Raw genomic sequence first — 115,343 nt, forward strand, 5'->3', positions numbered from 1 at the left:
ACTTTTGGCACGCTGTTGAGTTCTCAAGGAACGGACGCTTCCTTCGTACTCACCCGAGAGACTCTCTCAGGCTTTCCTCCGGGCGCTTCCCTTCGCTGTTTCCGACTCTATCAGATCTTTTCTCGATCCGATTTCCTCGGCGCTTTCCAGGTTCCCGCTCCCGCGTTTCCCTTTCCGGCTTTCCCGACTCTATCAGTGTTTTTCCGTCTCTCTGACCGCCGTTCTGCAGACATGCAGAAAGGATCCCGAGATAGGATCTGACAAGTTGGATGCTGCCGGGCAAGGACGCTTGGTCGCCTCACTCGCCCCCAGGCAGGGGTACGACTGTACACGCAGTCACGTCAGGGCGCAAATCATCCGGGCCTCGCCCCGAGGCCCGCCCACCGCTTCGTCTCACGCGGAACCGTCACTTCATATGACATACGCTGCTGCCCAGTGCGCCGTCCGGGACAGGCAGTGACGGCCCATCCAGATCTCCACCCCTGGGAGGCTTCCCATGACCACCGTGACGTCCCCTCTCGCAGGGCGTGCGATCGCACTGGCCGCAGTGCCCGACCCCGTCTTCTCCGGAGCGATGGTCGGGCCCGGTATGGCGATCGACCCCGTGCGTGAGCCCGTGGAGGCCGTCTCCCCCGTGGACGGAATCATCATCTCGCTCCATCCCCACGCCTTCGTCGTAGTGGACGGAGAGGGGCACGGCGTGCTGACCCATCTGGGCATCGACACCGTGCAACTCAACGGTGAGGGTTTCGAGCTGCTCGTCAACAAGGGCGACACCGTCGCACGTGGTCAGGGCATCGTGCGCTGGAACCCGGCGGCCGTGGAGCAGGCCGGCAAGTCCGCGGTGTGCCCGGTCGTGGCTCTCGAGGCCACGGCCGACGCCCTCTCCAGTGTCCGCGAGGACGGCGAAGTGAAGGCCGGCGACCAGCTCTTCGCCTGGCAGTGAGGCCCACGCCGTAGAGGTAGAGAACGGCACAACAGACAACCATCGCGGTGGCGGGGAAGCCGCACGATTCGGAGACGGTGAGATGGAGACAACGCTGCGAGGCGTCGGTGTGAGCCACGGTGTGGCGATCGGCGAGGTCCGGCATATGGGAACGGCGGTGCTGGAGCCGCCGGCGAAGCAGATCCCTGCCGAGGAGGCGGAGCGCGAGCAGGGGCGCGCACGCCAGGCCGTCGAAGCCGTGGCCGCCGACCTGACCGCGCGCGGCCATCTGGCGGGTGGGGAGGCGCAGGCCGTCCTGGAGGCCCAGGCCCTGATGGCCCAGGACCCTGAGCTGATGGCGGACGTGGATCGTCGTATAGCCGTCGGCAGCACGGCGGAGCGCGCCGTGTACGACGCCTTCGCCGCGTACCGCGAGCTGCTGGCCGGCGCCGGGGAGTACCTCGCCGGGCGCGTGGCCGACCTGGACGACGTCCGTAACCGTATCGTCGCCCGTCTTCTCGGGGTCCCCATGCCGGGTGTCCCGGACAGCGACGAGCCGTATGTCCTCGTCGCCCGTGACCTTGCGCCTGCCGACACGGCGCTGCTGGACCCGGCCCTGGTCCTCGGCTTCGTCACCGAGGAGGGCGGGCCGACCAGTCACAGCGCGATCCTGGCGCGCGCCCTCGGTGTCCCCGCCGTCGTGGCGCTGCCGGGGGCGGGTGAGCTGGGCGAGGGCACGATGATCGCCGTCGACGGCAGCACCGGCGAGATCTTCGTGAATCCGAGCGACGAGAAGAAGGCACGGCTCGAGGCCGCGGCCGCCGAGCGCAAGGCCGCCCTTGCGGCTTCCACCGGGCCGGGAGCCACCGCCGACGGGCACAAGGTGCCTCTGCTGGCGAACGTCGGCGGTCCCGCGGACGTGCCGGCCGCCGTCGAGGCCGGTGCCGAGGGTGTCGGTCTGTTCCGCACGGAGTTCCTGTTTCTGGACGACAACAAGAACGCGCCGTCCGAGGAGAAGCAGGTCGAGGCCTACCGGCAGGTGCTGGAGGCCTTCCCCGAGGGCCGTGTGGTCGTGCGTGTGCTCGACGCGGGTGCGGACAAGCCGCTGGACTTCCTGACCCCGGCCGACGAGCCGAACCCGGCGCTGGGTGTGCGGGGCCTGCGGACGCTGCTCGACCACCCCGACGTGCTGCGCACGCAGCTGACCGCCCTCGCGAAGGCTGCCGAGGGGCTGCCGGTCTATCTGGAGGTCATGGCGCCGATGGTCGCCGACCGCACCGACGCGAAGGCGTTCGCGGACGCGTGCCGTGCGGCGGGGCTGGAGGCGAAGTTCGGCGCCATGGTGGAGATTCCGTCGGCCGCGCTGCGGGCGCGCTCGATTCTTCAGGAGGTCGAGTTCCTGTCGCTCGGGACGAACGACCTCGCCCAGTACACGTTCGCCGCGGACCGTCAGGTGGGTGCGGTCTCGCGTCTGCAGGACCCGTGGCAGCCCGCGCTGCTCGACCTGGTCGCCTTGTCCGCCGAGGCGGCCAAGGCCGAGGGCAAGAGTTGCGGTGTGTGCGGTGAGGCCGCCTCGGACCCGCTGCTGGCGTGTGTGCTGACCGGCCTGGGTGTCACCTCCCTGTCGATGGGTGCGGCGTCGATTCCCTATGTGCGCGCCACGCTGGCCAAGTACACGCTGGCGCAGTGCGAGCGTGCCGCGTCGGCCGCGCGTGCGGCCGATACGGCCGAGGACGCGCGCAAGGCCGCTCAGGCAGTGCTGTCCGGCGAGTAGCCGCGGCGCGTCATCGCGTCGATCTCCGTGTGGCCGGGGCGCTCCACCTGTTGGTGGGGCGCCCTTCGCCTGTTCGGGCCCCTCCCGCGATCGGTGCGGATCTGCCACGGCTCCGTGAGTGGGGCCGGCCTTCAATGGGTGTGGCCGGTCATGGGTCCGTCGTCCCCGAGATCGGGTGGGGCGCTGTAGTCGACGCCGGATTCCGGCGCGACCAGGTCGCCGGACTCGACGTCGGTGCAGTACGCGTCGAAGACCTCTCCCGCGGTGAGCGGTTCCAGTCGTTCCCCGCGCAGGCGCCAGCCGTACACGCGGTCCGCCCCGTCGGGTGAGGTGGTGCGCATGACGAGTCCACCGGCCGCGTGGGTGGCGATGCCCAGGGCGAGGACGGTGGTGAATTCGAGGGCTTCCGTCTCGTCGATGCGGCTCGTGCCGTCGGGTTCCTCATCGGCGTGGAGCACCGCGACGAGGGTCTCGGGCGGCGTCGAGACACTGCAGACAAGGTGGCGGTGGCCCGGGCTCGCGGTGTCGAGGACGCGGGTCAGGAGTCGGGAGGCATGGGCGAGGGCGGCGTGTCCGATGTCCTCGCCGCAGGAGGCGCAGGCCCCGAGGTGGGCCAGCCCGGTGGTCGCGTAATGCCAGGTGGCCTGACGGACGGCTTCATCGACCAGGTCCGGCACGAGTTCGTCCAGCGGCTGGCCCTCGTAGGGGATGGCCGCTCCGGTGGCGGCCAGTTCCGCTGTGAAGCGGGTGCGGCTGGAGGGGGCGTCGGGTTCCAGGCCGCTGTCGGCGCAGAACTCCGCGTATTCCTCCGGGTCGAAGAGGGCGACCGTGGTGTGGGTGCCCTGGGCGGCGAGGGTCCTCAGCAGGGCTTCCACCTGCCGGAGGTAGGTCGTGTGGTCGTCGAAGGTGAAGGTGCGGTAGCGCCGCATCGCGGTGAAGTCGTGTTCGTCGGTCAGCAGGCCGATGGTGCCGGCGATCTCGCGGCGCAGAACGCGTCGCATGGTCTGGTGCTTGGTGTGTGCCATGACTCCCCCTACTTTCAGTCGATCAGTCATCACACACGGTAAGGAGGGCCACTGACAACGCCCGCCGGTCGCGGTGACCGACGGGCGGCTGCCGGCCGCATCCGGCGCGTGGCGGGATGCGGCGAGGTGCGTCAGGCGCGCTTGCGGGCCAGGTCCTCGTAGAAGTGGAGCAGGTCGAGGTTGTCGATGGAGCCCGGGTTGACGGCCTTCTCCAGGGGGGTGCCCTGCATCAGGCGTTTGACCGGGACCTCGATCCGCTTGCCGGTGAGGGTGTGCGGGACGCCGGGGACCTCGATGATCTCGTCGGGGATGTGGCGCGGCGAGAGCTGTTCGCGGATGGTCTGTTTGATGCGGTTCAGCAGCGGCTCGTCCAGGACGGATCCGGGGCTCAGGTGCACGAAGAGGGGCATCCAGTAGCCGCCGTCGGGCTGTTCGATGCCGATGACCAGGGATTCCTTGATCTCTGGGAGGCGCTCGACGGCCTCGTAGATGTCGGCCGAGCCCATGCGCACGCCCTGGCGGTTGAGCGTGGAGTCCGAACGGCCGTGGATGATCACGGAACCGCGGGAGGTGAGTGTGATCCAGTCGCCGTGGCGCCATGCTCCCGGATACATGTCGAAGTAGCTGTCGTGGTAGCGGCTGCCGTCGGGGTCGTTCCAGAAGCGGATCGGCATGGAGGGCATGGGGTTGGTGACGACCAGCTCGCCGACCTCGTCGATGACCGGGTGGCCACCGGGGTCCCAGGACTGCAGGTCGGTGCCGAGGCCGGGTCCCTGGAGTTCGCCGATGTTCACCGGGAGGGTCGGGACGGCTCCGGCGAAGCAGGAGCACACGTCCGTGCCGCCGCTGACGGAGGCGATCCACAGGTCCTCGCGGACCTCGTCGTGCAGCCAGCTGAAGCCGTCCGGCGGCAGCGGGGAACCCGTGGTGGCCACACACTGCACCCGGCTGAGGTCGTGGTCGCGGGCAGGGTGCACGCCCGCCTTGCGGCAGGCCATGACGTAGGCGGCGGAGGTCCCGAAGAGGGTGGCCCCGGTGCGCTCGGCCACGCGCCACTGGGCGCCCGTGTCGGGGTGGCCGGGGCTGCCGTCGTAGAGGACGATCGTGGTGCCCGTGAGAAGACCGGAGACGAGGAAGTTCCACATCATCCAGCCGGTGGACGTGTACCAGAAGAAGCGGTCCTCGGGGCCGAGGTCGCAGTGCAGGCCCAGCTGCTTGAGGTGCTCGACCAGGATGCCGCCCTGGGACTGGACGATGGCCTTGGGCAGGCCGGTCGTGCCGGAGGAGTACAGCACCCACAGCGGGTGGTCGAACGGCACCTGCTCGAAGACGGGCTCGATGTCCGCCGAGGTCAGGGCCGACCAGTCCAGAGCGCCTTCCGGGGCCTCGGAGCCGAGCAGCGGGATGTGGACGACGGCGCGCAGGGTGGGCAGTTCGCGGCGCAGCTCGGCGACAGTCTCGCGGCGGTCGTGCTCCTTGCCGCCGTAGCGGTAGCCGTCGACGGTGAACAGCACGACGGGTTCGACCTGCTGGAAGCGGTCCAGGACGCTGCGTGCGCCGAAGTCGGGGGCGCAGGAGGTCCACACGCCACCGACGGCGGCCGTGGCGAGGAGGGCGACGACGGCCTGCGGGATGTTGGGGAGATAGCCGCTGACGCGGTCTCCGGGGCGTACGCCGAGGGCGCGCAGTTCGGCGGCGAGCGAGCCGACCTGGCGCCGCAGCTCGGACCAGCTGACCGGGCGAAGCTCCTGCGTCTCGTCGACCGCGAGCAGGGCCGGTTCGTCGGCGCGGGTGGCCGCGGCGCGGAGGGCGTGTTCCGCGTAGTTGAGTGTCGCGCCGGGGAACCATTCGGCGCCCGGCATGGAGCGGTCGCCGAGCACGCGCGCGTAGGGAGTGGAGAAGCGTACGTCGAACCACTCCGTGACGGCCTTCCAGAAGATGTCGAGCTCGTCCACCGACCAGCGGTGCAGAGCCGCGTAGCCGCCCTCGGAGGGGGCACCGTGGCGTTCGGCCGCCCAGGCCTGGAACCTGGTGATCTGTGCCCGGGCGATGCGGTCGGCGTCGGGCCGCCAGAGCGGCGTGGGGTTCGCTGAGGTCATGGGGCGGCTCCCGGGCTGTACGCGTCGTGTGCGTGAGTCGCGCACGTGCTGGGTTGTGCGCGTTACGCGGCTGACACGGACGATGCCATGTGATCGACTTCTGCACCAGGGTGCACCCCACATAGTTGGCATCGTGAAGCTGTGCTCCCAGCACGGGTGAACGGTAGTTGAACGACACCCCTATGGGGGGATGTCGATGACAGGGTGAGGAGCATGGACGGTCGTGACCTGGTGCGTTCGGTGAAGGCGGTCGGTTCGGGGGGTGCGGTGCAGGGCCTGCGCACCGTGCGGGCCGCGTGGCGCAGGAGGCGTACCGACGCCACCGGGTTGCCGCGACGAGGTGCGGAGCGGGCGCGGGTGCCGGGCCCCGTGCACGGTGCGAAGCCCGGTCCCGGTGGTGGTGTCGTGCGGTTCGCCCGGACCGAACTGCGGATCACGGTCGCTGTGAACGGGGCCGTGTTCTGGGGCTGGGACGGGGCGGAGCCGGAGCCGTCGTACGCGCTCGCGGGCCGCTGTCCGGAGCCGGATCCGCGGGCCGTGCTGGAGCCGGACAAGGACGGCGGCTGGCGGGTCGTGGCGGAGCGGGTCACGGTCGTGGTGTCGCGGCACGGCGCGATCGAGGTGCGCACGCCGGGCGGGGTGACCCTGCGCCGGGCTCTGCCGCCCCGCTGGTGGGAGCCCGCGGACGGGAGCGGCGCGCGCTGGATGCAGCGGTCCGAAGTGGCCGCGGATGCCCGTTTCTTCGGGCTGGGTGGACGGGCCTCGGGGCCGCGGTTGCGGGACGGGACGTACCGACTGTGGAACACGGACCCGGGTCGGCCCTTCGGGCCCGGCGACGACCCGCTGTACATCACCATGCCGGTGCAGTTGGTGGTCGCCGACGCGGCCACTCACCTGATGTTCCTGGACACGTCGTGGGACGGCACGGTGACCCTGCGCGAGGGCGAGGAGGGCGCGGGTTCCGGGCACGACCGGGCGGGCAGTTGCGAGGTGCGGATGGACGGCGGGCCCCTGCGCTGCTGGGTGATGGTGGGTACCCCCGCGCGCGTGCTGCACGTCTGGGCGTCGCTGACCGGGGCGCCGGCCGTGCCGCCCGCGTGGGCCCTCGGTCACCATCACGCGCGATGGGGGTTCGGCAGCGAGCAGGAAGTCCGGCGGATCGCCGCGGGCTACCAGGAGCATGAGCTTCCGCTCGATGCCGTCCATCTGGACATCGATCACTACGACGCCCACCGGGTGTTCACCGTCGACCGGGAACGCTTCCCGAAGCTGCCGCTGCTCGCCGAGGAGCTGGGCCGGCACGGCGTCCGCCTGGTCTCGATCGTCGACCCGGCGGTCAAGGCCGAGGCGGGAGACCCGGTGTTCGACAGCGGGAGCGCCGAGGACGCGTTCGTGCGGGACGCCTCGGGCCGGGTGGTCGAAGGGGTGGTGTGGCCCGGGGAGGCGGTCTACCCGGACTTCACGCACGCGCGCGTGCGGCAGTGGTGGGGCCGGCTCCTCGAGGAGCGTCTCACGCAGGGCTTCGAGGGGTTGTGGCTCGACATGAACGAGCCGGTGTCGTTCACGGCCTTCGGGGAGAACACCCTGCCCCGCTCGGCCCGGCACGCGCTGGAGGGCCGTGGGGGTGACCACCGCGAGGCGCACAACGTGTACGCACTGTGCATGGCCCGGGCCGGGTACGAGGGCCTGCGGAATCTGGCTCCCGAGGTGAGGCCCTTCGTGTTCTCGCGCTCGGGGTGGGTGGGCATGCAGCGCTACGGGGGGACCTGGTCGGGGGACGTGGCCACGGGCTGGCCCGGGCTGCGCGCCTCGCTGTCGCTGGTGCTGGGGCTCGGGTTGTGCGGGGTGCCGTACTCGGGGCCGGACGTGGGCGGCTTCGACGGGAGTCCGTCGCCCGAGCTGTATTTGCGCTGGTTCCAGCTCGCCTCCTACCTGCCGCTGTTCCGTACGCACGCGAGCATGCGGGCCGGGCGCCGGGAGCCCTGGGAGTTCGGTGACGACGTCCTCGGGCACGCGCGCGTGGCGCTCGGCGAACGGCGCCGTCTGCTGCCGTACCTCATCACGCTGGCACATCTGGCCCGCCGCACGGGGGCGCCCTACGTCCGGCCGCTGTGGTGGGGTGCGCCGGAGGACCGGGCGCTGCGGGACTGCGACGACGCCTTCCTGCTCGGTGACGGTCTCCTGGTGGCGCCGGTGCTGGAGCCGGGCGCTGAGCGGCGCACGGTGCTGCTGCCGCGGGGTCGCTGGTACGACACGGCGACGGAGGTGGCGTACCAGGGGCCGGGCCAGGTGGTGGTCGATGTCTCCATGGCGCGGATCCCGGTGTTCGCGCGCGCCGGTGCCGTGCTGCCCGTGCGGGGTGAGGTCGGCGGTCTGGAGCTCGAGGTCTGGGCGCCCGCGCGAGGGAGGTCCGGGGGCGGGGTCGTGGTGCCGGACCCGGGCGACGGCTGGGACGAGCCGGAGGTCGAACGCTATGTGACGCGGTGGAAGGGCCGTCGGGTCGTGGTGAAGCGGGACGGCGGGGACGGGCGGACCGAGCCCGTGTATCCGGTACGCGTGCGGGGACTCGGCCGCGGGTGATCCGCGGGTGGCGTGGGCCGAACGCGTGCGGAGTCGGCCGAGCCCGGCTCGGCCGTGCTCGACGGTGCGGGGCTTGCCACGGGTGCGAGACCGGAGGTCGCGTCACGCGGGCGAGGGCGGCCCCCGGCTGGGGAGGGAAGGCGGGACGCGCGCAGGTGGCGTCCCGCCGGAGGCTCACACGTAGCGGCCCTCGAACCATCCCCGCACGGCGAGGGTGTGCAGCGGAAAGGCGAGTTCGGCGGGTCGGCGCAGGAGGTGCCAGCCCGTCGTCTCGTCGGTGCCGGCGGACGGCGGCAGATCGGCCGCCGGGCGCTCGGGCAGGAGTCCGAAGAGCAGCAGATGGCCGTCGGGCGAGCTCATCGCGTCGGCGAGCCGGACGTCGCGGCCTGCCGCGTCGATGCCCGTCTCCTCTTTGAGCTCGCGGACGACCGCGTGCCGCCAGTCCTCGCGGTGGTCGATGAACCCTCCGGGCAACGCGATGCCGCCGCGCGCGGGAGGGATGGTCCGCGTGATGACGATCAGCGCGGTGCCGTGGGCGTCGTACACGGGCTGGAGAGCCACCGCGACGGGCAGCGGGTTGCGGTAGGCCACGGTGTCACAGGCGGCGCAGGTGCGGGGCCAGCCGGAGATGCCCTCTCCGTAGGGCGCTCCGCAGCTCGAGCAGTGGGAGCCGGGCACGGAGGCGGCGGATGGGAACGGGGATTCGGACACGGGCGGACTGTATCCGATCACACGAAGGGCGTCTGCCCTGGACGGGCACGGGAGTCGTGGGGCGGCCGGAACCACCCCCGCGGGCCCTGGCCGCCCCCGCCGTTACTCCGACGCCGGGCGGAGCTCTGCGGTTCGTCGCGACGCCTGCCGGATTCCACGGGCTCATGACACACTCCTGACGTACCGTCAGGTATCTGACCGGGAGGCTCCATGCCACGTGAACTCACCCCCGTGGTGGCCGGATGGTTCGCCGGTGACGGGGACGGCTTCCATCTCGTCGGCACGCGGTGCGCCGCGTGCGGCTCGGTGTTCTTTCCGCGCGAGGACGTCCTCTGCCGGAATCCCCACTGCGAGGGCGGCGATCTCATCGAGGCGTCACTGTCCAAAGTTGGGCGAATATGGTCATTCACTGACACTCATTACCCACCTCCGTCACCCTATGTGACGAATGGGGAACTTCCGTGGCAGCCCTACGCGTTGGTCGCGGTGGAACTGGAGGCAGAGCGGATCGTGGTGCTCGGGCAGGCAGTTCCGGGAGTGACCGTCGCCGATCTGGCGGTGGGCATGGAGATGCGGGTCGTACCCGGCGTGCTGTACGAGGACGCGGAGACGACCTGGGCGACCTGGCACTGGCGGCCGACGGGGGTGGCGGTATGACGGACGATGTGGCGGTGCTCGGCGCGGGACTGCACCCCTGGGGCAAATGGGGGCGCAGCTTCGTCGCGTACGGGACGGTGGCGGCGCGTGCGGCACTCGCCGAGGCGGGGGTCGCCTGGCGGGACGTCGGCTCGATCGTGGGTGCCGCCACGGTGCGGGGCGGCTATCCGGGGCATGTGGCGGGCGCGACGTTCGCCAAGGCCCTGGGATGGCAGGGAGCCCGGACCGCGAGCGTCTACGCGGCATGCGCGTCAGGGGCACAGGCGGTGAACGCGGCGCGGGCCCAGATCCTTGCGGGGCTCGCGGACGTGGTGCTGGTGGTCGGGGCGGAGTCGGCACCCAAGGGCTTCTTCCGCCCGGCGGGCGGCGACCGGCCCGATGATCCCGACTGGCTGAGGTTCCGGATCCTCGGAGCGGCGAATCCGATGTACTTCGGGCTGTACGCACGCCGGCGCATGGCTGTCCACGGGGACACGATCGACGACTTCGCCCAGGTCAAGGTGAAGAACGCGGCCATGGGGGCGCTGAACCCGAACGCCCGCTACCGCAAGCGCGTCACCCTGGACGAGGTCGCCGCATCGACCGTCGTCGCCGACCCCCTGCGGCTGCTCGACATCTGCGCGACCTCGGACGGCGGCGCGGCACTCGTACTGTCGAGCATGGAGTTCGCGCGACGGCACGGCACGGTGGCGCCGGTGCGCATCCGGGCGGTGTCCACGGTGACACCGCGCTTCCCCAACACCGTGCTTGACCTGCCGGACATCGCGACGGACTCGACCGCGGCGGTGGAACCCCCCGGTGAGACGTTCCGCGCCTCGATCGCGCGTGCCGCCTACGAGGAGGCGGGCATCGGGCCGCAGGACCTCTCCCTCGCCGAGGTCTACGACCTGTCCACGGCTCTGGAGTTGCAGTGGTACGAGGATCTGGGGCTGTGCGCGGAGGGCCAGGCGGTCAAGCTGCTGCGCGAGGGCTCCACGACGCTCGGCGGGCGCATACCCGTCAATGTCAGCGGCGGGCTGGCGTCCTTCGGGGAGGCGGTTCCGGCGCAGGCAATCGCCCAGGTGTGCGAATTGACCTGGCAGTTGCGGGAAGACGCGGGTGGCCGGCAAGTGGCGGGGGCCCGGGTGGGCATCACCGCGAATCAAGGGCTGTTCGGGCACGGCTCCGCGGTGATCGCCGTGCGGTGATCACCGCAGGTCGTCCCGGCATGGCACGGACCTCCCGCGCCTCGGGCAGGCGAACGGCCGGCACGGCGGGCCGCCCAGCCGTTTCCGGTGGCGACTGCGCGTACATCCGCGGGCCGTTCACCATCATTCACACGCTCTGTGATCACCTGGGAATGCTGTGTGAACAGGTCATGAACTGGGCCTCAGGCCGTGCCGACGGCGCCATCATGCTCCCGTGCCCTCCTGGACGGATACTCTCCGCTTCGCCTTCCAGCCGGTGGTCAACCTGACGACCGGAGGGGTCACCGCGCTGGAGCTCCTCGCACGCCCGGAGACCGGCGACGTCCTGGCTCAGGCCCGCCGGGATCCCGAACTCGACGGGAATCTGGCCGCGTTGGCGGTCCGCGCCGCGGCGCGAATGGATGCGCTGTTGCCCCTGCATGTCAACGTGTTCGCCGGGACCCTTGCCGACCTCGGGGGCCTCGCCGCACTGCGGGATGCCGTGCGCGAGGCGGGACGGCTGCCGTGGGAGGTGACGGTCGATGTCGGACCGCCGTACACGCACGTGCCCCAACGGGCCCTGCTCGAGGCCGTCACCGTACTGCGCGGGGAGGGATTCCGGATCTGCGCGGACGGAATCGGCGACGGCGACGTGCCGCTGAGGCTGCTCTGCGACCTGTCACCGGACCTGATGAAACTCGATGTGTCCCTGGTGACACGGCCGGCGGTGGTGCGGGCCATGCGCACGCTGTGCGAGGAACTGGGCGCGCTGCTGTCGGTGGAGGGGGTGGAGACCGAGCGGCAGTACTCGGCCGTGCTGGCGGCCGGGGCTCAGTTGGCGCAGGGCCAACTCTTCGCGCCTCCGTCCCGGCTCCCCGTAGCGGACGTATACCTTCCGGCGCCGCCTGCCGCGGTGCCGTCCACACCGCGCAGCGGGCCGTCGGTGCGGCAGTTCCTGCGGCCGGCAGCGCTGCTGCCCGCCACGGCCTCGGCCGGTCAGGTGCGAGCGCTGCTCACCGGCTCCCCCGATGTGTCCGGGGTGCTGCTGGTCGATCCCGCGGGGGTGCCGGTCCGTTCGGTGCATCGCTCGCGCTTCCTGCTGTCGATGTCGGCACGTTACGGGCATGCGCTGTACGCCGACCGGCCCGCGGCGAAGCTGGGCGACCCGCCGCGTACGGTCGGGGCCGACGCCACGGCGTGGGAGGTGCTCGACGTGGTCGCGGACGGGGAGCGGGACCGCACCTCGGACGACGTGGCGGTGGTCGACCACCACGGGCGGTGCGTGGGGGTCGTCCGGCTCGCGGATCTCGTACGGGCGCTGGCCGAGAGCCGGGTCGAGGAGGCAGCGGGGCTCAATCCGCTGACCAGGCTGCCCGGTTCGGACGCGATCACCGGCGAGGTGGACCGGCGCATCGCGGCCGGACGGCTGTTCGCGCTGAGCTGGCTCGATGTCGACCACTTCAAGCAGGTCAACGACGGGGCGGGATTCGCCGCCGGGGACGAGCTGATCCGTGCGGTGGGGCACGCGTTGCAGGGCGCCGCGTCCGGGAGCACTCGCGTGGGGCACATCGGCGGGGACGACTTCCTGGTTCTCGCGGATCCGGAGGGTCTCGATCCGCTGGCCGCGTCGGTACTCGACGCGCCCTGGTCGGCCGGCGGACGTGCCGTCACGCTCTCAATGGCCACGGTGCTGTGCCCGCCCGGCAGTGTGACCGACCACCGCCAGGCGGCCGCCTGCCTCGCGCCGCTCAAACAGGCCGCGAAGGCACTGAGCGGCGCCAGTTGGGTGCTGGGACGGGCCGGCCTGCCGGGCCATGAGATACGGCGTGGCACAGCGGTGGCACGGGCCGAGGCCGGCCAGCCGGCCTGGGGCTGACCCCTACCCAGGACCCGGTGATCACCGGCCGGGTGGCGGCCTGCTGACGCCCATGGGGGCCGGTCCGCGGCAGTCGGCCGCAACCGTTGCCGTCGCTGACCTTGACGCTCTCTGAGTGCCGGTGAAAACTTCCGGATGTCAGTCGGCATCGCCGCATTCAGGCGTATTCATGGAGTGCGCCCCTGAGGCCCGCCTCCGCACGGGCCGTCCCCCACCGGGCGATTCCGCTGCACAGGCACGCTCGTCGCGGACGCCGGAAGGGGCGCGGGACCGCCCTGCCTTCGGCTGAAGTCGCCAAGGGATACGCACCCTGCACGGAGGACGGACTCGGGGCGGGAACGCCCCGGGGCGAGGGCCCAGGAGCCGCCATGACCCATGGAAGCATCTTCGTCGGCGAGTTGATCGGAACGGCCATCCTCATCCTGTTCGGCGCGGGTGTCTGCGCCGCCGTCACGCTCAACCACTCCAAGGCCAAGGGCGCGGGCTGGGTCGTCATCGCCTTCGGCTGGGGTTTCGGCGTCCTGGCCGGCGCCTACAGCGCCGCCCCGAAGTCGGGCGGACATCTCAACCCGGCGGTGACCCTCGGTCTCGCCATCGCCGGCATCACCCGGTGGGCCGACGTCCCGTACTACCTGCTGGGTCAGATGGCGGGCGCGATCCTCGGCGCCGTGCTGACCTGGCTGCTCTACCTCGCCCAGTTCCAGGCAAACGCCGATGAGGACAAGGCGCTGCCCACGCTCGGGATCTTCTCCACGGCTCCCGAGATCCGCAATCCGGCCGCCAACCTGATCACCGAGATCATCGCGACCATGGGGCTGGTGCTGCCCATCCTGTTCTTCGGCAAGAACCTCGGCACCGGCATCGGCCCGATACCCGGCACGACGGCGTACGGCTCGGGTATCGGCATCCTGCTCGTCTCCCTGCTCGTCGTCGGCATCGGCCTCTCCCTCGGCGGGCCCACCGGCTATGCGATCAACCCCGCCCGCGACCTCGGCCCGCGCGTCACCCACTCAATGCTGCCGATCCCCAACAAGGGTTCCTCCGACTGGGGTTACGCCTGGATACCCGTGGTGGGTCCGCTGATCGGCGGGGCGATCGCGGCCCTTGTGTACAAAGCAGCATTCTGACCCTTTGACGAAGGGGACGTCATGACGGACACCGCTCAGAAGTACGTCGCCGCGATCGACCAGGGCACCACGTCCAGCCGCTGCATCATCTTCGACCAGGGCGGCGCGATCGTCGCCGTCGACCAGCGCGAACACCGCCAGATCTTCCCCAAGCCCGGCTGGGTGGAGCACGACGCCACGGAGATCTGGTCCAAGGTGCAGGCGGTGGTCGCGGGTGCGATCGCCAAGGCAGGGCTGCGTGCCGACCAGCTCAGCGCGCTCGGCATCACCAACCAGCGCGAGACGACGGTGCTGTGGGACCGCGCCACGGGCAAACCCGTGCACAACGCGATCGTCTGGCAGGACACCCGGACGGCCGCACTGTGCAACGAACTCGGGGGATCCGATGGGCAGGATCGTTTCCGCGAGCAGACCGGTCTGCCCCTTGCGAGCTACTTCGCCGGCCCCAAGGCGGCTTGGCTGCTCGACAACGTGCCCGGCCTCAGGGCTCGGGCCGAGCGGGGCGACATCGCCTTCGGCACCATCGACTCCTGGCTGATCTGGAACCTGACCGGAGGCACGGACGGCGGGCGGCACGTCACCGACGTCACCAACGCGGGGCGCACGATGCTGATGAACCTGGAGACACTCCGGTGGGACCCCGCGCTCCTGTCCGCCATGAACGTCCCCGAGGCCGTCCTGCCGGAGATCAGGTCCTCCTCCGAGGTGTACGGAACCGCCGTGGGCCAGCTCGCGGGCGTGCCCGTCGCCTCGGCGCTGGGCGACCAGCAGGCGGCCGTGTTCGGGCAGGCCTGCTACGACGTGGGCACGGCCAAGAACACCTACGGCACGGGCAGCTTCCTGCTGCTCAACACCGGCAACCGGCCGGTGCCCTCGAAGAACGGCCTGCTCACGACCATGGGGTACAAGATCGGCGACGAGGCGCCGGTCTACTGTCTGGAGGGCTCCATCGCGCTCACGGGCGCGCTGGTGCAGTGGTTCCGCGACCAACTCGGCATCATCCGCAGCGCGGACGAGATCGAGACACTGGCGGCGAGCGTCGAGGACAACGGCGGCGCTTACATCGTGCCGGCCTTCTCCGGCCTGTTCGCGCCGTACTGGCGTGCCGACGCGCGCGGCGTGGTCACCGGCCTGACGCGGTACGTCACGAAGGCGCACCTCGCACGCGCGGTGCTGGAGGCGACGAGCTGGCAGACGCGCGAGGTCGTGGACGCCATGTACCAGGACTCCGGGGTGCAGATCACCACCCTCAAGGTCGACGGCGGCATGACGAAGAACCATCTTCTGATGCAGCACCAGGCGGATGTGCTCGGCGTGCCCGTGATTCGTCCGAAGGTCTCCGAGACGACCTGTCTGGGCGCGGCCTACGCGGCCGGGCTGGCGACCGGGGTGTGGCACGACCTGGAGGAGCTGAAGTCGCACTGGCAGCAGGATGTGGAGTGGACGCCTGTCATGGAGTCCTCGGTGCGCGACCGCGAGTACCACAACTGGCGCAAGGCCGTGGAGAGGAGCCTCGGCTGGCACGAGGACGGCGTCGACTGACCACACGCTCCACGCGTGCGTACGTCTCGCCTGCGTCCCACGCGCGCGTGTGCGTCCAAGGCCCGTGCCCCGGTCGGCGGGGTGCGGGCCGAGGGCGGCCTGTGCGGGATCAGGTGGTGACGCCGGCGCGGGAGTGACGCCGGCGCGGGAGATCAGATGGTGACGCCGGCGCGGTGGCCGGCCGAGTACGCCATGGCGTGCCGGACGACCTCGACGATGACCTCCTTCACCGACTCGCGCTCGCGTGCGTCACAGAGGATGACCGGCACACCGTCGTCGAGGTCGAGGGCCCGCCGGACATCGCCGGCGGGGTAACGGGCGGTTCCCTCGAAGCAGTTGACGCCGACGACGAAGGGTATGGAGCGGCGCTCGAAGTAGTCGACGGCGGCGAAGCAGTCCTCCAGGCGCCGGGTGTCGGCAAGGACGACCGCTCCCAGGGCTCCCGTGGCCAGTTCGTCCCACAGGAACCAGAAGCGGTCCTGGCCCGGCGTGCCGAACAGATAGAGCGCCAGGTCCTCGCGGAGGGTGATGCGGCCGAAGTCCATCGCGACGGTGGTGGTGTGCTTGCCCTCCACACCGCTGGTGTCGTCGACGGGGCGACCGACCTCGGTGAGCACCTCCTCGGTGCGCAGCGGCCTGATCTCACTGACCGCGCCGACGAGGGTGGTCTTGCCCACGCCGAAACCACCGGCCACGAGGATCTTGAGCGTGACGGGCTCGACGGGGGGCCTGCCGCGCTCACTGCGCCCCAGGATCATCGTTGTCTTCTCCTGCTTGATGGGGGTCGGTCGGCGGCGGTCCATAGCCTCCGCCGCCGGGGGTTTCGACGACCAGTACGTCGCCGGAGCCCACGTCTGCCGCATCACTGCCCTTCAGGTGCAGCACCGATCCGTCCGCGCGCTCCACACGGTTGGCGCCGAGCGCGCCCGGCCGTCCGCCCGCCATGCCGTAGGGAGGGACCCTGCGGTGCTGGGAGAGCGTGGAGACGGTCATGGGTTCCCGGAAGCGGATCCGGCGGACTGCTCCGTCCCCGCCGCGCCAGCGGCCGGCGCCGCCACTGCCGTACCGTACCGCGAACTCGTCGAGCAGGACGGGCAGTCTCCATTCGAGGACCTCGGGATCGGTCAGGCGCGAGTTGGTCATATGCGTCTGCACGACGGGTGCGCCGGGGAAACCGTCGCCCGCGCCGGAGCCGGAGGCCACGGTCTCGTAGTACTGGTACCGGTCGTTGCCGAAGGTGACGTTGTTCATGGTGCCGGAGCCCTCCGCCTGCACACCGAGCGCCGCGTAGAGGGCACCGGTGAGGGACTGGGAGGTCTCGACATTGCCGGCGACGACGGCGGCCGGGGGTTCGGGCGCGAGCATGGAGCCGGGCGGTACGACGATGTCGAGCGGGCGCAGACAGCCGTCGTTCAGCGGGATGTCGTCGGCGACCAGGGTGCGGAAGACATACAGGACCGCGGCGTTGACGACCGAGAAGGGCGCGTTGAAGTTGGTGGTCAGCTGCGGGGACGTACCGGTGAAGTCGATGGTCGCGGACCGGCTGTCGCGGTGCACGCGCACACGGACGCGGATGACCGCGCCGGAATCCGTCTCGTAGGCGCACTCTCCGTCGTCCAGGGCGTCGATGACGCGGCGGACCGCTTCCTCGGCATTGTCCTGGACGTGCTTCATATACGCCAGGACGACATCCAGGCCGAAGTTCTCGATCATGCGGCCGACTTCGTCGACGCCCTTGTGGTTGGCGGCGATCTGGGCGCGCAGGTCGGCGAGGTTGGTCTTCGGGTTGCGTGACGGGTGGGGCGCCTCGGTCAGAAGCCGGAAGGTCTCCTCCTCACGGAAACGGCCGTTCTCGGCGAGCAGCCAGTTGTCGAAGAGGACACCCTCCTGCTCGATGGTGCGGCTGTGCGCGGGCATGGAGCCGGGGGCGATGCCGCCGATCTCCGCGTGGTGGCCGCGGGAGGCGACGTAAAACAGGATGCGCTCACTCTCCGTACCGAAGACCGGGGTGATGACGGTGACGTCGGGCAGATGGGTGCCGCCGTGGTACGGGTCGTTGACGGCGTAGGTGTCTCCGGGGCGCATGGCGTCGGCACGCCGGCGGATGACCTCTTTGACGCTGGTGCCCATGGAGCCCAGGTGGACGGGGATGTGGGGGGCGTTGGCGACCAGGTTGCCCTCGGGGTCGAAGAGGGCGCAGGAGAAGTCCAGGCGTTCCTTGATGTTGACGGACTGGGCCGTGGACTCCAGGCGGGCGCCCATCTGTTCGGCGATGGACATGAAGAGGTTGTTGAACACCTCGAGCAGGACGGGATCGACTTGCGTGTCGAGATCGGAACTCTCCGTAGTCGCCGCCCGTTCCATGACCAGATGCCCGTCGTCGGTCGCCGCGGCCTGCCAGCCGTCGTCGACGACGGTCGTGGCACTGGTCTCCGTGATGATCGCGGGGCCGGTGAGGGTTTCGCCGGGAGGCAGATGCTCCCGGCGGTGGAGAGGTGCGTCGCGCCAGACGCCGCCCGTGTGGAGGCGGACGGTCTCGGGGGCGGCACAGCCGCCGTCGTACGGGGCGAGGGCGGACAGATCGGGGGGTTGGGTGATGCCGGTGGCTTCCACGGAGAGGGCTTCGACGACGATCGGACGGTCGAGCGTGAAGGAGTATGTGGCGCGATGACGATCTTCGAAGGCGCGTCTCATCGTGCCGGGGTCGGTCAGCTCGACGGTGAGGGTGGTGTCCGTGCCGTCGTAGCGCAGCTGGGCCCGCCGGGCGATGCGGATACGGTCCTTGGGCACGTCCTCCGCGAGGAGTTCGGCGCGGGCGGCGGACGCCAGGTCTTCGGCGGTCTCGTGGACCCGGGGCATCGAGGCGGCCTCCAGGGGCGCCTCGACGGACTGCTCCCGCATGGCCGTGGTGTCGGCGAGCCCGATGCCCAGCGCGGAGAGGACCCCGGCCATGGGCGGCACGAGGACGGTGCGGATGCCCAGGGAGTCCGCGACTTTGCACGCGTGCTGGCCGCCGGCTCCGCCGAAGGTGGTGAGCGCGTAGCGGGTGATGTCGTGGCCCTTCTGGACCGAGATCCGCTTGACGGCGTTGGCGATGTTGGCGACCGCGATCTGGAGGTAGCCCTCGGCGACCTGCTCACAGGTGCGGTCGTCACCGGTCCGCTCGCGGATCTCGCGGGCGAGGGCGGTGAACCGGTCGCGGACCAGGGCGTCGTCCAGTGGCTGGTCTCCGTCGGGGCCGAACACCCTCGGGAAGTGCGCGGGTTGGATGCGGCCGAGCATGACGTTGGCGTCCGTGACGGTGAGCGGGCCGCCGCCCCGGTAGCAGGCCGGCCCCGGGGACGCACCCGCCGAGTCCGGCCCTACGCGGTAGCGGGAGCCGTCGAAATGGAGGATCGAGCCGCCGCCGGCCGCGACCGTGTGGATGTCGAGCATCGGTGCGCGCAGCCGGACGCCCCCGATCTGCGTGGTGAAGACCCGCTCGTACTCACCGGCGAAGTGGGAGACATCGGTGGACGTGCCGCCCATGTCGAACCCGATGACGCGGTCGAAACCGGCGAGCTGCGACATGCGGGCCATGCCGACGATGCCACCCGCGGGCCCGGAGAGGATGGCGTCCTTGCCGCGGAACTGTCCGGCCTCGGCCAGTCCCCCGTTGGACTGCATGAACATCAGCCGGACGCCTTCGAGCTCGTCGGCGACGTGGTCGACGTAGCGACGCAGAACGGGCGAGAGGTAGGCATCGACGACGGCCGTGTCACCGCGCGGGACCAGTTTCATGAGGGGACTGACCTCGCTGGACAGCGAGATCTGCGGAAAGCCCGTCCGGGCGGCCAGCTCCCCGATCGCCCGCTCATGGGCGGGGTGCAGATGGCTGTGCATACAGACCACGGCGACGGCGCGGATCCCGTCGTCGTATGCCTGACGGAGCGCTTCGGCGAGAGCCTCCAGATCGGGGGCGCGCAGGACGCTGCCGTCGGCTGCGATGCGTTCGTCGACCTCGACGACCCGCTCGTAGAGCGGCTCCGGCAGCTCGATCGCGCGGGCGAAGATGCTCGGACGGTTCTGGTAGGCGATGCGCAGGGCGTCGCGGAAGCCGCGGGTGATCACGAGGAGGGTGCGTTCGCCCTTGCGCTCCAGAAGGGCGTTCGTCGCGACCGTGGTGCCCATCCGGACACCGTCGACCGGTCCTTCGTGGCCGAGGAGTTCGCGCACGCCCGCGACGGCCGCGTCGGCGTAGTGGTGGGGGCTGTCGGACAGCAGCTTGTGGGTGAGCAGGTGCCCGTCCGGGCGGCGCGCGACGATGTCGGTGAAGGTGCCGCCGCGGTCGACCCAGAACTGCCAGCCCGTGGTCACGTCCGTGTCTCCGATCACGCTGCTCGGAGCCGTGTCCGCGGGCGGATGATCGGCTCTCCGCAGCTGGTGGTCGACGATCGATCAGATCATAACCGGCGGCCCCTGCCCGCGCCGGTCCCCGCGCGGGAGGGCACACCGGCGCCCGCCCGCCCGGAGGCTTCCCGAGCACGGATGGCCTCACCGGCGGGATCGTCCCGTACGCGCCCGGCCCCTTCTCCCGGGTCCTCCCGCACCATGGCGGCTCCCGCTCGCCGGTGTCCGCGCGCTGTCCGGGAGGGCGCGGACACCCCCGGCTCACAAGGCCCGCAGGCCGTTGATCACATCGCGCAGAATGCTCTCGTCCACCAGCTCGGCGGGCGGCACGGGCCGCGACACATGGACCAGTTCCTCGTCCACGAGGTCCCCCACGAGAACGCGGACCACGCCGACGGGCAGGTCGAGCGCGGCGGCGAGTTCGGCGACCGACTGGGGGATGTCACGGCACAGCTCGACGATGCCCACGTGTTCCGGGGACAGCGACGGGTCCGCCTCGGGGTTGTCCGCATGCGGCTCCGTGACGACCACCGCGATCAGATCGAGGCGGTGCTGGGCATCGTGGCTGGTGCGGCCGCGCGTCATGGCGTACGGACGGACCACGGGCCCGGCCTCGTCGTCGAACCAGTGGCTGCTTCCCTGACCGTCTCCGCTCATACCATCTCACTACCCGCCCGAGGGCAGATCGGTGCGCGGAGCGGAGGCGAGATGTGCGCCGACCCGCTTGACCAGGAGGGTCATCTCGTAGGCCACCTGCCCGACGTCGGAGTCCGCGTCCGACAGGACGGCGAGGCAGCTGCCGTCGCCGGCGGCCGTGACGAACAGGAACGCCTCGTCGAGTTCCACGATGGTCTGCCGGACGCCGCCAGCGTCGAAGTGCCGGCCGACTCCCTTGGCGAGGCTGTGGAATCCGGAGGCGACCGCGGCGAGGTGCTCGCTGTCCTCCCGGCTCAGCTCCTTGGAGACCCCTGTCGGGAGGCCGTCACTGGAGAGCACGAGCGCCTTGCGGATGCTGGCCACACGCTCCACCAGATCGTCGAGGAGCCAGTTCAGCTCTCCCGACGCCTTGCTCGTCGCGGTGGGCCCTGCGGCCTTCGGTGCGGTCATCGACCGTCTCCCTTTGTCGTTCTTCGTGCTGAGCCGTCCCGGGCCCCGTCGCCCGTGGCGTTCTCCTCGCGGCCGCGCTGCCAGCCCCGCTGGAGCGAGGCGAACCGGCTGCGGACCTCGTCGGCGTCGCGGTCGGCCGGGCCTGTCCGGTCCGCGCCGCGAGGCCGATCCCGTTCGGCGAGCCGATCGGGGCCTTCCCTCAACTGCGGTACCAGGCTGGCCTGCCGCACCCGGCGGGGCAGCGCACCCGCGCCCGATTCTGCCCGTCCGTCCTCCGTGTCCCGCCGCGGGACGGTCCCCTCCGGCCCTGTCAGGGGGCGGGTGCGACGCCGCTGCGGCAGGGCCGGGGCCTCGGAGCGTTCACCGTGCGGGCGGGGAGCGCCTCCCGTGGGTTCCGTCGGGCGACCCGATGGCCGTCTGGCCTCCTGGAGATCCGTCACGCGCCGTTCCAGCGGCTCCCCCTCCGCGTCGGCCCGTCCGCGCCGTGATCCTGATCCTGTCACCGGGCGGCCGTGCGAGCTGACGAGTTTGGGGGCACGGTGACGCGGCAGCGGAACGGGAGCGCCCGGGTGGTCGGGGTCGACGGGTCGGGCCGGTTCGCGCCGGGAGTCGCGTGCCGATGGGCGCTGGACTCCCGTGGAGTCGGCGAGCGAGCGCCGGGGGCGGAAAAGACCTCCGCGTTCACTGTCCTCGTCGCCGAGGGCACCGGGGAAGTCGTCGATCGCGTCCAGATCGACGGGTGCCTCAAGCTCCACCGGACCGTCCAGGATCGACGCCGGGATGCCCGGGAGCTTGACGGGCGTGTGGGAGAGCCCGGGCGTGTGCTCCTCGGCTCCGGCCTTGCTGTCCGGCAGCGGGCGGTCGAGACGGAAGCCGATTCCGTTGGTGTCCGGGGCGTCGTCGGTGAGCAGCATGTCGGGGATGAGGACAACGGCCGTGGTGCCGCCGTAGGGGGACGGCTGCAGGGAGACGCGCACGCTCTGGCGCCGGGCGAGTCTGCTGACGACGAAGAGGCCGAGCCGGTCGGTGTCGGACAGTTCGAACTCGGGGGTTTCGGCGAGCCTGAGGTTGGCGTCCAGGAGCGCCTCCGCCCCCATGCCGAGGCCGCGGTCGTGGATCTCGAGGGTGAAGCCGTTGGCCACGCGTTCGCCGATGACCTGCACGGCGGTGTGCGGCGGCGAGAACACCGTGGCGTTCTCCAGGAGTTCGGCGACCAGGTGGGTGAGGTCGGCGACCGCGGGGCCCGTGACGGCGACCCGGGGCAGCCGTCGTACCTCGATCCGCTCGTAGTCCTCGACCTCGGCGACGGCGGCGCGCACCACGTCCATGAGCTGCACCGGTTTGCGCCACTGCCGGGAGGGGGCGGCGCCGGAGAGGATGACCAGGCCCTCGGCGTGGCGGCGCATACGGGTGGTGAGGTGGTCGAGCCGGAAGAGGTCGGCGAGTTCCTCGGTGTCCTCGGTGCGGCGTTCCATGGCATCGAGGAGGGTGAGCTGCTTGTGCAGCAGGACCTGGCTGCGGCGGGCGAGGTTGACGAAGACCTCCGAGACCCCTGCGCGCAGCTCGGCCTGCTTGACGGCGGCCTCGACGGCGGCGCGCTGGAGGGTGTTGAGGGCTTGGCCGACCTCGCCGATCTCGTTCTGGTCGTACTCCAGGCGCGGTACCTCGGTCTCGATGTCGACCTGTTCGCCCGCCGAGAGACGGCGCATCACGCTGGGCAGCCGCACTCCGGACGCCTCGTGGGCGTCCAGGCGCAGCCGGCGCAGATCGCGGATGAGGCCGCGGCCGATGCGTACGGACATGATCAGGGAGACCAGCAGGGCGACGAGGCCCAGGACGCCCGCGAGGACCGCTTTGACGATGACGCCGACGGCCAGGGGATGGACCCGGTCCTGGTAGCGGTCACCGGCCTCGGTGCCCATCCTGTCCAGCTGGTCGAGGACCGGCCCCGCGGCCTCGTCCCAGCTCTTCGCGGTCACGCCGTGCGGGGTCCCGGGTGTGGCGTCGACGACGGACTGCTCGGCCATGCGCAGGGGGGCGGTGTCGGCGTTCGTCCAGTAGCGGCGGAAGCGTTCGCTCTCCGGGCCCGGCAGCAGGGACAGGCTGACGTCGTACATCACGGTGCGCTGCGCGACGAGGCCGGAGAGCTGGTGGATGTCGTCGCGGGTGATCCGCCCGGCGACCAGGGCGGAGGCGAGGAGGGCGTCCTCGCGGGAGAGCAGTTCGCGGGCGCGGGAGACACCGGCGAGCGCGCGGCCCTGCTTGTCCATGTCGACGTCGTCGAGGAGCTGCAGGTTGGCCAGGAACGTGAAGCAGGGGTCGATCAGATGGTTGTAGAGGTCGAAGGCCTGGGTGCGCTTGACGGTGCCGTCCTCGACGCTGCGGCGCAGCGACTTCATGCCGTCCAGGGCGTCCAGGATCGAGGTGAGGCGCTCGGCGGTGCCCGGCCCCATTTTCTCGTGCAGGCCCTTGGCCTTGCTGTTGCGACGGAGCTTCGCCACGACCTCGTCGGTGGCGGCACGGCTGCGGTGGAGCGCGGCGAGGGATTCGGAGGCGCGCGGATCCGCGAGGTAGACGAGGGTCTGGCGGCGCTCCTCCTGAAGGACGCGGACCGTGTCCTCGGTGGGGTAGCCGGCCTTTTCGACGATGTACGAGGCGTGGAACACGGACTGGGCGGCCCGGCCGGTGAGCACGGTCGCGAAGGCCCAGATGGCGGTCAGGGACAGGAGCGGCACGAGAAGGAGCGCCACGATCTTCCGGCGGATGGACTTCCCGCGAAAGCGCATGGCCTCCCCCAGCTCGACCCCCTCCGGCGGGGGGTACACCTACAAACGGCGTGAGCCTACTACCGACACACAGGTATCTCGAAGGGCCGACCAGGCGCACCACCCCATGGGCCGCGAACCGGACATGGGGAGTTGTCCCGCCATTACGGGGAATTTGCTCCCCGGAAGCAGCGTGCGGCGCAGGAGGACACCGGGCCGGGCATCCGGGGCGGTTGGCCGGAAATTTTCGTTCGGTGGGAATCTTCGCAGAACGTCGATCGTCCTTCTGTACGGGAATCGGGGGCGGATTCGGCTACAGGCGCCGCCAGCCGCGCTCAGGCGGCGTAAAACAGCGCAAGCCGGGCAGCCGCTGAGAAGCCGGAGTCGGATGACACCGGGGCGAGGGGCCTGCGGGCGGTGGGGAGTGACGGGTTGATGGGCACGGCAGAGCGGCGCGGGACGCCGGGGTCGGGTGGTGCAACGCCCAGGACGGCGCCAGGGGATGAGCGGAGGCCGGGTCGGGTCGAGGAGCAGTACGAGACGCCGCACTGCCGGCCGTTGTGGGTGGAGGAGCCCGCGCGCAGGCGGCGGCTCCCGGATGCGGTGCGTACGGCGGCGGTGCGGGCCGTGCTCATCATCGCGGTGACGCTCATTCAGGCGGTCGTCGCCTTCCTGTGCACGATGGCCGACTCCTGGCTGGCGTTCCCGATGGTCCTATCGAGCGTCGCCAGCACGGTGGTGGCGACCTGGGGCGTGCTCGACGTCTGGGTGACGCGCCAGGTGTGGTACCAGCGCCATGGAGTGGTGTCGGCCCCCAGCAGCACGGCCCGGGAGCTGCGCCGCGAGCGCCGCACGGAGCGTCGGCGGGCCCGGGCCGCGGAGCGGGCTCAGCGACGCATACCCGGGCAGGGCGGCGCCGGCCAGCTGTCGCACCCGTAGCCGCATGGGGGGAAGGGCGGACGTGGTCGCTCCACCACCGCCCCGGGTCGGCGGGTCCCGTCCCGCCTCCGGGCCGGCGGGGGCACGGTGCCGCCCCCGCGCCGGCGAGTCAGGCTTCCCCCCTCCGGGCCGGCGGGTCACGGCGCCACCGGGGCGGCCCCCTCCGGTGCATGACCCTGTCGGCCTCCAAGCCGCCCCGCCAGTGCATGACCCTGCCGGCCTCCAGGCCGCCCCGCCGGTGCGTCACAAGGCGGCCGGCTCCACCGGTTCGGTGCGGCGTGCCAGGTCACGTCTGGCCCGCATGAAGGGGCGGGGACGGTCGATGGAGAGAACCGCGGTGGTCCGCCCACGGCGTTGGTAGACGGCGAGAAGACCGCCTTCGGCGGGCGCGCCGTCCTCGAGGGTGCCCTCGGTGATGCGGACGGTGTCGGTCTTGTGCCGATGCCCCGCGAACTGGAGGCGAGCGCCGTACTGATCGGACCAGAAGTACGGCAGGGACCGCAGCGTCTCGGTGGTGCGGCCCGCCAGCAGATTGCGCACGGCGACGCGGGGTTGCTCGGTGGCGGACGTCCAGTGCTCGGCACGGTGGCCGCCGACCCGGGCGACGTCGCCGACGGCGACCACCTGGGGGAGGGCGGTGACGCAGCCGTCGTCGCACAGGACGCCGTCGTGCAGGGTGAGCGCCGAACCGGCCAGCCAGTCGGTGTTGGGGGTGGCGCCGATGCCGACGATCACCGTGTCGGCGGGCAGGACGCGGCCGTCGGACAGCTCTACCGCCGTGACGGCTCGCCCTGGTGGGGACTCCGCGCCAGGCGCCGCTGCGGCGTCGGCGCCCTTGACCGGGGCGCCGCGCAGCCGGGCGACCCCCGAGCCGGTGATCAGGGCGACACCTCCGCGGCGGTGCAGCGCGGCGCATACGGCGGCCATCTCGGGCCCGAGTTGCGGGACGAGGGGCAGGGGTGCGGCTTCCACGACCGTGACCTCATGGCCGAGCGCGGCGGAGGAGGAAGCGGTCTCGGCCCCGATGAAGCCGCCGCCGATGACGACGACCCGGCGCGCTCCCCGGGTGAGCTCGGCGCGCAGGGCGCGCGCGTCGTCGAGGGTGCGCAGGGTGTGCACCCCGGCGAGGCGGTCGCCGGGCAGCGGGCGGGCGGACGCCCCTGTGGCGATCACTACGCCCTCCGTGGACACCGTGCGGCCGTCTTCGAGGAGCACCGTGCGGCCACGGGCGTCGAGGCCCCGGGCGCGTACGCCGAGCAGCCACTCCGCGTCGAGTTCGGCGGTCTCCTCCGCGTCGGTCAGCGCGAGTTGTCCCTCGTCGGCGCGGCCGGTGAGGAAGTCCTTGGACAGGGGCGGCCGGTCGTACGGCCGGTGGGTCTCGTCCCCCACGATCACCAGCCGCCCGTCGAAGCCCTGGGCACGCAGCTCACGGGCGGCGTAGAGCCCGGAGAGTGAGGCGCCGACGACGGTGACGGTTTTCATGAGGGTGTCTCCCGTGCGCGTACCGTCCGGAGAGCCGGGGTCGTCATGCCGCGCTGCCCTCCTCCACCACCAGATGCACATGGATCACGCCCTGGTCGACCGTCACCCGGTGGGTGCGCACGGCGCGTCGGGCAGGAAGGCAGGTCGGTTCGCCGGTACGGAGGTCGAACGAGGCGGCGTGGAGCGGGCACTCGATCAGACAGCCCTCCAGCCAGCCCTCGGAGAGGGAGGCGTCCTGGTGGGTGCATGTGTCGTCGATGGCGTACAGCTGCCCGTCCTCGGTGTGGAACACGGCGATGGGCGGGTCGCCGTCGATGCGGATGGCCTCACCCGCGGGGAGGTCTTCAAGGCGGCAGACGGGAATCACGGGCCCCCCTCTCGGTCCGGGACGCGCGGTCCGGGACCCACTCGGTCCGGGAAGTAAGGGAGTTCAGGCGGTGGGGTCGGGGAAGGACCGGGGCCACAGGGGTCCAGATCGTCGGGTCCGCCTGCGCGACCGGTTCCCTTCGGGGGGCTGTCCTCCTCCGGGGCCCGCTCCTCCCCGGGAACGGTCCTTGCGGAGATCGGCCTTCCTCGTAGGCCGGGCGCTTTCGGGGATCGCGCCCCTTCCGGGATCCGGACGCTTCGGTAACATGATGTTTCGCATGGCGCACGTAGTGGCGCTGTGCGCAACAGAATCCGGGCGGGGTGACCGTCGCGTCAAGGGTTTCCCGCAGATGCGGCCCAAACAGGGCCGCCAGGTGGTGAGTGTTGAGCCATGACCCGCACGCAGAAGCAGTCCGGCAGCGGCGAGGAGTCCCAGGAGCGGCAGAACGGCAGAGGAGCGGTCAGCGCCGTGCAGTCGGTCGACCGCGCCGTGAGCGTGCTGGAGATCCTCGCACGGCACGGTGAGGCGGGCGTGACCGAGATCGCCGACGAGCTGGACGTGCACAAGTCCACCGCCTTCCGGCTGCTCGGTGTCCTGGAGAACCGCGGCCTGGTGGCCCAGGCCAAGGACCGCGGAAAGTACTACCTGGGGGCCGGCGTGCTGCGCCTGGCGGGGGCGGCGGCGGTGCGGCTGGACATCTCACAGGAGGGCGTCCCGGTCTGCCGGGAACTCGCCGACGAGCTGGGCGAGACCGTCAACATCGCGGTTCTCGACGACGACGCGGCGGTCAACATCATGCAGGCTCGCGGCACGGCGTCGGTGACGGCGCAGAACTGGCTGGGCCGGCGGACCCCGCTGCACGCCACGTCCAGCGGCAAGGTGCTGCTCGCCCATATGTCCCCCACGCTGCGCGAGGGGCTCCTCGCCCGCTCCCTGCCCCGCTTCACCGAGCGCACGATCACCGGCGCGAACGCACTGCGCGCCGAGCTGGAGGCGGTGATCGAGCAGGGCTACGGCGTCACGATCGAGGAGCTGGAGCTGGGCCTGGCGGCCGTCGCCGCCCCGGTCCACGCCCACGACGGCAGGGTGATCGCCGCGATCAGCGTCTCGGGGCCGGTGTACCGGCTGAACGCCGACCGGCTGCCGGAGCTGGCCAAGCGGACCGTGGCGGCGGGGGCCGAGCTCTCGCGCCGGATGGGGTACGGGTTCTGAGGGGACGACAGCGGCACGACCGAGCGGGGCCACGGCCTTCTGCGAAGGCTCCTGATGGGTCCGCGCCGCGGCGCGGGACCGGGATCTCCGGTCCCGCGCCGCGGTGTGTCGTACGCGTTTCGGCCGCCCCCGCTCCTTTTGCCAAGGGTTAACGCACTCCTCTTGACGGCCCCGTGACGCTGTTCTCAGTATGTTCCCCATCGCGCAACCCATCGTGTATTGCGCAACAGCAGAGGAGCTAGGTCGTGCCATATGAGGTCCGTGCCGTAGTCGCTGTGAAGAAGGGGGCACCCGTCGAGGTGCAGACGATCGTGGTCCCCGATCCGGGCCCCGGCGAGGTGCTCGTCAAGGTGCAGGCCTGCGGGGTCTGCCACACGGATCTGCACTATCGGGAGGGCGCGATCACCGACGACTTCCCGTTCCTGCTGGGTCATGAGGCGGCCGGCACGGTGGAGGCGGTCGGCGACGGCGTCACCGACCTCGCTCCCGGCGACTATGTGGTGCTCGCCTGGCGCGCCCCCTGCGGTTCCTGCCGATCCTGTCGCCGCGGCCGCCCCTGGTACTGCTTCGACTCCCGCAACGCCGCGCAGCCGATGACCCTGTTGGACGGCACTCCTCTCACCAGCGCCCTCGGGATCGGCGCCTTCGCCGAGAAGACCCTGGTCGCGGCCGGTCAGGCGGTGAAGATCGACCCCGCCGCCCGCCCCGAGGCCGCGGGCCTGATCGGCTGCGGGGTGATGGCCGGGTACGGCGCGGCCGTGAACACCGGCAGCGTGGGCCGCGGCGACTCGGTCGCCGTCGTCGGCTGCGGCGGAGTCGGCAACGCGGCCATCGCGGGAGCCTGCCTGAACGGCGCCATGAAGGTCATCGCCGTCGACATCGACGACAAGAAGCTCGACCAGGCGGAGAAGTTCGGGGCCACCCACACCGTCAACTCCCGTGGCACGGACCCGGTCGAAGCCGTACGCGCCCTCACCGACGGGTTCGGTGTCGACATCGCCATCGACGCTGTGGGCCGCCCGGAGACGTTCACTCAGGCCTTCTACATGCGCGACCACGCCGGCCTGCTGATCCAGGTCGGGGTCCCGTCCCCGGAGATGAAGGTCGAACTGCCGCTGCTCGACGTGTTCTCGCGCGGTGGCGCGATCAAGTCCTCCTGGTACGGAGACTGTCTGCCGAGCAGGGATTTCCCGTTTCTCATCGATCAGTATCTGTACGGCCTGCTCGACCTGAACGCGTTCGTCAGCGAGACCATCGCCCTGGATCAGGTGGAGGAGGCGTTCGGCAGGATGCACCGGGGCGAGGTGCTGCGCTCGGTGGTGGTGCTGTGAGCGCCCCCGCGAGCGTGCGCGCCGAGCGCGCGGCCGCCTCGGTCGTCCCCGCCGGGCATGGCCGGAACACGACGATCGCCGCGGAGCGCCCCGACCCGCGCGCCGCGCAAGAAGACCGACCCGACCCACGCGCCGCGCAAGAAGACCGACCCGACCCACGCGCCGCGTAAGAAGACCGACCCGACCCACGCGCCGCGTAAGCGCACTGCCCCATCCCACCCCGCCGCACAAACGGCTGCCCCGGCAGTCCCGCGCTCCCCCGCACCAGCAGCCTCCCCCGCGCCCCGCACCGCACAAGTGCCTCCCCCGACCCCCGTCATCCCCGCCACCACAAGGAGGGGCATGTCCACCACGCCCAAGAACGGCTCCCCCGGACCCCGTGTGGTCGTCATCGGCGCCGGCATCGTCGGCTGCTCCCTCGCCGACGAGCTGACCGCCCGCGGCTGGAGCGACGTCACCGTCCTCGAACAGGGCCCCCTGCCCGCACCCGGCGGCTCCACCTCCCACGCGCCGGGCCTGGTCTTCCAGACCAGCCCGTCGAAGACCCTCACGGCGTTCGCGCGCTACACCGTCGAGAAGTTCGGCTCCCTCGAGATCGACGGCGTCCCCTGCTTCAACCAGGTCGGTGGCCTGGAACTGGCGACGACCCCGGAGCGCCTGGCCGACCTGCACCGCAAGGCCGGCTACGCGGCCTCCTGGGGCGTACGCGGCGAGGTCGTGAGCGCCGCCCGCTGCAAGGAACTGTGGCCGCTCGTCGACGCGTCGCTGGTGCTCGGCGGCTTCCACACCCCCGACGACGGCCTGGCCCGCGCCGTGCTCGCGGCCCGCGCCCAGATGGAGCGCGCGACAAGCCGCGGCGCGCGCTTCCTGGACCGGCACACCGTCACCGGCATCGAGCAGCGCGACGGCCGTGTCACCTCGGTCGTCACCGACCGGGGCGCCTTCCCGGCCGACCACGTCGTCTCGGCGGCCGGCTTCTGGGGCCCCGTCATCGGCCGTATGGCGGGAGTCGACGTATCCCTGCAACCGCTCGCCCACCAGTACGCGAGGACAAAGCCGCTGCCCGCACTCGCGGACCACCGGCACGAGGCCTCGCGTCCGATCCTCCGCTTCCAGGACCGCGACCTCTACTTCCGCGAGCACACCGACCGCATCGGCATCGGCTCCTACGCCCACCGGCCGATGCCCGTCGACCCGTTCGCGGTCCTCGCCTACGACGAGGCCCGCGCCCGGAACATGGAGATGCCCTCCTCGTTTCCCTTCACGGCGGAGGACTGGGCCCCGAGCTGGGAGGACTGCCGCTGGCTGATGCCCGACCTGCGCGATGCGGAGATCGAGGAGGGCTTCAACGGCGTCTTCTCGTTTACCCCGGACGGCATGCCGGTCCTCGGCGAGTCACGCGGTGTGCGCGGCTTCTGGCTGGCCGAAGCCGTCTGGGTCACCCACTCCGCCGGTGTGGCCAGGGCGGTCGCCGAGTGGATGGTCGACGGGCGGCCCTCCCTTGACGTCCACGAGTGCGACCTCACCCGCTTCGAGGACGCGCAGCGCTCACCGGCGTACATTACGGAGCGCGGCTCACAGCAGTTCGTCGAGGTGTACGACGTGCTCCACCCGCTCCAGCCGATGGAGCAGCCGCGCCCGCTGCGCGTCAGCCCCTTCCACGCCCGCCAGGAGGCCCTCGGCGCCCGGTTCCTGGAGGGCGGGGGCTGGGAGCGTCCGCGCTGGTACGAGGCCAACGCCCCGCTCGTGGACGGTCTGCGGCTGCCCGAACGCGACACCTGGTCCGCCCGCTACTGGTCGCCGATCGCGGCCGCCGAGGCCAGGGCGACCCGCGAAAGGGTCGCGCTGTATGACATGACCCCATTGCGCCGTCTGGAGGTCACGGGCCCGGGAGCCCTCGCGTTCCTGGACCGCATGACCACCAACAACGTCCGCAGGAAGCCGGGCGCGATCACCTACACCCTGCTCCTCGACCCCACGGGCGGCATCCGCTCCGACCTCACCGTGGCGCGGCTGGGCACCGATCGCTTCCAGGTGGGCGCGAACTCCCCGGCCGACCTCGACTGGCTCCTGCGCCACGCCCCCTCGGACGTCGGTATCAGGGACATCACCTCCGGCACCTGCTGCATCGGTGTCTGGGGGCCGCTGGCCCGTGACCTCGTCCAGCCGCTGACCCGCGACGACTTCTCGCACGAGGGCTTCGGCTACTTCCGCGCCAAGGAGACGTACATCGGGCACGTCCCGGTGACGGCGATGCGGCTGAGCTACGTCGGCGAACTCGGCTGGGAGCTGTACACCACCGCCGACCTGGGACTCCGCCTCTGGGACACGCTCTGGGAGGCCGGCCGGGAGCACGGCGCGGTGGCGGCCGGACGGTCGGCCTTCAACTCCCTGCGCCTGGAGAAGGGGTACCGCTCCTGGGGCGTCGACATGACGGACGAGCACCATCCGTTCGAGGCGGGGCTCGGCTTCGCGGTCCGCATGGACAAGAACGGCTTCGTCGGGCAGGAAGCCCTCCGGGAGCTCCCCGAGGCGACCCGGAGGCTCACCCCGCTCCTGCTGGACGACCCGGCCGCGAACGTTCTCGGCAAGGAGCCCGTGTACGTCGACGGCACGCCCCGCGGCTATGTCACGAGCGCCTCGTACGGCTACACCCTGGGCCGCTGCATCGCCTACGCCTGGCTGCCGCCGCTCGCCACCGGAAGAGGTGTGCACATCGGGTACTTCGGCGAGAAGGTGCCCGCGACCGTGGCCGACGAGCCGCTGTTCGACCCGAAGATGACCCGTATCCGCCGCTAGGAGGCGCCCGATGTCCCCTTCGTACGACGTCATCGTCATCGGTCTCGGCGGCATGGGCAGCGCCGCCGCCCACCATCTGTCCGCGCGCGGCGCACGGGTGCTGGGCCTGGAGAGGTTCGGCCCGGTCCACAACCGCGGCTCCAGTCACGGCGGTTCGCGGATCACCCGGCAGTCGTACTTCGAGGACCCGGCGTACGTACCCCTGCTGCTGCGCGCGTACGAACTCTACGAGGAGGTGGAGCGCGCCACCGGCCGTGACATCGCCACGCTGTGCGGCGGGGTGATGGTAGGGCCGCCGGCGTCCCGGACCGTCTCCGGCTCGCTGCGCTCGGCCATCGCGTGGGGCCTGCCCCACGAGATGCTGGACGCGCGGGATATCAGGCGCCGCTTTCCGACCCTCACCCCGCAGGACGACGAGGTCGCCCTGTACGAGAGGAACGCCGGCCTGGTCCGCCCCGAGAACATGGTCGCCGCGCACCTCCAGCTCGCCACCCGGCAGGGTGCGGAGCTGCACTTCGAGGAGCCGATGCTCCGCTGGGAGCCGTACCGGGACGGCGTCCGGGTCCACACCGCCGAGAACACCTACACCGCGGGCCAGTTGGTGATCTGCCCCGGCGCGTGGGCGCCGCGGCTGCTGACCGACCTCGGGGTGCCGTTCACCATCGAGCGGCAGGTCATGTACTGGTTCCAGCCACGCCATGGCACCGGCCCGTTCCTCCCCGAAAACCATCCCGTCTACATCTGGGAGAACGCACGACGGGTCCAGGTCTACGGCTTCCCCGCGATCGACGGGCCGGACCTCGGGGCCAAGGTGGCCTTCTTCCGCAAGGGCACCGTCTGCACCCCGGAGACCATCGACCGGACCGTCCACGAGGAAGAGATCCGCGCCATGGCGGACCACATGTCCCACTGCATCCCGGAGCTGCCCGGCACCTTCCTGAAGGCCGCCACCTGCATGTACTCCAACACACCCGACGAGCACTTCGTCATCTCCCGCCACCCCGCGCACCCCGAGTCCGTGACCGTGGCCTGCGGTTTCTCCGGTCATGGCTTCAAGTTCGTGCCCGTCGTCGGCGAGATCCTGGCCGATCTCGCGCTCACCGGCACCACCGGGCACCCCATCGGTCTGTTCGACCCCTCCCGCCTCGCCGCCGCGCCCGCCTGAGGAGCCCGCACGTGACGACGCCTCCCGCCTCCCCCCAGACGCCTCCCGCCTCCCCCCAGACGCCTCCCGCCTCCCCCCAGACGCCTCCCGTCTCCCCCCGGCAGATCCCCGCCTCCTCCCGGCAGATCTCGACGAGCCTGATCGCCACCCTCCCCGGGCACTACTACACCGACCCGGAGATCTTCCGGCAGGAGCAGGAGCTGCTGTTCGAGTCGATGTGGTTCTGTGCGGTCCGCGGCGCGGACCTGGCCGCGCCGGGTGCCTTCCGCACCGTCCAGGTCGGCCGTGAGAGCGTTCTGATCACCCGTACGCGCACCGGTGAGCTGCGCGCCTTCCTCAACATCTGCCGCCACCGCGGCGCCCGGCTGTGCCTGGAGGAGTCGGGCCAGGTCCGGCGCACCCTCCAGTGCCCGTACCACGCCTGGACCTACGACCTCGACGGCAGGCTCGTCGCCGCGCCGAACCTGGTGCGGATGCCGGATGTCGACCGGGTCGCGTACGGCCTCGTCGGGGTCGCGCTGCGGGAGTGGCTCGGCTACGCCTGGGTCTGCCTGGCCGACGACCCGCCGTCCTTCGAGGAGACGGTGATGGGGGCGGCCGTGGAACGGCTCGGCGACGCGGCCGCGATCGAGCACTACGGCGCCGAGCGGCTGGCACTCGGCAAGCGGATCGTCTACGACGTACAGGCGAACTGGAAGCTGATCGTCGAGAACTTCATGGAGTGCTACCACTGCGCGACGATCCACCCGGAACTCGTCGACGTCCTGCCCGAGTTCGCCTACGGGTACGCCGCCCAGTACTACGTGGGGCACGGCGCGGAGTTCGGCGAGGGCATCCGGGGCTTCACGGTCGACGGCAGCGAGGGCTTCGCGAAGCTGCCGGACGTCTCGGAGGACCAGGACCGCCGCTACTACGCGATCACCGTGAAGCCGACGGTGTTCGTCAACCTCGTCCCGGACCATGTGATCCTGCACCGCATGTTCCCGCTCGCCGAGGACCGCACGGTCGTCGAGTGCGACTGGCTGTACGCGCCGGAGGTGGTCGGGGCCGGGGCGGATGTGTCCAAGTCGGTGGAGCTGTTCCACCGGGTCAACGAGCAGGACTTCGAGGCATGCGAGCGGACCCAGCCCGCGATGTCCTCCCGGGCCTACCGCGCGGGCGGTGTGCTGGTGCCCACGGAGCATCACATCGGGATCTTCCACGCGTGGGTTCTGGACAAGCTGGGAGGCGGGCATGGCGGACCTGTTCATTGACGGCGAGTGGCGCGACGCGCTCGACGAGCGCACGCGGGAGATCCGCTGCCCCGCCGACGGCTCCCTGGTCGGCGTGGTCGACGAGGCGGGCGGCAAGGACACGGCCGACGCGATCGCGGCGGCGCGCCGCGCCTTCGACGAGGGCCCCTGGCCGGCCACGCCCGCGGCCGAGCGCGGTGACCTGCTGCTGCGCGTCGCCGATCTGCTGGTCCGCGACAAGGACGCGCTGGCCCGCGCCGAGTCCCTGGACACGGGGAAGCGGCTGGTCGAGAGCGCGTACGACGTCGATGACGTGGTGGGCTGCTTCCGCTACTACGGACGGCTCGCGGCGCAGGAGACCGGCCGGGTGATCGACACCGGCAGACCGGAGGTCGACAGCCGGGTCGTGTACGAACCGGTGGGCGTCTGTGCGCTGATCACGCCATGGAACTATCCCCTGCTCCAGACGGCGTGGAAGGTGGCGCCGGCGCTCGCGGCGGGCAACACCTTCGTGCTGAAGCCGAGCGAGTTGACCCCGCACTCGGCGATCCATCTGGTGCGGCTGCTCCAGGAGGCCGGGCTCCCGCCGGGTGCGGCGAACCTGGTCCTGGGCGCCGGTCCGGAGGCGGGGGCGCCCTTGGGCGACCACCCGGACGTCGATCTGGTGTCTTTCACGGGCGGTCTCAACACGGGCCGCCGGCTGATGGCGGCCGCGGCCGGCACGGTGAAGAGGGTCGCTCTGGAGCTGGGCGGCAAGAACCCGAACATCGTGTTCGCCGACGCCTGCTTCGAGGCGGCCGTCGACATGGCCCTGACGGCGGTGTTCCTGCACTCCGGGCAGGTCTGCTCGGCAGGGGCGCGGCTGCTGGTCGAGGACGGACTGCACGACCGGTTCGTCGACGAGGTGGTCCGGCGGGCCGCAGCGATCCGGCTCGGCGGCCCGTTCGACGAGCGAGCCCAGACCGGGCCGCTGATCTCGGCGGAGCACCGGGCGAAGGTCGAGGCGTATGTGGCCCGGGGCCTCCGGGAAGGTGCGGTGCTGCGCTGCGGCGGGACACGTCCGTCCGGGCCGGGCCACGACAACGGCTTCTACTATCTGCCGACCGTGCTGGACGAGTGCTCCTCGGGAATGAGCGTCGTGCGGGAGGAGTCCTTCGGACCGGTGCTGACCGTGGAGCGCTTCACGGACGAGGCGGAGGCCGTGCGGCTCGCGAACGACTCGGTCTACGGCCTCGCGGGCGCCGTGTGGACCACCGACGAGGCCAGGGCCCGGCGGGTGTCGTCCCGGCTGCGGCTCGGCACCGTATGGATCAACGACTACCACCCCTATGTCCCGCAGGCCGAGTGGGGCGGTTTCAAGCAGTCCGGCTTCGGCCGGGAACTGGGGCCTTCGGGACTCGCCGAGTACCGGGAGGCCAAGCACATCTGGCGGAACACCGCGCCCTCGCCCGAGGGCTGGTTCGCCTGACCCGGCGCTCCTCCGCGCCGAATCGCTTCAGCACCCTCCCCGCCGCCCGACCCCTCCCGATCCGTCCGGCCCGATCCCTGCGACCCCATCCCTCCCACCCCGGCACCCGCAGGAGCCGCGCTCCCTCGACCCCCGCCCTCCCTGGCCCACCAGGAGTCCGCTCATGACGACGACCGAGCAACCATCCGGCCCACGCCACGGTGACGACACCGAACTCACGGAATTCGGGTACAAGCCCGAACTCAAGCGCACCCTCGGCAACTTCCACACCTTCGCCGCCGGGATCAGCTACATCTCGATCCTGACCGGCACCTTCCAGCTCTTCTACTTCGGCTACGGCAGCGGCGGCCCGGCCTACTGGTGGTCATGGCCGATGGTGTTCGTCGGCCAGTTCGCGGTCGCCCTGTGCTTCGCGGAGCTGGCCGCCCGCTACCCGATCGCGGGATCCGTCTACAACTGGTCGAAGAAGGTGGGCAATCCGCATCTGGGATGGCTCGCCGGCTGGATGATGCTGATCGCGTCGATCGTTTCCATCTCCGCGGTGGCGCTGGCCTACCAGCTGACGCTCCCGCAGATCTCGTCCACCTTCCAGTTCGTGGGCGACGGCACCGGGAAGTACGACGTGGCGACGAACGCCGTCGTGCTCGCCGCGGTGCTGATCCTGTTCACCACGCTGGTGAACGCCTTCGGGGTCAAGCTGATGGCCACCATCAACACCGCGGGCGTGTTCATCGAACTGCTCGCCACCGTCGTACTGATCGTCCTGTTCGCGGTGCACATCACCCGCGGCCCGCAGGTGGTGATGGACACGGCCGGAACCGGAGCGGGGTACTCGACCGGCTATCTGGGCGCGTTCCTGGTGGCGTCGCTGGCGTCGGCGTACGTCATGTACGGCTTCGACACGGCCTCCTCCCTCGGCGAGGAGTGTCTGGACCCGTCCCGGAACGCGCCGCGCGCGATCATCAGGGCGATCGTCGCCTCATTCGTCCTGGGGGGTCTGGTGCTGTTGCTGGCCCTGATGAGCGTGTCCAGCCTGAACGGCGACAAGCTGTCGACGGACGGTCTTCAGTACATCGTGCTCGATGTACTCGGCCCGACGGCCGGCAAGGCGATGCTGTGGTGCGTGCTCATCGCGGTCACCGTGTGTGCCCTGGCCGTCCACACGGCGGCGATCCGGCTGGCCTTCGCGATGGCCCGCGACAACAACCTGCCCGCGTCCTCGCTGCTGGCCCGGGTCAGCCCGCGCTTCCAGACCCCGGTGCTGCCGGCCGTGATCATCGGCGTCCTGGCGCTGGCGATCCTGGTGGTCAACATCCGCCAGCCGCAGATCTTCACCGTCGTCACCAGCATCGGCATCATCATGATCTACCTCGCCTATCTGGGCGTCACCGCCCCGATGCTGGTCGCGCGGCTGCGCGGGACATGGCGGCCGGCGGGCGAGGGCAGGTTCTCGCTGGGCCGCTGGGGTCTGCTCGTCAACATCGTGGCCGTGGTGTGGGGCGTGGCCATGACCGTCAACCTCATCTGGCCGCGCGCCGCCGTCTACAACGCGACCGCCCCCCACCACTGGTATCTGCGCTGGGGCGCGGTCCTGTTCGTCGCGGTCATCGCGGGCGGCGGCTTCACCTACTACTGGTTCGTCCAGCGCCACCGCACGGGCGTGCTCGCCGAGCACCGGCTCGAGGCCGCACCGACCGTTCCCCTCGCCGCGCCGGCGGCCGACTGAAGGAGGTCACCAGCTCATGAGCTTCGACACGTTCGACTATGTCGTGGTCGGCGGCGGCACCGCGGGCAATGTGGTCGCGGCCCGGCTCTCCGAGGACCCGTCCGTCACGGTCTGCCTGCTGGAGGCGGGGCCGAGCGATGCCGGCGACGACAACGTCCTCCGGCTGGAGCGCTGGATGGGACTGCTGGAATCGGGCTACGACTGGGACTACCCCGTGGAGCCGCAGGCCAGCGGCAACAGCTTCCTGCGGCACGCCCGGGCTAGGGTGCTCGGCGGCTGCTCCTCGCACAACTCCTGCATCGCCTTCTGGGCACCGGCCGAGGACCTGGACGACTGGGCGGCCCGGGGCTGTACGGGCTGGAGCGCGGCCGACCTCTTCCCGCTCTACCGGCGGCTGGAGTCCAACGACGCCCCCGGCGACCACCACGGCCGCACCGGCCCGGTCAAACTGCGCACGCTCAAGGGCGAGGACCCGTGCGGCACGGCGCTGCTGGAGGCGTGTGCCCAGGCGGGCATCCCGACGGTGCCCTTCAACACCGGCAGGACGGTGGTCCGGGGCGCCAACTGGTTCCAGATCAACTCCGACGAGAACAACATCCGCCAGTCCTCGTCGGTGGCCTACCTCCACCCGATCCTGGGCAAGCGCCCCAACCTCGAGATACGCACCGGGGTACGGGCGAGGAAGCTGGTCCTGGACGGGCGCAGGTGTGTGGGCGCGGACTATCTGGACCCGGACCTGGTGCACACCCGCACGGTCCGGGCCCGGCGCGAGGTCGTCGTCTCCTGCGGCTCCATCGACACCCCGAAGCTGCTGATGCTGTCGGGCATCGGGCCCGCCGAACACCTGCGTGAGGTCGGCGTCGACGTGGTCGTGGACTCGGCGGGCGTCGGCGAGAACCTCCAGGACCACCCGGAGGGCGTCATCATGTGGGAGGCCAGGCAGCCCATGACGACCACCTCCACCCAGTGGTGGGAGGCGGGCATCTTCTACGACACCACGCCGGGCCTGGACCGACCCGACCTGATGTTCCACTACGGGTCGGTGCCGTTCGACATGAACACCGCGCGCTGGGGCTATCCGACGTCCGAGAACGCGTTCTGTCTCACGCCGAACGTGACCCGTGCGAAGTCCCGGGGCACGGTGCGGCTGCGGACCCGTGACCACCGGGACAAGCCGAAGGTCGATCCCCGGTACTTCACGCACGAGCACGATGTGCGGGTGATGACCTACGGGCTCCGGCTGGCGCGGAAGATCGCGTCCCAGCCGGCGCTGGGCGGCTGGGCGGGCGCCGAGCTGGCCCCCGGGCCCGATGTGCGGACCGACGACGAACTGCTCGACTACATCCACAAGACCCACAACACCGTCTATCACCCGTCCTGCACGGTGAGGATGGGCGCCGACGACGACCCCTCGGCCCCGCTCGACGCGCGGCTGCGGGTCAAGGGGGTCGAGGGGCTGCGGGTCGCGGACGGCTCCGTCATGCCGGATCTGATCTCCGTCAACCCGTGCATCACCACCATGGTGATCGGCGAGAAGTGCGCGGATCTGCTCAAGGAGGACGCGTAGGTCACGCGGGCCGTTTGAACATCCTTGTCGCGGTGATCTCGCTGTGCACCGACTCTCCGGCCTGGGGCTGCTGCGGCAGTCCCGGCCGGAGGTGTTCCTCCACCCGGATGTACTTCAGCCCGGCCCGCAGGTCGGCGTCGTTGCGCAACCGGATGACCAGCGGGAACTCCGCGAGCGCAGTGGTGTCGAACAGCCCGGTGGTGTACAGGAGCTGGACGCCGAGTGCGTCCGAGACGGCCCGCTGGAGCTCCAGCAGGTAGGTGGCGTTGGCGCGCCCGATGGGGTTGTCCAGGAACAGCGTGCCCGCGTGGCGGTGCTTGTCGCGGCCCCGGTCGTTGGAGCGCAGCGCGGCCATCGTGCAGTACAGGGCGATGGCGGCGGTGAGCAGCTGGCCGCCAGAGAACACGTCTCCCATCTGGCCGACCGGAACCCGCTCGGCGCGCAGCACGGCGTCCGGCTTGAGGATCTCGACCGCGACACCCTTGGGCTGGAGCGCCGCGCCGACGCCTCTCAGGAGCAGCGACATGCCGTCGCGCCGCAGGTCGGAGTTCTTCCTGACGGCCGCACGGGTCGCCTCGTCGATGACCTCGCCCAGGCGTTCGATCAAGGTGGCCTGGTCGGGTTCGTCGAAGCGGATCCGCAGGAACTCCTGCCCGGACCATTCCCCGAGACCCTCCGGGAGCCGGGACAGCCGCTGCGCGGACCGCAGGGTCGCCAGGGCCGATTCCACCAGGCCCCGCAGACGGTCCACGATGGAGTCCCGGTTGCGCTCCAGCTGTGCCAGCTCGTCGGTCAGGACGCGCAGCCGGGGTGCGAACGCATCCGCCCACCGCTGGGCGTGCTCCGGCAGCGCGGACGCGGGCAGTTCGCGGATCTGCTGCCGGGCGGGCGTGCGGACCTGCTCGTAGCGCGTGGAGTTGGCGTGCCGGACCAGCACGTCGCAGGCCTCGCGCACGGCGCCCTCGGCGGCGGACAGATCGGTGGCGCAGCCGCGCAGCGATCTGCGGGTCTCCGCGGCGGCCCGGCGGGCCTCCTCGAGCGTGCCGGGATAGGGCTCCGGCTCCTCCTGCTCATCCTCAAAGGCGTGCTCGCGCAGCAGGTCGCGGAGCATCGCCGCGACCTCGTCGAAGCCGCCGGCCGCGTCCTCGGCGGCCCGGTGGGCCTCGAGGAGTTCGGCGTGGGCCTCTCGGGCCTGATCGAGCGCCTCGACCCGGGAGGCGAGTTCGGCGGTCGCCGTACGCAGCAGGGCCTGCGCGTGCTCGGCGTCCCGGGGCACCAGTTCCTCGGGCAGCTCGGTGTGGGCCTCGCCGTTCCCGGGCGCGTGCCGCTCGGCCTCGCCGCGCAGCCGCCCGAGCTGCTCGCTGGCCGTGGACATCCGGGTCTCCAGCAGCTGTACCAGCTCCTCGGCGCGCGCGGCGGCGGCCTGCCGGGACGGGCCGTCGGAGCCCTCGGGGGACTCGAGGAGCTGCTCGGCGCGCGTGCGCACCTTGTTGCTGAGCCGGTCCAGTTCGGCGAGCGCGGCGGACTCGTCGCTCTCGGCCCGCGCCTGCTCGGCCCGCAGATCCGCGCCGACGCCTACCTTCTCGTACACCTGGGAGGCGGCCCGGTAGGCCTCGCGGAGGGCGGGCAGGGACGTCTTGGGGGCGTGCGCGTCGTCCTCCGGTACGTCGTCGGGGGCGCCCGCGATCTCGGCGCGCTCGGCGCGCAGCGCACGCGCGGTACGGCGGGCGTCGTCTGCGGCGCGCTGCGCGGCCCGGCGGTCCTCGTCGGCGGCACGGGCGCGCTCCAGACACGACTGGGCGCGGGCCTCCGACTCGACCGCCTCGTCGGCGAGTTCCCGCAGCCTGACCTGCCAGCCCGCGCGCTCGCGCAGCCGGAAGGCGAGCCCGGCGAGGGCGTCGGCGGCGCGGCGGGCCTTCTGGGCGGCTTCCTGCCGCTCGTCCCGCATCCGGGCGGCCTCGGCCGCGGTCTCGTCGGCCTCGGCGCGGGCGGTGCGCGCCTCCGTCAGCTCGGCCTCCGCCTCCTCGGCGAACGCGCGGGCGTCCCGGGCGGCCGTGGCGAGTTCAGTGAGCCGTCCGGTCGGGCATCCGGTGCGCCAGGAGGCCAGCCGGGCCATCAACTCGCGGTCCTTGCCGAGCCGGGCCGCGAGCGCCCGGATCTCCTCGTCGCGCGCGGTGGCCCGGGCGCGCAGCGCCTGCCGTTCCTCGTCGGCGGCGTGCTCGTCGTGCATGGCCGGGTTCGGCGGCACCAGGAAGACACCGCCGACGGCGCCCTCGCTCTCGTCGAGAGCCGGGGTCGGGGCGAGCAGCGCGGCGGCGGTGCCGACGGCGACGGCGGAGCGCGGCAGCAACGCGGCGTCGCCGAGTGCCTGACGGGCCCGGGCGTGCGCATCCGGATCGGTGATGATCACGCCGTCGACGAGTTCGGGGCGGGCGGCCAGCACGCGCGCATGGTCGGCGGGATCGACGGCCTGGGCGAGATAGCGCCAGCCGGGCAGTGCGGGAATGCCGTGCTCACCGAGGAACTCGACGGTCGCCAGCACATCGGGGCCCGGCGGCAGCAGCCCGCCGTCACCGAGCGCGCCGAGGATGCGCGCGTCGTCGGCCGCCGCGGTGCGCAGTTCGAAAAGCTGCCGTTCGGCGGAGGCGACGGAGTCCTCCAGCAGCGCGCGCAGTTCGTCGGCGAAGCCGTCCAGTTCCTCGGGGGTGAGGGGGCCCTCGCCGGTGGCCGGGGTGCCGGCCGGATCCACGTCCGTGTCGCGCCGGGGGCCGGGGACCCGCTTCCGGGCGCTCGTGTCCGTGGCCGCCAGGCTCAGCAGTTCCGCCAGGCGCTCCTCAGCGGCGAGCGCCTCGGCGGTCCGGCGCTCGGCCTGGTAGGCCCGTTCGGCGGCCGTGGCCGCGTCCGCCGAACGGGCCGCCGTCAGTTCCGCCCGGGACTCGGCGGAGGCCGTCTCGCGCGCGTGCTCAGACGCACGGCGGGAGGCCTCGCGGGCGGTGTCCCAGGCCGCGACGGCCTCCTTCTCCGCGTCGCTCGCGGCCAGCGCGGCCCGTGCCGGGTCGGCGTCGGGAGCGCTGTCGTCCAGCCAGCCCGCCCGGACGGCCTGGGCGGTCTCCTGCTCCACCTCGTCGAGCCGCTGGCGCAGATGTCCCGCCTCGCTGCGGGCGCGCTGTGCCTCCGTGGCGGCGGCGGTGGAGTCCCGGTGGGCGGACTCGGCGGTCTCCTGGAGCGCGGCGGATCGCTCCTCCTCCTCGTTGGCGAGGGACTCGGCGCTCTCGGCGGCCGCGTGCAACGCCCGTACGAGGTCGACGGCGGCCTTCGCCCGGGCGGCGAGCGCCGGTGCGGCGTCCCGCTCGGCCTCGCGGATCGCGGCGGCCACGCGCGCGGAGCGGTCGGCGGCGGCGCGATGCCGCAGCACGGCCTCGGCGGCCTGCCACGCGGCGTAGAGCTGGCGGGCGTCGGCCAGTTCACGCTTCTGCGCGGCGGCGGCCTTCTCTGCGCCGGCGAGCGCCAACGACGCATGGCGGTAGGCCAGTTCGGCCGCGATGAGCGCACTGCGCTCCCGGGCGCCCTCGGCATGGGTGACGGCGTACGCCGCGGCGGTCACCCGCTGGGCCAGGTCGGCGGCCCGGACCCGCTCCCGCACCCCGCGCGCGGACAGCCGCCGCGCCAGCGTGCGGGTCCGGCGCTCGGCGCCCGCGTGGATGTCCCGGGCCCGTGACCGTCCCTCGGTGGCCTCGACGATGCGCCCGAGCAGGTCCACCGATCCGGCGGTGAAGTCCCGCTCGGCGATCAGCTCGGAGCGCCGTCCCAGCTTGTTGCCGAATCCGCTGACCAGGTCGGCGAGTCCGTCGGTGTCGCGGGTGTCCGTGACGGCGCGCAGCAGCAGATCGGTGAAGTCGGAGTCCTTCTTGACCGCGAAGAGGCCGGCGGCCTCACCCTCGTCCGCGTTCATCTCACGCTGGTAGCGGAAGAGTTCGGGGTCGAGACCGAGATCGGTCAGATGCTCGTTCCAGCGGTCGTGGATCTCCTCCCAGTGCACTTCGAGGTGCGGGTATGCCTTGCCGGCCTCCGTGAGGGCGTCCCGGAAGCCCTTCATCGTGCGGCGCCGCCCCTGTGCGCCGGACGTGCCCTCGACGGGCGGGCGTACGGCGGTGGACTCGGCGACCGGCAGATTGTCGAGGCTCAGGCCGGGCCCCGGCCGGAAGGAGTACCAGGCCTCCGCGAACTTGCGGGGATCGCTGGAGACCTGGCGGCCGCGCCACTCGCTGACCTTGCCGACCACGACGCACTCGCCTGTCAGCGTGTGCTGCCACTCCAGCGCCACATGTCCGCAGTCGTCGGCGAGCAGGAACTTGCGCAGCACGCCCGAGCTGGCGCCGCCGAGGGTGTTGCGGTGGCCCGGCAGCATCACCGAGAAGATCAGCTTCAGCAGGACGGACTTGCCGCCGCCGTTCTCCAGGAAGAGCACCCCGGCGGGGGCGGGGCGGCGCGGTGGCCCGGCGGGCTCCTCCTCGAAGAACTCCGCCTGGGTGGGCGCGGGGTCGGGCACCAGATCGCCCACACCCCGCAGGTCCAGCACGGTGTCGGCATAGCGCGCACCGGCCGGGCCGATGGAGTAGAGGCGGACCCGGGACAGCTCGTACATGGGGGGCTCTCGTCGTCGGTCGTGCTGAGTGTTCGGATAGTGGGCAGGTTCGGGAGCGTCGAAGACCTGGGGCGCGTCGGGGGCTTCACAGGCCCTTGGCGCTGCGGTGCTTCACAGGCCGGTGGCGCTGCTGGGCTTCGCAGGCCGGTGGCGCTGCGGTGCCTTACAGCCGGTGGCGCTACGAGGGCCGTGAGGGGCCCTCGGCGCTTCGGGGCGTCCGTGGGCGTGGGGCGCCTCGGGCGCCCGCTCCGGAACCCTCACGAGTGGAAGGGCAGTCCGGAGTCGGCCACCAGCTCCAGGTCGTCGGAGTCGTCGGCGGGCAGCAGGGTGGCCGTGCCGTCGGTCACCGGGACGACGCCCAGTTCGAGGAGTTCGGCCATGGCCGCACTGCACGCCATGTCGCGCACCTGGAGCTGGTAGCGGGCCGTGGTGCGGTAGGTGCCGCCGCCGTCGTCGCCGGTGCGCTGGAGGAAGCCGGAGTCCGTGAGGAACGCGACGGCCTTGGCGACGATGCCGGTGGTCGAACCCGCCAGTCTGCGCGCGTCCTTGGTGGCCCCGGTCGCGCTGCGTCTGGCCCAGATGCGCCAGGCCGCCTCGAGAGCGGGGGCGTCCGTCGCCGGGTCGGTGTTCTGCCCCTGCTCCTCGGCCCGCTCCTCGAGACGGCGGCAGGCCTGGCGCACGAACGCGTCGACGCCGTTGACCGTGACCCGGCCGATGTAGCCGTCGTCCGCCAGGTCCTCGGGGCGGGGGAAGGCGAGGGCGGCGACGGCGAGATGGGCGAGCCCGTGCAGAAAGCGGTCACCGGAGTCGGCCGACGTACGACGCGCGTAGTCGCCCATGCGGATGGCGAACACGGAGTCCTCGGCGGCGGTCACGGCCATGCCGGCGCGCGGGGACACCTCCAGCACGACCAGGCCGAGGCCGGTGGCGACGGCGTCGGCGAGGCGCCCGAACGACGGGTCCTCGCGGTAGCGGCGCAGGAGGTCCGCGTACTCCTGGTCGCGTGCGGGCAGCAGCTTGGGCTGCAACCCGAAGGCTACGAGCCGCGCCGCGTCGGCGGCGTCGGCGGGGGTGACGGGGGCGCTCGCCGGCGCGGCGGCGGCCTCCGGATCGCTCCACTCGACGTGCTCGGTCACGGTCGGGACTCCTTGTCGCGCTGGTACTGGTTGCCGTTCATGCCGCCTCCGTCCGGTCCGCCGCCATTCCGGCCGCGTCCAGCAGAGCCGTCCCCACGATCAGATCCGCACCGCCGAACTCGGGGTCGTCCAGCTCCGTTCCGTCGTCGACGGCGAAGAGCAGCTTCTCCTCGCCCTGCCGGTAGGCCGTGCCCACCGGCGGGCTGGCCGCGTGCACGGCCAGCAGGGCCACCAGGTAGGCCAGGTCGGGATCTCCCGTCCGGCGCGCCTCCGCGAGCAGCCCGGACAGCCGCCGGGGCGCGTCCGCCGGCAGGTCGAGCAACTCCGTCGCGGCGGCGAGCTGCTCCTCGCTGAACCGGCTGTCGTCCGGGGTCGCGACCAGATCCGGCTCGGGCATCTCCGCCCCGAGGTGCTCACGCTCCACCGGAGGTGTGAGCAGCAGGTCGACGAGGTCCCCGATCCGGACGGAACCGGATGTGCGCAGCCCCGTGCCGTGAGCGAAGAAGGCGTCGGTGACACGGACCGCCTGTTCCACGGGAAGCGGCAGCACCGGGGCGAGGAGGTGGCCGTAGAGGTCCGTGCCGGACATCGCCATCGGTGTGGCGAACGCCTGCCGGTCCTGTTCGGCGCGGAACAGCGGGCCCGCCTCCAGGAGCCGGGACTGCAACTGCGTGTGTCTGCGGATGCAGTCCTTGACGATGTCGACGAGTTCGGCGGCGCGTCGCTTCTGCTCCGGGTCCTCGGACTCGTCGCGGGCCCTGCGGATGTTGGTGAGGATCGCGTTCTCGTGGCGATAGCGGTCGGCGACATGGTCGAGGGCCTCGGCGATCATGTCCGGCACAGCGTTCAGCCAGTCCACCGCGCGGACGTTGCGCCGGGTGGCCTCCAGGGCCCTGCGCAGCGACTCCGAGTACTGCACGGTGCGGTAGCGCGCCTGCTCGGCGGCGAGCTGGGCGTCGGCGAGGCGCCCGCGGCTGATCAGCACCTCCAGCTTGACCTCGGCGGCGATCTGCGCGCTGGTGACATCCGTGTCGAGGGCGCCGACGAGGACGTTCACCGCCTCGTCCGTCGTGCGGAGGTAGACACTGCCGCCGTAGCCGGGCACCTCTTCGATCAGCTTGAAGTCGTAGTCACGGCGGACATAGGTGCCATCCGGCTCGAAGGTGCCGTAGACGGCCCGAAAGCCCCGGTCGACGCTGCCGACGTTGATCAGGTTCTCCAGCACCCAGCGGGCCACGCGCTCGTGCTCGGCGACCGGGCGCCGCGGGGCCTGGGCGGCGATGCGCGGGAGGAGCCGGGCGACTATCTGGTCGTGGTCGGCGCCCGTGTCGAAGTCCATGTTCAGGGTGACCAGGTCGATGGCGGCGAGAGCGATCTCCGCCATCCCGTAGACCGAGTACTCACCCGCGAGGTTGGCCTTGCGCGCGTCCAGGTCGTGCAGCGGCGCCGTGCAGGCGAGCGCGCGCAGCCGCCGCGCCAGCCCTTCGTCGGCAGCCGGGCCCGGAGCAGGCCGCGGCCCCGCGCTGAGCTGGGGCGGAACACGGTCCGTCGATGCACGCGAAGTCACGGTGCACAGATTAGGTCCTCGGTCTGACAACAGCCCAAACGGCGCGGGCCGCCCCGCGGGGACGGGCCGGGCGAGACACGAGGCGGCCCGGCCCACGAACGGTTCGGCGGCAGCGGAGGGCTGGGGTCAGCCTCCGGCCCGACGGCACCGGAACCGCGGCGTTGGGCGGCATCGCAGTCGGACGGTCAGGCGGCATCCGAGGGCTGGGGTCAGCCTCCGGCCCGACGTCACCGGAACGCGGCGTTGGGCGGCATCGCAGCCGGGCGGTCAGGCGGCACCGGAGGGCGCCGGTCAGCCGCCGGTCCGGCCCCCGTCGGCCACCCGGCGCCCGTAGACCTCGACGAGGCCCGCCCGTGAGTCGTCGAGGTAGACCCGGAGCAGTTCCTCGGCCCGGTCGCGCTCCCCGGCCCGCAGGGTCCGAAGGATCTCGAGATTGCGCGCGAGGTACGGCTCGTGCAGCCGGCGCGGGTCGTCCACCACATGGAAGGCCAGCCGCAGTTCGGCGAAGACGCTGCGCATCAGCTCGTCGGTGCGTTCGCTGCCCGCGAGGGCCACCAGCTCCCGGTGGAAGTGGATGTTCGCCGTGGACACCCCTTTCCAGTCACTTTCGCGCGCCGCCCGCTGCCCCTCGGCGACCGCCTCGGCGAGCCCGTCCACGGCGTACGGCGGCGTGCCGAGGCCGCGTACGACGGCGCATTCCACGAGTCCCCGGACGCGGTAGATGTCCTCGACGTCCTCGACGGCCAGCACCCGCACGAAGACCCCGCGGTTCAACTCGTGGACCAGCAACCGTTCGTGCGTGAGCAGCCGGAACGCCTCGCGCAGCGTGTTCCGGGAGACGCCGAGCGCGCCGCCGATGCTGTCCTCGGACAGCCGGGTGCCGGGCGGGAAGTAGCCCTCGGCGATCCGGCTTCTGAGGATGTCCGCGACCCGCTCGGCGGTGCTGGTGCGCCCGAGGAGGGCGCGGTCGTCGGCCAGTCCCGTCAGCTGCTCTGCCATGCCCGGAATTCAAGCGCAGATACGAGGACGAAACAACACGGGTATTGAAGGATCGTTCAACGATCCCCTACCTTGCTCCGTACGGTGCCGCCCGCTCCCACCGCGGCGCCGTGGCGCACGGCACGGCTCGGTTCCCAGCACCCTCCGTCCCTCAACTGCGAGGTGCCCATGAGCTCGACCCCTCCTCCCAAGGCCCTGACCTCCGACGCCCGGCCGGACACGGCCGAACGCACCGCCGACGACGGCGCGTTGGGCTGGTTGCGGGCCCTGGGGCCGCACGGCCGGCGCGCCTTCGCGGGTGCCTTCGGCGGCTACGCCCTGGACGCGTACGACTACTTCACCCTGCCGTTGAGCATGGTCGCGCTGGCCGCGTACTTCGGCCTGGACAGCGGCCAGACCGGCCTGTTCACCACGGTCACCCTGATCGTCTCCGCGGTCGGCGGCGCCGTCGCGGGTGTGGTCGCCGACCGCGTCGGACGGGTCAGGGCCCTGATGATCACCGTGATCACCTACGCCGTCTTCACCGTCGCCTGCGGCTTCGCGCCCACCTACGGGACGCTGCTGGTCTTCCGCGCCCTTCAGGGGCTCGGCTTCGGCGGCGAATGGGCGGTCGGCGCGATCCTGGTCGCCGAGTACGCGAGCGCCCGGCACCGGGGCCGCACGCTCGGCGCGGTGCAGAGTTCCTGGGCCGTGGGCTGGGCGCTGGCCGCCGCCGTCTACACCCTGGTCTTCTCCTTCGTGGACGACGGCCTGGCCTGGCGGGTGATGTTCTGGACCGGCGCGCTGCCCGCGCTGCTGGTGCTCTGGATGCGGCGTCGGATCCACGACGCCCCGCAGGCGCGGGCCCGGCGCGAACACAGCGCGGACAGGGGCTCCTTCGCGGCGATCTTCAGGCCGGGAACGGACGGGGCACCGGGGCTGCTGCGCACGACAGTCTTCGCGAGCCTGCTCTCCACCGGCGTCCAGGGCGGCTACTACACCCTGGCGACCTGGGTGCCGACCTATCTGAAGACGGAGCGCGGCCTGTCCGTCGTCGGGACCGGCTCCTATCTGACGTTCCTGATCTCCGGGGCCTTCATCGGTTATCTGACCGGCGGCCATCTCACGGACCGGCTGGGCCGCAGGCGCACCATCTGGCTGTTCGCGCTGCTCTCGGCGCTCTGCGTCCTGGTGTACGCGAACATCCCGAGCGGCGCCAACACCCTGCTGCTGGTGCTCGGTTTCCCGCTCGGGTTCTGCATGTCGGCGATCTTCAGCGGCTTCGGGTCCTACCTGAGCGAGCTGTACCCGACGGCGGTGCGGGGCACGGGCCAGGGCTTCACGTACAACACCGGTCGCGCCGTCGGAGCCGTGTTCCCCACCCTGGTGGGCTACCTGGCCGGCAGCTGGGGCGTGGGCGGTGCGCTGGTCTTCGGCGCGGTGGGGTACGGCCTCGCGGCGCTCGCGCTGCTGGGGCTGCCGGAGACCCGCGGGAAGGAGCTGCTGTGAACCGCACGGAGGACCGCCTGGTGACCGCCGTCGACGCACGCGCGCACGCGTGGACTCCGCGGGAGGCCCGGGCCCGCTTCCGCAAGGGGCTGACCGGCGCCACGGCCGGGGCCGCCGCGGGCCACACACAGGTCAACCTGATCTCCGTCCCGGCGGACTGGGCCTACGACATGCTGCTGTTCTGCCAGCGCAATCCGAAGCCCTGCCCGGTTCTGGACGTCACCGACGCCGGCTCCTTCGGCACGATCCTCGCGGACGGCGCCGACCTGCGCACCGACCTGCCGCGCTACCGGGTATGGCGCGACGGCGAGCTGGTGGACGAGCCCACCGATGTGCTCGGCCACTGGCGCGACGACCTGGTGTCCTTCCTCATCGGGTGCAGCTTCACCTTCGAGTGGGCGCTCGCCGACGCGGGCGTCCCCCTGCGCCACATCGAGCAGGGCCGCAACGTCCCGATGTATGTGACCGCCCGTGAGTGCCGTCCGGCCGGGCGGCTGCACGGCCCCCTGGTGGTCTCCATGCGCCCGGTTCCCCCGCGGCACCTGGCCGCCGCGATCCGGGAGAGCGGTCTGCTCCCGGCGGTGCACGGCAGCCCCGTACACTGCGGCGATCCGTCGGCCCTCGGCATCGAGGACCTCGGCCGGCCGGACTTCGGCGACCCGGTGGACGCCGAATCGGACGACATCCCGGTGTTCTGGGCCTGCGGAGTGACCCCGCAGGCGGCGGTGACGGCCTCGCGGCCGCCGTTCGCCATCACCCACGCACCGGGGCAGATGTTCATCACCGACGCCCGCGACGACCAGTACCGCGTCGGATGACGACCAGCACCGCGTCGGGACGCCGGGTGACCAGGAGGGGTCATGATCGATCTGAACGCCGACCTCGGCGAGGGCTTCGGCCGCTGGCGGCTCACCGACGACGAGCGGCTGCTGTCGGTCGTCACGAGTGCCAATGTGGCCTGCGGCTTCCATGCCGGGGACGCGGTCACCATGCGGCGGGTGTGCGAGCTGGCGGCCGAACGCGGCGTACGGATCGGCGCCCAGGTCTCCTATCGCGACCTGGCCGGTTTCGGGCGGCGCGCGATGGACGTGCCGCCCGTCGAACTCGCGGCCGAAGTGGCCTACCAGATCGGTGCGTTGGAGGTCTTCGCGCGCGCGGCGGGCTCCCGCCTGTCGTATGTGAAGCCGCACGGCGCGCTCTACAACCGGGTGGTCCACGACGAGCGGCAGGCCGAGGCGGTCGTCGACGGCGTCCTTCTCGCCGACGCGGCCCTGGCCGTCCTGGGGCTGCCCGGGTCGCGCTTGCTGAAGGTCGCCGGGAAGGCCGGACTCCCCGTTGTCACCGAGGCGTTCGCGGACCGTGCGTACACGGACGAGGGCACGCTCGTACCGCGCGGCGAGGACGGCGCGGTGATCACGGAGCCGGACGCGGTCGTCGGGCGCTCGGTGGGCCTCGCCCGCTCCGGGACCGTCACCTCCCGCTCCGGACGCGAGATCCCCGTACGGGCACGCTCCCTGTGCCTGCACGGCGACACACCCGGAGCGGTCGACCTGGCCCGCCGGGTGCGCGCCGAGCTGGAGGCGGCGGGCGTGCGCGTGGAGGCCTTCGCATGAGAGTGCTGCCGGTCGGTGACGCGGCCCTGCTGGTCGAGGTCTCCTCCGGGGAGGAGGCCCAGGCCCTGCACGCCGAGTTGCTGCGCCGCCGGGCCGCCGGGGAACTGTCGGCGGACGAGATCGTCCCGGCGGCCCGCTCGGTCCTTCTCGACGGCGTGTCCGACCCCTCCCGGGTCGCGTCCCGGCTCCCCGGCTGGGAGGTCCCGCGGGTCCTGCCACGCGCGCGGGAGCCGATCGAGATTCCCGTACGGTACGACGGCCCCGATCTGCCGGAGGTGGCGGCGCTGTGGGGCGTGCCGCCCGACGAGGTGCGGCGGATCCACGCGGCGGCCGAGTTCCGCGTCGCGTTCTGCGGGTTCGCGCCCGGCTTCGGCTATCTGACCGGTCTGCCGGACCGCTACCGTGTGCCGCGCCGCGCCACCCCGCGCACGGCCGTCCCCGCGGGTTCGGTGGCCCTCGCGGGCCGGTACACGGGTGTGTACCCGCGCTCGTCTCCGGGCGGCTGGCAGCTCATCGGCTCGACCGACACGGTGCTGTGGGACCACGCGCGCGTACCGGCCGCGCTGCTCGCTCCGGGGGCCCGGGTCCGCTTCGTGCCGGTGGGGTCCGGATGACGGACCGTGCGCTCGCGGTCGTACGGGCCGGGGCACTGACCACCGTGCAGGACCGGGGGCGGCCCGGCCACGCCCACCTCGGGGTGCCGCGCTCCGGGGCGCTGGACGCGCCCGCGGCGGCGCTCGTCAACCGGCTCGTCGGCAATCCGCCGGAGGCGGCCGTGCTGGAGACGACGCTCAACGGCTGCGCCCTGCGGCCGCGTTCGGCGGTCACCGTGGCGGTCGGCGGCGCGCCCTGTGCGGTCACCGTGGACGGCCGCCCGGCGCCCTGGGGCGCACCGGTACGCGTCCCGGGCGGCGCGCTCCTCGACCTCGGGCCCGCACGGGCCGGGGTGCGCAGCTACCTGGGGGTCGCGGGCGGGGTGGCCGTCGAGCCGGTGCTCGGCAGCCGCTCCACGGATCTGCTCTCCGGGCTCGGGCCGCCGCCGCTCGCGAACGGCGCCGTACTCCCGCTCGGGAGGCCGGCCGGTCCCCCCGCGCGCGTGGACACGGCCTTCCCGCCCGGTCCCCCGGCCGAACTGGTGCTACGGGTGACGCCGGGCCCGCGGGACGACTGGTTCACGGCGGACGCGTTCCGCACCCTCGTCACGCGCGCGTACCGGGTGTCCGCCGCGAGCAACCGCATCGGCCTGCGCACGGAAGGTCCCGCCCTGGAGCGCACCCGGGCGGGCGAACTGCCCAGTGAGGGCATGGTCCTGGGAGCGGTCCAGGTCCCGCCCGACGGCAGGCCCGTGGTGTTCCTGGCCGACCATCCGACAACCGGTGGGTATCCGGTGATCGGGGTCGTGCGCGCCGCCGACCTCGCCGCGGCCGCGCAGGCGCCCCCGGGCACCCCCCTGCGGTTCGCGGCCGTGAGCCGCCGATAGGGCGTACTGCGAAAGTCCCGCCCTTCGGGGGAACGACGGGACTTTCGCAGTACGCCCTGGGCGGCCCGGTCAGGCGGCGTCCGGCTGCTGGTCGGCCACCGACAGGGCGGCAAGCGCGGACGCCACCGCGTGCGAGGCGCTCAGGTCGAGCCGGGCGCTGGTCCCCCTGGCCTTGTGGCGTACCTCGGCGGCCGCCAGGGTGAGCAGCTGGGGCAGCAGGTCCGTGCACCGCCGGGCCACCCAGCCCGTCCCCGCGGTGGCGAGCCACCAGAGGTTGGCCGAGCGGGAGGGCGCGGGGAACTCGGGCTCGGGCGAGGGCCCGGGACCGGTGGCGACACCCGCCCGGGCGAGCAGGGCGTGAAACTGCAGGGCGAGCTGCCGGTGCCCGCGCTCCCCCGGGTGCAGCCGGTCCGCGCTCCACATCGCGCGGTCGCTGATCCAGTCCCCTTCCGCGGCGTGCAGATGGACGGCCCCGTACCGCTCGGACAGCGCGTGCACGACCGCGTTCACGGCCCGCTGCCGCCTGGCGAGCGGACGCGCCAGGGCCCCGGGCAGCCGCAGCATCGACCCCGGGTCGGGCAGACAGGCCGTGAGCAGCACGGCGTTCCGGGCCCGGAAGGCCGCGTAGACCTGGTCGAGCCGGGCGGCGACGGCGTGGATGTCGAAGGTGTAGCGCAGGGTGTCGTTGACGCCGATGACGACAGAGACGACATCCGGACGCAGGGCGAGCGCCCGCGGGGTCTGCCGCTCCAGGACGTCCCGTGTCTGGGCGCCGCTGACGGCCAGGTTGATGAACTCCGCCGCCCCCTCCGCAGGGGCGAGCCCCCCGGCGAGAAGGGGTGCCCACCCCCGCCAGGCCTCCCCTACACGGTCGCCCACGCCCTCCGTCAGCGAGTCACCGAGTGCCACGAACCGCAGGGGTCTCATGCGACTCCCTCCCGAGCGGCGTCCGGTACCCGGGGCTCGACGGACGAGGGCGTGACACGCGGCCGCGCGTCGTGCGACGGGGTCTCGTGCGCGGGGGCATTCTCCGGCTGGGCGTCGTGCGCGGCGAGGAACGCGTCCACCGCGGTCTTCCATCCGAAGCACTCGGCACGCGCGCGTGCCGCCTCCCGGCGCTCGCCCTCGGTCCGCTCCATCAGCAGGTCGACCGCGTCCGCGAAGGCGTCCCCGCTGTTCACGGCGGTGGCCCCGGCGGAACCGATCACCTCGGGCAGCGCGGAGAAGGCGCTGGCCACCACGGGCGTGCCGCAGGCCATCGCCTCCAGGGCTGCCAGCCCGAAGGTCTCGGCGGGTCCCGGGGCCAGGCAGAGGTCCGCCGTGGCCTGGAGCGATCCGAGCAGTTCCCGGTCGCGGACGTGACCCAGGAAGGTCACCGGCAGCTCCCGTTCCCGTGCCCGCTGTTCCAGCCGGGCGCGCAGCGGTCCGTCCCCGGCGACCACCAGCACCACGCGCCGCCCGCGCCGCAGCAGTGCCTCCAGCGCGTCCAGGGCCGTGCCGGGCCGCTTCTCCACGGACAGGCGGGAGCACATGACGAGCAGCGTCTCGTCCGCGCGCGTGTACCGGTCGCGCAACCCGGGGTCCCGCAGCGAGGGGTGACGCTGCTCCAGGTCGACGCCCAGCGGGGCCCGTACGACGTTGCGGGCGCCGATCCGGACGAACTCCCGCTCGGCGAACTCGGTGGTGCACACCACGCGCGCGTACGTGTGGGCCGTGCGGGTGTTGAGGGCGTCGGCGGCGCGCCGGGAGAGGTTCTCGGACAGCCCCCAGGTCCGCAGGACGCCGTCGGCGGTCTCGTGGGAGACCATCACGGCGGGGATCCGGGACCGACGCGCCCACTTGCCGGTCCAGCGCAGCGTGGTGCGGTCGGAGACCTCCAGGCGGTCGGGGACCAGGTCCTCCAGGAGGGCGGCGAGGCGCCGCTTGTCCGTGAGGACCCGGTAGCCGCCGGTGCGGGGGAGCAGCGGACCGGGCAGGGTGATGACCCGGCCCTGCTCGGTCATGCGGTCGGTGTGACGCTCGCCCGGCACGACGAGGACGGGCTCGTGTCCGGCCTCCTTGAAGCCCTTGCCCAGTTCCCTCAGGGCGGTGCGCAGTCCGCCCGACGAGGGCGCCACGAAGTTGGCGAGCCGTACGATCCGCAGACCGTCGCCGAAGCGCTCGGTGGCGAAGCTCATGCAGCCACCACCGCCCTGCGGGCGGCGAGCACGTCCTCGTAGTGCCCGATGAGCTGGTCGACGACGGCCGCCCAGGTGCGGCCCTCGACGGTGGCGCGTGCGGCGGCTCCATATCCGGTCCGCCGCGCCGGATCGGCCGCCAGGGCCCCCACGGCGTCCCGCACGGCGGTCGCGTCGCCGGGCGGGACGAGCAGCCCGGTGCGGGCGTGGGCCACCAGGTCCAGCGGTCCCCCGGCGGCGGGTGCGACGACCGGTACTCCGCTCGCCATGGCCTCCTGCACGGTCTGGCAGAAGGTCTCGAACGGGCCGGTGTGCGCGAACACGTCCAGGGAGGCGAAGATCCGGGCGAGTTCGTCACCCGTGCGGCGGCCCAGGAACACGGCGCCGGGCAGGGCGCCCCGCAGGGTCGTCTCGCTGGGCCCGTCGCCCACCACGACAACGCGGACTCCCGGAAGGCCGCAGACCCCGGAGAGGAGTTCCACGTGCTTCTCGGGGGCGAGCCGGCCGACATAGCCGACGATCAGCTCTCCGTTGGGGGCGAGTTCCCGCCGGATCGTCTCGTCGCGCAGGTCCGGCCGGAAACGGACGGTGTCGACGCCGCGCGGCCAGAGCTGGACCCGGGGCACGCCGTGCGCCTCCAGGTCGTTGCGGGCCGCGCTGGAGGGCGCGAGGGTGCGGTCGGCGGCGCCGTGCACGGAGCGGATGCGCCGCCAGGCCGCGGCCTCACCGGCGCCCATGTAGGTACGGGCGTATCCGGCCAGGTCGGTCTGGTAGATGGCCACGGCGGGGATGCCGAGCCGGGCGGCGGCGGCCATACCGCGGACGCCGAGGACGAAGGGGCTGGCCAGGTGCACGATGTCGGCGCGGTGAGCGGTGATCGCCGCGGCGACGCGTCGGCTGGGGAGTGCCACGCGCACCTGGGGGTAGCCGGGGAGCGGAAGGGAGGGGACACGGACCACGGGGCACGGCGCGAGAGCGTCGGCCGCGGTCCCGGCGGCGGCACCTCCCGGGTCGGACGAGGCCGAGGACCGGGAGGTGGCGGGAGCGACGACGAGGGGAGCGTGACCGCGATCGACGAGGTGCCGGGCGGTCTGGAGCGCGCAGTGGGCCACGCCGTTCACATCGGGGGGAAAGGATTCGGTCACGATGACGACACGCATACCCGTGTTCTCGCCGCGCCGGACGTGGCCGCGTCAACGTCGATCTTTCCGGCCGGGGAACGTCCCATGAGCGTTGAGCTGCGCAGCCGAGCAGGTCAGCCCCCGTCCATACGCTCCTGACTCCTGGGTCACCGAACGTTCATACGGCGGGCATGCGTTCACGCGGTGGGCATGTCGGGTCCGATCCGGCTGCGCACGGCTGTCTGGACCTCGGCCTCCTCGGCCGGGTCCGCGGCGAGCCGGCGCAGCTGCTCCACGACGCGGATGTCCCCGGTCTCGGCGTGCCGTGCGGCGATCTCGCGGGTGGACTCCTCGCAGTCCCACAGGCACTCGACGGCGAACCCTGCGGGGAAGGAGGGGTCGGTGGCTGCCAGCGCGCGGGCGGCGCGGCCCCGCAGATGGGACGAGGCGGTCTCCCGGTAGACGTGGCGCAGGACCGGTGCGGCGCAGGCGATGCCGAGCCGTCCGGCGCCGTCGACGAGGGTCCACAGGGTAGGTGCGTCGGGGCCTTCGCCCCGCACCGCCTCCCGCAGCGCCGCGAGCACCAGCTCGCGGTCCTGGGCGCCGCCCCGGCAGGCCAGCACCCGGCCGGCGGCGGCCCCGAGGGCGTCGGGCCGGCGGGCCCAGCCGCGCGCCCGGTCGACGGCGGCCACACTGCGCATCCGTTCGAAGGCGTCCACGGCCGCGTCCACTACGAGCGCGGACCCGGTGGCCACGGCGTCCTCGACGAGGTCGAGCGCGTCGGGGTCGTTGCCGCCGGCGAGATAGCGCAGGGCGGTGCAGCGCGCGCCGTCGCTCCCGGAGCGGGCGGCCCGGACGATCTCGGGCCGGTCCTCGGGACCCGCGACGGCGGTGAGACAGCGGGCAGCGGGCACATGGAGGGCGGCGCCCCGCTCGATGCCCTGCTGGGCCCAGTCGAATACGGCCTGGACGCTCCAGCCCGGCCGGGGGCCCTGGGGCCGCATCTGCCGTTGCCACCGGTCGAAGCAGCCGGCCTCCTGCGCGGCACGCACGCGTGTGGCGACGGAGTCGCGGGGGTCGTCGGCCCACAGCCGCCAGGGCCGGGGCTCGAAGGCGTCCCGGACGGCGGCGGCGAGTTCGGCCTCGCCCTCGGCGTCGGCCGGGAAGCGGGCCAGCACGGGAGCGGCGAGGGCGCGCAGCCCCGCGTCGTCGTCCCGCAGCGCCAGTTCGTCCAGCGCCCAGGCCCAGTTGCTGCCCGAGGCGGCGTACCTGCGCAGCAGTTCGAGCGCGTCACGCCTGCCGTAGGAGGCGAGGTGTCCGAGGACCGCGAGGGCGAGCCCGGTGCGGCACTCCTCGGTGTCGAGGACGTCCTCGGCGCCGAAGAGATGGGCCTCGATCTCGTCCAGCTCGCCGTTCAGATCGAGGTAGAGCCGGGCGTAGTACAGGGAGCGGTTCTCCACCTGCCAGTCGTGGCGGGGATCGCGCAGCACACAGTGGTTGAGAGCCGCGAGCGCCTCGGCTCGCGGGGCGGTGAGCGCGTGCAGCGTGCCGTCGCCGCGGCCCCTCTGGAGGAGGCCGAGCAGCGTTCCACTGGGCGCTATGACCGGTTCGAACATGGGAAACAGCCTCACATCAAGCGTCGACGCAACCGGGGAACACGCACTACCTGGCCGCGTGACAACACGTCGGAGCGCCCGCCGTCTCTTGCTTGCTGTAGACCATCTTCCTCTGCCTCTCGTCGGTGGCCCGTGCGGACCGCATCACGGTCCGCGCGGTGCGGCAACACCTGCCCAGCCATCGCGTCCGTGAACCACGACGTCATGATGACCCGGCGTCTCACGCTGCCGCGACCTTATTTCGGGCGGCCCCGTACCGCCTCCCCCGTTTTCGTTGCCTTCGCTGGTCAGGGCATTCGGATCAGTGTGCGCCGAACAGTTCGAGCAGGTCGTTCTTGCCGAACATCCGGGCGGTGTCCACGGCCGAGGGCGTCCCGGCGGTTGGGTCGGCGCCGCCGTCCAGGAGCGCCCGGATGACCTCCACCTCACCCTTGAAGACAGCCCCGGCGAGCGGGGTCTGGCCTCGGTCGTTGACCCGGTCCGCCTCCGCGCCCCGCGCCAGCAGGGCCCGGACGGCGTCGGCGTGGCCGTGGTAGGCGGCGAGCATCACCAGGGAGTCGCCGCGGTCATTGGTGAGGTTGGCCGGAACGCCGGCGTCGACGTACGCCACGAGCGCCTCGGTCTCGCCTCGGCGCGCCAGATCGAAGATCTTGGTCGCCAGCTCCACGACCTCGGGGTCGGGGGCTTCACTCATCGGCCTGACCGCCTCTCACTACGACTTGGGGACTGCGGGAGCGTACGACAGCGAGCGATGCCGTCGTACAGGGGCGCGTACGACGGCGAGCCATGCCGCCGTACGGGTGAATCGCCAGCGTACTGGCTTCCGTGGCACATGACCGGCACCCCGACAGGCAAAGATCACGACAGCGTCGGTCGCGGCGTTCCCACGGGCGCCATCCCTACAGGGCACGTCCGCCAGCCGGGGGGAATTCTGATGATTTCACCCGTTTGCACCTTTTATCGTATGGATACATGCTGTGAGCCTGGAAGTACTCATGGTGACAGTCCCCGCGATCCAGGAGAGCACATGGTCCTCAACATCTCCGGTGTGCTGCTGCTCGGCACCTGCGTCTTCCTCTTCTTCAGGAAGGACGGGCTCAAGGGCTCGCACGCCACAATCTGCTCCCTCTTCGGCTTCTACCTCGCCAGCACCGGCATCGCCCCGGGCATCAAGGCCGGCGGCCAGAGCCTTGCGAGCCTGCTCGGAGGGATCAATTTCTGACTCCGCTCCCGCCCCACACGCACCCCCAGGAGAACGACGTGGCCCGGCGCCCACTCCCCCGTATCCTGCGCGACGGCAGCTCCCGGATCGCCCGTAGCCGGCAGCTGGCCCGGACGGCGGCCGGTGGCGCGGGCGACGTCCTCCAGCCGCTGTTCCTCCTCACCCGCGGCCTGCACCGGCTGGCCGGGGCGGGGCGGCGCCGGTGGGCGGCCACACCGAAGGACCGGCGGGGACCGCTCCTCTTCCTGGTCGCCTCGGTGATCCTGGTCGTGGCCCTGGTGCCGTACGGGCCCCTGCTCGCCGGACTCACGCTCATGGCGGCCGCGGCCTGGAAGGGCCGCGACCGCAGACAGCCGCAGCCCTCGGGGCCGGACGACGCGCAGACCAAGCGCCTGCGGACCCTGTACGAGGCGCTGGTGCCGTACCTCTCGGCCGCCCAGGACCCCGATCCGCTCTACGCGCACGGCGGGGACTGGGCCCAGGCCTTTCCTTCCTACGACTTCGACGGCACCGGCCGGATCTCCCGGCTCCGCATCCGTTATCCCGCCTACTTCACCGACGGCGAGGCCGCCTCACGGGCCCGGATCGAGCAGCTCCTGCACGCCAAGTCCGGCCGGGGCCGCGAGTACCACTTCGCCTGGGACGAGGAGGCCAACGAGCTGACGGTGACCGTGCTGCCGCCCCTGCCCACCGACATCGCCGCACAGCGCTTCGTGACCGCACCGGGCGAGACGGTCCTCGGCTTCACCGACCCCACCGGCGTCCAGCGCACGCTTCCGCTCACCCACGGCGACGAGCGGCGTGATGTGCCCCCGGTGGTGTGGCGCACGGGTTCCCGCTCCACCGAGCCGCATCTGCTGATCGCGGGCGCGCCCGGCAGCGGGACGACGACCCTGGTGCGCTCCATCGCCCTCCAGGCGTTGCAGCACGGTGACGTCCTGATCATCGAGGGCGGCGAGACCGGCGAGTACGCGTGCCTGACGGGCCGGGACGGCGTGTTGTCCGTGGAGTCGGGCCTCGTCGGCGCGGTGTCGAGCCTGGAGTGGGCGACCCATGAGACGGAGCGTCGGCTGATCACCGCGAACCGCGCGCGGCAGGCCGGGAACGCCCCGCCCGACGACATCAGGCGCCCGCTGTGGATCCTGCTGGACCGGCCCGGCGCGCTCGGTCATCTCGCCGCCGCCGACGGCCGCGCGGATCCCCAGACGCTGCTCCAGGTGCCCCTGCGGCACGGGCGCGCGGCGAACGTCACGGTCGTGGTGGCCGAGCAGCTCGACGCCCTGGACGGACTGTCCGACGCCGTGCGGCAGTACACCCGCGCGCGCGTGGTGCTCGGCCCCGCGGCCCCGGACGAGCTGGAGAGGGTGCTCGGTGTGCCCCCGCACACCACGCCCGTCCGGGACGTCCCGCCGGGCCGGGGCTACGCGCGCATGGGCTCGGGTCCGGTCCACCGTCTCCAGGTGCCGGCCACACCGGACCCGTACGACGACGCGACCAGCGAGAGCCACCGGCAAGCGGTGCTGGGGCTGCTGCCGCGGCACAGTGCGCCGGTCGCGGCGGTGGGGGTCGAGGCGCTGGCCGCGGAGGGCTGAGGGGGCCGTCACCGCCCCGGCGCGCGAAAGCGGCCCGGGATCAGGCGACAAACGTGCGCGGCGCCTCCCCCGGCCCCGAGACCCCCGTCTCCACCAGGCGCGCGGCGGCGGCCAGCCGGACCGCCGCCTCCTCGGCCACCGCGCCGCCCACCGTGAACGGCAGCCGGACATATCCCTCGAAGGCGCCGTCCACGCCGAAGCGGGGCCCGGAGGGCACCCGGACGCCGACCCGCTCCCCCGCCTCCGCCAGCCGGGAGCCCGAGAGGCCGCCGGTGCGCACCCACAGCGTCAGGCCGCCCTGCGGCACCGAGAACTCCCACGACGGCAGCTCCCTGCGCACCGCGGCGACCAGCGCGTCCCGGTTCTCCCGGGCCTGCCGGCGCCGCAGGCCCACCGCCTGCTCCCAGCCGCCCGCACTGAGCAGCCAGTTCACGGCCAGCTGTTCCAGCACCGGCGTGCCCAGGTCCGCGTAGGCGCGAGCCGCGACCAGGCTGCGGATCACATCGGGGGCGGCCCGCACCCAGCCGATGCGCATGCCCGCCCAGAACGCCTTGCTCGCCGAGCCCACGGTGATGACGGTGGAGCCCGCCGGATCGAAGCCGCTCACCGGTCGCGGCATCTCCAGCCCGTCCTCCAGATGCAACTCGCTCATGGTCTCGTCGACGACCAGGACCGTCCCCGCGGACCGGGCCGCCTCCACCAGGCGGCGGCGCTGGTCCTCGTCGGCGAGCGCGCCCGTCGGATTGTGGAAGTCCGCGACGACATAGGCCAGGCGCGGCGCTGCCTCGCGCAGCACCTGGCGCCAGCGGTCCAGGTCCCAGCCGCCGAGACCCTCGGCCATGGCCACCGGCACCAGCCGGGCACCCGCCTCCCGCATGAGCTGGAGGATGTTGGCGTATGACGGCGACTCGACGGCGACGCGTTCGCCGCGCCCGGCGAAGAGGTGGCAGATCGCGTCCATCGCGCCCATGGCCCCCGTGGTCACCATGATCTGCTCGGGCATGGTGGGGATGCCGCGTGCCGTGTAGCGCTCGGCGATCATGGCGCGCAGCGCGGGCAGGCCCGCCGGGTAGTCGCCGTGCGTGTGCGCGTAGGGCGGCAGTTCCTCCAGGGCGCCCTGCACCGCGCGGGTGAGCCAGGGCTCGGGCGCGGGCAGCGCCGCGCAGCCCAGGTCGATCATGGAGCCCAGGGCCTCCGGCGGGAGGGGTTCGAGGCCGCGTGCGGGCAGCGGGTTCCCGGCCGGCACGGCGGTCCAGCTGCCCGCTCCGCGGCGGGACTCCAGGAAACCCTCGGTACGCAGTGCCTCGTAGGCGGCGGCGACCGTGGTCCGGCTCACGGACAGGGCGAGCGCCAACTCCCGCTCGGCGGGCAGCCGGGCCGCGACCGGCACGCGGCCCTCCAGGACGAGCAGCCGGATGCCGTCGGCGAGCGCGCGGTAGGCGGGCGGGCGGCGGGTGCCGGGGCCCCCGGGGCGGTCCTGCTGGGAGGTGAGCAGCCGGGCGAGCTGTGCCGCCCCCACCGCCGAGGTCCACTGCGCCATGTTCCCAGTCCACCTTCCCCGAATTGGCCATGGATGGCTTCACTTTCCAAGCCACAGAGTGACATGCACCAGGCCAACACCACCACAGGGGGGTACCTTTTGTCCGCCGAGCCGTCTCTCGACCCGTCCAATGACACGTCCATGAAGAGCCGGCTCGGGCGCCGGCTCCCCCAGCTGTACGTGGGCCTGGCGCTCTACGGCGCGAGCTCCGCGCTCCTGGTGCGGGCGGGCCTGGGCCTGGAACCCTGGAACGTCCTCCACCAGGGTCTGTCGGAACTCACCGGACTCAGCATGGGCCTGGTGCTCACCCTCGTCGGCGCGACCGTGCTGCTGCTGTGGATACCGCTGCGTCAGCGTCCCGGCCTCGGCACCGTCTCCAACGTGCTCGTCATCGGCTTCGCCATGGACGCCACCCTCGCGGTGCTCCCCGAGGCCCGCTCCCTGGCCGTGCGGGTGCCCCTGCTCCTCGCGGGCATCGTGCTCAACGGCGTCGCGACCGGCCTGTACATCTCTGCGGATTTCGGGCCCGGCCCGCGCGATGGCCTGATGACCGGACTGCACCGGCGCACGGGCCGGTCGATCCGGCTGCTCCGCACGGCCGTCGAGGTCGCCGTCGTCGCGACCGGCTTCGCCCTCGGCGGGACCGTGGGCGTGGGCACGGTCCTGTACGCGTTGTCCATCGGCCCGCTCGCCCAGTTCTTCCTGCGCGTGTTCGCCGTCCCCGGGGCATCGGGCCGCAGCACGGTCGTTGCCACCGGGCAACCGGAACGGGCGATACTGCCTCGGTGACCACCCTCGTACGCCATCCCTATCTCGACCATCCCGGTCCGATCGCCTTCGCCCACCGGGGCGGGGCGGCGGACGGCCTGGAGAACACCGCGGCCCAGTTCCGGCGTGCCGTCGCGGCGGGCTACCGGTACATCGAGACGGATGTGCACGCCACGGCCGACGGCAAGCTGGTGGCGTTCCACGACGCGACCCTGGACCGGGTGACCGACGGGGCGGGCCGGATCGCCGACCTGCCCTGGAGCGATGTGCGCCAGGCCCGGGTGGCGGGCACCGAGCCCGTGCCGCTGTTCGAGGACCTGCTCGAGGAGTTCCCCGAGGTGCGCTGGAACGTGGACGTCAAGGCGGAGCCCGGCCTGCTCCCCCTGCTCGAACTGATCGGGCGGACCGACTCCTGGGACCGGATCTGCGTCGGCTCGTTCTCCGAGGCACGCGTGGCACGCGCCCAGCGTCTGGCCGGGCCGCGGCTGGCGACGTCCTACGGCATCCGCGGTGTGCTGGGCCTTCGGCTGCGCTCATGGGGACTGCCCGTGCGGGTGCGCCGCTCGGCGGTCGCCGCCCAGGTTCCCTGCTCCCAGTCGGGCGTGCCCGTGGTCGACCGTCGTTTCGTGCGCACCGCTCACGCGCTCGGGCTTCAGGTGCATGTGTGGACGATCAACGAACCCGAGGAGATGCACCGGCTCCTGGACCTGGGAGTGGATGGCATCATGACCGATCACATCGACACACTGCGCAAGGTCTTCGAGGACCGGGGCACCTGGGTCTGACGCCCGCGCACGACCACGTACTGCGGGGAAGCGAGGCCACGGGTGGACACCGACACCGGGCGGGCGATGGGGGTTCCCCCCGGAGAGCGTGTCCCACCCTCCGAGGGGGAGGCAGACGAGGCCGCCCTGCGGAAGCGGGAACAGCACGGCTGGTACTTCTACGACTGGGCGTGCTCGGTCTATTCGACGAGCGTGCTGACCGTGTTCCTCGGGCCCTATCTGACCGCGGTGGCCAAGTCGGCGGCGGACGCCGACGGGTACGTCCACCCGCTGGGCATTCCGGTGCGGGCGGGCTCGTTCTTCGCGTACGCGGTGTCCGCCTCCGTGGTCCTGGCGATCCTGGTCATGCCGCTCGCGGGTGCGGCGGCCGACCGTACCGGCCGGAAGAAGCCCCTGCTCGCCCTCTGCGCGTACCTGGGTGCCGCGGCCACCACGGGCCTGTTCTTTCTGGACGGCCACCGCTATCTCGTCGGCGGTCTCCTGCTGATCGTCGCGAACGCGTCGATGGCCGTCTCGATGGTCGTCTACAACTCCTATCTGCCACAGATCGCCCCGCCGGAGGAGCGCGACGCGGTCTCCTCGCGCGGCTGGGCCTTCGGCTACGCGGCCGGCTCCCTGGTCCTGATCGTGAACCTCGTCCTGTTCACAGCGCACGACTCCTTCGGCCTGTCGGAGTCCATGGCGGTCCGCATCTGCCTGGCCTCGGCGGGCCTGTGGTGGGGCGCCTTCACCCTCGTACCGCTCCGGCGGCTGCGCGACCGCCGTACGGCGTCCTCGGCGTCCTCGGCGTCCTCGGCGCCCTCGGCGCCCGCGGTGCACGGCTGGCGGCAACTGGCGGCCACCATACGGGATATGCGGGGCAAACCGCTCACCCTGGCCTTTCTGCTCGCCTACCTCATCTACAACGACGGCATCCAGACGGTGATCTCGCAGGCGTCGGTGTACGGCTCCGAGGAGCTGGGACTGAGTCAGTCCACGCTGATCACCGCTGTACTGCTGGTGCAGGTGCTGGCGGTGGGCGGGGCCCTGGGCATGGGGCGCCTGGCACGCATCCACGGCGCCAAACGGACCATCCTCGGTTCGCTCGTCGCCTGGACGCTCACGCTCGGCGCCGGCTACTTCCTGCCCGCGGGCGCGCCGGTGGGATTCTTCCTCCTCGCGGCCTGCATCGGTCTGGTGCTCGGCGGCAGCCAGGCACTCTCCCGCTCCCTGTTCTCACATCTCGTGCCGCCCGGCAAGGAGGCCGAGTACTTCTCGGCGTACGAGCTGAGCGACCGCGGCATGAGCTGGCTGGGCCCTCTGCTGTTCGGGCTCACCTACCAGCTGACCGGAAGCTACCGGGACGCGATCGTCTCGCTGGTGGCCTTCTTCGCCCTCGGCTTCGTCCTGCTGGCACGCGTTCCGGTGCGGCAGGCGGTGCGCGACGCGGGGAATCCGGTACCCGAAAGGATTTAGTACCTGATGGCAAAGGGCGGTAGTGTACGCGTTTGGCCTGCCAGGCGTACCGTTACTGCGCGTCAAAGGAGCCGAAACGCTGGGTGACATCTGCTAGCAGATGTGACAAACCGGGCGCAGGTGGGTACAACAAGGGGCGGCTACGACGGCGACGCATGACCCGGAACGGGACTCGGAACGGGAATCTTTACCGCCGACCGGACGTTGACCGGATGACGACGACAGCGACACCTGTCCTGTGGGCGACAAGCCCGGGAGGCACGATTCATGAGTGAGCGAGCTCTTCGCGGCACGCGCCTCGTGGTGACCAGCTACGAGACGGACCGCGGCATCGACCTGGCTCCGCGCCAGGCCGTGGAGTACGCATGCGAGAAGGGGCACCGGTTCGAGATGCCCTTCTCGGTCGAGGCGGAGATCCCGCCGGAGTGGGAGTGCAAGGTCTGCGGGGCCCCGGCACTCCTGGTGGACGGTGACGGCCCGGAAGAGAAGAAGGCCAAGCCCGCGCGTACGCACTGGGACATGCTGATGGAGCGGCGCACCCGTGAGGAACTCGAAGAGGTCCTCGAGGAGCGACTGGCCGTTCTCCGTTCCGGCGCGATGAACATCGCGGTTCATCCGCGGGACAGCCGCAAGTCCGCCTAGTCCCCACGGGGTCTGGGCGGCAGCACAGCGCACGCCGGTTCAGCGGGCGCCGTACGTCGGTGTGACGTGCGGCGCCCGCTTGGCATGCGCGGACCCGGGCGCGCACGGACAAACGCGACGACATCACGAGCGAGTGGTCCCGCGGGGCGCCGCCCCGACCGGAAGTCCCCGGCGGCGTGGGCCCTGGCCCCGGCGGGTGCGCGAGGCCCGGTTCAGGGCGCTGGCGCGCCCGGCCTCAGGGGGTCAGCGGCGGGCGCGGCTCGCGCGGGGTGGTGTCCCCCGGCTCGTCCCTGATGACCTCACCCTGAACGACCTTTCCGTCGGGACGGTTGATGCGAGACTGCCGGAAGGCGTCACCCAGGCTGCCGTAGGGTGCCTCACGCAGCCTGCGGTCGAGGGTGCGCTCCGCACGCCGGCCCACCGCCCGCTGGACCGGCGGGAGCAGAAGCAGCAGGCCCGCCGCGTCGGAGATCAGGCCCGGCAGCATCAGGAGCAGGCCGCCGAGCATCATCAGGCCGTTGCCGCCGTTCGCCGGCTCGGATCCCGAGGACCGGGCCTGAAGCGTCTCACTGAGATTGCGGAAGGCGCGGCGCCCGGCCCGCTTGACGACCATGGATCCCAGCACAAAGCCGGCGACCAGCAGGAGGAACACCGTCAGCCCTCCGGCCGCGCGCCCCACCAGCGTGAGCAGCCAGATCTCCAGGACCAGCCAGGCGGCGACGCCCAGCGGCAGAAACCTGCGCGTCCTGGAGCGCCGCGGGCGGGCCTGGTACGGGGAAGTCGGTGCGCCAGTCGTCATGCTCCCAGTGTGCCTGGAGCAGGCTCAGCGCGGGATAAGCGGGCTGACCGGGACAAGCAGGCTGACCGGCACGAGGGCGATCGGCCCTCCCACCGCGGGCCCGGAGCCGCATCGGGGACCCGTACGGGCGACCACCGGAAGCCGCTCCGGGTTGACGCGCGATCCGGACGGGCCCGGTGTCCGGGCCCAGATCCGCATGGGCCCGGACACCGGGGCCCAGTCCGCGCGGGCCCGGACACCGGGCCCAGGGACGGTCAGGAGGCGGTGCCGCGGCCCTTGAGCTTGGCCACCCGGTCGCCGAAACCCCACGCCGTGACGCGCCACAGCGCCTCGACGAGGATGTCCCGGCTCATCTTGGAGTCGCCCAGCTCCCGCTCGACGAAGGTGATGGGCACCTCGACCACGTGGTAGCCGGCCTTGACGGCGCGGCGGGCCAGGTCGACCTGGAAGCAGTAGCCCTGCGAGGCGACCTCGTCGAGGCCCAGGCCCTCCAGGGTCTCGCGGCGGAAGGCGCGGTAGCCGCCGGTGATGTCACGCAGCGGCAGATCGAGGGCGAGGCGCGAGTAGAGGCTGCCGCCGCGGGAGATGAACTCACGGCTCTTGGGCCAGTTCACGACCCGCCCGCCCGGCACCCAGCGGGAGCCGAGCACGAGGTCGGCGCCCTTGAGCGCGGTGAGCAGCCGCGGCAGCTCCTCCGGCTGGTGGGAGCCGTCGGCGTCCATCTCGACCAGGACGCCGTAGCCGCGCTCCAGGCCCCAGCGGAACCCGGCGAGGTACGCCGCGCCCAGTCCCTGCTTGCCCGTGCGGTGCATGACGTGGACGTGGTCGTCCTCGGCCGCCAGTTCGTCCGCGAGCTTGCCCGTCCCGTCGGGGCTGTTGTCATCGGCCACGAGGACGTGCGCCTCAGGCACGGCCGACCGCACCCGGCCGACGATCGTCTTGATGTTCTCCGCCTCGTTGTAGGTCGGAATGATCACCAGGACGGTGCCGAGCGGACCGAACTGCCTCCCCTGTGCTTCTGCCGCGAGGGTCCCGTCGCCGTCGTTCACTGCTGCCCCTTCATGTCCGTACGCAGGGAACCACCATAGTGGCCGTCGTCTGCACCGACGTGACGGCACGTTCGTATGGGGGTGTCGATTCAACAAGAGTCGGGTAAGAAGGTGGGTTTGCGCATTCCGGGGCTTTCGGCCGTGGTGCCCGGCGCTCCGCCGGGCCGTGCGCGGGCCCTCGGCCCGGGTCCGGTACGCCCGGCGGGGAGATGCTGCGGATGGGGGCCCGGCGCCCTTCGGGCCGACCTGGGACCCGCTGGCTGCGGGTCGACCGAGAGCCGTTGTCTACTGGACGTCCGGGCCCCACCCGGGTCCCACCCTGCCGACCGGCCGGAACGCTCCCGTGCCGTGGCGCGGGCGCTGAGCCTGGCTCCCAGTGGTGGTGCGCCGGCGCGGCACACCATCCCTGACCCAGCGGCGCTCCGGCGACTGCGCGGAGGTTCCCCGGTCGGACGTCCGACGGTGGACGCGGCCGAACCTACCGGCCCCCTGCGCCTCACTGTCAACAGCCGTGCGACCTGCGGTTTCTTCATCCGTTCCCTGGTCAGAGCCGAGGATGCGCAGGTCGCACGACGAGGTCCCGGGGGGCCAGGAGTGATCCGCCGCTCCGGCAGATCACTCGCCCGGCCCTACGAACACCGTCCGGCCGCCCACCACGGTGCGCAGACAGACGGGGAGGCCGGTGCCGGGGGTCAGATCGGGCAGTCCCGGAGTACCGGAACGGGGGTCGGTGGACCAGCGGGCCACCCGGTCGTCGGGCGCCTGGACGACGAGGGCGTCGGTGCGCCAGACGGCGTAGTCCGCGGGCGCGCCCGGTACCAGCACCCCGGCGTCGTCGCGTCCGATCGCCCGCCAGCCGCCCCGGGTGTGCGCCGTGAACGCGGCGCGTGCGGAGATCCTGTGTTCGGGGGTGCGATGGAAGGCCGCCGCCCGCACCGTCCCCCAGGGGTCCAGGGGGGTGACGGGACTGTCGGACCCGAAGGCCAGGGGGACGCCGGTGCGCAGCAGGGCCGCGAACGGGTTGAGCGTCGAAGCCCGCTCGGCTCCGAGACGCTCCGCGTACATCCCGTCCGCGCCGCCCCACAGGGCGTCGAAGGCGGGCTGCACGGAGGCGGTGAGACCGAGTTCGGCGAAGGCCGCGATGGTCTCGGGGGTGAGCATCTCCGCGTGCTCGATCCGATGGCGACCGGCCCGGACGCGGGCGAGACCGACCTTCTCGGCGGCGGCCCGCACACCCTCGACCACGGCGGTGACGGCGGCGTCGCCGATGGCGTGGAAGCCCGCCTGCAACCCGCTCTCGGTGCAGGCGACGACGTGCGCGGCGACGGCGGCGGCGTCCAGGTAGGAGGTGCCGGCGTGGCCCGCGTCGGCATACCTCTCGTGCAGGCACGCCGTGTGCGAGCCGAGGGATCCGTCGACGAACAGATCGCCCGCGGCGCCGAGCGCGCCCAGCTCCCGCGCCCTGGCGACGCCCTCATCGCCCTGCTCGGCCCAGTAGCCGACGACCCGGGGCCCCGGTTCCTCGGCGGCCAGGCGGAGCAGCCCGGTGAGGTCCTCCTCCGAGGAGATCTCCGGGCCGGCGCACTCGTGGACCGAGCCGATACCGAGGGAGGCGGCGTGCCCGAGGGCGGCCCGCTGGGCCTCGGTGCGCTGGGCGGGGGTCACCGCCGCGAACGCAGCGGCGCGCACCGCGTGGTGGGCGTCCCGGGTGAGGGGTTCCCCGTCGGTGAAGCCGTCCCGGTCGCGTACGCCGGGTGTCAGGTCCAGCAGGGCGGTGGTGACGACGGCGGAGTGGACGTCGATGCGGCTGAGGTAGAGCGGACGGCCGCCGGTGGCCTCGTCGAGTTCGTCCCGGCGTGGCGCCCGCCGCTCGGGCCAGCGGGCGGCGTCCCAGCCGTGACCGAGCAGAACGCGGTCCCGGGGGCGGCCGGCGGCGAACTCGCGGACGAGGGCGAGGGCGGCCGCCAGGGAGGGCGCGCCGGACAGATCGAGACCGGTGAGCGCGAGACCCGTGGAGGTGGTGTGCACATGTGCGTCGGTGAAGGCTGGGGTGACGAGCGCGCCGGCCAGGTCCACGACCTCGTCCACGCCGTCCGCGAAGGCGTCGGCCGCGCCTTCGGAACCGACCCAGGCGATCTGCCCGTGCTCGACGACCATGGCCGTCGCGAAGGGGTCGGCCGGGCTGTGGACTTCTCCCCGGCGCAGCAGGACGGTCTGTGGCGGGGCGGTGCGCTCGTTCATGGGAACAGTCTCCCGCCTCGCCGGAGCGGCCCGGCACACAGGTCCGGCCGGATGCGTCAGATCCGGGGCGGGCGTGCCTCGTACGGTGTGGAGAGGACCACCGTCGTGCGCGTCGACACCCCGGCGAGCGTGCGCAGCCGCGCGAGCAGTTCCTCCAGCTCGTGGGGCGTGGCCACGCGGACCTTGAGGATGTAGTTCTCGTCACCCGCGACGCTGTGGCACGCCTCGATCTCCGGGACGCCGGCCAGGCGGTCCGCGATGTCGTCGGGGGCGCTGGGGTCGAACGGCTTCACCGAGATGAAGGCGGTCATCGGCAGACCGACGGCCTCCGGGTCGACGACCGCGGCGTACCCGCGGATGACGCCACGCTGCTCCAGCCGGCGCACCCGCTGGTGCACGGCCGACGTGGACAGGCCCGTGGCCTTGCCCAGGTCGGTGTAGCTCATCCGCCCGTCCTTGACGAGCAGCTGCACGATCTGTCGGTCCAGCTCCTCCATGGCGCTAGAACCTACAGTGCGGCCTGTCCCCGCCGATACCTCAAGCGCAGGTCATACCCGGTTTGTGATGTTGGCGGGAGCGGCGTGGGGGCCCTCCGTGGCCAGCGGTGGCGTCCGCAGGGGCCGCGTGCGGCGGCGGACGGCGGGCGCACCCGGCATCTGCGGGCGGCATGTGACGAACGCCACAGTTACCCGAACAGGCTTCGTGATGTCCTCGTGATTACCGCCGAGACGGAAAGGGAAGTGCTTGCTGTGGTCGAGGCCGCGGTGCCTTGTCGGCCCAGCCCGAGGGGGAGAATCCCATGCAGAGTCTGAAGCGCCCTGGTCGCAGCACGTCCAAGCGCCAGCAGCCGGTCGTCGAGCCCGAGCCGGAGGGCGTCGAACCCGACGACGACGAGTTCGACGCGTACGACACCTTCGAGATGTACCGGGTGATCTGCCCGGACTGCGCGCAGCCCATCGCCCTGCTGGCGGACGAGGAGGTCCTGCCCGAGCACGCGCTGTGCGCCTCGCCGTGGAACCCGTTCGGGCTCACGGTCTGTGCCGGTACGGGCCGCGCGGCGGCCGAGGCCCGGCCCGCGGACGAGTCCACGGTGCCCCAGGAGCAGGACGCCGCCCTGCTGTTGACGCTCCCTCAGGGGCTCGACTGGCGGACGCAGCCGTTCTCGCACGTCGGCGGCCCGGGCTCGCGCCCGATGGTGATGCCCCGTCAAGCGGCCTGATTCCGCTCATCGTCGGGCCGTCGCCGCGCGGCCCCGTACCCCTCCCGGTCCCCGTGCCGCCCGGACACCGCGGTGCCCCGCTGCCCGTCACAGTGGGGTACCCGCCGGCTCAGGACAGCCGGCCGCGCGTCAGCTTCGTCGCCGAACCCTCGCCAGCGGATACCGCGTCCAGGGGGCGCGTCGCCGGAGGCAGGCGCACCATGCCCCCGTACGAGCCCCTCGGGAACTCACGCTCGATTACAGGGGCCGGTGACCCGCGCGCACGCCCCGGCGTTCCCCATGCATGACCGCCACACCATCGGCGACCGGCCGTCGGCGACGAGTCCTCGTTCCGGCGTCGGCAGCACTGCTTCCGCCGCCGCCCCAGCCCCCGGATCCGCCCATCTACCGTGCGCTGATGCGGACTTGGGCCGACCGAGGGCGTACGCTGCCGGGCCGTCACGACCCGGAGTGGGTGCGGCTCGCCGCGCCCCCGGCCGGCCTGGGGCGGCGCACGGCGGGCCAGGAGCCGTTCAGCGCGTCTCGGGACCCACGAGGTGACGGGCGATGACCATGCGCTGGATCTGATTGGTCCCCTCGACGATCTGCAGCGCCTTGGCCTCGCGCATATAGCGCTCGACCGGGAAGTCGGCTGTGTAGCCGTACCCGCCGAGCACCTGAACGGCGTCGGTGGTGACCTTCATCGCCGTGTCCGTGCAGTGCAGCTTCGCCATGGCCGCCTGCTTGGCGAACGGCAGGCCGGCGTCACGCAGTCGGGCCGCCGCCAGGTACAGCGCCCGGCCCGCCTCGATCTGCGTCGCCATGTCGGCGAGCATGAAGCGCAGCCCCTCGAAGTCCGAGATCGGCCGGCCGAACTGCAGACGCTCGGTCGCGTACCCGACGGCCTCGTCCAGGGCCGCCTGGGCCAGGCCGATCGCGCAGGCGGCGATGCCGAGCCGTCCGGAGTCGAGCGCGGACAGGGCGATGGCGAAGCCCTGGCCCTCCTCGCCGAGGCGCCGCACGTCGGGCACCCGCACCCCGTCGAGGTGGACCTGTGCGGTGGGCGAGCCCGTCATGCCCATCTTCTTCTCGGGCGTCACACCGCTCAGCCCTTCGGCGTCGCCGGGGACGAGGAAGGCGGTGATGCCGCGCGGCCCCTCCACGCCGGTGCGCGCCATCACGGTGTAGAAGTCGGCGATGCCCCCGTGCGTGATCCATGCCTTCGTGCCGGTGATCACCCAGTCGTCGCCGTCGCGGCGGGCTCTGGTGCGCAGGGAGGCCGCGTCCGACCCCGAGGACGCCTCGGAGAGACAGTAGGCGCCCAGCAGACCGCCGCCGAGCATCGCCGGCAGATGCTCGACCTGCTGTTCCTTGGTGCCGAAGTGCGCGAGGGCGTGGCAGGCGAGGGTGTGCACGCTGACGCCGAGGCCGACGGTGAGGCGGGCCGCCGCCAGCTCCTCCAGGACCTGGAGGTAGACCTCGTAGGGCTGGTCACCGCCGCCGTACTCGGAGGCGTAGGGCAGGCCGAGGAGCCCGGACTCGGAGAGCAGGCGGAAGACCTCGCGGGGGAAGTGTCCGGCGTACTCCTCCTCGGCCGCCTTCGGCGCGATCTCACGCTGCGCGATCTCACGGACGAGGGAGATCAGATCCCGGGCCTCGTCCGTGGGCAGTTGACGGTCCACCGGCTGCGGGGCGCGATCGGGCATGGCGACGCTCTCCTCCCTTTTCGGGAACATCGACGGACGCGCACCTTGGGTGGGGGCAGCTCCGCCGGGTCTCACTGGGCCTGGCCGATGCTCGCGGCTCCGGGTCTCGGAGGGCGGCTGACCAGCGGTTGTGGCGCTTGGAGTATGCCCGATCGGAGGCATGGAGTCACCAGTTAACGACCGCTTACTCAAAAAACATCCGAGCCCGGGAGAATTGGTCCGTACCATTGACAAAACCGGTCTGGTCCTCTTGAGGGTGCGGACCCTCACCGCACACGGGCACACCCCTCGGCACGCGTTCCGACCAGCGGGCGGGCGGGAGTGGCGGCGGCTACCGCCCAGAAGCGCCGCGGGGGGCGTGCCGTCAGGCGTCCCGGCGGGCGGGCGCCGGGGCGACGTAGGAGGGTTCCAGCTCCTCGATCGCGCGCAGGGTGCCGCCGAGCGTCTTCACGAGCAGTTCGCGCATGGTGTCCCGGGACAGCACCGGACGGTCGATCCAGTCGAGCGTCGCGCCCTCCACGCTGCACACCCAGCCGAGCAGACCCATGCGCGCCAGCGGGGCGATCTCCCGCCGGCCGTACGCTCCTTCGGCGATGGTGGTGACGATCGCCTCGCGCACTCCCTCCCGGATGGCCTGCACCTGGGCGTCGAAGCCCACTCCGCCGCTCACGATCGTGCGGTAGGCGGCCTGATTGTGCTCGGCGTAGCGCAGATAGCTGTCCACGGTGCGATGCACCCGTTCCACCGGCGGCAGTTCGAGGCTGCCGGCCGCCAGGGTCACGAGACTGGCCACCGAATCCTCGACTATCGCGAGGTAATAGCCGCGCTTCGATTTGAAGTAGTAGTAGATCAGCCCTTTGGCCACATGGGCGTGGCGTGCGATGTCGTCCATCGACAACGCGTCGTACGAGGTGTCGGAGAATAACTTCCGCCCGATGGCGATAAGTTCGGCCCGGCGTGCCAGAGAGCGATCGGTGCCGCGCGCCCGTGAGCGCAGGTCGTCTCGCTGTTGACTGTTATTCAATTTCGGCCCAAGCCTCCAGCTGCCGGCGGGACATCCGCAGTATCGCAGAACGACATCACCAGCATGTTCGACTCTGATCGAGCCGATGGGACGCCGTTCGGAAATCCTGGCCGATTCAGGAAGGGCGTGGCGCTCGCGTCACAACCAGCCGAGCCGGGTGACGAGCATCGCGAGGACCACCACGAGTACCCAGCCCACGACATGTTCGAGGGCCTTCGGGTCGTCGTCCCGGGGGCCGCCCGTGCGGATGCGGAGTCGGGCGGCGGCGGCTGAGATGGCGGTCATGGCGGCTCGCTGGTCATGGGTCGTGCGGTGGGCTCCCCCATCCGTCCACCTTGCCACCGGAATGAGCCGGTGCGGCGGAGACCTTGGTCACAGGCAGGGTTCCCGGATGGGCCGGGCGCGGGGTGTCGCGGCGCGCGAGAAGGCCCCCGCGGTGGCGGGGGCCTTCGAGGACGGTGCCGGGGACGTTGCCGTCAGCGCACGCCCACCGCGGCCAGCGCCTTGCGCTGCTGGGCGGTCGGATGAGCCGGGAAGTACAGATAGCAGACCCCGCCGGTGCCGGAGGCGACCTTGCCGGACGCGTTGTACCGCTTGGTCCTGAGCCAGATGTTCTCGAACTCCCGCCGCCGGTAGACGCGTCGCACGGCCGCGTCGTCGGGCGAGGCCGGGTCGTTGGCGATCACATCGCCGGCGGCGGTGAAGCCGATCACGGTCATCAGATGACCCGAGGTGCCGTAGCCCGCACCCGTCAACTCCTCCTTGAGGAACGACTGGGAGGTGATCGCGGGGATCCCCGCCGCGATCAGCCGCTCCAGGTCGGTGAGCGAGGAGAGCCGGGTGACCACGCCCTGAAGGTCCTTGAACGTCGCCGCGTAGGCCGCGTTGAACGGCCAGTTGCCGCAGCCCTGGTACTGGTAGTCGTAGGTGGAGCGGGCCGCGTTGCAGACCTGCGGGTCGGCGTACGAGGGGTCGACCCAGGACAGTTGCTCGGGGGTGAGCCGCCGGCCCCAGTACTCGATGATCATCTGCGAGGAGGTGGGGCTGCACCACGCCTCGCCGCCGTTGTCGTACTCGGGGTACTGGCCCTTGTGGATCTCCTGCGAGTACCGCGGGACGGCCAGCTCCCGGGCCAGGCCCGGGGCGGACGCCGGGACGGTGAAGCGGTCCGGGATGTCGGAGCCCATGGCGCCGAGGCGCCACACGGTCGGGGTGAGCCGGGTGCCCGGCGCGCGGTGGAGGGTCAGGCGCAGGCGGTACGACACCAGGCGCAGCCCGGAGGCCGCGTCCGCGATGGCGAAGGTGTCGGTCCAGATGTTGCTCTTGCCGTCGGTCTGGCCGTCGACGGAGGTCCGCCGGATGTCCTGGTCGCCGGCCGCCCAGCGGCCCATCACGTACCAGGGGGTGTCGGTGCCGTCGGAGTACGTGCCCCGCAGTTCGACCTGGAGCCAGGTGCCCGCAGGGGTGTGCGCGTTCCAGGAGGCGACGGCCTCGGTGGACGGGACGGACAGCCGGTGCACCGGCGAGGTCCAGGTGGCGTACTCCCAGCTCGCGGTCTTCCCGGTGTGCGGGTCGGTGTAGTCGGTGCGGCCGGCCGGCGTGGCGATCACCACCCCGGGGCGGGTGCCGGCGAGGGCCCGGACACCCTGGCTGCCGCCGCTGCGCCAGTCGGAGTAGGTGGTCCAGGCACGGTAGTCCACGGGCCGCGGGGATTCCTTCGCCGGTCCGGTGGCCGGATCGGCCGGGGCGGCCACGGCCGCCGGACCCGTGACCGCCCCGGTCGCCGCGGCCACGCCGATCGCGGCGGCGAGGACGGTTCTGCGGGATGGCTCTGAAGCTCTGCTCATCGGTGGGTGACCCCCAGGTGTCCTGAAGCGGTGGTTCAGACGCACGGTGTGCGCCAACTATGGCGACCGTCCGGGGAGTCCGCCACCGCTTCGGCCCTCGGCGTGTCCACCACTATTGGTCCTGACCACTGGCGGGACCAGGGGCCTGCGCGCGTCTGGCGGACGCAGGCGAGCGCCGTCCACTCGCCTGCATCCGCTCGACGAACCTGCGTGCCCCGCGCCTCCGCGTCCGGCGGGTCAGCCCCCGCACCGCGCGCCTCCGCGTCCGGCCGGTGAGTGCGTGCGCCGCACGGCCCCGTGCCCGGCGGGTCAGCCACTGCATCGCGCGCCTCCGCGTCCGGCGGGTCAGCCACTGCACCGCACACCCCCGCGTCCGGCGGGTCAGCCACTGCACCGCATGGCCCGCCGGGCGCGGCGCCGGGGCCGCTGTGTCCCTCAGACGAGGTCCATCGCCGCCACCTCGTCCGGGCGGCCGTAGCTGACCGGCCCCTGGAAGCGGCGCCGGGCGGTGGCGAACCACCACACCGTGGCGACGACCAGCACGACCGCGAGGGCGATCGGTGCGTAGTTGAAGGTGTCGACGGTGATCGGCGATGCCTGGGGCAGCATGAACAGCACGCTGCTCAGCAGGATCCAGGCCACGGCGACCACGCCGATGGGCCGGCTCCAGCGTCCGAGCTGCCAGGGCCCGGGGCGGAAGTCGGCGCCGAGCCGCAGCCGCAGGAAGATCGGCACGGCGTAGGCCAGGAAGAGCCCCACGACGTTGACGCTGACGATCGCGGTGAAGGCGGTGTGGGACCACCAGCCCGGCAGCACCAGGGCGAGCGAGCAGGCGACCGCCAGCCACACCGCCTTGACCGGGGTACGGGTGCGCGGCGAGACCGAGTGCCACCAGCGGGAGCCCGGCATCGCGCCGTCCCGGGAGAAGGCGAAGATCTGCCGGGTGTTGCTGGTCAGATTGGCCAGGCCGCAGAAGAGCATGGCGCCGATGACGATCAGCAGCAGTGCCTTCGCCGCGCCCGTGCCCAGCCCGTCGATGAGGATCTGCACGGGCGGCGCCGAGGAGCCGGCCACCTTGGCGTAGTCGCCGATGCTGTACACCAGGGCCAGCATGAGGACGAGTCCGGTGGCCGCCGACCAGGCGATGGAGCGGGTGATGCCCCGGGGGGCGTTGACCGTGGCCCGGACCGTCTCCTCGGACATGTGGAAGCTGCCGTCGAAGCCGGTGAAGGTCCAGCTGGTGACGAGCAGGCCGAGCATGCCGCCGTAGAGCCCGTTGGTGAAGCCGGTGTTGTTCACGAAGTGGGTCACGAACGAGGCCGGCCGGTGCTCCTCGGGGCCGGCGACCAGGGCGCCCACGATCACCACGAGCCCGATCAGCAGCCACCACACGGAGATCCGGTTGAGGACCGCCACCAGTCGCACGGTGTAGGTGTTGGCCAGCCCCTGGAGCACGATGATCAGCGCCGTGATCAGCACGGTCTGGTGCGCGGTCGGCTGATAGGAGGGCCACTGGAGGGCGAGGAGCGCCTGGATGAAGGTGGCGGCCGCGTATCCGGTGGCGGCGGTGCCGCCCACCTGGCCCACGAAGTTCAGCCAGCCGGTGTACCAGGACCAGGCGCCCCGGTGCCGTCGGGCGAGTCTTCCGGCGGAGAAATACAGGGCCCCGCTGGTCGGATAGGCGGATGCCACCTCCGCCATCGCGGCGCCGACGAAAAGCACCATGACGGAGACCCCGATCCAGCCGAAGACGAGAATGCGCGGTCCGCCCGCGTTCATACCGAAGCCGAAGGAGGAGAAAATGCCGGAGAGGATATTGATGATGGTGAAGGATATGGCGAAATTGTCGAAGGCCTGGAACCTTCGGGTGAGCTTTCGCGGATATCCCATGGCGTGCAGGGTCGCGTCGTCGTCGATCGCGACGGGATCCCGGCCCGCACGGCGTCTCGTACGGGGCATCGACGTCCGTTCTGACACAACCGGACCCTTTCTGTGGGTGGGGGGTTGACTGGGTGGGGGTCGACCGTTCGACCCAGGGACGGGTCAGGCGGCTCCCGGCACGGGAAGCCCGCAGGCACGGCGGGCGCGCGAGAGCTGTTCCTCGGGGTCCCCGAAGACGCTCCACGGCATACGGGAGGCGTAGGGCCCCATGGCCATCAGGACGGCGCGCGCCTCGAACGCGCACTCGGCCATGACCAGGGCATGGGCGAGGTAGGCCAGGTCGAGCACCGGTGTGAAGCGGTAACCGGCGACCTCCGGCAGCCAGTTCTGGTAGATCGAGAGCGCGGTGGCGCGCCACTGTGGCTGTTCCCAGACGCGGTCGGCGAGTGACTGCGCCGGGTTGTAGCTCTCCACGAGGGCGACGAGGGGCAGCAGCCGCAGCGGTGAGGTGAGCGGCGCCCGCTGGCTGAGGAAGGCGGCGACGTCCCAGGCGGCGTTCACCGAGCCCCGGTGGCGGGTGAAGAAGTAGGCGAGGAAACGGTGGTGGCCCTCGCGGTGGAAGGGGTCGAGCCGCAGGATGTGCGAGAACAGCTCCCAGGGGCCGGGGGGCGCGGTGAGCAGCCCCTGCGGAGCCGGCTCACGGATCTCGTGCAGCCGCGAGAGCGCCAGTCTGGCCACCCAGGGAGTGGGGTCGTGGGGCGCCATGACGGTGGCGCGCGCACACGCCTTCAGCGCGATGTGCTCCAGCGGACGGGCCCGCTCGTCGCGGGCGTCCGCGGCCCGCAGCGCCCGCAGCACGGCCACGCGCGCCCACATCAACGCGGCTTCGGGTCCGGGCTCCTCGGCGAGCCAGCGTTCGGCCAGGTCGGAGTCGGCCGCCTCGGAGGCGAGGACCAGGGAGCGATGGGCGCGCAGCCCGAGGTCGTGCCGCGTCTCGGCCAGCAGGACATGGGCGCCGAGATAGCGGCCGGCCCGCACTTCCACGCACACGCTCGCCAGCTCACGGTCGTCGGCCGCCGGATGCCATACGTACTGCCCTGCGAATAACCCCGCGGCCATGCTCCCCTGTCCGTCCCCGTACGACACCGGCGGTTGCGCACCAGCACCTTACTCACCATGCGGCACAACCGGAATGCCGATTTCTGCCGCCTGGACGCGCCTGGATGATTGACCAATGAACAGTTCAATGCGGCACCGATTTCCCCGGCCGCGGACCGCTGGGCGCCTCGCGTAAAATGTCCCCTCGGAAAATGCCCCTGTCTCTTCCCTCCAGGAATCGCCATTCACACGCTCGCCTCCCGTCTGCTGCGGCTGGCGCCGTCCTGCGGCCCCGTCCGCCTCATCGGCGTCGACGGACACGCCGGATCCGGGAAGTCCACGTTCACCGCGCGGTTGGCGGCGGCGCTCGACGGTGCGCCGGTACTGCACCTGGACGACATCGCCACCCACGAAGAGCTGTTCGCCTGGACGGACCGGCTGCTGCGCGAGGTGATCATCCCGCTCGGCCGCGGCGAGACCGCGCACTACCGGCCCTACGAGTGGCGCACCCGGAGTTTCGCCCCCGCCCGCTCGCTGCCGCCCGCTCCGGTGGTACTCGTCGAAGGGGTCGGCGCCGGACGCCGCGCGCTGCGCCCCCATCTGGCGCGGCTGCTGTGGATGGAGGTGCCGCGCGAGGAGGCCTGGGCCCGCGGGCGATCCCGGGACGGCGAGGAGCAGAGCGCGTTCTGGGCCGGATGGGTGGCCGCGGAGCGGCGGCACTTCTCCGAGGACCCCTCGCGGCCGTTCGCCGATCTCCTGGTGCACCAGAGGCCGATGGGCTATCAGGTGGCGCGCGGGCCTGCCGGTGTAGCTGGTCCGAACCAGGAGATCACCCACAGTGACGGATCCGCACCGTTGTGCTGAACGTGTGAAGGCCCTTGCGGACGAACTTCCTTGAGTGCTTCAGGTCGGCTTGACCCGGGGGCGGGGCAGGACTTACGTTCTCAATGTGCGGTTTCGAAGCCGCCACCAGACGCGAAGCCCCCGGTTGTTCCCCCGTGATCGGGGGCTTCGTTCTGCCCTTGAACCCCTTCCCGGGCGCCGCGAGGCGTGATCCGCTCACCCTCGGTCACCATCCAGCGTGCGCCCCTCCGCCCCCACCTCGGCGAACGGCTCGTGCGGCACCCTTCGGTGCGCCGCTCCCCCGCAGGTACGATGCCTCTCGGTGCGAGCTTCACAACGGCCGCTTCGCGCACTGTTCCAACTCCGGTCCGCGGTACAGCGTTTCGAGCACAACGGCCGGCGGGCACGGGCCCGGCGGTGAACCAACGGGGGCACGGTTTGTGGGGGACGTGATGGACTTCGGCACGCGGGGCCCCGAGGCCCCGGCCGACCTCGCCTGGCTGCGAGGCGTCGACGCCTACACCATGGGCGCCTATCCGCAGGCGGAGGAGGAGTTCCGCGCGGCGGTCCGGATGGATCCCGGGATGGCCGACGGCTGGCTCGGGCTGCACGCGCTGCGCGTGGACACGACGACCGCGCTGCTGCGGATGTTCCGCCATCGCGACCGCTTCGGGGAACAGCGGGCGCGGCATCGGCGGACCCTCAACTCCTGGTACTGGCTGGGCTGGTGGGTGCAGCCGGTGCTGGAGAGTCCGCGGGATCTGCTGCTCGCGCACGCCTCGCACTGGCTGGACGGCCGCCATGTACCCGAGCTGGACCGGGCGCTGGCCGGGCTGCCGCCCGTCGACACCGACGCCCAGGTCCGCTTTCTGCACGCCTGCCGCGCCTACCTCGTCAAGGACTGGGAGCAACTGGTCCGGCACACCGATCCGCTGATCGACGACCCGATGCTGGGTATCGAGGCCGGGCTGTTCGGCGGGATGGCGCGGGTCCGCCTGGAGATGTACGGACAGGCCGAGCCCCTGCTGTCCGCCGCGCTGATGCGCTGCCGCAGCGAGCAGCCGCAGCGCAAGGAGCTGCGGTACTGGCTGGCCCGGGCGCACGAGGGCACCGGCCGTTCGGCGGCCGCCCTGCCCCTGTACCGGGCGGTGCACCGGGTCGACCCGGCGTTCATGGACACCTCCGCACGGCTCGCCGCGATCGCCGAGGGCGACGGGTACGACGACGCGGCCGACCTCACGGCGGTGGCCCTCGCCGGGGGCGGCGATGTGTTCGACGGGCCGGACGGTCTCGATCCGCTCTTCGGTCCCGAGAGCCGGGAGGTGAAGCTGTCCGAGCCCGACCTCCCGCCGACGGGCCCGCTGCCGGCGCAGAGCGACCTCGTGCGGGAGAAGGCGACGGTACCGGCGCCGCCGCTGCCGACGGGCCCGACGGATCCGGTGCTCCTGGAGGAGGCACTGGCCGAACTGGAGCGGATGGTCGGCCTGGAGCCGGTCAAGCGGCAGGTGAAGGCCCTTTCCGCGCAGCTGAACATGGCGCGGCTGCGGGCGGCCCAGGGCTTACCCGTGCAGCCGCCCAAGCGCCACTTCGTCTTCTCGGGCCCCTCGGGCACCGGCAAGACCACGGTGGCCCGCATCCTGGGCCGCGTCTTCTACGCGCTCGGCCTGCTCGGCGGTGACCATCTGGTGGAGGCGCAGCGGGCGGACCTGGTCGGCGAGTACCTGGGCCAGACCGCGGTGAAGGCCAATGAGCTGATCGACTCGGCGATCGGCGGGGTGCTGTTCGTGGACGAGGCGTACTCGCTGTCCAACTCGGGCTACGGCAAGGGTGACGCGTACGGCGACGAGGCCCTCCAGGTGCTGCTGAAGCGCGCGGAGGACAACCGGGACCACCTGGTGGTGATCCTCGCCGGCTACCCCGAGGGCATGGACCGTCTGCTGGCCGCCAACCCCGGGCTGTCCTCCCGCTTCACCACCCGCGTCGACTTCCCCTCGTACCGGCCCCTGGAGCTGACCGCGATCGGCGAGGTCCTGGCCGCCGAGAACGGCGACGTCTGGGACGAGGAGGCGCTGGACGAGCTGCGCTCCATCGCCGGCCATGTCGTGGACCAGGGGTGGATCGACGAACTCGGCAACGGGCGGTTCCTGCGGACGCTGTACGAGAAGAGCTGCGCCTACCGGGACCTTCGGCTGAGTGGGTACCCCGGGATCCCCACGCGGGACGACTTGTCGACATTGCGGCTGCCGGATCTCATGCAGGCGTACGGGGAGGTCCTGTCCGGGCGTGGGCCGCACGACCCCCCGGGTCTGTGAACGGCACCGGCCCCCGTCGTCGACCGCGCGGTTCCCCGCGCCCCGGTCGGGGCGCGGGGAACCATGGCGGCCGCGTGCCACCACGTCAGCCGGGTACGGCTTCCCGCTCCTCCGGCATCCGCGGCTGGGGCGGGGCCTCCCGGTGGGCCGGGTCCCTGACCTCGCCCACCAGGAGTTCCAGGACGTCCTCCAAGGCGACCAGACCGAGCACCCGGCCGGAGCCGTCGGCGACCGCGGCGAGGTGGGTGGCGGCGCGCCGCATCACCGTGAGTGCGTCATCGAGCGGCAGCTCCGCCGCGAGCGTGATCATCGGGCGCCACAGCTGCTGCGGCACCGCCCGCTCGGACTCCTCCAGGTCGAGGACGTCCTTGACGTGCAGATAGCCCATGAAGGCACCGTTGCGGGCCACCACCGGGAAACGGGAGTACCCGGTGCGCGCCGTGAGCGCCACCACCTCGCCCGGGGTCACCGTGGGCTCCACGGTCACCAGCAGCGCCGGATCGAGGAGCACATCGGTGACCGGGCGTGAGCCCAGCTCGAGCGCGTCCTCCAGCCGCTCCTGCTCCTCGGGGTCGAGCAGACCCGCCTGGCCGGAGTCCTCCACCAGCTGGTTGAGCTGCTCGCTGGTGAAGACCGCTTCCACCTCGTCCTTCGGCTCCACCCGGAACAGCTTCAGGATCAGCCGGGCGCAGGCGCTCAGGGTGACCGTCACCGGCCGGCACAGCCGCGCGAACGCCACCAGCCCCGGGCCGAGCCACAGCGCGGCCCTCTCCGGTGCCGCCATCGCCAGGTTCTTCGGCACCATTTCGCCGATCACCAGGTGGAAGAAGACGACGCCGGCGAGCGCGATCACATAGCCGAGCGGATGGACCATCCCGTCGGGCAGCCGCGCCGCCTCGAACACCGGTTCAACCAGATGGGCCACCGTGGGCTCGGCGACCGCGCCCAGCGTCAGCGAGCAGACGGTGATGCCGAACTGGGCCGCGGCCATCATCTGCGGGAGCCGCTCGAGACCGTGGAGCACCTGCCGGGCCCGTGCGGTGCCGAGCGGCTCGATCTGGCTGCGCCGCACGGACACCAGCGCGAACTCGGCGCCGACGAAGAACCCGTTCACGAGCACCAGCACAGCGGCGAACAGGAGTTGCAGCAGGCTCATCGCGCGGCCTCCACGGCCGGCGCGGGAACGTCCACGAGCTTCACGAGCCTGACCCGCTCGGCGCGGTAGTGCTCCACCTGGCGCACCGTGAGCCGCCAGCCGGGCAACTCGGCCCGGTCCCCGGGCGCCGGGATCCGGCCGAGCAGATCGGCGACGAGTCCGGCGACGGTCTCGTAGGGCCCCTCGGGCACGTCCAGGCCTATGCGCTTGAGGGTGTCCACCCGGCAGCTCCCGTCGGCCTCCCAGGCGGGGCGCCCGTCCTCGGGCGGCGCGACGGCGAGTTCCGGCAGGTCGTGTCCGTCGTGCTCGTCGCGCACCTCGCCGACGAGTTCCTCGACGATGTCCTCCAGGGTGACGACCCCCGCCGTGCCGCCGTACTCGTCGACGACGACCGCGATGGGCTGCTGGCTGCGCAGCTGCTCCAGGAGGGGCTGCACGGGCAGGGTCTCGGGGACCAGCAGCGGCGTCTGGGCGATACGGACCACGGGGGTGCGCAGCCGTTCGTGTGCGGGCACCGCGAGAGCGTCCTTGAGGTGCACCATGCCGACGATCTCGTCGATCTTCTCCCGGTAGACGGGGAAACGGGACAGTCCGGTCGCGCGGGTGAGATTGACGACGTCCTCCGCCGTGGCGGACGACTGGAGCGCGCTCACCTTGACCCGGGGGGTCATCACATGCTGGGCGGTCAGCTCACCGAGGGACAGCGTCCGTACGAACAGGTCGGCCGTGTCCTGTTCCAGCGCTCCGGCCAGCGCCGAGTGCCGGGCCAGGGACACCAGCTCCCCGGGCGTACGGGCGGAGGCCAGCTCCGCGGCGGGCTCGACGCCGAGCGCGCGCACCAGCCGGTTGGCGACCGCGTTGAGGGCCGCGATGACGGGCCGGAACAGCCGGGAGAACAGATGCTGGGGGCCCGCGACGAAGCGGGCGACCTGGAGCGGGCGGGAGACCGCCCAGTTCTTGGGTACCAGCTCACCGATCACCATCTGGGCGGCGGACGCCAGGAGCATGCCGACGACCACCGCGATGCCGCCGGCAGCGCCCTCGGGGATCCCTATGAGGCCCAGGGGACCACGCAGCACCCGGCTGAGCGCCGGTTCGGCGAGCATGCCGACGAGGAGCGAGGTGATGGTGATGCCGAGCTGGGTGCCGGAGAGCTGGAAGGACAGCTCCTTGAGCGACTCCACGACCGCATGGGCCCGTCGGTCGCCCCCGGCCGCGGCCTTCTCGGCGTCGGGCCGTTCGACCGTGACCAGTCCGAATTCGGCCGCGACGAAGAACCCATTGGCCAGGATGAGCAGAAAAGCCGCCCCGAGGAGCAGCAGAGCGAGGGTCATGATGCCGCCGCCTCCGCGTCGACGCGGACCTCATGGGTGCGGTCCGCGCTATGTCGGCAGGGGGCGGCGCAGGTACTACAGGACGATCCGTCCATCGCCGGAGGGAGTCACTCCTCGGGTAGCAGGAACCCCTGAGCACCGGGCGGAGCCTCAGGGGCGGAGGCGCAACACGAACGCCTCTCCCCCCAAGATTAATCAAGATTCCGTCGTATGTGTCGGGGGGACGTCCCGGAGTCAGCCCTGATGTCGCTCGGCACCGGCCGTGGAACGGGCCTCGGTGAGCGCGCGCAGCGTGCGCGCGTCCTCGATCGCCCGCTGCTTGGCGATGCCCGGCTGGATGCCGAGAGCGGGCAGGCTGGTGCCGTCGCTCAGGTTGAGGAACACCCAGGGGTCACCCGGACGGAGGTTGACCTGGAGGATCTCCGCCCAGTCCAGGCGGCGCCGGCTGGCGATGTTGACGACGGTGACCCCGGATTCGTCGGCGACGACCTTGGGCCGGGAGAGCAGCAGCAGGACGCCGCCGAGGAGGGCCGCCGTGAGGACGAAGCTGAGCCGTTCCCCGGTGGTGAGCGCCTCCAGCAGCAGGGCGACCGTGGTGATGACGGCGAATATGGCGATCGCCGCGGTGAGCAGCACGGCCCGGGTGCGGGCGGGCCGGAACGTCACGGGGAGGGCGGGCAGGCCCGGCTGATCCGACATCGGTGTGCGATCCCTCACAGACGGCAGGCGTGGATCGCCGTGGTCAGGATGGCCCGGGCGCCGATGGCGTACAGGTCGTCCATGATCCGCTGGGCCTCCTTGGCCGGGACCATGGCGCGGACGGCGACCCAGCCCTCGTTGTGCAGGGGGGAGACGGTCGGGGACTCCAGGCCCGGGGTGAGGGCGACCGCCTTCTCGAGCTGCTCGACCCGGCAGTCGTAGTCCATCATCACGTACGTCCGGGCCACCAGGACGCCCTGGAGGCGCCGCAGGAACTGCTGGACCTTGGCTTCCTCGGTGCCGGCGCCGGTGCGGCGGACGACGATCGCCTCGGACTTCATGATCGGCTCGCCGAAGACCTCCAGCCCCGCGTTGCGCAGCGAGGTGCCGGTCTCGACGACGTCCGCGATGACCTCGGCGACACCGAGTTCGATGGCGGTCTCGACGGCGCCGTCCAGGTGGACGACGCTGGCGTCGATGCCCTGGTCTGCGAGGTGCTTGGCGACGATGCCCTCGTAGGAGGTGGCGACCGTCATGCCCGAGAGGTCCTCGATGCCGTTCGCGGTGCCGGGCTTGGTCGCGAAGCGGAAGGTCGAGCGGGCGAAGCCGAGCGGAAGGATCTCCTCGGCGTTGGCCCCGGAGTCGATGAGCAGGTCCCGTCCGGTGATGCCGATGTCGAGGCGGCCGGAGGAGACGTAGATCGCGATGTCGCGAGGGCGGAGGTAGAAGAACTCGACCTCGTTCTCCGGGTCGACGATTCTCAGTTCCTTGGACTCCCGGCGCTGCTGGTAGCCGGCCTCATGCAGCATCTCCGCCGCAGGGCCGGACAGTGAACCCTTGTTGGGGACGGCGATGCGCAGCATGAGGTCGGCTTCCTTTGCTCGTTCGTACGGAACTGTGTGCGGGCTGGCTCAGAGGTGGGCGTAGACGTCGTCCAGGGAGATTCCGCGCGCCACCATCATCACCTGAACGTGGTAGAGCAACTGGGAGATCTCCTCGGCGGCCGCCTCCTTGCCCTCGTACTCCGCGGCCATCCAGACCTCGGCGGCCTCCTCGACGACCTTCTTGCCGATGGCATGGACGCCCTTGCCGACCAGCTCGGCGGTGCGGGAGGTGGCGGGATCCCCATGGACGGCCTTGTGCTGGAGCTCGGTGAACAGCTCCTCGAACGTCTTCTTGGACATGATGCTGCTAACCCTACGCGCTCCGGGCGCTGTCTCAGTGCCAGGGCTCGGAGACGGAGCGAAGCGTCGCGGCGGTCGCCACCGCCGCCGTCACCGCTTCGTGGCCCTTGTCCTCGTGGGAACCCTCCAGGCCCGCGCGGTCCAGGGCCTGCTCCTCGGTGTCACAGGTCAGGACGCCGAAGCCGACGGGGACGCCGGTCTCCACGGACACCTGGGTGAGGCCCTGGGTGACGCCCTGGCACACATAGTCGAAGTGGGGAGTGCCGCCACGGATCACGACCCCCAGGGCGACGATGGCGTCGTAGCCCCGGCCCGCGAGCACCTTGGCGGCGACCGGCAGCTCGAAGCTGCCGGGGACCCGCAGCAGCGTCGGCTCGTCGATCCCCAGCTCGCGCAGGGCACGCAGGGCCCCGTCGACCAGACCGTCCATCACCTTGTCGTGCCACTGTGCCGCGATCACGCCGACCCGCAGGTCGCTCACGTTGCGTACGGACAGTTCCGGTGCACCCTTGCCGCTCACGTCTCTCCTCAGTGCTCTGTTACTGGTTGCCGCAGGCGGACACGGCGGTCGTGTCCAGCCAGGGCAGGTCGTGCCCCATCCGGTCCCGCTTGGTGCGCAGGTAACGGAGGTTGTGCTCGCCCGCCTGTACGGGCATCGGCTCCCGCTCGGTGACCTTGAGGCCGTGTCGGGTCAACGCCTCGGTCTTGTCGGGGTTGTTGGTCATCAGACGCAGGCTGTGGACACCGAGGTCCGTCAGGATCCGGGCGCCGGCGGCGTAGTCACGGGCGTCGGCGGGCAGGCCCAGCTCCAGGTTGGCGTCCAGCGTGTCCCGGCCGCGCTCCTGGAGTTCGTAGGCGCGCAGCTTGGACATCAGCCCGATGCCGCGTCCCTCGTGGCCGCGCAGATAGACCACCACGCCCCGGCCCTCGGCCTGGATGCGCTCCAGGGACGCCTCCAGCTGGGGGCCGCAGTCGCAGCGCAGGGAGTGGAAGACATCGCCGGTGAGGCACTCGGAGTGGACGCGGACCAGCACGTCCTCGCCGTCGCCGATCTCGCCGTGGACGAGGGCGACATGCTCGACGCCGTCGACGGTCGACCGGTAGCCGTACGCGGTGAAGGTGCCGAAGGCGGTCGGCAGGCGGACCTCGGCCTCGCGGCGGACCGTGGGCTCGGAGGTGCGGCGGTAGGCGATCAGGTCCTCGATCGAGACGATCGTCAGGCCGTGCTTGCGGGCGAACGGGATGAGTTCCGGCAGGCGCAGCATATGGCCGTCCTCGCCGGCGATCTCCACGATCGCGCCGGCCGGGCGCAGCCCCGCGAGCCGGGCGAGGTCGACGGCGGCCTCCGTGTGGCCGTTGCGGACGAGGACGCCGCCGGGCTTGGCGCGCAGCGGGAAGATGTGGCCGGGGCGGACGAAGTCGCCGGGGCCTGCCTCTCCCCCGGCGAGCAGCCGCAGGGTGGTGGCGCGGTCGGAGGCGGAGATCCCGGTGGTCACCCCATGGGCGCCGCTCGCGTCGACGGACACGGTGAACGCGGTGCGCATCGACTCGGTGTTGTGGTCGACCATCTGGGGGAGCTCGAGGCGGTCCAGTTCGTCGCCCTCCATGGGGGCGCAGATCAGGCCGCGGCACTCGCTCATCATGAAGGCGACGATCTCGGGGGTGGCCTTCTCGGCGGCGATGACGAGGTCGCCCTCGTTCTCGCGGTCCTCGTCGTCGACGACCACGACCGGGCGGCCGGCCGCGATGTCGGCGATGGCCTGCTCGACCGGGTCGAGCGTGAGGTCCTCGATGTTGTCCATGCTGTACAGGACCGGCGCGGTCGTCATGCGTGGGCTCCTTCCAGAACGGGCCGCGCGGCGTTGCGGGAGCGCAGCCACCAGTCGCGCATGCCCCACAGGACGAGCGCGCCGTAGATGACGTAGACGAATCCGGAGAAGGCGAAGCCGTTGGCGAAGTTGAGGGGGACGCCGACGGCGTCGACGAGCAGCCAGGCGAACCAGAACTCGACCATGCCGCGCGCCTGGGCGTACATGGCGACGATGGTGCCGACGAAGATGTAGGCGTCGGGCCAGGGGTCCCACGACAGCGACGGGTAGGCGGTGAACAGGCCCGCCACGGCGAGCGTGCCCACGGCCGCGGCGCCGGCCAGGACGGCGCGCTCCCGCCAGGTGGCGAACCGCACGGCGATGTGGCCGTCCTCCCCCTTGTCCTTGCCGCGGTTCCACCGCCACCAGCCGTAGACGGCGACGGTCATGACCACGATCTGCTTGCCGGCGCTGCCGGACAGATGGGCGGTGGCGAAGGCCGCGAAGAGGATGAGCCCGGACAGGAACTGGGCCGGCCAGCTCCACAGGGAGCGCCGCCAGCCGAACGCCAGGGCTATCAGGCCGATGACGTTGCCGATCATGTCCGACCATTTGATGTGCTGGCCGAACAGGACGAAGGCCTCGGAGTTGAGCCAGTTCACCGGGTGGCCCCGTTCGCCAGCAGCCGCTCGACGTACTTGGCGACGATGTCGACCTCAAGGTTGACCGGGTCACCGGGCTGCTTGAGGCCGAGCGTGGTCAGGGCGAGGGTGGTGGGGATGAGGCTGACGGTGAAGTAGTCCGGGCCCGCGTCGACGACGGTGAGGCTGATGCCGTCGACGGTGATGGAGCCCTTCTCGACGACGTAGCGCGAAAGCTGCGCGGGCAGCGCGACCTTGACGATCTCCCAGTTCTCGGAGGCCGTGCGCGCCAGCACCGTTCCGGTGCCGTCGACGTGGCCCTGCACGATGTGGCCGCCGAGGCGCGCGCCGACGGCGGTGGGACGTTCGAGGTTGACCCGGGAGCCGGCCGTGAGGGCGCCGAGGCTGGAGCGTTCCAGGGTCTCCGCCATCACATCGGCGGTGAACTCGTCGCCCTCGTGCTCCACGACGGTGAGACAGACACCGTTGACGGCGATGGAGTCGCCGTGCCGGGCTCCCTCGGTGACGACGGGTCCACGGAGCCGGAAGCGGGAGGAGTCGCCGAGATTCTCGACGGCGGTGACCTCACCCAGCTCTTCGACGATTCCGGTGAACACTTCCCGGGTCCTCCTGCCTCAGTCGGGCACGGACTCCGGGGCCTGTCGATGACGACAGCGGACACGGGCGAGGACACCGGGGCGACGCCGGACAGGGCCCGTCCTCAGGACGAGCCGGTACGGCGGCGCGCACGAATGCCCGCCCGCCGCGCACTGCCTCCCATCCGGACTTTAACCGTCGGTCCAGGAGTTTCACCTGGTCAACCGATCGCTGGAAGCGACCGGGTCGCGGACTGTAACCGCCGGTTCGGACTTTCACCGACCCCGGAGTGCGCTGCTTCTGGTACAGGGCCAGTCTGCCACGCCTCATCCGCGGCCATGCGGGTGACCCGGTGTGCGCTGCCTCACATGTTCACCTACTGCGCGTCAGGGATCCACCGGGCCTCACCTCACACAACGGGGCAACACCGGCGTTCTCGCGTTCAGGACAACACCCTTGCCATTTACGGCGATTGGTCATTGGTCCATACCTATTGACGTACTGGTCTAGTCCTTTTAACGTCGGCGGTCCCGGCGCAGTGCGCCGTCCCCGAACGGCCCGGCGGCGGTGACGGAGGCCCTTGCCCCGCCGCCGGGCCCCCAGACGCGGTGCCGATCGGCCGCCTCCGGTCAGCGGGCGGGGGGCGTGAAGAGGTCGTCCTGCGCGCCGTCCCGAGCGGTCAGCAGCGCACCGCGCAGGACCGCGCCGCCGCCCAGCGCGCTCGCCCGTACCTCGGTCGGCAGCGGCGACATACGGACGAGCCGCTCCTGGACACGCCCCGCGAGCACCCGGCCGCCCGCCTGCCCGACCTCGCCGCCGAGCACCACACAGCCGGGGTCGAGGACCGCGGTCACGGAGGCGGCGCCGATGGCGAGACGGTCGGCGAGGGCGTCGAGGAAGGCGGAGGCGGTGTGCTCGTCCGGGCCGGCGTGGGGGCCCGCTCCCGCGCTCCGGCCCACGGCGGCTCGCCGGCCCGCCCCGGCAGCCCGGCCGTCCCCCGCGCGCCGGACGTCCCCCGCGCGCCGGCCTTCCACCGCCCGTACGGCCCGGTGGACCAGTGCGGCCACGGCCGGGCCGTTGGCCTGCCCCTCGGTCGACATTCCATGGGCACCCGCCAGTTCGGCGATGGCGGCCGCTCCCGCCAGGGAGTGGAAGCCCCCCTCGCAGTCCGTCGCCGACGGCAGCGTCGCCGTACCCGGCACCGGCAGGAAGCCGATCTCGCCGGTGCCGCCCGAGGCACCGCGGCGCAGGGCGCCGTCCAGCACCACGGCCGCTCCGGTGCCGTACCCCAGCCACAGCAGCACAAAGGTGTCATGGTCGCGGGCGGCGCCCTCGCGCTGCTCGGCCAGCGCGGCGAGGTTGGTCTCGTTCTCCACGATCACGCGCGCGGGCAGCCGCTCCTGGAGCGCGGTCACCAGACGGCGGTGCCATTCGGGCAGCCCGGTGGTGTCGCGCAGTTCCCCGGTGGCGGGGTCGATCAGTCCGGGCGCCCCGATCCCGACCGTGTGCAGGGACGCGGCACCGGCCTCCTTCGCGGCGCGCTCCACCAGCGTCACCGCCTGCTCCACCGCGGGCCCCGTCCCGGTGTCGCCGCCGATCGGCACCGACGCCTCGGCGAGCACCCCGCCGAGCAGGTCGGACACCAGGACGGAGACGCCTGCGGTGCGCACGTCGAGGGCCGCGAGATGGGCGCGGTCGGCGACGATTCCGTACAGACGCGCGTTCGGACCGCGCCGCTGCTCGCCCGACTCCCCCACCACCGCGATCAGCCCCGCCGCGGCCAGCCGCTCGACGAGGTCGGCGACCGTGGGCCGGGACAGTCCGGTGAGCTGTTTCAACCGCCCTGCCGTCAACGGGCCTTCCTGCTGCAGCAGGCGCAGGGCGAGCCGGTCGTTGATGGCCCGGGCGGTGCTCGGGGATGCGGGCATGCCGGGATCCTCCCAGATCGACGGGCCGTTCGAGGCGCGGCTCCCTTCCCCGCTCTATCTATCAGGCAGGGTTCCTGATAGTTTACCGCCCGCAGCGGGGCGGACACCTGGGGAGGGGCCCGAGAATGAGTGCGATGACCGGCAAGGGCTGCACGCAGCGCGAGGTGAGGCGCGCCCGGTACGCCGTGGCCGCCGTGTTCGCCGTGCACGGCGCCGTGACCGGCTCCTTCGCGACCCGGGTGCCATGGATCCAGGACCACTCCTCGGTCAGCGCCGGCCAGCTGGGACTGGCGCTGGCGTTCCCCGCGCTCGGTGCGTCCCTGGCCATGCCGCTCGCGGGCCGCATCACCCATCGCTTCGGCGCCCGCACCGCGCTGCGCGGCCTGCTCGCGCTGTGGACGCTCTCCCTGGTCCTGCCGTCCCTGGCCCCGAACCTGCTCACCCTGTGCCCGGCGCTGTTCGTCTACGGCGCCACGGCGGGCATGGCGGACGTCGCGATGAACGCCCTCGGCGTGGAGGTCGAGAACCGGCTCGGCCGCTCGATCATGTCCGGTCTGCACGGCATGTGGAGCGCGGGCGCCCTGCTGGGCTCGGCCGCCGGCACCCTCGCCGCGCACCTCGGCTCGGACGCCCGAATGCATCACGTCCTGGCGGCCGCCGTGCTGACCGTGCTGGGGCTGGTCGCCTGCACCTGGGTACTGGACCTCCAGCCCGGCGAGGACGAGGAGCCGCCGCCCCGGTTCGCGCTGCCGCCGAAGTCGGCGCTGCTGATCGGTGCCATCGGGTTCTGCGCGGTGTTCGCGGAGGGAGCGAGCCTGGACTGGTCCGCCGTGTATCTGCGGCACCAGCTCGGCACCTCCGCCGGGCTCGCGGCCGCCTGCACGACGGGCTTCACCCTCACCATGGCCGTCGCCCGGCTCGCGGGTGACACGGTGGTGGACCGTTTCGGCTCGGTACGCACCGTACGGGCGAGCGGCGTCCTGGCCGTCCTCGGTGGCCTGCTGATCGTGAGCGCGGGCCATCCGGCAGTGGCGATGGCCGGGTTCGCGCTGATGGGCCTCGGCATCGCGGTCGTCGTGCCCCTGTGCTTCGCGGCGGCGGGCCGCAGCGGGCCGAACCCCAGCCAGGCCATCGCGGGCGTCGCGACCATCACCTACACCTCGGGCCTTGTGGCGCCGAGCGCGATCGGCGGACTGGCCCAGGCGACCAGCCTCGTGGTGTCGTTCGGCCTGGTGACGGTGCTGGCCTGCGGGCTGGCCGCGTTCGCGGGGGTGCTGCGCGCGGGCGAGCGGGACCGTTTGAGGATCAGTCGGCCGGACGCAGCAGTTCCCGGCCCACGGTCCTGAACCGCTCGCCCCACGAGGTGGGGCGCAGCGTGGCCGCGTCGAGCCGGACGAGGACCCGGGTGCCGTGCGCGTACGTCACCGCTCCGTCGGCCGAGCAGAACCGGAACCCGTAGGTGAGGCCGGTGTTCCCGAGCCGCTCCAGCCACAGGTGCACGGCGTACACGCCGGGCTTGGTCACCGGGGACTCGTAGCTGATCCGCAACTCCTTGACGGCGTTGCAGAAGTCCCCGGCGGCCTGCCAGTCGCCTTCGAACGTGAACCCCTGTTCGTGCCACAGGGCCGACCATGCGCGCTCGACCATCACCGGGTAGCGCGCGTTGTGGAGCAGTCCCAGCGCGTCCAGGTCGTCGAAGTGCACGACGACGGGGATCAGCCGGCCGTACGACACGGCGGGCGCGGCCTGGGCTTCGACGGTCACGGGCGGGGCTCCTGAGACGTTCCTGGTGAGGCGCTCGCGACGCTGCGGCGCTGGACCCTCCCATGGTAAGCGGTCGCTCAGCCGACTCCCTCCGTGGGGCAGGGGCAATTCTCCGCGCGGTCGACGACAGCACCGCCACCGTCCAGAGCAACCGCCCCTTCCGGAGTCTGGCCTGTCGCAGCCGGGTGCCGTCGAGGACGGCGACCCCCGGAACCTTCGGGCCGCATGGGCCGAGGCGGTGGGTACGCCCGCGATCGCCACGGCCGCGAAGGCGGTCGCGGCCGTGAGAAGGGCGGCCGGCCGGGATCGAGCACTCACCAAAGCTCTGACCATATACGTGAACAAAGTTCATGAGTGGGATCGTGTGAGCGTAGGACCCGCTGGTGCCCCTGACAATGGTTCGGACAGTTCTCCACGTACAGAGAAAGAGAAGCTTCACCATGGACCTCGGCGTGCGCTGGAAGCTGCACGGTGACGGGCGTACGCCCGCGCCCGGAGCGGTCGTCCGCCCCGACGAACGGCTTTCCTGGCCCCGCACGATCGGGCTCGGCGCCCAGCACGTCGTGGCCATGTTCGGGGCGAGTTTCGTGGCGCCCGTGCTCATGGGACTCGATCCCAACCTCGCGATCATGATGTCGGGCGTCGCAACCGTGATCTTCCTGCTGGCCACCCGCGGCCGGGTGCCGAGCTACCTCGGCTGCTCCCTGTCCTTCGTGGGGGTCGCCGCGGTGATCCGGGCGCAGGGCGGCACCAGCGCCACCGTCACCGGTGCCGTGTTCGTCGTGGGCGTCGTGCTGTTCCTGGTGGGCCTCGCCGTCCAGCGGTTCGGGGCGCGGATCATCCACGCGGCGATGCCGCCGATCGTGACCGGCGCGGTGGTCATGCTGATCGGGTTCAACCTCGCGCCGGTGACCGCGTCGACGTACTGGCCGCAGGACCAGTGGACCGCACTGCTGGTGATGCTGTTCACCGGGCTCGCCGTGGTGTGTCTGCGCGGCTTCTGGTCACGCATCGCGATCTTCCTGGGCCTGGTCTTCGGCTACGGGATCTCGTGGGCGTTCGACCGGGTCCTCGGAAAGATCCACTCGGTGGACGCGAGCGGCCGGCTCACCGACCACTGGCGCCTGGATCTGTCGGGTGTCGGCAAGGCGGACTGGATCGGCCTGCCCCACTTCCACGGACCGTCCTTCCAGTGGTCCGCCGTCCTGGTCGCCCTGCCCGTGGTGATCGCGCTGGTCGCGGAGAACGCCGGGCACGTCAAGGCGGTCGGCGAGATGACCGGCGACCCGCTGGACGACAAGCTGGGCACCGCCATCTCCGCGGACGGCGTCGCCTCCATGCTCTCCACCGCGGTCGGCGGCCCGCCCAACACGACGTACTCCGAGAACATCGGCGTGATGGCGGCCACCCGGGTCTACTCGACCGCCGCCTACTGGGCCGCGGCCGGCTTCGCCCTGCTCTTCGGCGTCTGTCCCAAGTTCGGCGCGACCGTGGCCGCGATCCCCGGCGGGGTACTCGGCGGCATCACCGTCATCCTGTACGGCATGATCGGCCTGCTCGGCGCGCAGATCTGGATCAGCTCCAAGGTCGACCTGCGCAACCCGCTGAACCTGGTGCCGGCCGCCGCGGGCATCATCATCGGCGTCGGCAACGTCAGCCTGAAGTTCAGCGACCACTTCTCGTTGAGCGGGATCGCCCTGGGCACGGTGGTCGTCATCACCGGCTATCACGCGCTGCGGGCGCTGGCCCCCGCGCATCTGAAGACACAGGAGCCGCTGCTGGACTCGGGCACCTCCGCGTACGACGAGGAGGGCGCCGGGGACGACGGCGCCGTGGCCTCCCGGGACGCCCGCGGGCACACCGGCTCATAGACGCTGCGCACACGGGCACACCCGCTCGTAAGCGCGGCGCACACCGGAACGCCGGTTCGTGGACGCCCCTCCCGTACCCCTGATGGCCCATGGGGGGCGTCCCCCGTTCCGGGGAAGCGCGCGGGCCGCGGCCGCTCCGGTCGGCCCGGGCTGCGACCCTGCCCCCATGGTGCGCTTGGAGCAGTTCACGACCGAGGTGGACACGGTCGTCTCACGCATGCGCGCGCTCGACGGAGCCTGGCCGGAGCACGATGGGGTCGCGGTCTTCAACCGCGTCTACCTCGCCGTCACCGAGGAGGTCGACCGCCGTCTGGACGCCGGGTACTTCCGGGACCGCCACGGGGCGATCGCGCTGGACGTTCGGTTCGCCGAGCGCTATCTGGCCGTGGCCGAGGAGGGACCGTTGCCCGCCTGCTGGAGGCCGTTGTTCCAGTTGCGGCGCCATCCGGGCGTACGACCGCTGCAGTTCGCGCTCGCCGGCATCAACGCCCACATCGGCCATGACCTGGCGCTCGCCGTCGTGGACACCTGCCGCGCGCTCGGCCGCGAACCGGCCGCTCTGGAGGACGAGTTCGAGCGGGTGGGCGACCTCCTCGGCGCGTTGGAGGAGCGCATCCGTGAAGACCTGATGCCCGGCCCCGATCTGCTCCAGCTCGCCGACCCGCTGACGCATCTGCTCGGCGCGTGGAGCCTGGAGCGGGCCCGGGAGGCGGCGTGGTCGGCGGCCCGGGCACTGTGGGCGCTGCGGCATCTGCCGGACGTCGCCGAGGAGTTCGCGCGCCGGCTCGACGCGGCGGTGGGATTCGCGAGCCGGATGCTGCTCACACCCCTTCCGCACTGATCCGGCCGTCCTCGCCTGTCGTGCCGGGCAGCGCCCTGTGCCCGCTGTACGTTGCATCGGGGGGCCCATCCATGGCGAAGGAGCAACAGGTATGGCGACCCGGCTCGGACTCGGCCTCCCCCAGAACAAGCAGTACGACATCGGGCGGGACGTGCCGGATGTCGCACGCGCCGCCGAGGAGATGGGCTACGAGAGCCTGTGGGTGTACGAGCGGGCCCTGTTCCCCGAGTCCACGGCCCAGGGGCTCTACGACGTCGAGGGCCTGCCCTGGCCGGACAGCTACCGCGGAGTGGCCCACCCCCTGGTCGCGCTCGCCCTCGCCGTCACCGCCACCCACCGGGTCCGGCTCGGCACGAGCGTACTGGTGGCGCCCCTGCACGGCCCCTTCCAGCTCGCCAAGGCGCTCGCCTCCCTGGACGCGGCGAGCGGCGGCCGGATCGTGGCGGGCCTGGGCACGGGCTGGTCCCTCGACGAGTACGCGGCGGCCGGGGTGCGCCCGTTCGAGGAGCGCGGCCGGGTCATGGACGAGATCATCGATGTCTGCCGTGCCGTCTGGGGTCCGGACCCGGTTTCCTACGAGGGCCGGCTCACGACGATCTCGTCGGCGGTGGTCGCGCCCAAGCCGGCCCGGCCGATCCCGATTCTGCTGGCGGCGACCAACCAGAGCGCCCAGCAGCGGCTGGTGGAGAAGGCCGACGGGTGGCTCCCTGTGGGCCTCGGCGCCGAGACGCTGGCCCGGCAGTGGCGCGCCCTCCAGGACCTGGCCGCCGAGCGCGGCCGCGTCGAGCCGCTCCAGACGGTGCTGCGCGCGAACGCCGTGTACTCGGCGAAGCCGCTCCCCGGCGCGGACCGGGGCCCCTTCCAGGGCGATGTCGACCAGATCGTGGAGGACCTGGCGGCGCACGCCGAGGTCGGCCTGGATGAGATCCTCATCGACCTTCAGGGCTCGGTCCGCGACGCGCAGGAGCTGAAGGACGTGGCCGCGCAGGTGTACACGACGGCACGGGCGGCCGACATCTGACCGGCCGCCCGCCTTCGGTCCGTCGGTCCGGCTCAGTCCTCCGGCAGCTCCACCGGCGCGATCTCGTCGTAGACGTCGCCGGGGCCGGGGTTGGTCGGGTCGGTCGCGCCGCCGAAGTGGTGCATCACGCCCCACACGGCGTTGAGCGCGGTCTGCACGGCGCCCTCCGCCCAGCCGGCCGTCCAGGAGATGTCGTCGCCGGCGAGGAAGATGCCCCGCTTGTCGGCGGGCAGCCGGTCCTGCATGAAGTGCGTGAACAGGCGGCGCTGGTAGCGGTAGTGGCCGGGGAGGTTGGCCTTGAACGCGCCCATGAAGTACGGCTCGTTCTCCCAGGAGACCGTCACGGGGTTGCCGATGATGTGCTTCCTGATGTCGACCTTCGGGTAGATCTCGCCGAGCGACTTCAGCATGACCTCCATCCGCTCGGCGGCGGACAGCGGCAGCCACTTCAGGCTGTCGTCGCACCAGGTGTAGGACAGGCAGATGACGGCGGGCTTGTCCGGGCCCTCGTCCAGCAGATAGGTGCCGCGGGTCATCCGGTCGGTGAGCGTCATCGACATGACGTCCCGGCCCGTCTCCTCGTCCTTGTCCAGCCAGAACGGCCGGTCCACCGGCACGAAGAGCTTGCTGGACTCCATGTAGTGGGTGCGCTCGATGGCCGTCCAGTGGTCGATCGGGAACAGCGCGTCGTCACAGGCGATCTTCGAGAGCAGCATCCAGGACTGGGCGGTGAAGATCGCCGCCTGGTAGGTGCGGATGTCGCCGTGTGCGTCGGTGACGGTGATCCGGTTGCCGGCGGTGCGGTGCAGCCGGGTGACGGCGGGCCGGGGCTCGCCGCCCTCGTGCAGGGACTTCAGGGATGTCCCGTGGGCCCAGTGCACGATCTTCTGGGGCTCGCGCTCCCACAGGCGCAGCGGCAGCTGCTGGGAGCCGCCGACGATGCCCCGGTGGTGGTCGTCGGCCTCGGTGTAGACGACCCGCAGGATCTCCAGGATGGAGTTCGGGAAGTCGGTGTCCCAGCCGCCGGTGCCGAAGCCGACCTGGCCGAAGATCTCGCGGTGCCGGAAGGACTTGAAGGCCTCGGACTCGCAGAGGAAGCCGTAGAACGTCTGGTTGTCGAGCTTCTCGACGAGCTTCGCCCAGATCTCGCGGATGCGCGGCACATCGCGCTCGCGCATCGCGCGGTTCATGTCGGAGAAGTCGGCGCCCTCCTCCAGGCAGGCGTTCCACGCGTTCGCCACGTCGCGGTAGACCTGTGGCAGGTCGTCGAGGGTCTCGGCGTAGTGGCTCTCCCCCTTGAGGTCCACGACGGTGGAGGGGGTGGCCTCGGCGAGCGGGTTGGGGAAGGGCTTGGTCCGGAGGCCCACGAGGTCGATGTAGTGCTGGAGCGCCGTGGAGGACGGCGGGAAGCGCATGGCGCCCATCTCGGCGGTCAGCGACGGGTCGCAGCCCTCGAAGCCGACGGTGCGCAGCCGGCCGCCGATCTTGTCGGCCTCGTAGACGACGGGCTTGAGGCCCATCTTCATCAGCTCGTAGGCGGCCACGATGCCGGACAGGCCACCGCCGATGACGGCGACCTCGGTGCCGTGCTCCGTCGCGGGTATCTGGCCGAGCCCCGCCGGGTGGGCGAGGAAGTCGTCGTAGGCGTAGGGGAAGTCCGGGCCGAACATGGTGATCGGCGGCTGCTGCTCGTCTGCGTGCTCGACGGCGTTGGGCACCGTGGACGTCATGGGGTACGGACTCCTTGCGCGGGAAGAACTCGGGGGGAGGAGGCTGCGGGGATCAGACGAGGGACCCGTAGAGACCGGGGCGGCGGTCCTTGAGGTACGGGTTGGCCTCGCGGGAGGCGGCGAGGTGGGCGGGGTCGACATCGGCGAGGACGATCTCCTCGATCCGGGCGGCCCGGGCGCGGGCGACCCCGTCGGGTCCGGCGAGGGTGGACAGCCCGACGAACTCGAACTCCCCTTCCTCGCCGACGCGGTTGACGTAGGCGATGTACATCTGGTTCTCGAAGGCCCGCACCGGTACGAGGGACTCGGCGACGAACTGGAACGGATGCATCTGGGCCGTGGGGACCACGAGGAGGTCGGTGCCGGCCAGCGCGTGGGCGCGGACGTTCTCCGGGAACTCGACGTCGTAGCAGATCATCAGGCCGATACGGAGGCCGTCCAGCTCGGCCTGGACGACCGGCTGGTCGCCCGGGGTGAAGTGGTCGCGCTCGAAGCCGCCGAAGAGATGGGTCTTGCGGTAGTTCGCGAGGCGGGTGCCGTCGGCGCAGATGAGCTGGGCGGCGTTGAAGACGGTCTCGCCGTTGCGCTCCGGGTAGCCGTAGGCGATGGCCAGACCGTGCCGGGAGGCGATGTCCGCGATGGCGTCCGCGGAGTCGCCGTCGGCGGGCTCGGCGAGCCGGGCGATCGCCTCGCCGATCGCGTACCCGGTGAGGAACATCTCCGGGGCGATCAGCAGCCCGGCCCCCGCGGCGGCGGCACGGCCCGCGGCCTCGTCGAGCACCTTGAGGTTCTCGACGACCGAGCCGGGGCGGCCGGAGCTCTGGAGCAGGGCGGTGCGCATGCGTGTTCTCCACCGGTACGAGAGGGTTGGGGGGGCCGTTTAGACGGTACGGTCGGCGCCCTCGGCCGGACAAGGAGGAGCCGTTGCGCGCCGGTGAGCGAATCGTTGCGTGCAGGGCGGGCCGCCCGGCGATTCGTTGCGCGCCGCCGGGGGGCGGTCGGGGCGCTCGGGACGGGAGTGGCACAGGTGCTCCCACCACGGCGTTCCCGCCGGTGCCGGCCCCCGGGGGCCACGGGACTCCGGGGCTCACAGCTCGCGCAGCCGCTCCACGATCTCGCGCAGGAGTTCCGGGTCGGCCGCCGGGGCGCCCGCGGGCCTCGCGTGCGGCCCGTCGATGCGGATCAGGCCGGCCTCCGCCAGGTCACCGAGCAGGACCCGGACGACGGTCAGCGGCAGATCGGCGTCCGCGGCGAGTTCCACGACCGGCCGGGGGCCACGGCGCACCAGATCGAGCAGGGACGCCCGGGCGTGGTCGACCTCCTCGCGCGCGTCCTCCACGTCCAGTGCGGTGACCTGCGACATCAGGTCGATGGTGTGCCGGTGCGAGGGGCGGGTGCGCCCCCGCGTCACCATGTAGGGGCGCACCATCGACCCGGTCTCGTCCTCGTACCAGTGGTCGTCGTCGGACACGGTGGGTCAGGAGGCGGCCGGGCCCGCGGCCGACCGTACGGCGGCGTCCATGTGGCGGCCGACGCGGCGGACGAGCAGCGCCATCTCGTGCGCGAGCTGTCCTACGTCGGTCCGGGACTCGCTCAGCACGGCCAGCCGGGTGCCGGCCCCGGCCGGGGTGATGAACAGATAGGCGTCATCGAGCATCACCATCGTCTGCCGGACGTTCCCCACGTCGAACCGCTCCCCCGCCGAGCAGGCCAGGCTGTGGAAGCCGGAGCAGACGGCGGCGAGGTGCTCGATGTCCCGCCGGGGCATGCCCTCCGAGCGGCTCAGCGGAAGGCCGTCCGCGGTCAGCAGCACGGCCTGGAGTACGTGGTCGGTCCTGGCCACGAGATCGTCGAGCAGCCAGCCGAGGTCGGTACCGGGCGGCTGGTCGGCCTCGTCGGGGTGCTCGGGGCTCTGGTCAGGGCGCATCGTCGGCGTCCGTCCCTTCCTCGGTGTCGGTTCGCTCCGTGGGGGGCTGGTGGGGGCCGGTGGCCCTGGGGATGCCCTTCCGGCCGCGGTCCAGTCCGCGCTGGTAGGCACCGAAGATCGCCCGTACCTCCTCGGCGCTCACCTCGCGGGCCGGGGCCTCCTCGGCGGCCGGGGCATCGGTGCGCAGACCGGGGGCCAGGGAGGTCTGACGGACCCGGGTGGGCAGGGCGGGAGCACCGGGGACGGGGCGCTCGGGGGCCTGGGCATCGGGGCCCCCGCCGTCGGGGGCCGCGAGATCCGGGCCCGCAGCGGGAGCCTTGTGCGCGGGCCGCTGCTCCGGCGCCTGCTCCCGCTCCCGTTCGCGCTCCGGGGCGAGCACCGCCGTCCTCGTCCGCACGGGCAGCGTCAGCACCGGCGCCTCGTCCCGCCGGGCCGGAGTCCCGGGCGGCACGGGCGTGTCGTCCGGTTCGGCCGGAGTCCCGGGTTCCACCTCCGCCAGAACCGCCTGCGGCAGCAGCACCACCGCCGTCGTACCGCCGTACGGCGACCGGGTCAGGGTGACCTCGATGCCGTGCCGGGCGGCGAGCCGGCCCACCACGTACAGGCCCAGCCGGTCGTGGCGCGTCGGGTCGAAGTCGTCGGGCCTGGTGAGCGTGCGGTGCGCCGCGTCGATCTGGTCGGGGTCGAGACCGAGACCTCGGTCGTCGATCTCCAGGACGAAGTCGCCGCGGATGCGGTCGGTGCGCAGGGTGACCCGGGTGTGGGGCGGCGAGAACACGGTGGCGTTCTCGAGGAGCTCGGCGAGCAGGTGCACGACGTCGGCGACGGCGTCCGCCGCGATTCCGACCTCCGGCATCGGCGGGACCACGACGCGCGCGTAGTCCTCGATCTCGCTCACCGCCGAGGACACCACGTCGGCGAAGGGCACCGGCCGCCGCCATCGGCGGCCGGGCACCGCACCGGAGAGGATGATCAGGCCCTCCGCGTGCCGCCGCATCCGGGTGGTCAGGTGGTCGATCCCGAAGAGCTGCTCCAGGACGTCCGGGTCGTCCGTACGCCTCTCCAGGGTGTCGACGAGCTTCAACTGGCGGTGGACGAGCGCCTGGTTGCGCCGCGCGATGTTGAGCAGCACGGCGAAGAGCCCGCTCCTGAGCGTGGCCTGCTTCACGGCCGCCTCGACGGCCGCGCGGCGGGCGGCGTTGAAGGCCCGGCCGACCTGTCCTATCTCGTCGGAGCCCGCCTCGTCCTCGGCCAGCGGCGGTGCCTCGGCCTGGGCGTCCACCTCCTCGCCCGCGCTCAACCGCTCCATGACGTCGGGCAGTTGCCGCGTCGTCAGCAGGTCGGCGGAGTCCCGCAGCGTCTCCAGGCGGCGCGAGATCCGCCGGGCGCCGCGCACCGACAGCCACAGCGACAGGCCCATGGCGGCCAGTCCGACCACCGCGACGACGGCAGCCTTGGTCAGCTCCCGGTAGGCGAACGCCCGCCCGCGCGTGGCGGAGTTCTTGGCGGCCTGGGTGCACAGCAGCATGTACTCGTGCACGGCCCGGTCGGTGGTCGTCCGCCATGAGTCGGCCGCGACGGCCCGGCCCGCGCCGTCGGCGCCCGCCCGCAGCAGAGCGTCCTCGCCCGCGGTGAGGGCCCGGTGGACGTCGTCGTGCCGGAACCGCTCGAAGAGGGTTCGCGAGTCGGACGGCAGAGCGGGGACATAGGTCGCCTCGAAGACACGGCGGTCCTCGACGGTGGCGGCGAGCATGTCGTACTGACGGTCGGTCAGTCGCCCGGCGGCGCGGGCCCCGGCGACGATCGCGTCCTCCCGCGAGACGAACTCCCGGACCCGCACCAGCTCGCTGACGGTCTGCGCCTCGCGGGCGAGGCGGCCGGCCTGCAACGCGGTCAGGGCGGACTGGACGTCGAAGTCGGGTTCCACGAGGGCGCTGTACTCGGTCACCGCGCCGTCCCAGGAGATACGGCCCGACAGCACCCGCTCCCGCAGTCCCTCCAGCTTGTCCGCGGCGGCGAGCGCGGAGTCGATGGCCCGCTGCTGCCCGGCGGAGAGACGGCTGCGGTCCCCGTCCCGGACGGCCTCGCGCAGGGCGTTCACGGCCCGGTCGGTGCGGCGCTGCTGCTCCAGCAGGTCGAGGGCCGCCCCGTTGCGGTGGCCCCCGCCCAGGTACGCGGCCGCGAGCCGCCGTTCGATCTGGATCTGTCCGGTCGCCGTGTCGACGGGGGTGCCGAAGTCCTCGTACACCCCCTGGAGGCGGACCAGTGCCCGGAGTTCGCCGGTGACCGACACCATGGCGAAGCTCCACAGGGTCAGCAGGGCGATCGCCGGAGCCAGCGAGAGCGCCACGATGCGCGCACGAACCGTGGTGGGACGGCCGAAGGGCCAGCGCATGGTCTCCCCCGGGGGACAGGACGGTCGGGTGCGGGGCGGGGATCGGTTGACCTGCAGGTATTACCCGCCGGTAGTGAACGCGCCACAACCTACGGGAAGGATCACGCCGCCGCAATGGTTGTCAGAGGTAACCCGGAGTCAGAACCTCCGGGGCACGGCGAAGGTGGTGACGACCGCCGCGTGGTCCGAGGGCCAGTCGTTGCCGGCGACCTCGGGCCAGGCGCTCGGGGTGCCGGTGACCACGGTGCCGGAGTCGAGCACCGCGAGACCCCGGTGCAGCACGAAGTCGATACGGTCCTGCGGTTCCGGGCGCCCGCTGCCGTCCTCGTGCAGGGGATGGATCGGGGACCAGGTGTGGCCCGGGTCGCGGACCGGGTCCGGGTGCGCCTCGCGGTAGGAGTCGCCGAAGCCCGCCTCCTCGGCGGCCTTCGTCACCGGCCAGGCGACATCCGGCCAGTCCAGGTGCGAGGGGCAGTTGAAGTCGCCGACCAGCACGACCGGAACACCGTCGCCGGCCGACTCGCCGATCCTGCGCAGGGTGTCCCGCATCTGGGCGAGCCGCACCTCCTCGTGGGCGATCAGTCCGGCCGCGGGCAGGCCGTCGAAGGCGGATTCGTAGGGCCCGTACGGCGTGTAGTCCAGGTGGGCCGTCCAGACGTCCACCTCGCAGTCCGGGGCGACGCTCACCCGGACGCCCGCCGCCCCGTAGAAGCCCACCTCCGGGTCGCCGAAGCGGGCGGTGAGGGGGTATCGGCTGATGACGCCGAGGTTCTCCCCGGCCCGGTGGTGGTACCAGCCGAGCGCCTCGGCCAGCTCCTGGGCCGCCGTGCCGGCCGTCTCCTGGAGGCCCACCACATCGGCCCCGGTCTCCAGGACGGTCTTGAGCTGCTTGGCCCGGTGGTCGTCGACCATGCTGCCGCCGAGCCACAGGTTCCAGGTCATCACGCGCAGTTCGTACGACAGCAGGGACCGCAGCCGCTCGGGCGTGACCTCCTCCAGGCTGGCCAGCACGGTCCGCCCGGGCGCCGCGTCGATCGGCGCGAGCGACGGCACGGCGAGCACCGCGCAGCCCGCCGCCTCGGCGGAGGCGACGCCGGTCGGGGTGTCCTCCACGGCCACACAGGCGACCGGGTCCACGACGAGCGCGCGGCACGCGGCGAGGTACGGATCGGGCGCGGGCTTGGTGCGCTCGGTGTCGTCGGCGGTGACGGAGACCGCGAAACGTTCGGCGCCCAGCGCCTCGAGGACGGTGTCGGCGACGGCCCTCGGGGAGGCGGTCACCAGCGCGGTGGGGATGCCGTCGCGGGCGAGGGCATCCAGCAGGGCGAGGGCGCCGGGGCGGGGCTCGACCCCGTCCCGGACCCGGTCGGCGAACTCACGGTGCAGCTCCGCGGAGATACCGGCGGCCGGGGCGCCGGTGAGCGAGGCCAGCCAGTCGGCCGTGTGCTCGACGGGACGGCCGAGCACCTCCGGCTGGTCGTCGGCGTCCAGCGCCCGGCCGAGTCCGGCCGCGATCCGCTCCACCGCCTCCCACCACAGTCGCTCGGTGTCGACGAGCGTGCCGTCCATGTCGAACAGGACGGCCTGGAGCGGGCGTCGGGTCACGTTTGTCTCTTTCCTGTGTGGGGGGAAGGTGTTCATGCCGGGGAGGCAGGCTTCAGCGGACGCGCTCGGCGACCAGCACCGGGCGCTCCGGCAGGGTCACCGCCACGGCAGCACCGGCGCTGAGCGCGGCCGCGTCGTGCGCCGGCAGGTCGGCCTTCACCTCGGTGGCGTCGGCGAGGCGCACGGTCAGCCGCACCGTGGCGCCGAGGAACGCGGTGGCGACCACGCGCGCCTCTCCCTTGTCGTCCGCGGTCACCCGGACCGACTCGGGCCGCACCAGCACGTCCACGTCGGTCGCGGCGGGCGCGTCCCCGTCGACGGGCAGCCGCTGCCCGAGCACCTCGACGATGCCCGAGTTCAGTCGTCCCGGGATCCGGCTCATCGTGCCGACGAACTCGGCGACGAAGGCGGTGGCCGGCCGGCCGTACAACTCGGCCGGGGCGGCGCACTGTTCGAGCCGGCCGGCGCGCATCACCGCGACCCGGTCCGCCATGGACAGGGCCTCCTCCTGGTCATGGGTGACGAACAGGGTGGTGATGCCGAGTTCCTGCTGCACGCGGCGGATCTCCTCGCGCAGGGTGAGCCGCACCTTGGCGTCGAGCGCGGAGAGCGGCTCGTCGAGGAGCAGGACACGCGGGCGCAGGGCGAGCGCGCGGGCCAGGGCGACACGCTGCTGCTGGCCGCCGGAGAGCTGGTGCGGGAAGCGCTCGCCCTTGTCGCCGAGGCCGACCAGGTCGAGCAGTTCGGCGGCGCGGGCGCGCCGCTGCGCGGTGCGCACCTTGCGCATGCGCAGCCCGAACGCCACGTTGTCGAGCACGGTCAGGTGCGGGAAGAGGCTGTACGACTGGAAGACCATCCCGGCGTCGCGGCGATGGGCCGGGACACGGCTGACGTCCTCTCCGTCGACGAGCACCGCCCCGGAGTCGGGGTGCTCGAATCCGGCGAGCATCCGCAGCGCGGTGGTCTTGCCGCAGCCGGACGGGCCCAGCAGGGCGAGGAGCTCGCCGGGCCGGACGGTCAGGTCGAGCCCGTCGAGGGCCACGGTGGGGCCGAACTCCCGCCGCAGGGCGCGGAATTCGACGGTCGCGGCGTTGTCGCGGGATACGGCCGCATCGCGTGGGGCGGCCTGGTCGAGGGTCATGTGGTTCATCCCTTGGCGGCGGTTCGGGAGCGCCCGCCGAAGACGGCGAGCGAGAGGAGCAGGGCCCAGGTGACGAGCAGGCTGAGCACGGAGACGGCGACGGACAGCTGGGCCTGGGAGCCGCCGACGCTGTAGATCCACACGGCGAAGGGGGTGAAGCCCAGCAGCTGGGCGACGGTGAACTCGCCGAGGACAAGCGCCAGCGTGAGGAAGGAGGCGTTCAGCAGCGCCCCGCGCAGATTCGGCAGCACCGCCTGGACCAGCGCCCGGGCCGGGCTCGCCCCGCAGCTGCGCGCGGCCTCCACGAGGGTGCGCACGTCGATGGCGCGCAGGCCCGCGTCCAGGGACCGGTACACGAACGGCAGCGCCATCACGACGTAGGCGAGGACCAGCACGATGGGAAAGTCCTGGTCCTGGATCACCACGAACGTCTCGAACAGGGGTGTCCGGGAGAGATGGTCGGGTCCCCACTTCAGGACCGTGGCGATGCCCGCGACGAACGCGATCGGCGGGACGACCAGCGGCAGCGAGCAGACGACCTCGACGACCGGCCGCAGCCGGGACGCGTCCAGCCGCAGGGCGACGGTGGCGGGCACCATCAGCAGCAGCACCACCACGATGGTGGCGGCGGCCAGCTCCAGCGACAGCAGCAGGCCGGAGCCGAAGCCGGGGGTGGAGACGATCTGGCGGTAGGCGTCGAAGGTGACGCCCTGGCCGGGCACGTCCACCGTGAAGACCACGGAGGCGGCGAGCGGGACCAGGAAGTACAGACCGGCCGGGATGAGGACGCCCCAGCGCCACAGGTTCAGGCGAGCCATCGCGCACTCCGTCGTTGCAGGGGCAGATACACGGCCATGACCAGGCCCGCGACCAGGACCATGTCGAGGCTGAGGGCGAGCGCCACGTTCTCCTGGCCGACCAGGACGTTGCCGGAGAGGGCGTCGGCGATCTGCAGGGTGACCAGCGGCACCGCGCTGCCCACCATGGCCGCGGCCGTGGCGTACGCGGAGAAGGCGCTGCCGAACAGCAGCACGAACCCGCCGAGCAGCGAGGGCCCCAGCACGGGCAGGGCCACATGGCGCCAGTACTGGACGGTGGTGGCGCCGTTGTTCTGCGCGGCCTCCCGCCACTGCGCGCGCAGGCCCTCCAGGGCCGGGGTGATGGCGAGGACCATCAGCGGGATCAGGAAGTACAGGTAGACGATGACCAGACCCCAGAAGCTGTAGAGGCTCCAGCCCTGGTCGCTGAGCCCCAGACGACGGGTCACCACACCGGAGTTGCCGAGGGTGGCGACGAAGGCGAAGGCCAGCGGGACACCGCCGAAGTTGGCGAGGACGCCGGACGCGGTGAGCACGGCCTCGCGCAGGGCGCGGAAGCGGGAGGTCACCACGGCCTGGGCGAGCAGCAGCCCGAGGACGGTGCCGACGGCGGCACAGACGGCGGACAGCTTCACGCTGCCGAGCAGGGCGGTGAGGTAGGCGCCCCGCAGGGACACGGTCAGGTTGGCCGTGCCGTAGGACGTGGCGCCCGTCGTCGGGTCCTTGACACTGAAGGCGCCGTTGAGCATGGCCAGCGCCGGAACCCCGAAGGCGACGGCCGTGAAGACGAGCAGCGGCAGAACGGCGAGCGAGCCGGAGACGCGGCGCCGCCGCTGCTGCGGAGCAGCGGCGGGCGCCACCTCGGCCTCGGTGAGGACGGCGGTCATCCGGAGACGGCCTTGCCCCAGCCCTGGGCGATGACCGTCTTGGCCTTGCTCTGCTGGGCCTCCGTCGGGAAGGACGGCGTGCCGGAGACCTGCGGGAGCTTGGCCGCGGCGCTCTTGTCGAGCGTGCCGGCCTCGTCCATGGCGGGCATCAGCGCGGGGCGGGCGTATCCCTTGAGCCAGAGGTTCTGGCCCTCGGCGCTGTAGAGGTACTCCTGCCACAGACGGGCGGCCGCCGGGTGCGGGGCGTCCTTGTTGATGGCCTGCGAGTAGTACTGGGCGTACGCGCCGTCGCTCGGCACGGCGACCTTCCAGTCCAGGCCCTTGGACTTGAACTCGTCGGCGTATCCGGCGTTCAGGTAGTCCCAGTCGATGCTGATCGGGGTCTCGCCCTTCTCGACGGTGGCCGGGGTCGACTCGACGGGCGTGTAGTTGCCGTTCTTCTTCAGCTTGGCGAAGAAGTCGAGGCCGGGCTGGATGTTGTCGAAGGAGCCGCCGTTGGCGAGCGCGGCCGCGTAGACGCCGCCGAAGGCGGAACCGGACTTGGTGGGGTTGCCGTTGAGGGCGACCTGGCCCTTGTACTGCGGCTTGAGGAGGTCCTTGAAGGTGGTGGGGCACTCCTTGACGCGCTTGGCGTCGCAGCCGATGGAGACGTAGCCGCCGTAGTCGTTGTACCAGCGGGCCTGCGGGTCCTTCTGCACGGCGGGGATGTCGTTGTACGCCGTGACCTTGTACGACGCGAGCAGGCCCTGCTGGGCGGCGCTCAGCGCGAAGGAGCTGCCGAGGTCGAGGACGTCGGGGGCGCGGTCCTGGCCCTTGCGGGAGGTGACGGCGTTGATCTCGTCCTGGCTGGCGCCGTCCGGGTTCTCGACCTGGACCTTGATGCCGTACTTCTTCTGGAAGCCGTCGATCAGGGCGCCGTAGTTGGCCCAGTCGCGGGGCAGGGCGATCGCGTGCAGCGTGCCCTCCTTCTCGGCCGCCTTCACGAGGGCGTCGAGACCGCCGAAGTCCGCGGCGGAGGTCGCGGTGGCCGCGTTCTTGCCGCCCGCGGCGGTCGACGCGTTGTCGGGGGCAGCGCCACAGGCGCTGAGGGCGAGTGCTGCGGCGACGGCGAGGCCACCGGTGAGGACGGCGGTTCTCGGCAGGAACACGGTCACTGTCTCTCCAGGAGTACGCGCGAGCGGTGAAACTGAGGGAGGGAGGGGCTGGCTCAACTTGTCTGAACAAGTTGCCCCTAGTACGCCCGTCGCTGGTGTCCTTTTCGTAAACGCCGGCGAAACCCTGGACCCCTCTTGCCTGCACAATCCCGACGAGGGAAGATCACGCCCAGGTCTCGATTAGGCTGTCCCCGCTGTGAACAGCGGTCGACTCAGAGGGGAAGCATGGCGGCGCGACACGAGGAGATCGCCGACGAACTGCGGCGGGCGATCGACCGCGAGGAGTACACGGTGGGCAGTCTGCTGCCCACCGAGTCGGACCTCGCGGCCCACTACGGCGTCTCCCGCGGCACGGTCCGCCAGGCGGTCGCGGCCCTGACCGCCGAGGGGCTCATCGGGTCCCGGCAGGGCGCCCGGCGGGTGGTCCTGGCCAGCCGGCGCAGCCAGAGCTTCGCGGAGTTGCGCAGCTTCGCCCAGTGGGCCCGCGCCATGGGACGGGAGGCGACCGGGCATGTGGTGTCGCAGGAGTACCGGCCGGCGACCAAGGAGGACGCGGTACGGCTCCATCTGCCGGAGCGCGCACCGGTGTTGCACGTCCTGCGGGTGCGCGGCCTGGACGGGGAGCCCGTGCTGCTGGAGCGCACGGTGTACGCCGACTGGATCTCCCCCGCGGTGCAGTCCCTCGAGCCGGACTGCCCCTCGGTCACCCAGCGGCTCTACGAGGAGACGGGCCTGGTGTTCGCGTACGGCGAGCACACCATCGACGCCGTCGCGGCGGGCGCCCAGGACGCCGAACTGCTCGGTGTCCGCCGGGCCGGCCCGCTGCTGCGGGTCCGCCGGGTCACGACCACCCGCGAGGGCCGCCCGGTGGAGTGGTCGGACGACCGCTACCGCTCGGACGCCGTGAGCTTCAGCGTGCACAACTCGATCGGGAACAACGCGCTGGCCCGGAAGACCGCGGAATAGGACGCCGGGGGCACCGGCCGGCCGGGCCCCTCGACAGGACGGCTCAGGTCGGCGATCCCGACGAGAACCGGCGCAGCAGCGGCGACAGGACGAGCACCGACTTGGTGCGCTCCACGAACGGCTCCCCGGCGATCCGCTCCAGCACCCGCTCGAAGTGGCGCATGTCGGAGGCGAAGACCTGGGCGATCGCGTCCGCCTCACCGGTGACGGTGGAGGCGGCCACGACCTCCTGGTAGCGCTCCAGGCCCCGCTGGATGGTCTCCGGCGAGGTGTTGCGCCGGCAGTAGATCTCGACGAACCCCTCGGTCTCCCAGCCGAGCGCCCCCGGGTCCACCCGGACCGTGAACCCGGTGATCGCGCCGGTGGCGCGCAGCCGGTCCACCCGCCGCTTCACGGCGGGTGCGGACAGGCCGACCAGTTGCCCGATGTCCGCGTAGGAGCGGCGGGCGTCCTCAGCGAGGGCGTGGACGATGCGTTCGTCGAGATCGTTCAGCAAGGCGGGCGGTTCACTTCTCTACGGTGACTGCGGGTGCCGCGGGCTCAGCGGCGGCCAGCCGGGAGCGCCGGTGGCCATACCCGAAGTAGAACACGAGCCCTACCGCCATCCAGACACCGAAGACCACCCAGGTGACGGCCGACAGGCTGCCCATCATCCACACGCAGAAGGCGAAGCCCAGCGCGGGCAGCACCGGCGACAGCGGCACCCGGAAGGTGCGGGGCATCTGCGGGCGCGTCCGGCGCAGGACCACGACCGCGATGTTGACCAGCGCGAAGGCGAACAGCGTGCCGATGCTGGTGGCGTCGGCCAGCTGCCCGAGCGGGATCGCGGCGGCGAGGACACCGCAGAAGACCGAGACGATGACGGTGTTGGCGCGCGGCGTGCCGGTCCGGGGGTGCACGCGCGAGAACACCTTGGGCACCAGTCCGTCGCGCGACATCGCGAAGAGGATGCGCGTCTGGCCGTAGAGGACGGTCAGCACGACGCTCGCGATGGCGATGACCGCGCAGGCCGCCAGCAGCGTGCCCCAGAACGTCTGTCCCGTGACGTCCTTCGTGATCTGGGCGAGTGCCGCCTCGGAGTCGTTGAACCGCTTCCAGGGCTTGGCACCCACGGCGACGGCCGCGACGACGACGTACAGCGCCGTCACGATGACCAGCGACAGCATGATCGCGCGCGGCAGGTCGCGCTGCGCGTTCTTCGCCTCCTCGCCGGCCGTGGAGGCGGCGTCGAAGCCGATGTACGAGAAGAAGAGCGTGGCCCCGGCGGCGCTGACCCCGGCCATGCCGAGCGGCATGAAGTTCGCGTAGTTGCCGGAGCGGAAGCCCTGGATGCCGATGACGCAGAACAGCAGCAGCGCGGCGATCTTCACAGAGACCATGATCGTGTTGGCGCGCGCCGACTCCCGGGCACCGCCGAGCAGGAAGGCCATGGCCAGCAGCACGACGATCAGCGCGGGCAGGTTGAAGATGCCGCCGTCACCGGGCGGTGCGGACAGCGCGGCCGGGATGGTGACGCCGATGGTGCCGTCCAGCAGCTCGTTGAGGTACTGGCCCCAGCCCACCGCGACGGCGGCGACCGACACGCCGTACTCCAGGACCAGACACCAGCCGCAGATCCAGGCGATCAGCTCACCCATCGTCGCGTACGCGTAGGAGTACGAGGATCCGGAGACCGGGATCGTGCCCGCCAGTTCGGCGTAGGACAGCGCGGAGAACAGCGCGGTGAGACCGGCGATCACGAAGGACAGCGTCACGGCCGGGCCGGCCTTCGGGACGGCCTCGCCGAGGACCACGAAGATGCCGGTGCCGAGCGTGGCACCGATGCTGATCATGGTGAGCTGCCACAGCCCGAGCGAACGCCGCAGCGTTCCTCCCTCGCCCTGGCCGCCCTCGGCGACCAGGCGTTCCACGGGCTTGCGGCGCATCAGGCGTGCGCCGAGGCCGGGGGACGGCGGGGCTGGATGACTGGAGGACTGCGGGGGTGCGCCTTGGTCGAGCACGCGTCGGCTCCTTCTCGCTGCCGGTCAAGGGGGCAGGCGGGACCGGCGGACCCCGGACGGGGACCACCGAGCGGGGTCCTCGCCACGCCACGTACAGCGCATGACCCTATGAGTCCGCCCTTCACGGGCGTAATGCAGCAACCTTGCGCACTGTCGCAAGATCCTTGCGTTCATCGAGATGTCATGGGTGTTTGTTGCGCAGGCCGTTTCGATGTTTGCGCCCCGTATGACCGAGCTGCGCGGTTTCCGCCCGGACACGGCGACGGCCCCCGCACCGCCCATGAGGGGGAACAGGGGCCGTGTCGCCGGACCGGCAAGGCCGTGGAGCCGAGGCGGCGGGCATCAGCTCCAGCTGGCGTGCAGCGGCTTGCCCTCCGCGTAGCCCGCCGCGCTCTGGATGCCCACGACGGCCCGCTCGGCGAACTCCTCCAGGGAGCCCGCGCCCGCGTAGGTGCAGGAGGAACGGACGCCCGCGATGATCGAGTCGATCAGGTCCTCGACGCCCGGGCGGACCGGGTCGAGGAACATACGGGAGGTCGAGATGCCCTCCTCGAACAGCGCCTTGCGGGCCCGGTCGTACGCCGACTCCTCCGACGTGCGGTTGCGGACCGCGCGCGCCGACGCCATGCCGAACGACTCCTTGTAGAGGCGGCCGCCCGCGTCCTGCTGAAGGTCGCCCGGAGACTCGTAGGTGCCCGCGAACCACGAGCCGATCATCACGTTGGACGCACCGGCCGCCAGCGCCATGGCCACGTCGCGCGGGTGGCGGACACCGCCGTCGGCCCACACGTGCTTGCCGTACTTCCGGGCCTCGGCCGCACACTCCAGCACCGCCGAGAACTGGGGCCGGCCGACACCGGTCATCATCCGCGTGGTGCACATGGCGCCGGGGCCCACACCGACCTTGACGATGTCCGCGCCGGCCTCGATGAGATCGCGCACGCCCTCGGCGGCGACGACGTTACCCGCCGCCAGCGGCACCTGCGGGTCCAGCGCGCGCACCGTCCTGATGGTGCTGATCATCGACTCCTGGTGGCCGTGCGCGGTGTCGATCACGAGGGTGTCCGCACCCGCGTCGAGGAGCTGCTTGGCCTTGCCGGCGACGTCGCCGTTGATGCCGACGGCGGCGGCTATGCGGAGCCTGCCCTTCGCGTCGGTGGCCGGCGTGTAGAGCGTGGCACGCAGGGCGCCCTTGCGGGTCAGGATGCCCGCGAGCTTGCCGTCACGGTCCACGGCGGGCGCGTACCGGCGGTTGGCGCCGTCGAGGATGTTGAACGCCTCACGGGGGTCGATGTCGGCGTCGAGCAGCAGCAGGTCCTTGGACATCACCACTTCGAGCTGGGTGAAGCGGTCCACGCCGGAGAGGTCCGCATCGGTGACCACACCGATCGGCCGGTGCTCCTCGTCGACGACCACGCCCGCGTTGTGCGCGCGCTTGGACAGCAGCGCCAGGGCGTCGGCGACGGTCTGGTGCGGGGCCAGCACGATCGGGGTGTCCAGCACCAGGTGGCGGCCCTTGACCCAGGAGATGACGTCGGTGACCACGTCGATCGGGATGTCCTGCGGAATGACGACCAGTCCCCCGCGCCGGGCCACCGTCTCCGCCATGCGGCGACCGGCGATCGCGGTCATGTTGGCGACGACCAGCGGGATGGTCGTGCCCGTGCCGTCCGGGGAGGTGAGGTCCACGCCCTGCCGGGAGCCGACCGCGGAGCGGCTCGGCACCATGAAAACGTCGTCGTAGGTCAGGTCGTAGGCAGGCTGGATGTCATTGAGGAAACGCACGTGCTGCACATCCCAGTCGATCAGAGGCGGCCCCCGGACAGGTCAGCCAGGGGGAAGAGCACGTACTTCATTGTCCCATGCCCGGGATTGTGCGATCCCCGGACAGATCATCCAGGCAGGTCAGAGGGGCTTGGTCGGATCATCCAAGCGCGAGCGCCACGGTCAGTTCGGGCGTGCCGTCCGCGGCCTCGGAGAAGACCTCCTCGGCGATCCGCCACTCCTCGGGCCGCTCCCTCGCGTACGCCCGCCAGCCCAGCACGACCAGCAGCAGGCCCCGCTCCACGGCACCGTCGGGCCAGACGGTGAGGTCGGTCAGCGAGTCGGCGAGCGCGTCCCAGTTGCGGCCGAACCAGTCCGGCAGGTCCAGGGCCAGCGCGACCCGCTCCATGAAGGCGGCCTTGTCGGCGACGCCGTCGAGGTCCAGCGTGACCACGAGCCGGTCCGCCAGATCTTCGCTCATCTCAGCACCGCCCCGCGCGTTGGTGATCGTCGATGTGATCGCTGTAGTAGACCGCGCCGGCCCGCACGGTGACAAGGAAGCGGTGCGCGCGCCGGTGTCCCTCGGGACGCATCCGGTCACCGGTGTCCCTTCGGACGCATCCACGCACAGGGTCCCTTCGGACGCACCGGCGCACCGGAGTCCTTCGGGCCGCAACCCACGCACCGGAGCCCCTCGGGCCCCAACCCACGCGCCAGGGGACGGGCATGCCGCGTCAGCCGGGACTGACGCCGCCAGTGCCGGCCCCTCACGTCCAACCGCGGCCCCGCGGGCCCACGCCGGGTCCCGGCCCCGCAGGGGCGCGCCCGGTCGCCGGTCCGGTCAGGGCCTCACGGTCCGTCCGGGTCCGCCCGATGCAGGGCCGGGATCGGCGCCGGCCCCGCCGTCATCAGGTAGTCCGCCGCCGAGGTGTCCGTCACCAGGCTGGTGACGAGCCCCGAGCGCAGGACCGCGTCGATGGCGGCCGCCTTCCGCTGGCCGCCCGCGATCGCGACGACCTCGGGGATACGGCGCAGCTGGTCCGCCTTGACGGTGATGCACCTCTCCCCCAGGTCCCGGCCGACCCGGCGGCCCTGGGCGTCGAAGAGGTGCGCGGACATCTCGGCGGCGACACCGAGGGACGCGTAGTGCGCCCGCTCCTCGTCGCTGAGCATGTCGTGCACCGTCGAGATGCCCGGCTCCCAGGAGCCGATGGAGACACAGGCGACCGTGACCTTGTCGAAGTACTCGAAGGCACGGGCGATCCCCGTCTGGTTGCGCAGCGCCGCCGCCGTCGCCGCGTCCGGCAGCAGCATCGGCGCGTAGATGGGGTGCGCGTCCCCGCCGGAGACCTGGGCGGCGCGGCGGACGGCCTCCACCGAGCCGCGCTCGGCGGTCCCGGCGTCGTACACGCCCGTCAGCTGGACCACCGTGCACGGCGGCAGCCGGTCCAGGGCGGCCGCCATGTGGATGGTCGACCGGCCCCAGGCGAGCCCGAGCACATCTCCCTCGGTCACCAGTTCGCCGAGCAGATCGGCGGCCACCTCTCCGAGGTTCTCGGGGTCGGGCGACTCCTCTGCCTCGGCGGGGGACTCGACCACGACGGCGTGCCTGAGGCCGTAGCGGGCGCGCAGCGCGTCGGAGCGCTCCGCGTCCAGCTCGGCCGGCACCCGGATCTCGATCCGTACGAGATCCCGTTCGAGGGCGGTCTCCAGGACCCGGGCCACCTTGAAGCGGCTGACGCCGAACTCCTCCGCGATCTGGATCTTGGACTTGCCCTCGAGATAGAAGCGACGGGCCATGGCCGCCGCCTGCACCAGCTCAGCGGGCCCCATCCGCATGGCTGACCGGCCCGCCGACATACCCGACACGGCCATCTCCTCACTGCTGTTCACACTCTGCATTCGCCGTTCATCCTTGCAGATCCGACGGTTTCGATCAGCCCGGACGGCCGGCGTTCAGGTTCCGTTGGCTCAGTCGTCGCACGCCCAGGACGCACGGGCGGTCGCCGCCTCCGCCTGGGTGCGCAGTGCACGTACCGCCGCGGCCGGGTCGGCCGCGCCGTACACCGCCGAGCCGGCCACGAAGACGTCCGCGCCCGCCTCCGCGCAGCGCTCGACGGTGGAAGCGGAGATACCGCCGTCGACCTGGAGCCACAGTTCGAGGCCGTGCTTGCTGATCAGCTCACGGGTGCGACGGATCTTGGGCAGCATGATGTCGAGGAAGGCCTGTCCGCCGAAACCGGGCTCCACCGTCATGATCAGCACCATGTCCAGCTCGGGCAGCAGGTCCTCGTACGGTTCGATGGGCGTGGCGGGCTTGAGCGCCATGGAGGCGCGGGCACCCTTGGCCCGGATCTCCCGGGCGAGCCGGACGGGCGCGGCGGCCGACTCGGCGTGGAACGTGACCGATCCGGCACCCGCTTCGACGTACTGCGGCGCCCACCGATCGGCGTCCTCGATCATCAGATGGCAGTCCAGCGGAGTGTCCGTCGCCCGCGCCAGAGCCTCTACGACCGGCACGCCGAGCGTGAGGTTCGGAACGAAATGGTTGTCCATGACGTCGACGTGGAGCCAGTCGGCTCCCCGTACGGCCCGCGCCTCCTCGGCGAGGCGGGCGAAGTCGGCGGACAGGATGCTGGGGTTGATCTGCACGGCCATGCCCCAAGCCTGCCATGCCCGCCATCGGTTGCTCTCCCCGGTGCGTAGCAAGGGGTGCCGCCGGGCCTGCGACGGGGGCACGCCCGGCATGACGGCGCCCCCTCCCGCGCCGGGCGCCGGCTGGTCAGCCGGTACGGCGGATCAGTGCCAGATACATCGCGTCGGTGCCGTGCAGATGCGGCCACAGCTGTACGTCGGGGCCGTCACCGAGGGCGGGCACGCCGGGCAGCAGCGGCCGGGCGTCGACGAGTTCGGCGTTCCGGTCCTGCTTGAGGACGTCGTCGACCACGGCCCGGGTCTCGGCGAGATGGGGCGAGCAGGTGGCGTAGCCCACGACGCCGCCGACCCGTACGGACTCCAGGGCCGTCCGCAGCAGGGCGCGCTGGAGGGGCGCGAACCCCTCGAGGTCCTCGGGGCGGCGCCGCCAGCGGGCCTCGGGGCGGCGGCGCAGCGCACCGAGTCCCGTGCAGGGCACATCCATCAGGACCCGGTCGAACGCCCCGGGGCGCCACGGCGGCCGGGTCCCGTCTGCGGTGACGACCTGGTACGGCCCCGGGTTCCCGGCGAGCGCCCTGGCCA

At 72.1% G+C, this 115,343-nt stretch carries 95 protein-coding genes and 1 riboswitch (1 of these 96 running past the window's edge); of the genes, 37 read left to right on the plus strand and 58 right to left on the minus strand.

Features of this window, described 5'->3' with window-relative positions; genetic code table 11:
- Positions 1–496: 496 nt before the first annotated feature.
- Positions 497–946, plus strand: coding sequence for a PTS glucose transporter subunit IIA (locus ACIP94_RS19935; RefSeq protein WP_402426905.1), 450 nt, complete (start codon positions 497–499; stop codon positions 944–946).
- 82 nt (positions 947–1,028) lie between these two features.
- Positions 1,029–2,699: a phosphoenolpyruvate--protein phosphotransferase gene (gene ptsP, locus ACIP94_RS19940; RefSeq protein WP_402426908.1), complete on the plus strand. Its 1,671-nt coding sequence runs from the start codon at positions 1,029–1,031 to the stop codon at positions 2,697–2,699.
- Positions 2,700–2,830: 131 nt separating this feature from the next.
- Here ptsP and ACIP94_RS19945 read toward each other — a convergent pair whose 3' ends face one another.
- Together ACIP94_RS19945 and ACIP94_RS19950 are read right to left on the minus strand one after the other, a co-directional pair.
- Entirely contained in the window at positions 2,831–3,724 is an 894-nt protein-coding gene (locus ACIP94_RS19945; protein WP_402426911.1) for a hypothetical protein, read from the minus strand.
- Positions 3,725–3,855: 131 nt separating this feature from the next.
- The gene (locus tag ACIP94_RS19950; RefSeq protein WP_402426914.1) at positions 3,856–5,823 is read right to left on the minus strand and encodes an acetoacetate--CoA ligase; all 1,968 of its coding nucleotides are present in this window, start codon (positions 5,821–5,823) and stop codon (positions 3,856–3,858) included.
- Positions 5,824–6,036: 213 nt separating this feature from the next.
- Here ACIP94_RS19950 and ACIP94_RS19955 point away from each other — a divergent pair, with 213 nt between their 5' ends.
- Positions 6,037–8,403, plus strand: a complete 2,367-nt coding sequence (locus ACIP94_RS19955) for a glycoside hydrolase family 31 protein (RefSeq protein ID WP_402426917.1) — start codon at positions 6,037–6,039, stop codon at positions 8,401–8,403.
- 174 nt (positions 8,404–8,577) lie between these two features.
- Here ACIP94_RS19955 and ACIP94_RS19960 read toward each other — a convergent pair whose 3' ends face one another.
- Positions 8,578–9,114: an NUDIX domain-containing protein gene (locus ACIP94_RS19960; RefSeq protein WP_402426920.1), complete on the minus strand. Its 537-nt coding sequence runs from the start codon at positions 9,112–9,114 to the stop codon at positions 8,578–8,580.
- A gap of 231 nt (positions 9,115–9,345) precedes the next feature.
- On the opposite strand from ACIP94_RS19960, the gene ACIP94_RS19965 reads away from it, so the two are divergent.
- From ACIP94_RS19965 to glpK, 5 genes are all read left to right on the plus strand, one after another.
- A complete protein-coding gene (locus tag ACIP94_RS19965) occupies positions 9,346–9,771 on the plus strand; it encodes a Zn-ribbon domain-containing OB-fold protein (RefSeq protein ID WP_402427555.1) in 426 nt (141 codons plus the stop codon).
- A complete protein-coding gene (locus tag ACIP94_RS19970) occupies positions 9,768–10,958 on the plus strand; it encodes a lipid-transfer protein (RefSeq protein WP_402426923.1) in 1,191 nt (396 codons plus the stop codon). Before ACIP94_RS19965 ends, ACIP94_RS19970 begins: the two co-directional genes overlap by 4 nt.
- 214 nt (positions 10,959–11,172) lie before the next feature.
- Entirely contained in the window at positions 11,173–12,813 is a 1,641-nt protein-coding gene (locus ACIP94_RS19975) for an EAL domain-containing protein (protein ID WP_402426926.1), read from the plus strand.
- A gap of 368 nt (positions 12,814–13,181) precedes the next feature.
- The gene (locus tag ACIP94_RS19980) at positions 13,182–13,940 is read left to right on the plus strand and encodes an MIP/aquaporin family protein (protein WP_402426929.1); all 759 of its coding nucleotides are present in this window, start codon (positions 13,182–13,184) and stop codon (positions 13,938–13,940) included.
- Positions 13,941–13,961: 21 nt separating this feature from the next.
- A complete protein-coding gene (gene glpK, locus ACIP94_RS19985) occupies positions 13,962–15,482 on the plus strand; it encodes a glycerol kinase GlpK (protein ID WP_402426932.1) in 1,521 nt (506 codons plus the stop codon).
- Positions 15,483–15,634: 152 nt separating this feature from the next.
- On the opposite strand, the gene ACIP94_RS19990 is transcribed toward glpK, so the two are convergent.
- The 5 genes from ACIP94_RS19990 to ACIP94_RS20010 all read right to left on the minus strand — a co-directional run bounded on the left by ACIP94_RS19990 (position 15,635) and on the right by ACIP94_RS20010 (position 23,764).
- A complete protein-coding gene (locus ACIP94_RS19990; RefSeq protein ID WP_402426935.1) occupies positions 15,635–16,240 on the minus strand; it encodes a GTP-binding protein in 606 nt (201 codons plus the stop codon).
- Positions 16,221–19,838, minus strand: coding sequence for a hydantoinase B/oxoprolinase family protein (locus tag ACIP94_RS19995; protein WP_402426937.1), 3,618 nt, complete (start codon positions 19,836–19,838; stop codon positions 16,221–16,223). The genes ACIP94_RS19990 and ACIP94_RS19995 overlap by 20 nt, the downstream gene beginning before the upstream one ends.
- Before the next feature lie 294 nt (positions 19,839–20,132).
- Positions 20,133–20,528, minus strand: a complete 396-nt coding sequence (locus ACIP94_RS20000; RefSeq protein WP_402426939.1) for a DUF742 domain-containing protein — start codon at positions 20,526–20,528, stop codon at positions 20,133–20,135.
- Positions 20,529–20,537: 9 nt separating this feature from the next.
- Positions 20,538–20,978: a roadblock/LC7 domain-containing protein gene (locus ACIP94_RS20005; protein ID WP_402426942.1), complete on the minus strand. Its 441-nt coding sequence runs from the start codon at positions 20,976–20,978 to the stop codon at positions 20,538–20,540.
- On the minus strand, positions 20,975–23,764 hold the full coding sequence (locus ACIP94_RS20010; protein WP_402426945.1) for a nitrate- and nitrite sensing domain-containing protein: 2,790 nt from the start codon (positions 23,762–23,764) through the stop codon (positions 20,975–20,977). The genes ACIP94_RS20005 and ACIP94_RS20010 overlap by 4 nt, the downstream gene beginning before the upstream one ends.
- Before the next feature lie 414 nt (positions 23,765–24,178).
- Here ACIP94_RS20010 and ACIP94_RS20015 point away from each other — a divergent pair, with 414 nt between their 5' ends.
- Positions 24,179–24,682, plus strand: coding sequence for a hypothetical protein (locus tag ACIP94_RS20015; protein ID WP_402426948.1), 504 nt, complete (start codon positions 24,179–24,181; stop codon positions 24,680–24,682).
- A 243-nt stretch (positions 24,683–24,925) separates the two neighbouring features.
- Here ACIP94_RS20015 and ACIP94_RS20020 read toward each other — a convergent pair whose 3' ends face one another.
- Positions 24,926–26,164: an NAD(P)/FAD-dependent oxidoreductase gene (locus ACIP94_RS20020; protein WP_402426951.1), complete on the minus strand. Its 1,239-nt coding sequence runs from the start codon at positions 26,162–26,164 to the stop codon at positions 24,926–24,928.
- A 43-nt stretch (positions 26,165–26,207) separates the two neighbouring features.
- Complete coding sequence (locus ACIP94_RS20025; RefSeq protein WP_402426954.1) at positions 26,208–26,531, minus strand: bifunctional 3-phenylpropionate/cinnamic acid dioxygenase ferredoxin subunit; 324 nt, start codon at positions 26,529–26,531, stop codon at positions 26,208–26,210.
- Between the two features lie 390 nt (positions 26,532–26,921).
- Between ACIP94_RS20025 and ACIP94_RS20030 the strand changes: the two genes are divergently transcribed.
- The 8 genes from ACIP94_RS20030 to ACIP94_RS20065 all read left to right on the plus strand — a co-directional run bounded on the left by ACIP94_RS20030 (position 26,922) and on the right by ACIP94_RS20065 (position 39,031).
- Positions 26,922–27,743, plus strand: coding sequence for an IclR family transcriptional regulator (locus ACIP94_RS20030; protein WP_402426957.1), 822 nt, complete (start codon positions 26,922–26,924; stop codon positions 27,741–27,743).
- 245 nt (positions 27,744–27,988) lie between these two features.
- Positions 27,989–29,074, plus strand: a complete 1,086-nt coding sequence (locus tag ACIP94_RS20035) for an S-(hydroxymethyl)mycothiol dehydrogenase (RefSeq protein WP_402426960.1) — start codon at positions 27,989–27,991, stop codon at positions 29,072–29,074.
- A 342-nt stretch (positions 29,075–29,416) separates the two neighbouring features.
- Positions 29,417–31,873 carry an FAD-dependent oxidoreductase gene (locus ACIP94_RS20040; protein WP_402426963.1) on the plus strand — a complete coding sequence of 819 codons (2,457 nt, stop codon included), beginning with the start codon at positions 29,417–29,419 and terminating at the stop codon, positions 31,871–31,873.
- Positions 31,874–31,883: 10 nt separating this feature from the next.
- Complete coding sequence (solA, locus tag ACIP94_RS20045; protein WP_402426967.1) at positions 31,884–33,038, plus strand: N-methyl-L-tryptophan oxidase; 1,155 nt, start codon at positions 31,884–31,886, stop codon at positions 33,036–33,038.
- A 104-nt stretch (positions 33,039–33,142) separates the two neighbouring features.
- A complete protein-coding gene (locus ACIP94_RS20050) occupies positions 33,143–34,291 on the plus strand; it encodes an aromatic ring-hydroxylating dioxygenase subunit alpha (protein WP_402427558.1) in 1,149 nt (382 codons plus the stop codon).
- A complete protein-coding gene (locus ACIP94_RS20055; RefSeq protein WP_402426970.1) occupies positions 34,272–35,738 on the plus strand; it encodes an aldehyde dehydrogenase family protein in 1,467 nt (488 codons plus the stop codon). Before ACIP94_RS20050 ends, ACIP94_RS20055 begins: the two co-directional genes overlap by 20 nt.
- Positions 35,739–35,901: 163 nt before the next feature.
- A complete protein-coding gene (locus ACIP94_RS20060) occupies positions 35,902–37,464 on the plus strand; it encodes an APC family permease (RefSeq protein WP_402426973.1) in 1,563 nt (520 codons plus the stop codon).
- Between the two features lie 16 nt (positions 37,465–37,480).
- Positions 37,481–39,031, plus strand: a complete 1,551-nt coding sequence (locus tag ACIP94_RS20065) for a GMC family oxidoreductase (protein WP_402426976.1) — start codon at positions 37,481–37,483, stop codon at positions 39,029–39,031.
- Between the two features lies 1 nt (position 39,032).
- Here ACIP94_RS20065 and ACIP94_RS20070 read toward each other — a convergent pair whose 3' ends face one another.
- From ACIP94_RS20070 to ACIP94_RS20085, 4 genes are all read right to left on the minus strand, one after another.
- Complete coding sequence (locus ACIP94_RS20070) at positions 39,033–43,676, minus strand: hypothetical protein (protein WP_402426979.1); 4,644 nt, start codon at positions 43,674–43,676, stop codon at positions 39,033–39,035.
- 257 nt (positions 43,677–43,933) lie between these two features.
- Positions 43,934–44,812, minus strand: coding sequence for a hypothetical protein (locus ACIP94_RS20075; RefSeq protein WP_402426981.1), 879 nt, complete (start codon positions 44,810–44,812; stop codon positions 43,934–43,936).
- A gap of 37 nt (positions 44,813–44,849) precedes the next feature.
- Positions 44,850–46,379 (minus strand): hypothetical protein, encoded by a 1,530-nt coding sequence (locus tag ACIP94_RS20080; RefSeq protein ID WP_402426984.1) that lies wholly within the window; start codon positions 46,377–46,379, stop codon positions 44,850–44,852.
- 291 nt (positions 46,380–46,670) lie between these two features.
- The gene (locus ACIP94_RS20085; protein WP_402426987.1) at positions 46,671–47,378 is read right to left on the minus strand and encodes a GntR family transcriptional regulator; all 708 of its coding nucleotides are present in this window, start codon (positions 47,376–47,378) and stop codon (positions 46,671–46,673) included.
- A 168-nt stretch (positions 47,379–47,546) separates the two neighbouring features.
- Here ACIP94_RS20085 and ACIP94_RS20090 point away from each other — a divergent pair, with 168 nt between their 5' ends.
- Genes ACIP94_RS20090 through ACIP94_RS20110 form a run of 5 tightly spaced genes read left to right on the plus strand, consistent with a single transcriptional unit; the run spans position 47,547 to position 51,959 of the window.
- On the plus strand, positions 47,547–48,866 hold the full coding sequence (locus ACIP94_RS20090; protein WP_402426990.1) for an MFS transporter: 1,320 nt from the start codon (positions 47,547–47,549) through the stop codon (positions 48,864–48,866).
- On the plus strand, positions 48,863–49,684 hold the full coding sequence (locus tag ACIP94_RS20095; protein WP_402426993.1) for a putative hydro-lyase: 822 nt from the start codon (positions 48,863–48,865) through the stop codon (positions 49,682–49,684). Before ACIP94_RS20090 ends, ACIP94_RS20095 begins: the two co-directional genes overlap by 4 nt.
- A 42-nt stretch (positions 49,685–49,726) precedes the next feature.
- Entirely contained in the window at positions 49,727–50,479 is a 753-nt protein-coding gene (locus ACIP94_RS20100) for a LamB/YcsF family protein (protein WP_402426996.1), read from the plus strand.
- Entirely contained in the window at positions 50,476–51,093 is a 618-nt protein-coding gene (locus ACIP94_RS20105; protein WP_402426999.1) for an allophanate hydrolase subunit 1, read from the plus strand. The genes ACIP94_RS20100 and ACIP94_RS20105 overlap by 4 nt, the downstream gene beginning before the upstream one ends.
- Positions 51,090–51,959, plus strand: coding sequence for a biotin-dependent carboxyltransferase family protein (locus ACIP94_RS20110; protein WP_402427002.1), 870 nt, complete (start codon positions 51,090–51,092; stop codon positions 51,957–51,959). The genes ACIP94_RS20105 and ACIP94_RS20110 overlap by 4 nt, the downstream gene beginning before the upstream one ends.
- 69 nt (positions 51,960–52,028) lie before the next feature.
- Here the strand turns inward: ACIP94_RS20110 and ACIP94_RS20115 are convergent, their stop codons facing one another.
- The 5 genes from ACIP94_RS20115 to ACIP94_RS20135 form a co-directional block, all read right to left on the minus strand.
- Positions 52,029–52,886, minus strand: a complete 858-nt coding sequence (locus ACIP94_RS20115; RefSeq protein WP_402427005.1) for an SGNH/GDSL hydrolase family protein — start codon at positions 52,884–52,886, stop codon at positions 52,029–52,031.
- Positions 52,883–54,136, minus strand: coding sequence for a glycosyltransferase (locus tag ACIP94_RS20120; RefSeq protein WP_402427008.1), 1,254 nt, complete (start codon positions 54,134–54,136; stop codon positions 52,883–52,885). Before ACIP94_RS20120 ends, ACIP94_RS20115 begins: the two co-directional genes overlap by 4 nt.
- Positions 54,133–55,296: a glycosyltransferase family 4 protein gene (locus tag ACIP94_RS20125; protein ID WP_402427011.1), complete on the minus strand. Its 1,164-nt coding sequence runs from the start codon at positions 55,294–55,296 to the stop codon at positions 54,133–54,135. Before ACIP94_RS20125 ends, ACIP94_RS20120 begins: the two co-directional genes overlap by 4 nt.
- 158 nt (positions 55,297–55,454) lie before the next feature.
- A complete protein-coding gene (locus tag ACIP94_RS20130; RefSeq protein WP_402427014.1) occupies positions 55,455–56,873 on the minus strand; it encodes a HEAT repeat domain-containing protein in 1,419 nt (472 codons plus the stop codon).
- 301 nt (positions 56,874–57,174) lie between these two features.
- Positions 57,175–57,567, minus strand: a complete 393-nt coding sequence (locus tag ACIP94_RS20135; protein ID WP_402427017.1) for an ankyrin repeat domain-containing protein — start codon at positions 57,565–57,567, stop codon at positions 57,175–57,177.
- A gap of 333 nt (positions 57,568–57,900) precedes the next feature.
- On the opposite strand from ACIP94_RS20135, the gene ACIP94_RS20140 reads away from it, so the two are divergent.
- Together ACIP94_RS20140 and ACIP94_RS20145 are read left to right on the plus strand one after the other, a co-directional pair.
- Positions 57,901–58,095, plus strand: coding sequence for a hypothetical protein (locus ACIP94_RS20140; protein ID WP_234516932.1), 195 nt, complete (start codon positions 57,901–57,903; stop codon positions 58,093–58,095).
- A 38-nt stretch (positions 58,096–58,133) separates the two neighbouring features.
- The gene (locus tag ACIP94_RS20145) at positions 58,134–59,687 is read left to right on the plus strand and encodes an ATP-binding protein (RefSeq protein ID WP_402427021.1); all 1,554 of its coding nucleotides are present in this window, start codon (positions 58,134–58,136) and stop codon (positions 59,685–59,687) included.
- Positions 59,688–59,727: 40 nt separating this feature from the next.
- On the opposite strand, the gene ACIP94_RS20150 is transcribed toward ACIP94_RS20145, so the two are convergent.
- Entirely contained in the window at positions 59,728–61,227 is a 1,500-nt protein-coding gene (locus tag ACIP94_RS20150; RefSeq protein WP_402427024.1) for a PLP-dependent aminotransferase family protein, read from the minus strand.
- A 141-nt stretch (positions 61,228–61,368) separates the two neighbouring features.
- On the opposite strand from ACIP94_RS20150, the gene ACIP94_RS20155 reads away from it, so the two are divergent.
- From ACIP94_RS20155 to ACIP94_RS20170, 4 genes are all read left to right on the plus strand, one after another.
- On the plus strand, positions 61,369–62,016 hold the full coding sequence (locus ACIP94_RS20155) for a YitT family protein (RefSeq protein WP_402427027.1): 648 nt from the start codon (positions 61,369–61,371) through the stop codon (positions 62,014–62,016).
- Positions 62,013–62,780, plus strand: coding sequence for a glycerophosphodiester phosphodiesterase (locus tag ACIP94_RS20160; protein ID WP_402427030.1), 768 nt, complete (start codon positions 62,013–62,015; stop codon positions 62,778–62,780). Before ACIP94_RS20155 ends, ACIP94_RS20160 begins: the two co-directional genes overlap by 4 nt.
- Before the next feature lie 66 nt (positions 62,781–62,846).
- Positions 62,847–64,235, plus strand: a complete 1,389-nt coding sequence (locus ACIP94_RS20165) for an MFS transporter (RefSeq protein WP_402427561.1) — start codon at positions 62,847–62,849, stop codon at positions 64,233–64,235.
- Positions 64,236–64,502: 267 nt separating this feature from the next.
- Positions 64,503–64,877 carry an RNA polymerase-binding protein RbpA gene (locus ACIP94_RS20170; RefSeq protein WP_009187548.1) on the plus strand — a complete coding sequence of 125 codons (375 nt, stop codon included), beginning with the start codon at positions 64,503–64,505 and terminating at the stop codon, positions 64,875–64,877.
- Positions 64,878–65,112: 235 nt separating this feature from the next.
- On the opposite strand, the gene fxsA is transcribed toward ACIP94_RS20170, so the two are convergent.
- From fxsA to ACIP94_RS20190, 4 genes are all read right to left on the minus strand, one after another.
- Positions 65,113–65,676, minus strand: a complete 564-nt coding sequence (gene fxsA, locus ACIP94_RS20175) for an FxsA family membrane protein (RefSeq protein ID WP_402427033.1) — start codon at positions 65,674–65,676, stop codon at positions 65,113–65,115.
- A 254-nt stretch (positions 65,677–65,930) separates the two neighbouring features.
- On the minus strand, positions 65,931–66,725 hold the full coding sequence (locus ACIP94_RS20180) for a polyprenol monophosphomannose synthase (RefSeq protein WP_402427035.1): 795 nt from the start codon (positions 66,723–66,725) through the stop codon (positions 65,931–65,933).
- A gap of 615 nt (positions 66,726–67,340) precedes the next feature.
- A complete protein-coding gene (locus tag ACIP94_RS20185) occupies positions 67,341–68,966 on the minus strand; it encodes an amidohydrolase (RefSeq protein WP_402427038.1) in 1,626 nt (541 codons plus the stop codon).
- A 56-nt stretch (positions 68,967–69,022) separates the two neighbouring features.
- Positions 69,023–69,463 (minus strand): Lrp/AsnC family transcriptional regulator, encoded by a 441-nt coding sequence (locus tag ACIP94_RS20190; RefSeq protein WP_121888443.1) that lies wholly within the window; start codon positions 69,461–69,463, stop codon positions 69,023–69,025.
- A 302-nt stretch (positions 69,464–69,765) separates the two neighbouring features.
- Between ACIP94_RS20190 and ACIP94_RS20195 the strand changes: the two genes are divergently transcribed.
- Together ACIP94_RS20195 and ACIP94_RS20200 are read left to right on the plus strand one after the other, a co-directional pair.
- Entirely contained in the window at positions 69,766–70,185 is a 420-nt protein-coding gene (locus ACIP94_RS20195; protein ID WP_402427041.1) for a hypothetical protein, read from the plus strand.
- Positions 70,186–70,468: 283 nt separating this feature from the next.
- On the plus strand, positions 70,469–70,735 hold the full coding sequence (locus tag ACIP94_RS20200) for a hypothetical protein (protein ID WP_402427044.1): 267 nt from the start codon (positions 70,469–70,471) through the stop codon (positions 70,733–70,735).
- Here ACIP94_RS20200 and ACIP94_RS20205 read toward each other — a convergent pair.
- From ACIP94_RS20205 to ACIP94_RS20230, 6 genes are all read right to left on the minus strand, one after another.
- Complete coding sequence (locus ACIP94_RS20205; protein WP_402427047.1) at positions 70,698–71,870, minus strand: acyl-CoA dehydrogenase family protein; 1,173 nt, start codon at positions 71,868–71,870, stop codon at positions 70,698–70,700. The two genes, ACIP94_RS20200 and ACIP94_RS20205, sit on opposite strands and share 38 nt — an antisense overlap.
- A 364-nt stretch (positions 71,871–72,234) precedes the next feature.
- Entirely contained in the window at positions 72,235–72,894 is a 660-nt protein-coding gene (locus ACIP94_RS20210) for a TetR/AcrR family transcriptional regulator (RefSeq protein ID WP_402427050.1), read from the minus strand.
- 138 nt (positions 72,895–73,032) lie between these two features.
- Positions 73,033–73,179: an SCO1431 family membrane protein gene (locus tag ACIP94_RS20215; RefSeq protein WP_402427053.1), complete on the minus strand. Its 147-nt coding sequence runs from the start codon at positions 73,177–73,179 to the stop codon at positions 73,033–73,035.
- Between the two features lie 191 nt (positions 73,180–73,370).
- Entirely contained in the window at positions 73,371–74,741 is a 1,371-nt protein-coding gene (locus ACIP94_RS20220; protein ID WP_402427056.1) for a peptidase C39 family protein, read from the minus strand.
- Positions 74,742–75,176: 435 nt separating this feature from the next.
- Positions 75,177–76,718 carry an amino acid permease gene (locus tag ACIP94_RS20225; protein ID WP_402427059.1) on the minus strand — a complete coding sequence of 514 codons (1,542 nt, stop codon included), beginning with the start codon at positions 76,716–76,718 and terminating at the stop codon, positions 75,177–75,179.
- A gap of 66 nt (positions 76,719–76,784) precedes the next feature.
- A complete protein-coding gene (locus ACIP94_RS20230; protein WP_402427062.1) occupies positions 76,785–77,741 on the minus strand; it encodes a hypothetical protein in 957 nt (318 codons plus the stop codon).
- A 216-nt stretch (positions 77,742–77,957) separates the two neighbouring features.
- Between ACIP94_RS20230 and ACIP94_RS20235 the strand changes: the two genes are divergently transcribed.
- On the plus strand, positions 77,958–78,584 hold the full coding sequence (locus ACIP94_RS20235) for a uridine kinase (protein WP_402427564.1): 627 nt from the start codon (positions 77,958–77,960) through the stop codon (positions 78,582–78,584).
- A 431-nt stretch (positions 78,585–79,015) separates the two neighbouring features.
- Entirely contained in the window at positions 79,016–80,875 is a 1,860-nt protein-coding gene (locus tag ACIP94_RS20240; protein ID WP_402427065.1) for an AAA family ATPase, read from the plus strand.
- Positions 80,876–80,960: 85 nt separating this feature from the next.
- Here the strand turns inward: ACIP94_RS20240 and ACIP94_RS20245 are convergent, their stop codons facing one another.
- The 10 genes from ACIP94_RS20245 to ACIP94_RS20290 all read right to left on the minus strand — a co-directional run bounded on the left by ACIP94_RS20245 (position 80,961) and on the right by ACIP94_RS20290 (position 90,222).
- Entirely contained in the window at positions 80,961–82,031 is a 1,071-nt protein-coding gene (locus ACIP94_RS20245) for a hemolysin family protein (protein ID WP_402427068.1), read from the minus strand.
- Positions 82,028–83,365, minus strand: a complete 1,338-nt coding sequence (locus ACIP94_RS20250; protein ID WP_402427071.1) for a hemolysin family protein — start codon at positions 83,363–83,365, stop codon at positions 82,028–82,030. Before ACIP94_RS20250 ends, ACIP94_RS20245 begins: the two co-directional genes overlap by 4 nt.
- A gap of 234 nt (positions 83,366–83,599) precedes the next feature.
- Positions 83,600–84,064, minus strand: coding sequence for a PH domain-containing protein (locus tag ACIP94_RS20255; protein ID WP_402427075.1), 465 nt, complete (start codon positions 84,062–84,064; stop codon positions 83,600–83,602).
- Positions 84,065–84,078: 14 nt separating this feature from the next.
- On the minus strand, positions 84,079–84,927 hold the full coding sequence (gene hisG / locus ACIP94_RS20260; protein ID WP_402427078.1) for an ATP phosphoribosyltransferase: 849 nt from the start codon (positions 84,925–84,927) through the stop codon (positions 84,079–84,081).
- A 48-nt stretch (positions 84,928–84,975) separates the two neighbouring features.
- Positions 84,976–85,248 (minus strand): phosphoribosyl-ATP diphosphatase, encoded by a 273-nt coding sequence (locus ACIP94_RS20265; protein ID WP_132853542.1) that lies wholly within the window; start codon positions 85,246–85,248, stop codon positions 84,976–84,978.
- A gap of 34 nt (positions 85,249–85,282) precedes the next feature.
- Positions 85,283–85,768 carry a 6,7-dimethyl-8-ribityllumazine synthase gene (ribH, locus tag ACIP94_RS20270; protein WP_402427081.1) on the minus strand — a complete coding sequence of 162 codons (486 nt, stop codon included), beginning with the start codon at positions 85,766–85,768 and terminating at the stop codon, positions 85,283–85,285.
- Positions 85,769–85,787: 19 nt separating this feature from the next.
- Entirely contained in the window at positions 85,788–87,077 is a 1,290-nt protein-coding gene (locus tag ACIP94_RS20275) for a bifunctional 3,4-dihydroxy-2-butanone-4-phosphate synthase/GTP cyclohydrolase II (RefSeq protein ID WP_402427084.1), read from the minus strand.
- Positions 87,074–87,718 (minus strand): nicotinamide riboside transporter PnuC, encoded by a 645-nt coding sequence (locus ACIP94_RS20280; RefSeq protein ID WP_402427087.1) that lies wholly within the window; start codon positions 87,716–87,718, stop codon positions 87,074–87,076. Before ACIP94_RS20280 ends, ACIP94_RS20275 begins: the two co-directional genes overlap by 4 nt.
- Positions 87,715–88,314: a riboflavin synthase gene (locus ACIP94_RS20285; protein ID WP_402427090.1), complete on the minus strand. Its 600-nt coding sequence runs from the start codon at positions 88,312–88,314 to the stop codon at positions 87,715–87,717. Before ACIP94_RS20285 ends, ACIP94_RS20280 begins: the two co-directional genes overlap by 4 nt.
- A gap of 146 nt (positions 88,315–88,460) precedes the next feature.
- A riboswitch (FMN riboswitch) is annotated at positions 88,461–88,591 on the minus strand.
- A gap of 332 nt (positions 88,592–88,923) precedes the next feature.
- Positions 88,924–90,222 (minus strand): ROK family transcriptional regulator, encoded by a 1,299-nt coding sequence (locus ACIP94_RS20290; protein ID WP_402427093.1) that lies wholly within the window; start codon positions 90,220–90,222, stop codon positions 88,924–88,926.
- Between the two features lie 134 nt (positions 90,223–90,356).
- Between ACIP94_RS20290 and ACIP94_RS20295 the strand changes: the two genes are divergently transcribed.
- Positions 90,357–91,568, plus strand: a complete 1,212-nt coding sequence (locus ACIP94_RS20295) for an MFS transporter (protein ID WP_402427568.1) — start codon at positions 90,357–90,359, stop codon at positions 91,566–91,568.
- On the opposite strand, the gene ACIP94_RS20300 is transcribed toward ACIP94_RS20295, so the two are convergent.
- Positions 91,528–91,986 (minus strand): acyl-CoA thioesterase, encoded by a 459-nt coding sequence (locus ACIP94_RS20300; protein ID WP_402427096.1) that lies wholly within the window; start codon positions 91,984–91,986, stop codon positions 91,528–91,530. The two genes, ACIP94_RS20295 and ACIP94_RS20300, sit on opposite strands and share 41 nt — an antisense overlap.
- Before the next feature lie 440 nt (positions 91,987–92,426).
- Here ACIP94_RS20300 and ACIP94_RS20305 point away from each other — a divergent pair, with 440 nt between their 5' ends.
- The 3 genes from ACIP94_RS20305 to ACIP94_RS20315 all read left to right on the plus strand — a co-directional run bounded on the left by ACIP94_RS20305 (position 92,427) and on the right by ACIP94_RS20315 (position 95,719).
- A complete protein-coding gene (locus tag ACIP94_RS20305; RefSeq protein WP_402427099.1) occupies positions 92,427–93,857 on the plus strand; it encodes a uracil-xanthine permease family protein in 1,431 nt (476 codons plus the stop codon).
- Positions 93,858–94,023: 166 nt separating this feature from the next.
- Entirely contained in the window at positions 94,024–94,698 is a 675-nt protein-coding gene (locus ACIP94_RS20310; protein ID WP_402427101.1) for a DUF5995 family protein, read from the plus strand.
- 91 nt (positions 94,699–94,789) lie between these two features.
- A complete protein-coding gene (locus ACIP94_RS20315; RefSeq protein WP_402427104.1) occupies positions 94,790–95,719 on the plus strand; it encodes an LLM class F420-dependent oxidoreductase in 930 nt (309 codons plus the stop codon).
- A gap of 32 nt (positions 95,720–95,751) precedes the next feature.
- On the opposite strand, the gene ACIP94_RS20320 is transcribed toward ACIP94_RS20315, so the two are convergent.
- From ACIP94_RS20320 to ACIP94_RS20365, 10 genes are all read right to left on the minus strand, one after another.
- Entirely contained in the window at positions 95,752–97,449 is a 1,698-nt protein-coding gene (locus ACIP94_RS20320; protein ID WP_402427107.1) for a flavin monoamine oxidase family protein, read from the minus strand.
- 52 nt (positions 97,450–97,501) lie between these two features.
- Entirely contained in the window at positions 97,502–98,290 is a 789-nt protein-coding gene (locus tag ACIP94_RS20325) for a carbon-nitrogen hydrolase family protein (RefSeq protein ID WP_402427110.1), read from the minus strand.
- A gap of 246 nt (positions 98,291–98,536) precedes the next feature.
- Complete coding sequence (locus ACIP94_RS20330) at positions 98,537–98,920, minus strand: DUF742 domain-containing protein (protein ID WP_402427113.1); 384 nt, start codon at positions 98,918–98,920, stop codon at positions 98,537–98,539.
- A 6-nt stretch (positions 98,921–98,926) separates the two neighbouring features.
- Positions 98,927–99,376 carry a roadblock/LC7 domain-containing protein gene (locus ACIP94_RS20335; RefSeq protein WP_402427116.1) on the minus strand — a complete coding sequence of 150 codons (450 nt, stop codon included), beginning with the start codon at positions 99,374–99,376 and terminating at the stop codon, positions 98,927–98,929.
- Entirely contained in the window at positions 99,366–101,771 is a 2,406-nt protein-coding gene (locus tag ACIP94_RS20340; RefSeq protein WP_402427119.1) for a nitrate- and nitrite sensing domain-containing protein, read from the minus strand. The genes ACIP94_RS20335 and ACIP94_RS20340 overlap by 11 nt, the downstream gene beginning before the upstream one ends.
- Positions 101,772–101,909: 138 nt before the next feature.
- Entirely contained in the window at positions 101,910–103,412 is a 1,503-nt protein-coding gene (locus tag ACIP94_RS20345; protein ID WP_402427123.1) for an HAD-IA family hydrolase, read from the minus strand.
- A 16-nt stretch (positions 103,413–103,428) separates the two neighbouring features.
- Positions 103,429–104,517, minus strand: a complete 1,089-nt coding sequence (locus ACIP94_RS20350) for an ABC transporter ATP-binding protein (protein WP_402427126.1) — start codon at positions 104,515–104,517, stop codon at positions 103,429–103,431.
- 5 nt (positions 104,518–104,522) lie between these two features.
- On the minus strand, positions 104,523–105,335 hold the full coding sequence (locus tag ACIP94_RS20355; protein WP_402427129.1) for an ABC transporter permease: 813 nt from the start codon (positions 105,333–105,335) through the stop codon (positions 104,523–104,525).
- Positions 105,323–106,222, minus strand: coding sequence for an ABC transporter permease (locus ACIP94_RS20360; RefSeq protein ID WP_402427132.1), 900 nt, complete (start codon positions 106,220–106,222; stop codon positions 105,323–105,325). The genes ACIP94_RS20355 and ACIP94_RS20360 overlap by 13 nt, the downstream gene beginning before the upstream one ends.
- Complete coding sequence (locus ACIP94_RS20365; RefSeq protein ID WP_402427134.1) at positions 106,219–107,376, minus strand: ABC transporter substrate-binding protein; 1,158 nt, start codon at positions 107,374–107,376, stop codon at positions 106,219–106,221. Before ACIP94_RS20365 ends, ACIP94_RS20360 begins: the two co-directional genes overlap by 4 nt.
- Before the next feature lie 225 nt (positions 107,377–107,601).
- On the opposite strand from ACIP94_RS20365, the gene ACIP94_RS20370 reads away from it, so the two are divergent.
- Positions 107,602–108,342, plus strand: coding sequence for a GntR family transcriptional regulator (locus ACIP94_RS20370; protein ID WP_402427137.1), 741 nt, complete (start codon positions 107,602–107,604; stop codon positions 108,340–108,342).
- 43 nt (positions 108,343–108,385) lie between these two features.
- On the opposite strand, the gene ACIP94_RS20375 is transcribed toward ACIP94_RS20370, so the two are convergent.
- From ACIP94_RS20375 to ACIP94_RS20405, 7 genes are all read right to left on the minus strand, one after another.
- Positions 108,386–108,838: an Lrp/AsnC family transcriptional regulator gene (locus ACIP94_RS20375; RefSeq protein WP_263228900.1), complete on the minus strand. Its 453-nt coding sequence runs from the start codon at positions 108,836–108,838 to the stop codon at positions 108,386–108,388.
- A 10-nt stretch (positions 108,839–108,848) separates the two neighbouring features.
- A complete protein-coding gene (locus ACIP94_RS20380) occupies positions 108,849–110,342 on the minus strand; it encodes an amino acid permease (RefSeq protein ID WP_402427141.1) in 1,494 nt (497 codons plus the stop codon).
- A gap of 342 nt (positions 110,343–110,684) precedes the next feature.
- A complete protein-coding gene (locus tag ACIP94_RS20385; RefSeq protein WP_402427144.1) occupies positions 110,685–112,127 on the minus strand; it encodes a GuaB1 family IMP dehydrogenase-related protein in 1,443 nt (480 codons plus the stop codon).
- A 139-nt stretch (positions 112,128–112,266) separates the two neighbouring features.
- On the minus strand, positions 112,267–112,587 hold the full coding sequence (locus ACIP94_RS20390; RefSeq protein ID WP_402427147.1) for a barstar family protein: 321 nt from the start codon (positions 112,585–112,587) through the stop codon (positions 112,267–112,269).
- A 368-nt stretch (positions 112,588–112,955) separates the two neighbouring features.
- Positions 112,956–113,999 (minus strand): sugar-binding transcriptional regulator, encoded by a 1,044-nt coding sequence (locus ACIP94_RS20395; RefSeq protein ID WP_402427570.1) that lies wholly within the window; start codon positions 113,997–113,999, stop codon positions 112,956–112,958.
- 78 nt (positions 114,000–114,077) lie between these two features.
- Positions 114,078–114,764 carry a ribulose-phosphate 3-epimerase gene (gene rpe, locus ACIP94_RS20400; RefSeq protein ID WP_402427150.1) on the minus strand — a complete coding sequence of 229 codons (687 nt, stop codon included), beginning with the start codon at positions 114,762–114,764 and terminating at the stop codon, positions 114,078–114,080.
- A gap of 124 nt (positions 114,765–114,888) precedes the next feature.
- Positions 114,889–115,343, minus strand: partial view of an RsmB/NOP family class I SAM-dependent RNA methyltransferase gene (locus ACIP94_RS20405; RefSeq protein WP_402427153.1) — the 3' portion only. It continues 964 nt past the right edge of the window; only the last 455 of its 1,419 coding nucleotides appear in the window; its start codon lies off the right edge, out of view; its stop codon occupies positions 114,889–114,891.

Source organism: Streptomyces sp. NPDC093261 (assembly GCF_044753645.1).
Taxonomy (GTDB): domain Bacteria; phylum Actinomycetota; class Actinomycetes; order Streptomycetales; family Streptomycetaceae; genus Streptomyces.

Excerpts from the sequence above, each read along its gene's own strand:
- ACIP94_RS20350 (WP_402427126.1), bottom strand. The coding sequence starts at position 104,517 with ATGACCCTCGACCAGGCCGCCCCACGCGATGCGGCCGTATCCCGCGAC.
- ACIP94_RS20315 (WP_402427104.1), top strand. The coding sequence starts at position 94,790 with ATGGCGACCCGGCTCGGACTCGGCCTCCCCCAGAACAAGCAGTACGAC.
- ACIP94_RS20290 (WP_402427093.1), bottom strand. The coding sequence starts at position 90,222 with ATGCCCGCATCCCCGAGCACCGCCCGGGCCATCAACGACCGGCTCGCC.
- ACIP94_RS20140 (WP_234516932.1), top strand. The coding sequence starts at position 57,901 with ATGGTCCTCAACATCTCCGGTGTGCTGCTGCTCGGCACCTGCGTCTTC.
- fxsA (WP_402427033.1), bottom strand. The coding sequence starts at position 65,676 with ATGACGACTGGCGCACCGACTTCCCCGTACCAGGCCCGCCCGCGGCGC.
- ACIP94_RS20185 (WP_402427038.1), bottom strand. The coding sequence starts at position 68,966 with ATGAACGAGCGCACCGCCCCGCCACAGACCGTCCTGCTGCGCCGGGGA.
- ACIP94_RS20195 (WP_402427041.1), top strand. The coding sequence starts at position 69,766 with ATGCAGAGTCTGAAGCGCCCTGGTCGCAGCACGTCCAAGCGCCAGCAG.
- ACIP94_RS20030 (WP_402426957.1), top strand. The coding sequence starts at position 26,922 with ATGACCCGCACGCAGAAGCAGTCCGGCAGCGGCGAGGAGTCCCAGGAG.
- ACIP94_RS20070 (WP_402426979.1), bottom strand. The coding sequence starts at position 43,676 with ATGTACGAGCTGTCCCGGGTCCGCCTCTACTCCATCGGCCCGGCCGGT.
- ACIP94_RS20010 (WP_402426945.1), bottom strand. The coding sequence starts at position 23,764 with ATGCGCTTTCGCGGGAAGTCCATCCGCCGGAAGATCGTGGCGCTCCTT.
- ACIP94_RS20115 (WP_402427005.1), bottom strand. The coding sequence starts at position 52,886 with ATGAGACCCCTGCGGTTCGTGGCACTCGGTGACTCGCTGACGGAGGGC.
- ACIP94_RS20020 (WP_402426951.1), bottom strand. The coding sequence starts at position 26,164 with ATGAAAACCGTCACCGTCGTCGGCGCCTCACTCTCCGGGCTCTACGCC.
- ACIP94_RS20325 (WP_402427110.1), bottom strand. The coding sequence starts at position 98,290 with ATGCGCACCGCCCTGCTCCAGAGCTCCGGCCGCCCCGGCTCGGTCGTC.
- ptsP (WP_402426908.1), top strand. The coding sequence starts at position 1,029 with ATGGAGACAACGCTGCGAGGCGTCGGTGTGAGCCACGGTGTGGCGATC.
- rpe (WP_402427150.1), bottom strand. The coding sequence starts at position 114,764 with ATGGCCGTGCAGATCAACCCCAGCATCCTGTCCGCCGACTTCGCCCGC.
- ACIP94_RS20370 (WP_402427137.1), top strand. The coding sequence starts at position 107,602 with ATGGCGGCGCGACACGAGGAGATCGCCGACGAACTGCGGCGGGCGATC.
- ACIP94_RS19980 (WP_402426929.1), top strand. The coding sequence starts at position 13,182 with ATGACCCATGGAAGCATCTTCGTCGGCGAGTTGATCGGAACGGCCATC.
- ACIP94_RS20150 (WP_402427024.1), bottom strand. The coding sequence starts at position 61,227 with ATGGCGCAGTGGACCTCGGCGGTGGGGGCGGCACAGCTCGCCCGGCTG.
- ACIP94_RS20305 (WP_402427099.1), top strand. The coding sequence starts at position 92,427 with ATGGACCTCGGCGTGCGCTGGAAGCTGCACGGTGACGGGCGTACGCCC.
- ACIP94_RS20190 (WP_121888443.1), bottom strand. The coding sequence starts at position 69,463 with ATGGAGGAGCTGGACCGACAGATCGTGCAGCTGCTCGTCAAGGACGGG.
- ACIP94_RS20005 (WP_402426942.1), bottom strand. The coding sequence starts at position 20,978 with ATGACCGCACCGAAGGCCGCAGGGCCCACCGCGACGAGCAAGGCGTCG.
- ACIP94_RS20295 (WP_402427568.1), top strand. The coding sequence starts at position 90,357 with ATGACCGGCAAGGGCTGCACGCAGCGCGAGGTGAGGCGCGCCCGGTAC.
- ACIP94_RS20090 (WP_402426990.1), top strand. The coding sequence starts at position 47,547 with ATGAGCTCGACCCCTCCTCCCAAGGCCCTGACCTCCGACGCCCGGCCG.
- ACIP94_RS20320 (WP_402427107.1), bottom strand. The coding sequence starts at position 97,449 with ATGACGTCCACGGTGCCCAACGCCGTCGAGCACGCAGACGAGCAGCAG.
- ACIP94_RS19990 (WP_402426935.1), bottom strand. The coding sequence starts at position 16,240 with ATGATCCTGGGGCGCAGTGAGCGCGGCAGGCCCCCCGTCGAGCCCGTC.
- ACIP94_RS20060 (WP_402426973.1), top strand. The coding sequence starts at position 35,902 with ATGACGACGACCGAGCAACCATCCGGCCCACGCCACGGTGACGACACC.
- ACIP94_RS20230 (WP_402427062.1), bottom strand. The coding sequence starts at position 77,741 with ATGGCCGCGGGGTTATTCGCAGGGCAGTACGTATGGCATCCGGCGGCC.
- ACIP94_RS20085 (WP_402426987.1), bottom strand. The coding sequence starts at position 47,378 with ATGGCAGAGCAGCTGACGGGACTGGCCGACGACCGCGCCCTCCTCGGG.
- ACIP94_RS19950 (WP_402426914.1), bottom strand. The coding sequence starts at position 5,823 with ATGACCTCAGCGAACCCCACGCCGCTCTGGCGGCCCGACGCCGACCGC.
- ACIP94_RS19955 (WP_402426917.1), top strand. The coding sequence starts at position 6,037 with ATGGACGGTCGTGACCTGGTGCGTTCGGTGAAGGCGGTCGGTTCGGGG.
- ACIP94_RS20015 (WP_402426948.1), top strand. The coding sequence starts at position 24,179 with ATGGGCACGGCAGAGCGGCGCGGGACGCCGGGGTCGGGTGGTGCAACG.
- glpK (WP_402426932.1), top strand. The coding sequence starts at position 13,962 with ATGACGGACACCGCTCAGAAGTACGTCGCCGCGATCGACCAGGGCACC.
- ACIP94_RS20255 (WP_402427075.1), bottom strand. The coding sequence starts at position 84,064 with ATGTCGGATCAGCCGGGCCTGCCCGCCCTCCCCGTGACGTTCCGGCCC.
- hisG (WP_402427078.1), bottom strand. The coding sequence starts at position 84,927 with ATGCTGCGCATCGCCGTCCCCAACAAGGGTTCACTGTCCGGCCCTGCG.
- ACIP94_RS20250 (WP_402427071.1), bottom strand. The coding sequence starts at position 83,365 with ATGACCCTCGCTCTGCTGCTCCTCGGGGCGGCTTTTCTGCTCATCCTG.
- ACIP94_RS20065 (WP_402426976.1), top strand. The coding sequence starts at position 37,481 with ATGAGCTTCGACACGTTCGACTATGTCGTGGTCGGCGGCGGCACCGCG.
- ACIP94_RS20200 (WP_402427044.1), top strand. The coding sequence starts at position 70,469 with ATGACCGCCACACCATCGGCGACCGGCCGTCGGCGACGAGTCCTCGTT.
- ACIP94_RS20120 (WP_402427008.1), bottom strand. The coding sequence starts at position 54,136 with ATGAGCTTCGCCACCGAGCGCTTCGGCGACGGTCTGCGGATCGTACGG.
- ACIP94_RS20355 (WP_402427129.1), bottom strand. The coding sequence starts at position 105,335 with ATGGCTCGCCTGAACCTGTGGCGCTGGGGCGTCCTCATCCCGGCCGGT.
- ACIP94_RS20390 (WP_402427147.1), bottom strand. The coding sequence starts at position 112,587 with ATGAGCGAAGATCTGGCGGACCGGCTCGTGGTCACGCTGGACCTCGAC.
- ACIP94_RS20165 (WP_402427561.1), top strand. The coding sequence starts at position 62,847 with ATGGGGGTTCCCCCCGGAGAGCGTGTCCCACCCTCCGAGGGGGAGGCA.
- ACIP94_RS20220 (WP_402427056.1), bottom strand. The coding sequence starts at position 74,741 with ATGAGCAGAGCTTCAGAGCCATCCCGCAGAACCGTCCTCGCCGCCGCG.
- ACIP94_RS20340 (WP_402427119.1), bottom strand. The coding sequence starts at position 101,771 with ATGCGCTGGCCCTTCGGCCGTCCCACCACGGTTCGTGCGCGCATCGTG.
- ACIP94_RS20055 (WP_402426970.1), top strand. The coding sequence starts at position 34,272 with ATGGCGGACCTGTTCATTGACGGCGAGTGGCGCGACGCGCTCGACGAG.
- ACIP94_RS20130 (WP_402427014.1), bottom strand. The coding sequence starts at position 56,873 with ATGTTCGAACCGGTCATAGCGCCCAGTGGAACGCTGCTCGGCCTCCTC.
- ACIP94_RS20135 (WP_402427017.1), bottom strand. The coding sequence starts at position 57,567 with ATGAGTGAAGCCCCCGACCCCGAGGTCGTGGAGCTGGCGACCAAGATC.
- ACIP94_RS20125 (WP_402427011.1), bottom strand. The coding sequence starts at position 55,296 with ATGCGTGTCGTCATCGTGACCGAATCCTTTCCCCCCGATGTGAACGGC.
- ACIP94_RS19945 (WP_402426911.1), bottom strand. The coding sequence starts at position 3,724 with ATGGCACACACCAAGCACCAGACCATGCGACGCGTTCTGCGCCGCGAG.
- ACIP94_RS20265 (WP_132853542.1), bottom strand. The coding sequence starts at position 85,248 with ATGTCCAAGAAGACGTTCGAGGAGCTGTTCACCGAGCTCCAGCACAAG.
- ACIP94_RS20110 (WP_402427002.1), top strand. The coding sequence starts at position 51,090 with ATGACGGACCGTGCGCTCGCGGTCGTACGGGCCGGGGCACTGACCACC.
- ACIP94_RS19970 (WP_402426923.1), top strand. The coding sequence starts at position 9,768 with ATGACGGACGATGTGGCGGTGCTCGGCGCGGGACTGCACCCCTGGGGC.
- ACIP94_RS20000 (WP_402426939.1), bottom strand. The coding sequence starts at position 20,528 with ATGAGCGGAGACGGTCAGGGAAGCAGCCACTGGTTCGACGACGAGGCC.
- solA (WP_402426967.1), top strand. The coding sequence starts at position 31,884 with ATGTCCCCTTCGTACGACGTCATCGTCATCGGTCTCGGCGGCATGGGC.
- ACIP94_RS20310 (WP_402427101.1), top strand. The coding sequence starts at position 94,024 with ATGGTGCGCTTGGAGCAGTTCACGACCGAGGTGGACACGGTCGTCTCA.
- ACIP94_RS20275 (WP_402427084.1), bottom strand. The coding sequence starts at position 87,077 with ATGACGACCGCGCCGGTCCTGTACAGCATGGACAACATCGAGGACCTC.
- ACIP94_RS20245 (WP_402427068.1), bottom strand. The coding sequence starts at position 82,031 with ATGAGCCTGCTGCAACTCCTGTTCGCCGCTGTGCTGGTGCTCGTGAAC.
- ACIP94_RS19935 (WP_402426905.1), top strand. The coding sequence starts at position 497 with ATGACCACCGTGACGTCCCCTCTCGCAGGGCGTGCGATCGCACTGGCC.
- ACIP94_RS20345 (WP_402427123.1), bottom strand. The coding sequence starts at position 103,412 with ATGAACACCTTCCCCCCACACAGGAAAGAGACAAACGTGACCCGACGC.
- ACIP94_RS20155 (WP_402427027.1), top strand. The coding sequence starts at position 61,369 with ATGAAGAGCCGGCTCGGGCGCCGGCTCCCCCAGCTGTACGTGGGCCTG.
- ACIP94_RS20105 (WP_402426999.1), top strand. The coding sequence starts at position 50,476 with ATGAGAGTGCTGCCGGTCGGTGACGCGGCCCTGCTGGTCGAGGTCTCC.
- ACIP94_RS20170 (WP_009187548.1), top strand. The coding sequence starts at position 64,503 with ATGAGTGAGCGAGCTCTTCGCGGCACGCGCCTCGTGGTGACCAGCTAC.
- ACIP94_RS20100 (WP_402426996.1), top strand. The coding sequence starts at position 49,727 with ATGATCGATCTGAACGCCGACCTCGGCGAGGGCTTCGGCCGCTGGCGG.
- ACIP94_RS20205 (WP_402427047.1), bottom strand. The coding sequence starts at position 71,870 with ATGCCCGATCGCGCCCCGCAGCCGGTGGACCGTCAACTGCCCACGGAC.
- ACIP94_RS20215 (WP_402427053.1), bottom strand. The coding sequence starts at position 73,179 with ATGACCGCCATCTCAGCCGCCGCCGCCCGACTCCGCATCCGCACGGGC.
- ACIP94_RS20360 (WP_402427132.1), bottom strand. The coding sequence starts at position 106,222 with ATGACCGCCGTCCTCACCGAGGCCGAGGTGGCGCCCGCCGCTGCTCCG.
- ACIP94_RS20040 (WP_402426963.1), top strand. The coding sequence starts at position 29,417 with ATGTCCACCACGCCCAAGAACGGCTCCCCCGGACCCCGTGTGGTCGTC.
- ACIP94_RS20240 (WP_402427065.1), top strand. The coding sequence starts at position 79,016 with ATGGACTTCGGCACGCGGGGCCCCGAGGCCCCGGCCGACCTCGCCTGG.
- ACIP94_RS20335 (WP_402427116.1), bottom strand. The coding sequence starts at position 99,376 with ATGCGCCCTGACCAGAGCCCCGAGCACCCCGACGAGGCCGACCAGCCG.